We start from the raw sequence: 115343 nt of genomic DNA on the forward strand, positions 1-115343 counted from the left end.
CAGCCAGTCGCGCCGGCTCTCGCCCACCGCGGCCGGAACCGAGTTCGCCGCCCATGCGCGTGCAGTGCTTGAACGCCTGGCGGAGGCCGAGGCAGTGGTGTCCGAGAGCGTGGGGCAGATGCGCGGCGCGCTGCGCGTCGGCTGCAGCCCGACGCTCTCGCCCCGGCTCATTCCGCCGCTGGTGCAGTTTTTCACACTTCACCATCCGCAAATTGACCTGCGCATCAACGAAGGGGCGCCGGTCCAGACCCAGGACGATGTCCGCCATGGGCGGCTTGACCTGGCCTTCGGCTATGCGTGGCAGGCCGACACCGATCTGCGCCGCGAGCACATCGCAGACGTCCGCCTCCAGGTGATGTTGGCCGCCGGGCACCCCCTGGCCGGACGCAAGTCGGTGCACTTGGCCGAGATCGTGCACGAACCGGCCGTGATCCTCAATGTGCCGCCCACCGCCGAGCGGCTCATTGCGCTGGTCCAGTCGCTTGGGCTCGAGCTGGACATCAAGTTGACCAGCACCAACATGGAAACCATTCGCTCGTTGGTGGGACGCGGACTGGGGTTCTCGTTCGTCAACAGCGCGCCGGCCACGGGGACCACGTTCGACGGGCTGGAGGTCGTCTACGTCCCGGTGGCCGATGCGATGCCGCAGAACTCCATCGTGGCGATGCTTCCTACCGGGCATGCGGTGCCGCGCAGGGTTTCGGCGGCGCTCGAGGTGCTGCGCGACGACGTCCGGTCCCCGGAGTGAACTCGGTGCCTGACCACTCGGGGACCGGAGCTCCGGTAGCAGCGCTATTCGGCCAAGGCCAGTGCCTTCGCCAGGGACTTGAGGTCGTACCCGGTGTCGCCGCATTGCTCCGGCGTCGGGTTCGTTCCCTGATCGAGGATCTTCCGGGCAGCAACGTGGTCTGCCGGCTTGTTCACGGATTCGACTGCGACCAAGGTTTCTCCGTCAAAGCAGAACACCGAGAACCTGCCGCTGCCCGGTTCTCCGCGCAACACACAATTGTTTCCGGGCGCTGAGAGTCCCGCGATTTGCAGCCGAAGGCCGCCTTGGATCGACCAGAACCAAGGCACCGGTTCGTACCGTGCCTCCGTGGCGCCGACGATTTGGTGCGCGGCATGCTTGGCTTGGTCGGTCGCGTTCTGCACCGACTCCAGCCTGATGCGGCCGGCGCCCGACGGGTTCGGGAAGGAGGCGCAGTCGCCCACGGCGTAGATATCGGGATCCAGGGTGCGCAGGGCGTGGTCCACGACGATGCCGTTTTCCACTTCAAGCCCGGCAGCCTGGGCCAAGGAGATATTGGGTGCGACCCCGACACCGACCACTACGAGGTCGGCGGGATAGCGGGCACCGGATGTCGATACCGCCGTGACCACGTTTCCATCCTCATCACCCGAGAATGACGCGATACCCTCGCCCAGGCGGAGGCCGACCCCGTTGTCCAGGTGCTGCCGCGCGAAGAAATCTCCCATGGCGGGACTCAAAGCACGGGACATGGGGCGGGCCGAAAATTCGAGGACCGTGACGTTCTTGCCCATGGCGCGAGCCGCTGAGGCAAACTCGAGTCCAATGAAGCCAGCGCCGACGACCACAATATTCCGGGACGGTTCCAAAATCCCGCGGAGGTGCACGGCGTCATCCAGCGTTTTCAAACCGACGATCCCGGAAAGCGTCGAGCCGGGGACATCCAGCATCCGATTTGAAGCACCCGTGGCGATGACGAGCTTGGAAAAGGGCACCTGTTCACCGTCGGAAAGCTGCACCGAACGAGACCTGCGGTCGATCGATGCAACTTCAGCGTCGACGCGGAGTTCGATCCGGTGCTGCTCGAAGAAGGATGCGGCACGCAGCGGGAGGGGCTCTGCCGCCTGGCCCGGAGCCAAGTAGTCCTTGGACAGCGGAGGGCGCTGGTAGGGCGCATGCCGTTCCTCGCCGATGAGCACGATGCGCCCTGCCCAGCCCGACTCCCTCAGAGACTCGGCCGCCTGGACCCCCGCGTGTCCCGCGCCGATGATCACCGCGCTCGGGTGTTGTTCGACAGCCGGCATCACTGGGTCTCCGGCAGATCGACTGCAATGGCAGAAAAGTGCTCTCCGGCTTTGAGCTGGCACCCCAACCGCGAACCTTCGGTCCTGGCCGTGGCTGCACAGTCGAGCATCTCGTCCTCGTCTTCGCCAATTGGAGGCAGCTGTCCGCGATATTCCGGCCGAACAATCACGTGGCAGGTGGCGCACATGGCCTGGCCACCGCATTCTCCGACAATGTTGCCGACGCCGTTGAGGATGGCGGCTTTCATGATGGAGACACCTGGCTCCAACTGGACCAGTTCAGTGCCGCCGCTGGCGCTGTTGAATGTTGCAGTGATCATGGGTTTCTCCCGTGTGAGTGTCGTTGATCCAGGGGTGGCGAAAGGACAGCTAATGGCTTTCCGCGCCCAGGTCGTTGTCCTTGGATTCCTTCATGAAGATGACCGTGACCAGGCTGATGGCCGCGAGCGTGCCGAGGTACACCATGACCGGAACGGTCGCCTTCGCCGGGGCGTAGAGCGAAGCCAGGATTGTCGGAGTGAACCCGGCACCCAGGACCGTTGCCAGCTGGTATCCCATGGAGGCGCCGGTGTAGCGGGACCTGGTGCCGAAGCGCTCGGCAATGAACGCTGCCATGGGACCGTACATGATTGTTTGGGTCACGATTCCCAGTGCGAAGCCCAAGAAGATGAGGAACAAGTCGCCCGACGCCAAGAGCGGGAAGACAACCGGCAGGACGAGCAGGAAGGCGATGTTGCCCGCGATCATCAGCGGGCGCCTGCCCCACCGGTCCGAGAGCCGACCGAAGTACAAGGTGGTGAAGATGCTGATCACCCCGGCGATGGCAAACATGAACATGACGTCCTGGCGCTCGACTCCGTGGGAGACCGTGTAGGTGATGGCAAAGGTCGACAAGGTCGTCTGCAAGGCGAAGGCGGACATCGCCGCAAAGATCACCACGATCAGGCCCTTGGGGCGCCGCAGGACCTGGATGATCGGCGGACGGTTTTCCTGGAGGCCCTTGGCTGTTTCCCGTTCGGCCGCTTCGAGGAAGACGGGGCTTTCGGACACGTTCTTGCGGATGTACAGCCCGACGAGCAGCAGCACGAATGACAATAGGAACGGCACGCGCCAGCCCCAGCTGAGGAATTGGTCCTGGGGAAGCGAGGAGAAGAGTCCCATGATGATCAGTCCCAGGACCGAGCCACTGGGTGCCCCTGCGTTGACGAATGAGGCAGCAAATCCGCGCTTCTTGGAATCGGCATGTTCGAGGGCCATCAACGCAGCTCCGCCCCATTCGCCGCCCACGGCGATCCCCTGGATGACCCGAAGGGTCACGAGGATCACAGCGGCCCATGAACCGATCGTTGCCGAAGACGGCACCAGTCCAATGGCAGTGGAGGCAAGTCCCATCATGAGCATGGAAATGACCAGCAGCTTCTTGCGGCCAGCCTTGTCCCCGAAGTGGCCGAAGATGATCCCGCCCAGCGGACGGGCCAGATATCCGGTGGCGAACGTTGCGTACGATGCTACGACGCCGGCCCAGGGCGAAAGCCCGGAGAAGAATACCGGCCCGAAGACCACGGCGGACGCCGTTGCGTAGAGGAGGAAATCGTAGAACTCAACGGCTGTGCCGAAATAGCTGGAGAAGACCACCTTGCGGACTTCGCGCTTGCGGGCGGCTTCGCTGAGCGAGGAGGTGCGAGTGTCAATTTGCATGCTGATTCCTTTCATTTTGTTGTGTGGCATCGGTGCAGTGCCGAGTCGGTTTCGGCGTCTACCAGATGACGGGAAGGGATGCATAGCCCCGGAAAGCCCACCCGTCCCATGTCCCGGGGTTCGCAGGATCCGTACTCAACCCGGGAAAGCGCTCGTAGAGGGCCGGAACCGCGATGCGCCCGATGGCCGTCTCGGCGGCCCATTTTCCGGCACACATGTGGTTCCCGCTGCCGAATCCCAGATGGCGGCGTTCCGGCCTCCGGGGATCGAAAAGGTCGGGGTTCTCGAACTTGGTTGCGTCCCTGTTGGCAGAGGCCACCAGGAGCCCGACCTGGCTTTGGGCGGGGATTGCGAAACCGTCGATCTCGGTACTGGTCTTGGTTTCGCGGGTGACCATGCCAATGGGGCTCTGGAACCGGACGGTCTCCTGGAATATGTTGGCGAAGTTCCCCGCATCCTCCCTTGCCCAGGCCAAATGTTCCGGGTGCTGCGTCAGCAATGAGACGCTCGAAGTGGTGATGTGCTGCGGCTCGTTGACGCCGCCCGAGATGGCGAGGATGACATTGGCACGGACGCTTTCCAGCGACATGCCGCTGTGCAGCAGCAGCGAGGTCATGGAGTCGTCGGCATGATTCCGCAGTCTTCTGAACGCCTCGTCCAGGGCAACATCCACTTCAGCCCGTGAACGTTGGCAGCGAAGCCAGATATCGTCGCTGTCGAGGACGTTTCCCGCACCGGCAATGAAATCCGCCGACCAGCGGGCAAGATCCGTGGGGGAGACACCTGTCAATCCCAGCAGATCAATGAGATTCTTCGCGGCCAAGGGCGCGGCGAAGACTTCGTTGAGGTCGGCTCCGGGGCCAGCGGCTTCCAATTCTTCAAGGTACGTATTGGCATTGGTGCGAAACCGTTGTTCCCAGACCTGGGCGATCATTTTGGGCCGCAACGTCGGATTGATGATGCTGCGTTCGGCGGCGTGGGCGGCCCCGTCCTTGCGGATCATCGGTTGCCCGCCGAATGCCCTGGTCATGTGTGCGCCGGAGACGTCGTTGGAAAATACCTCGGGATGCTGTTCGCCGAAGAGGCATCCGGAGAAGGAAGCAACCAGAACTTTCTTGATAGAGGGGACCCAGGCCACGGGGGATTCCTCACGCAACCGAGCGTAGGTGGGGTATGGATCTGTACGCAGTTGTTTGGGATCGACCCAATCGGCGACCGGCAAGGTGCGCGTGCCAGCTGTCGGGGCAGACGTATCTGTGGAGCCAAGCGCGATTTCCATTTCGGGTGCGGCGTGTGCCGCAGGACCGGTGTAGGGGCACCTTGTTTCCGTAACAGCGCTCGCGTCCATATTGATCATTCCTCGTTCTCTTGGATTGCTTCCTTGGGAAACAACTATGATCTGGATTACAAGGAATATTGGCAGTATTCGCATCATGCGCAAAAGTCCTGTTTGGCGACCGAGAAACCACCCACCGTAGGAGCATGAATGGCCAAGGAATCAAAGGGCGAATCCGCGATGAGCCGAAGCGTGAGGGTTTTGGAAACCTTCGATCAAGGGACACGGGATCTGAGCCTGACGCAGATCACCCACCGCTCGGGCATGGCAAGCTCCAGCGCCTACAGGCTCGTCGGTGAAATGGTAGCCCTTGGACTCCTGGAAAAACTCCCGAACCGGCGCTACCGCATCGGACTGCGGCTCTGGGAATTGGCCAACAGGACCCCGGGCGCACTGGGCTTGCGCGAAGTAGCGATGCCATTCCTGCAGGACGTACAGGCGACGGTGCGTCAGCACACCCAGCTCGGCATCCTCAAGGGGAAAGAGGTCCTGTACCTGGAGCGGCTCTCTGCCCGCCAATCGGTCATCAACTTGACCATTGTCGGCGGCACGATGCCGTTCCATGCAACCTCCAGCGGTTTGGTCTTGTTGGCGTACAGCGATCCCGAAACCGTTGAGGATGCACTAAGAAGCCAACTTGACATGCATTTTCCTGCCCCTCGACCCAACGCCCAGTCAATGCGGCGGATACTCGGGGATGTTCGCAGGGAGGGATTTGCTGTGACTCGCGGCTACGTCCATCCCGATGCCACGGCGGTAGCCGTGCCGATCATGGGCCCGTTTGACACTGCTGCTGCGTCCCTTGCCGTTGTTGTGCCATCAAAGGATTTCCACCTGGATCGATTGTTGAGGGTCCTGCGGCCGACGGCCCGGAAGATCGCCGACGGTATGAGAAGCGCCTATATCGGGGAGTCCTCTTGACCCATCCAGCGCGCTTGTCCCGGCTGGTTGCCCGTCGCAGGGGGCGGATGTCGGCGAACCTTTCGCGAGTTGTCGAACTGGAAGCGCAAGGCCAACGGAACCGCGGTGGTGTTCCGGCTGCACTTCAACACCGGGCAGGGGGCCCGCACAGCGGGCCCCCTGCCTTGATCTATGGTTCGAGGCTTTCCGCCCCTTCGTTTGCGTGAGTTCTAGCTTCGAACTCTTGCGCCGGCATCTGGGCGGGAATGCCTCGTGACTGCATTCGGTGCGTTCGTACCCATGTCCGCATCCAGGTTCTGAATATCGGATCCGGAGCGGTCCTTGGCGTACAGCAGGGCGACCAGCGACATGGTCGAGAAGGACATCCAGAGCAGGGCTACCAGCCAAAGGTCCCCGCCGCCGGCGATGACCAGGGCGGTGGCGATCATCGGGGTGAATCCTGCGCCAAGTGTGGAGGCCATCTGGTAGCCGATGGAGGTTCCCGAGTAGCGCACCGCAGTCGGGAAGAGCTCGCCGGCGAAGGCGCCGTAGGGCCCGGAGGTGAAGCCCTGGACAAGGCTCAGACCCAGCACGATGGCCAGCATGAAGGCAACCGTGTTGCCCATGTCGAGCAGCGCCATGACCGGAAAGGCCAGGACAATGGCTCCTGCGTTGCCCCAAATGAGGATCTTTCGCCGGCCGAGCTTGTCGCTGAGCTTCGAGGCAACGATGATGGCCAAGACGGTGAAAAGGCCGCCAAAGGCCTTGATGTTCAGTACCTCGGTCTGTGCCAGGATGGCTTGCTGCACGGCGAAGGAGATCGCCCAGGCACCCATCAGGCCCTGCGCCATCTGGCCGGAAAGCCCGGACACCATGGCAATCAGCAGCGGCTTGCGGTGATGGCGGAAAAGCTCGGCGATGGGAATGCGCTTCTTGGCCTCCTGCGAAGACTTGGAAACCTCGGTAAAGACGCGGGATTCGGAGACCTTCATGCGGATGAAGATGGCCAGCATCATGAGCACGGCGGAGAACACGAACGGTACGCGCCAGCCCCAGGCCAGGAACTGTGCCTTGGGCAGGGTCGACATCGCCGAAAGGATCAGGGTGCCCAGGATGGTTCCGGCCGGCGCCCCCATGTAGGCGAAGGCTGAAGCGAATCCGCGTGATCCCTTCTTGGAGTTCTCAAAGGCAAGCAGCATGGCCCCGCCCCATTCCCCGCCCACGGCCAGGCCCTGGAAGACACGCAGGGAGACCAACAAGATGGGCGCCCAGATCCCGATCTGTGCGGTGGTGGGCAACAGGCCGATCAGCGTGGACGCGATGCCCATGGCCAATACGGTGGTGATCAAGATGGCCTTGCGCCCGATCTTGTCTCCCAGGTTGCCGAAGAGGAACGCGCCGAGGGGCCGGGCGATGTAGCCGACCGCCAGGGTGCCGAAGGAAACAAAGAGCGCAACGTTCGGGTCCAGGTCTGCAAAGAACACTTGGTTGAATACGATGCCTGCGGCCGTCGCGTAGAGGATGAAGTCGTAGTACTCGACCGCTGTGCCCAGGAAGCTGGAAAACAGGATCCGGCGCATCTCCTTCGGATTGGCGTGATAGACCTTTCCTTCCGGTGCTGGGCTTGCCGGATCGGCAGTGCTGCTGTGGCTCATGGCGTGGTCCTTTCAGTGCTCGAAATTGGGAATTGGCGACTGGTCGCGCTGGAGGAAGACAATCGGGCGGCGGCGCGGGCGGCGGGGCCGAATGGAATGACTTCCAGGTCGTCTGGGATCGAGAGGGTCCCGGCAAAAGTCGAGCGGGCCTCTTGCCAGGCTTCGGGCGGAGAATAGCTCGGTACCAGGTGATGGAGCGCCAGGTGGGTGGCATCGGCATCGCTGGCGATTCGGCCGGCTTCCGCCGCCGTGGTGTGTGCGCGGCGGTGGTGGTCCATGGTTGCCTGCAGCATCTGTGCGTCGGAGTATTGTGCGGCAAGGACTTCCAGATTGATGGCCTCGTGCAGCAATAGGTCGGTGCCCCGGGCAAGGCGAACCATGTTGCTGCAGGGTGCGGTATCCCCGGATATGGTTACGGATCCGCCAACGGTCTCGAAGCGGAAGGCGTAGGCCGGGGCGGTGGGATGGTGAGAGACCAGAATGGCCGTGACGGTCACATGTTCGTCCCGGAAGACTTCGATGGGTTCCATCTCGGGTGCGACGTCGGTGTCGGGGTCAAACCCGATTCCCCCGGGCAACCGGATCTCTCGCGGATCGAACTGCGCCGCAGGGGAAACCGCGAGGGAGTCGAAGATCCGGTCGTTGCAGTCGGTCGCGTAGGCCGAAAGGATGCCTGACACCAGACCCTCGATGCCGGGTGTTGGGCGATGCGGGGCAATCGGCGTTGGGGTGGCCGTGGCCCGCGGGGAGAGCGGCGGCAGCTTGCCGCGGTCGCCCGGTCCGACGATGGGAATCGGTCCGCGGGGGCTGTTTTTGAGTTCGAACGCCCCGAAGAGGAGCAAGGAGGGCAGATCGACGGTGTGGTCGGAGTGCATGTGGGTGATGAAGATGCCGCCGAGGTTCGACATCGATAGGCCGGCTGCATTCGCCTGGCGGCCGGCACCCTGACCACAGTCGACCAGGTACCAGGTTTCGCCGACCACCACCGCAGTGGCAATACCGAACCGCGGCGTACCCTCGTGGTCCTTCCACCAGCGGGGTCCGCCCGCGGTGCCGAGGGTGACTACATAGGGAATCATCGGAGACGGGCTGGCATCGGTCATGGTGGAGCTTCTCGCTTTCCGGCGGGTGGATGAATAAGTCGGAGACGAGGCTCCTGGCAGAAAGGCTTGCGTGCCGACTTATTGCTTGACTCCATCTTGGTGTCGTCCATCACATTTGCCTAGCTAGAATAGTTGCACGCGGTCATAAGGAGAGCTAATGAGCGAAATCACGCTGCGGCAACTCGAGTACTTCGCGGCGATCGCGGAAACCCAGTCGGTCACCAATGCGGCCCGTCATTGCCATGTCAGCCAAGGGGCGGTGAGTCTGGCGCTGGGACAGTTGGAGCATGCCCTGGGAGTCACACTTGCGATGCGGCAGCGGGGCCGCGGCATTGCGCTGACGCCAGAGGGGCAGGAGGTTGCCACGCGGGCTCGATTCATTGCCGACCAGGTCGAACGGCTGCGCGACGCCGTCTCCAAGGCGCACACCGGCCTGTCGGGGCGGCTGAGCATCGGGGTTTTCACGACGTTGGCGGTCCACGTGGTCCCGCATCTCATCGATTGGTTCTGCGCTCGCCACCCCGAGGTGCAGCTGGTGTTCGTCGAGGGCAGCGGCCCCGAAATCCAGGAGGCATTGTTTGCCGGGCGCACGCAGCTGTCAATCGGCTACGAGACTCAGTTCGGCCAAGACTGCACGATGGAAGTGCTCCAGGAATTCCACCGGAAGGTCGCTGTGAGCCCTTCGCATCCGCTGGCAGAATACGAGGAAATTGGTTTTGCCCAGCTTGCCCAATTCCCTGCGGCCTTCCTGAACCTGGAACCGGCACTGCAGCATACGCTGGCGGAATTCCAGCGTCATGGCGTCACCGCGAACGTCGGCTGGCTTCTGGCCAACGTGCCCTCCATCCATTCGATTGTGGGCCGGGGATTGGCCTACTCGCTGCTGATGCAACCGACCGAGAACAGCATGGAGGATCGCCCGCTGGTCTTCCGTTCCCTCTCCGATGAAACCCAGGCCAACTCGCTGGTGGCAGCGGTGCCCACGGGCGTCAGTCGCAGTGCCATGGTGGCGGAAGCGCTGGCCGCCCTGCATGCCCAATGGAAATGAGGCCGGTCGGGCAGGATGCCTTCCGGACGGGAATCCGCCCGGATGCTGCCCGGGTACCTGCCGTGGATTGGAATTTGCGGAGCGGCGGCGCTCCGCACGCTTCTCCAGTGGAAGAAATTGGGGTGGCGGATCCTGAAGGTCTACGGCTTGGGACCATGGCCGGACATCGGCCATCCGGTAGTACTGAAAATGTAGGGAACGAGTCCGCGGCGCCGCTGGAGGTCAACCAATCCTGATGGCCCGAACACCCAGCGCATGGTTCCTGCCCGCCGCCTTGCCGGTCCGGTCCAGGATCGAGGTGATGAGTTCTAGAGGTGGCGGGTGATCCGGCAGCGCGGCAAGGTAGGCTTCATGTGCGCCGAGCGAGGCGACCGCGAGGTCCACCGAGTGCTTGCTGACGGGTATGGCGTGGGTGTTTCGGGACTCGGTGACCAACAGCCAGGAGACTGACCACGCTTCGTCCACCGCTTCGCCTCCGGTGGTGCGAAAGAGCCATGGGTTGTCAGCGTCCCGAATTGCGCCAACGACCGCAAGCCCTGCAGCCCTGTGGTCCGCGTGGTTGAGTCCCCATGGGGTCTCCAGGTCCCACGTCATGGTCATGACCGCATCGGGTTTGAAGCGGCGGATGTGCATGGCAATTCGTTGCCTCAGGGCCAGCCCCGGTTCCAGCAGCCCATCGGGAAAATCCAGGATGGCCAAGTCGGAAACCCCAACGATTTCGCAAGCTCGCCTTTGTTCTTCGGCGCGAAGGGGACCTGCGGCGGCCGGTGGCAGGTTCCGTATGCCTGATTCGCCCGATGTCAGCAAGAGATAGCCCACCTCGACTCCCTTGGAAGTCCACTCGGCCACGACGGCCGAAGCGCCGTATTCCATGTCGTCGGGGTGCGCCACCACGCATAGCACGCGTTGCATGGCTGAATCGTCCAAAATCGGAAGCGGTTTTGTTGGACCGAAATCTTTTGCAACCGCGGAATCGTTGCCCATTTATTCAGTGTAGGGCGCCATGCATTGCCTCTGGCGCGGTGGTTTCGGGCTGATCCACCTCTGTTTCCCCGGGCCAGGGACGCTTTCCCGGCACCCCCAATTTCTCACGAGCCTTGAACCATGCCGCTGTAGCGGCCATGGCTACTTCAGCTGCAGGGATCAGGTGTCGGTCGCGGGAACCAGTGCGCGTCCGATGCCGCGCACCGCGGTCTGAAGGGCCATCACCGCAGCGGGCAAAAGATCCGAGCCGCGCGGAAGCACCACCGCGAGGACGGCCAGCGCATGGCCGCGGCCATCGAGGATCGGTGCGGCGGCGCCGGTGGATTCCGGGTCGATGAACCCGTCGAAGGTCGCGTACCCGCTGCGCCGGATCTCGGCCAGCTCGTGGCGCAGCTTCGGGTGGCGGGCCAGCATGGCCTCGCCGTGGCGTGCGAGGTACCCCTCCAGCACGCTGGCGGGGGAGTAAGCCAGCAGGGCCATGCCCATGGAGGTCAGGTGGACCGGCATGCGGCCTGCCACGTTGGCCTGGTTGACCACCGATCCGGGGCGCGAGAGCCGCTCGATGACCAGCACGTCGTCCTCGTGCAGCACCGCCAGCTGGGTGTTCTGGCCCACCAGCTGGTTGATGTCCTCCATGAAGGGCAGGGCCGCCTGGCGCAGGCTCAGCGTCGAGGCGCTGCGGTTGGCCAGTTCCCACAGCCGCAGCCCGAGGCGCACCTGGCCGTCGGTGTCGCGGGCCAACAGGCCGTGGGCAACCAGGTTCTCCAGCAGCCGGTAGGTGGTCGCCCGGGGCACATCGGCGCGGCGGGCGAGCGCGTTGACCGTCAACGTGGGATTTTGCGCGTCAAAGGCATCGAGGATCCGCACGAGGCGGTCCAGCATCGAGTCGCCGCTGCGCGAATTGGCCATGAAACCACTGTAGAACAGTTGGAATCCGGTATTGGCCGCGGGGTACAGCGGAACCGCGGCAGCGCCGCGTGGAGATTAAAGTAACCGCGGCCAATCTTCCGGATTTCGGCGGACAAAGCCTACGATGAGCACAGCAGGCAACCAGGTGCAATAGGTTCATCCGACCCCGCTTTTTGCTGTTTGACAAGCGGTTCCCCCTCCCGTGGACCCACATGTGGCAACACCTGGTCCACCGACCAAAGGAGAAGCACGTGGCCGAGCCAGAAGACCCCGGGAAGAAGCTGAACGAACGTCCCGAATCCATGCCCGAGCGCAGCCGCTTCGGCGTCAGTGAACGGCGCAAGGACCCGGTCGCCGAGGAATTCCGTGCCCCGATCACCAGCACCGAACTGAGCAAGGGGCCCGGCGAACTCGTCGAGCATGCTGGCCCCACGGTCAACTGGCGCGTCTTCCTGATCTCCGCGGCCATCATCCTTGCCTTTTCCATCTGGGCCATCATCGTGCCGGACAACGCTGCGGCCTCGATGCGGGCGGCTGTCTCCTGGATCTCGATCAATCTCGGCTGGTTCTACGTCGTGACGGTCACCCTGGTCGTCCTTTTCGTCCTCTGGGTTGCCTTCTCCAGGGAGGGTAGCGTCAGGCTGGGACCCGACCACTCGCGACCGCAGTACAACCTCTTCACCTGGGTTGCCATGCTCTTTGCCGCCGGCGTGGGCATCGACATGCTCTTCTACTCGGTGACCGGACCCATCACCCAATTCATCGCCCCGCCCTCCGTCGACGCCGAGTCGGCCGCCGCAGCGCAGGACGCGGTCGTGTGGACGATGTTCCACTACGGCATCGCCGGCTGGTCCATGTATGCGCTGCTGGGCATGGCCATGGGCTACTTCGCCTACCGCTGGGGCATGCCGCTGTCCATCCGCGCCGCCCTCTACCCGCTGCTGGGCAAGCGCGTGCGGGGGGTGACGGGCGATGTCATCGACATCTTCGCCCTGGTCGGCACCGTGTTCGGCGTGGCAACCTCGATGGGCATCGGCGTGGTGCTGCTCAACGTCGGGTTCTCCTGGCTCTTTGGCCTGCCCGAGGGCCTGGCCCTGCAGATCGCCCTGGTGTTGGTGGCGGTCATCATGACCATTGCCGCCTGCACTTCCGGGGTCGACAAGGGCATCCGGCTGGTCTCCGAGCTGAACCTCTGGTCGGCTGCGGCCATGATGCTCTACATCCTGATCACCGGCAAGACCTCCTTCCTGCTCACCGCCTTGGTGGAGAACATCGGGCGCTTCATCTTCACGCTGCCCGAACGCACCCTGCAGACCTTCGCCTACGAGGACGGCGGGGCCGAGTGGATGGGCAGCTGGACCCTCTTCTTCTGGGCGTTCTGGCTGGCCTGGGGCCCATTCGTCGGCCTCTTCCTGGCCCGCATCTCCCGTGGCCGCACGCTGCGCGAATTTGTCATCGCCGCGATCACCGCCCCGGTGCTCTGCGACTTCTTCATCGTCTCGATCTTCGGCAACAGCGCCATGAGCGAGGTGCTCGGCGGCAACACGGAGTTCGCGAAGCTGGCCATCGAGAGCCCGGAACACGGCTGGTACGCGTTGCTGGAGATGTTCCCCGGCGCCCCGTTCCTGATCGGCCTGGCCACGCTCTCGGGCCTGCTCTTCTACCTGACCAGCGCCAACTCCGGCGCGATGATCATGTCCAACTTCTCCTCCTCCATCCCCGACCCCTCGCAGGACGGGGCCAAGTGGCTGCGCATCTTCTGGGCGCTGGTCACTGCGGTGCTGACCGTGGCGATGCTGATAGCAGGCGGGGTGACGACCATGGAGCACGCGACGCTGATCTTCGCGCTGCCGGTGACGATCATTGCCTACTTGGTCATGGCCTCCTTCTCCAAGGTCCTGCGGATGGAACGCGCCGAGCGCGAGGGCCACGTCATGCGCCGCCGCTCGGTCGCCGCGCACGGCGGGGCCGCCCCGGAGAAGACCTGGCGCCAGCGGATGGCGCAGCTGCGCGCCTACCCGTCCAACAAAGCCGTCGCGCAATTCGTGGAGCGGACCATCCACCCGGCCCTGGAAGAGGTGGCGGGCGAGTTCAACAAGCTGGGCTACCAGGCGGAGCTGACCTCCACGCCGAACGCCAAGACGCACATCGACGAGCACACGCTGCTGGTCCACATGCACGACCACCGCAACTTCCACTATCAGGTGGCGGCGGTGGAGGCACCGGTGCCCGCGTTCGGCGCGCGCACCGTGTCCCGCGAGGTCGATGTGTACTTCCGCCTCGAGGTCTTCACCCAGACGGGAACCGAGGGGTACGACCTGATGGGCCTGAGCAAGCAGCAGGTCATCAACGACGTGCTTGACCGCTACGAGGCGCACCTGTCGTTCCTGAAATACTCCTCCGAGCACGACTACGCCTCGATGCTCACGCCCCCGCGCCCGGCCACGGGCATGATCCCGCAGGTGGACGGGGACCCGGACCATGAGGACGGCAAGGGTAGGGAGTAAAGCGTCCCCGGGAGCCTCTCCCGGGGAGGTCGCGAATCGACGGCGCACGGGAATACTTCCCAAACCCCTTGATGGGAGCCGGGCCTCCTGATAAAGTTCATTTAGTGAACAAGCGTTCGCGATGCGAACAAATCGACCAGGAAGCCAGGACCCCACATCATGAAGCAGGCGTACCTCTACGACGCGATCCGCACCCCCTTCGGCAAGATCGGCGGAAGCCTTTCCTCGCACCGCCCCGACGACCTGGCCGCGCACGTGGTCCGCGAGCTCGTTGCCCGCGCGCCGCAGCTGGATCCGGCTTCCATTGACGAATCGATCTTCGGCAACGCCAACGGCGCCGGCGAGGAAAACCGCAACGTGGCCCGCATGGCCACCCTGCTGGCGGGCCTGCCCACCTCGCTGCCCGGCACCACCATGAACCGCCTCTGCGGCTCCTCGCTGGACGCGGCCATCGCCGCCGCCCGCCAGGTCAACACGGACGACGCGGACCTGGTCCTGGTCGGCGGCGTCGAATCCATGAGCCGCGCCCCGTGGGTGCTGCCCAAGACCGAGCGTCCCTTCCCGATGGCCAACCTGGAACTTGCAAACACCACCCTGGGCTGGCGCCTGGTCAACCCGGCCATGCCCAGTCAATGGACCGTGTCCCTGGGCGAGGCCACCGAACAGCTGCGCGAAAAGTACGAGGTCACCCGCGAGGACCAGGACGAGTTCGCAGCGCTCTCACACACGCTGGCAGCCGAGGCCTGGGCCAACGGCAAGTACGACAACCTCGTGGTCTCCGTGCCCCCGGCCAACAAGCGCGGCACCGAGGTGACGATGGATGAGACCATCCGCCCCGGTTCCACCGCCGAGACCCTGGCCGGGCTGCGCCCCGTCTTCCGCGACGCCGCCACCGGAACCGTCACCGCCGGCAACGCCTCGCCGATGTCCGATGGCGCCTCCGCAGCCTTCATCGGTTCCGAGCGCGGCGGCGAGCTGCTGGGAGCTGCCCCGCTGGCCCGCATTGCCGGCCGCGCGTCCTCGGCACTTGACCCGCAGTACTTCGGCTTCGCCCCGGTGGAGGCCGCCAACAAGGCGCTGGCCAAGGCCGGGATCTCCTGGTCCGACGTCGCAGCAGTGGAACTCAACGAGGCCTTCGCCGCCCAGTCGCTGGCCTGCGTCCGCGCCTGGGACATCGACGCCGGAATCGTGAACGCCTGGGGCGGCGCGCTGTCCATCGGCCACCCGCTGGGCGCCTCGGGCCTGCGCATCCTGGGCACCCTTGCACGCCGCCTGCAGGAGAACAACCAGCGCTGGGGCGTTGCAGCAATCTGCATCGGCGTCGGCCAGGGCCTGGCCGTCGTGCTGGAAAACCCGAACGCCGCCTAGGCACCCTCGGGGGAGTTGAACCCCCCCATCCCCTGACCGAACAGATTTAGGAGAGAACAACTTATGGCACCACGTATTGCCACTTCGGCGGCCGAAGCCGTCGCCGATATCAAGGACGGAGCCACAGTGCTCATCGGAGGCTTCGGCAACGCCGGCCAGCCGATGGAACTGATCGACGCACTCATGGAGTGCGGCGCCAAGGAACTGACCGTCGTGAACAACAACGCCGGGCAGGCCGACGCCGGCCTGGCCCTGCTCATCAAGGAACGCCGGGTCAAGAAGGTCATCTGCTCCTTCCCGCGCCAGTCCGATTCCTGGCACTTCGACGAGGCCTACCGCGCCGGCGAGCTCGAACTCGAGCTGGTCCCGCAGGGCAACCTGGCCGAACGCATCCGCGCCGCCGGCGCCGGCATCGGCGGGTTTTTCACGCCCACCGGCTACGGCACCATGCTTGCCGAGGGCAAGGAAACCCGCATGATCGATGGCAAGGGCTACGTGCTCGAGACCCCGATCAGTGCCGACTTTGCCCTCATCAAGGCGCTGCGCGCCGATGAGCTGGGCAACCTGGTCTACCGCAAGACCGCCCGCAACTTCGGGCCCATCATGGCCACCGCCGCGAAGCAGGCCATCGTGCAGGTTTCCGAGATCGTCCCCGCCGGGCAGATCGACCCGGAAACCGTGATCACCCCCGGCATCTTCGTCGATACCCTCGTCACCATCGGAGGCACCAAGTAATGAGCCAGTACAACTCCACCGAGGCCGCGCTGACCCGCGACGAAATGGCCAAGTTGGTCGCCGCCGACATCCCGGCCGGCGCGTTCGTGAACCTGGGCATCGGCCAACCGACCAACGTGTCGAACTTCCTCACCACCGAGCAGGGCGTCACCCTGCACACCGAGAACGGCATGCTGGGCATGGGCCCGGTCGCCACCGGCGAGGACGTCGACGAGGACCTGATCAACGCCGGCAAGATCCCGGTGACCGAGCTGCCCGGCGCCAGCTACTTCCACCACGCCGACTCCTTCGCGATGATGCGCGGCGGCCACCTGGACGTCTGCGTCCTTGGGGCCTTCCAGGTCTCGGCCGAGGGCGACCTGGCCAACTGGCACACCGGCGCCCCGGGCGCGATCCCGGCAGTCGGCGGGGCCATGGATCTTGCCATCGGCGCCAAGCAGACCTGGGTCATGATGGGCCTGTTCACCAAGACCGGCGAGTCCAAGCTGGTCGAGGCACTTTCCTACCCGGTCACCGGGCTGGGTTGCGTTTCGCGCATCTACACCGAGTCCGCGATCTTCGTCATCGACGAATCCGGGGTCACCGTTCGTTCGACGCACGGCATCACCTTCGAGGAACTCGACGCCAAGATCCCGGTGGACCTGATCAAGGCATAGCCCTGCAAGTCTGAAAGAATGGGGGCCGCCGAAAGAACGCCCCCATTCTTTTTGCCTTCCCCCGTCCATGTATTTTGGGCGGCAACCACCGATGAATACACAGGAGCCATTCGCCATGAGCCAGGATGCAGGAACCGCCGCAGCTGGCGGCTCCACCTCGGTCCAGTCCCTGGCTCGAGGCTTGGATGTCATCTGCGCCTTCGACGCCGAGCACCCCTCGATGACCCTGAGCGAGGTCGCCAAGCGCACCAACCTCTCCCGTGCCACGGCCCGCCGCTTCCTGCTGACCCTGCAGGAGCTTGGCTACGTGCGCGGGGACGGGAAGTTCTTCGAACTCACCTCCAAGGTCCTGCAGTTGGGATACTCCTACCTCTCCAGCGCCACGCTGCCGCAGCTGATGGAACCGGTGCTCGAGGAACTCTCCTCGCAGGTCCACGAGTCGGCCTCCGCCTCGGTGCTCGAGGGCAGCGAGATCCTCTATATCGCCCGGGTGCACACCCGCTCGATCATGCGCGTGGGCATCAGCGTCGGGACGCGTTTCCCCGCAGCCAACACCTCAATGGGCCGGGTGCTGCTGGCCTACCAAGCGCCCGGGGTGCTGGAGCAACTGCTGGCCGCGGGGGTGAGCGCGCCGACCGGACACGGGATCGGCAGCGTTGCGGAACTGCGCGAGGAACTCGAGCGCGTGCGCACCCAGGGCTACGCGATCGTCGACCAGGAACTCGAGGTGGGCCTGCGTTCGGTCGCGGTCCCGGTGTTCGCGGCCGACGGGGCCGTGGTCGCCGCGATGAACGTGTCCATGGGCGTGGGGCCGCAATCGCCGGTCAGTGCGCAGGACGCCGCGGCGCGCGTGCTGCCCGCGTTGCAGCGGGCCGCACACCAGGTCCAGGAAGCACTGGCCGCCAGCCGCTAGGCGGAATCGGCGGATCGAGCGACCCCGGTGGCCCGCGCCGGCACGGCAAGGGTGCGACGCGCGGCAAACTTCGCCGGTGCCGGACCGCTGCCGCCGGCCAGGTCCGCCAGGATCCTCCCGATGACCGGCGTGAACTTGAATCCGTGGCCGGAAAACCCGGCACCGATCACCAGTGGCCCGATGCGGTCCAGGACAAAATCCTCGTCCGGCGTGGTGGTGTAGGTACAGCTGACCTCCGTGAAGGAATCGGCATCTACGCCCGGGAGCCACTGCCGGGCATAGTCCTGCAAGGCACGCAGCTGGAGCGGCTCGGCGGCGAAACTTCGCCGGTCGGGATGCGTCAACGCCCCGGTTCCGTGCCAGCCCGCCTTGATCCCCTCGCCGGGTGTCAGCATGCCGTAAACCGGGGAGTAGGCATTTTCAAAGCCGGGGGAACCCGGAACCAAGGTGTGGTTGAAGCCGGGCCACACATCCTCCTGCCGTCGCCGGGCAAAGTGCACCGGCTGTTCCTGCGTGATGCGCAGGGCCGGCAGGCGCACCGATCCGGGGAGCAGCTCGCCGGTCCAGGCGCCCGCGGTGACAACGACGCTGCGGGCCTCAACGGTTTCACTGCCTTCCGCGGTTTCCAGGGCCAGGTGGACCTCCCTGTCCCCGGCGATTTTCATCCCGGTGACCCGCACCCCGTGGCGGATGAGGGCGCCGTGCCGCTGCGCCACCTGCTGGAAGGACGGCAGGGCCAGATCGGGGTTGAGCTGCCCGCCGTCGGGCATGTGCAGCGCGGGGCCCGCGAAGCGAAGACCGCTCCAGCGCTCACCTGCCTCCGCGGCCGACAGTTCCGCCGCCGCGATGCCCGCAGCCGTCAGGGACGCCAGCACCCGTGCCTGTTCCCGCGGGGCGCCGTGGTTGACGATTCCCGTGCGCGTCACCTGGGCCTGGCCGCTTTGTTCGCCGAGCAGGTCCCAGAGTCCGAGTGCCTCGGCGAGCATGGACACGTAGACCGGATCCGCATAGCCAAGGTTGAGATTCCGGGTACTGCCGTGGGATGCGCCCAGGGTGTGCCCGGGGGCGAACTGCTCCAGCAGCGTGACCTCGCGGCCGCGTGTGGCCAGTGCCCAGGCGGTGGCCGAGCCCATGGCCCCGCCGCCAACCACTACGGTATCCAAGCGGGTAACCATGTCGCGTGTTCCTTCCGTCGAACCACCAACCAGTCTATGCATCAGCCCACCTGTCCGCCGCCGAGGCGCATGCCCGTGCATTGCCGCACGGCACATGTGCCCAAACGGGCCACGTCATCCCGGGTGCAAACGCTTCCAACTTCATTGTGACCTGGGCCATACTCGGAGTCGTGATCGGCAAGCGGCAATTGCCCCAGGTGCCGTCCGTGGAACCTTCGGAGGTTGGAAGTGGCTTCATCTCGCCCCAGCAGTGCCAGTATCCAGGAGCGCAAGGGACTCAAGCGCGTGGTCGTAGCCTCGATGGCCGGAACGGTCGTCGAATGGTACGAGTTCTTCCTGTACGCGACGGCGGCAACGCTCGTCTTCAACAAGATCTTCTTCCCCGAGGCAGCCAACGAGCTCGACAACATCATCAAGGCTTTCCTGACCTACGCCGTGGGCTTCATCGCCCGCCCGATCGGCGGCATCGTCTTTGGCCACTTCGGTGACAAGTACGGCCGCAAACACCTGCTGCAGGTGGCCATCATCCTGGTGGGCGTCACCACCTTCCTGATGGGCTGCCTGCCAACCTTCGACGCGATCGGCTACGCGGCGCCGATCCTGCTGGTGGTCCTGCGCTTCTTCCAGGGCTTCGCCGTCGGCGGAGAATGGGGCGGGGCGGTGCTGCTGGTCGCCGAGCACGCACCGGACAAGGAACGCGGGTTCTGGGCCTCCTGGCCCCAGGCAGCGGTGCCGGCAGGCAACCTGCTCGCCACCATCGTGCTTCTGGTGCTCTCCTCCACACTGTCCGAGGAGGCCTTCCTGGCCTGGGGCTGGCGGATCGGCTTCTGGCTCTCGGTGGTCATCGTCGCGGTGGGCTACTACGTGCGCACCCGGATCTCCGACGCCCCGATCTTCCAGGAGGCCAAGGCCGAGCTGGAGCAGAACGCCGAGGCCGGCTACGGCGTGGCCGAGGTCTTCCGCCGCTACCCGCGCGGCGTGTTCACCGCCATGGGCCTGCGGCTGGGCGAGAACATCCTCTACTACATGGTGGTGACGTTCTCCATCACCTACCTCAAGACCCAGCTGAAGATGGACACCTCCACGATCCTGCTGCTGATGCTGGTGGCACACCTGATCCACTTTGCGGTCGTTCCGCTGATCGGTCGCTACACCGACAAGCTGGGCCGCCGCCCGGTGTACGCGCTGGGCGCCGCGCTCATGCTGGTCTGGGGATTCGTGGCCTTCCCGCTGTTCAACACGCAGAACGACTTCGTGATCCTGCTGGTGGTCGTGGCGGGACTGCTGGTCCACGGCCTGATGTACGCCGGGCAGCCGGCCATCATGGCCGAGATGTTCCCGACCCGCATGCGCTACTCCGGGGTCTCCCTGGGCTACCAGGTCACCTCGATCGTGGCCGGCTCGATGGCCCCGATCATCGCCACCTTCCTGCTGAGCATCTACGGGTCGTGGGTGCCGGTGGCCATCTACATCGGCATAGCGGCGATCATCACCCTGGCCGTCGTGTACTCCATGCGTGAAACCAACGGTATTTCCCTGCACGATATCGACGAGGCCGACCGGGCCCGGACGATCGTCATCAACACGGAGGCTTCGGAGGCCGCGGCGCGCGACAGTGTGAAGTAGTACCGAGACATGAGGCAACAATGCCTGTGGGACGCGGCCAATCGTCGCGTCCCACAGGCATTTGCGCGCCCGGGTTCCTACGTGGTGGCATCTCCCATGGCCGCAACCGCCGCCAGCACCGCCGGGTTGCGCAGCGCCTCTTCGCGCCCGACCACCCAATAAGTGGCAGCATGTGCATAGTCATCCGGCAACAGACGCACCAGATCGGCCTCGAGGTCGGCCAGGAAGTCCGGCAGGATGCCGATCCCGGCCGAGGCCTTGGTCGCCGCAATATGGGAGAACACGCTGGTGGAGGTGATGCCCCGGGGCATCGGCGGCAGCGCTTCGGTCGCACTGTCCAGCTCGTCAATGGTCAGCGCGGATTCCACGTAGTAGTTCAGGCGGTGCGAGACGAGATCGGCAAGCCCCTGCGGTTCCCCGTGGTCGGCAAGGTACTCACGGGAGGCATAGAGCCCCAGGTGGTAGGTGAGCAGCTCGGTCGCAACCGCCTTGTGCACGTGGGGCTTGCCCACCACCACTTCCAGGTCGACTCCCGACCGGGTTTGCCTGGCCCTCTGGGTTGCGCTCATCAGCTCGACAGCAAGCCGCGGGTGCTTGCGTTGCAGGGCAGCCATGGCAGGGGTCGCAAAATGCGCGGCGAAGGCGTCCGGCACCCCGATGCGAACCGTTCCGGCGAGTTCGCCGGTGGCACGGGTCTCGGTGAGTCCCGTCAGTGCCCGCTCGATGTCCTCGGCGACCCCCAGGGCGCGACGTCCCAGGTCTGTGACCTCCCAACCGGAGGGTGTGCGCGTGAGCACGCGGCCGCCCACTGCCTTTTCGAGGGCGGCAATGCGGCGCGACACGGTCGAATGGTTGACGCCCAGCACGTCGGCCGCCGCGGTGTAGCGCCCGAGTCGGGCCACCGAGAGAAAGGTGATCAAGGATTCCAGGTGGTGGTGGTCAAGGGTGCGTTCCATGTACTCATTGTGCGTTGACGCACATGAGTGGTGCAAACCTGGGCCCATCTTGTGCGTTGAACGTCAAGAAGTGGGCACATAGTGTGGTGGCTATCACAGCCCGATCGGGCGGACCACGGCGCAGGAGGAATCATGGCAGTTTACGGCTGGATCGGACTAGGAAACATGGGCGGGCCAATGACCGCAAATCTCGTTGCGGCCGGGCACCAGGTCAAGGGATACGACCTCAACCCGGAGGCCTGCATCGCAGCGAAGGAACACGGCGTCGAAATCGTTGGCTCCATTGCCGAGGCGGTCCAGGGATCCGATGCGGTCTTCACCATGCTCCCCAAGGGCGAGCACGTCCGCAGCGTCTACGAGGGCCATGACGGAATCTGGGCCCACGCCACCGCGCAGACGCTGCTGCTGGACAGCTCGACGGTAGACATCGAAACCTCGCGCTTTTGCCACGAAGGCTCACTCCAACGCGGCCTGAAATTCGTCGACGCACCGGTCTCCGGGGGAATCTCGGGGGCCGCCGCCGCAACCCTGGCCTTCATGGTCGGGGGAATCCCGGAGCACACGGCCGAAGCGGTGGAGCACATCAAGCCGCTGGCGGGCAAGACCATCGTGGCAGGCGGGGCCACGACCGGTATCGCCGCCAAGATCTGCAACAACATGATGCTCTTCATCGACCTGATGGCCTCGGCCGAGGGCTCCCAGCTGGCCGAGAAGCTGGGGCTGGATCCCAAGGTCTTCTGGGAGATCGCCTCGGTCTCTTCGGGACGCTCGTGGGCGCAACAGACTTGGTACCCGGTGCCAGGCGTCATCGACACCTCGGCTGCAAACAACAACTTCGATGCAACGTTCCGGGTGGACCTGGCCCGCAAGGATGTCGGGTTGGCCCTGGACGCGGGCGAGATGACGGGAGTCAAGCTCCCCGCGGCGACCCTGGCACGCGAGCACTTCGACGCACTGATCGCCGAAGGCCTGGGAGACAAGGACTGCTCCCTGATCGTCAAAAACGTAACACCGGACGGCACCGTAGCCGGCTACACCCAGGAGAAGAACTGACCATGTCGCAAACCCTTGAACACCTTTCCGTGTCCACCATCGGCCACCGCATCGGCGGCACGTCCATCACCGACTCCGAACGCTTCGGCCCGGTCTACAACCCCGCCACCGGGGAACAAACCGGCCAGGTAGCACTGGCCAGCGCACAAACCGTCCGCGAGGCAACCACCACCGCGGCTGCGGCACAGCGCGGTTGGCGCCGCCTGGGACTGGCCAAGCGCAGCCAGATCCTCTTCAAGGTCCGCCAGCTCATCGACGAACGCCGTGCCGAAGTCGGCGCGATCATCACCGCCGAACACGGCAAGGTCCTCTCCGACGCCGACGGAGAGATCGTCCGCGGCCTGGAAAACGTGGACTTCTGCACCGGGCTGATGCACCACCTCAAGGGCGAATACGCCGAACAGGTCGCCACCGGCGTCGACGTCCACCAGACCCGGCAGCCGCTGGGCGTGGTCGCCTGCATCACCCCCTTCAACTTCCCCGCCATGGTTCCGCTATGGATGATTACCACCGCCATCGCCGCCGGCAACGCGGTCATCCTCAAGCCCAGCGAACGCAACCCCTCGGCAGCCAACTGGATTGCCTCGATCTTCGAGGAGGCGGGCCTGCCGGCCGGGATCCTGAACGTCGTGCACGGTGACAAGGAAGCCGTCGACGAGATCCTCGCCAACCCCGGGATCACCGCAGTATCCTTCGTCGGATCCACGCCGATCGCCAAGTACGTGTATTCCACCGCGGCGGCAAACGGCAAGCGGGTCCAGGCGCTGGGAGGCGCCAAGAACCACATGGTCGTGATGCCCGATGCGGGCCTGGATGCCGCCGCGGATGCGGCGATCTCCGGCGCCTATGGCTCGGCCGGGGAACGCTGCATGGCCGTCTCGGTCGTCGTGGCCGTCGGCTCCATCGCCGATGAACTCGTTGCCAAGATCTCCGAGCGCATCCCCGGGCTCAAGGTCGGCGACGGGACGCACCCGGACTCGGAGATGGGCCCGCTGATCACCGCCGCCGCACGGGACCGGGTGGCAGGATTCATCGCCTCGGCCCAGGAAGAAGGTGCCGAGGTATTGGTCGACGGCCGAAACCAGCACTTCGATTCCAACGGCTACTTCATCGGGGTCTCGCTCGTTGACCACGTGAAGCCCGGGATGCGGGTCTATGACGAGGAGATCTTCGGCCCCGTCCTGGCCGTGGTGCGCGTGGAGGATTACGCGCAGGCCGTTGAGTTGATCAACTCGAACCGCTTCGCCAACGGCACGGCGGTCTTCACCCGCGACGGCAAGACCGCCCGCGAGTATGAGTTCGACATTGAGGTCGGGATGGTGGGCATCAACGTGCCGATCCCGGTGCCCATCGGCGCCTTCAGCTTCGGCGGGTGGAAGGACTCGCTCTTCGGCGACACCCACATGTACGGGCCGGAGTCCTTCAACTTCTACACCCGGCGCAAGGTCGTCACCAGCCGCTGGCCCGACCCGAGCGAATCCCAAATCGAATTGGGATTCCCCACGCACTGACCGAGTTTCCGCGCCAGGCTGGGTCGGGAACCCCCACGGGGGCGCTCGACCCAACCTGGCGTGGGGACCATCGAACACAGCCATAGATTTCGATTTAACCCAGGACAGGATAACGCGACATGCCCGAGTCCATGAACGCCGTGGTGGTTTCCGAACACGGAGGCCCGGAAACCTTTGAATTTCGGCAAGCCGAGCGGCCGTCGCCAGCGGCGGGCCAGGTCCTGGTGCGGTTGTCCGTCGCCGGGGTGAACTACCTCGACGTCGCCCAACGCAAGGGGGCAACACCGCTGCGGGCCCCGTTCCTTGCAGGGGTCGAGGGCGTGGGAGTCATCAAGGCACTGGGCGAGGAGGTCACCGGGCTTGCGCCCGGACAGCGCGTGGGGTGGCTTGCCGGAGGCCAGGGGAGCTTCTCCGAGTTCGCGGTGGTCGATGCCTCCAAGGTGGTGTCGATCCCCGACAGCATTGACGACGCCACAGCCGTGGCAGCGTTGATGCAGGGCATCACTGCCCACTACCTGGTGCATGACACCTACGCCGTCGGCCCGGGCGACACCGTGCTCATCCATGCGGCCGCCGGGGGAGTGGGCCAATGGCTGACACAAATCGCAAAGCTGAAGGGTGCACGGGTCATCGGGACGGTTTCCACCAAGGCCAAGCAGGACGTGGCGCTGGCCAACGGGGCGAATGAGGCCATCGGCTACGAAGGGTTTGCCGACAAGGTCCGCGAGCTCACCGGAGGGGAAGGCGCATCGGTCGTTTACGACGGGGTTGGGAAGGCGACCTTCGACGAAAGCCTGCAGGCCCTGCGGATACGCGGCGTGCTGGTCGCGATCGGCGGCGCCAGCGGACCGATTCCAACCCTGGACGTGAACTCGCTGGCCGGGCTTGGGTCCCTGTACGTCACGCGGCCGACCGTGGTCCACCATGTGCGCACGTCGGAGGAAATTGCCGGTCGCGCCGCTGACATCTTCGACTGGATCGCTTCGGGGGCCATCAAGGTTCCCCAGGTGACGCCGTACGGCATCGCCGATGTCGTCGAGGCGTTCAAGGCGCTGGAATCCCGCGGCACCACGGGCAAGGTGGTCCTGAAGCACTCGGCGGACAGCCGCCACATGGAGTAACCGACGTGGCCGGGCGGATGGGTCCGAATCCCGCCGGCTCCCGGGGAAGTCAATCCTGTCCGGCGGCGTCGTACGCGGGATCTTAATGCGCGGTTCACCTCACCGTGGCCGCAGCGTTGTTCGGGACGGGCAGCGTGGTGGGTGTCCGTCCCCGACATCGAAGGATCCCCATCATGAAGCTTCGCACCATCACCCTTGGAACACTCACCGCATGCCTGGCCGCAGGGCTGGCAGTCCCGGCCGTTGCAGCCCCCGTCGTACCGCAGGAGAACGAGGCGCCGATCCTGATCGGCCACCGCGGAGCAGCCGGCGTCGCACCGGAGAACACCCTGGCCGCCGTCAAGGCCGGCAGCCAGTCGGGTGCCGACTTCGTCGAGATCGACGTTCAGCTCTCCAGCGACGGCGTCCCGTTCATCTTCCACGACAACACCCCCGCACGCACCACCAACGTCGCCGACGTGTTCCCGGACCGGGTCAACGACCCGATCACTTCCTTCAGCTGGAACGAGCTGCAGCAGCTCGATGCCGGATCCTACTTCTCGGCCGACTTCGCCGGCGAGAAGATCCCGCACTTCGATGCCGTGGCCGACGTTCTCACCGGGGAGACCGGCGTGTTCATCGAGATCAAGTCCCCGTCCCAGTCCCCGGGCGTCGAGCAGGTCGTTGCCGAAGCCCTGGCCAACGATGCCGAATGGAGCGAGCTGGAAAAGGCCGGCAAGATCGAGGTCCTGGGCTTCGACGCCGCCTCGAACAAGGCTTTCGCGGAGCTGGCCCCGGAGGTCCCGCTGCAGCAGTTGACCGGCACCGTCCCCGGCGACGCGGTCCTGGCCGACTACGCAACCTACGCCGATTCCTTCGGCACCAGCTACCGCACCCTCGACGCAGCAGGCGCAGCTCGGGTCAAGGAAGCAGGCCTGGGCCTCGGCGTTTACACCGTGAATTCCACCGAGGCCGCGGATGCAGCCCTGGAACTTGGCGTCGAGCGCATCACCGGCGACTTCCCGCAGCAGGTCAACCGGCACCTCAATGGCCAGAAGGTCTTTCCATCGAACAACGGAGTTGTCATGTCAAACGCGATCAACGACGTGCCGGGCAACGACCTTCAGCCGGAAACCGGCGAACACGTCATCCTGACCAATAACGGCAACCGCACGATCGACGTCGGCGGCTATGTGCTGCGCGATGCAGCCAACAACATCCTGCGCATCGGCAAGGGCTTCAAGCTGACGCCGGGTGCGGAGCTGCGCGTGTACTCCGGGCCCGGTACCAACACGGCCGAGGCGTTCTACCTGGGCGGCGAGACCGCAGTCCTGAACAACGGCGGCGACTCACTCGGCCTCTGGACCGCCAAGGGCCAGCTGGCCGATACCTTCGCCAACTAGCTCCGGCAGCAGCAACTGCCGCACCAAGACGGCCGGGCCCACCCCAATCGCTCTAGGGGTGGGCCCGGCTTTCTTGTGTCTGCCTACAATGCGCGCACATCGCGCCGGATCGGATGGTCCTCGGGAACCTGCACCAGCACGATCCGGGTGCCGTCCGGGTCCTGGATCCATCCCTCGATCAGGCCCCACGGCTCGGTCCGCGCCTCCCGAGCGATCCCGACGCCGAGGCCCGCGAGTCGCTCCAGTTCCGCCTGGACGTCCCGTACCTGCAGCCAAAGCACCAGGGACGAGTCGCTGCCGACCTCTCGGGTACCCGCAACCTCGAGCAGGCCGTTGCCCAGGAAGAACACCAGCCCAGCGTGCTCGGCCGTGCCGAACTCCCGGGACACCGCCAGGCCCAGCACATCGCGGTAGAACGCTTGGGTCTCGGTCAGGTTCACGGGCCGCAGCAGCACCCGGCTTGAGAGGATCTCCATGGACCCCAATCTACCGGTGGCAGAGGTCCCTAGCGCCAGGAAACCTCGTCGGCCAGCCCCTGGCCCTCGGCCACATAGCCTGCCATCTCCGCAGACGGGACCATGGAACCGCCGGTTGACCACACCACATGGGTCGCGTTGGCCAACGCCGCATCATCCAGCCCGAACGCGGCGCGGTATGTTTCGTCTTCGAGGATGCGCCACGGCCCGGCGAACCCGGCCGCTGCGGAAGGCTCCACGTCGATGCCCTCGGTGTCGTGCAACAGGCCGACGAACGCCTTCATACGCTCGTCGGTGACGGTCACGTAGCCATCGATCAGCTGCTGCAGGTGCTCGCCGACCAGCCTCGAGGGGCGGCCCACTGCCAACCCGTCCGCGGCGGTGAGTCCGTCCAGGCCGATGTCCGCCACGGAAATTGAATCGTGCAACCCGGTGCGCACGCCCAAGGACATGCAGGGGGAGTTGACCGGCTCGGCGAAGACGCAGTGCACCGCGTCCCCGAAGGCAGCCTTGAGGCCGAAGGTGACGCCTCCCGGTCCGCCGCCCACGCCGCAGGGCAGGTGAACGATCAGCGGGTGCCGCTCATCGACCCTGACGCCCAAGGACGCCAGCTGCCCGGCCAGGCGGGCCCCGGCGACCGAGTAGCCGGCGAACAGGCTCAGCGAGGCCTCGTCGTCGACGAACCAGACGCTGGGATCCGCTTCGGCGGTGCGGCGTCCGGCGGCCACGGCATCGGAGAAGTTGCCCGCGTGCTCCACGACGTTGACGCCGCGGGAGCGCAGCAGCTCCTTTTTCCAGGCCCGGGCATCCATCGACATGTGCACGGTGGTGTTGAACCCGAGCTCGGAGGCGACAATGCCGATCGACAGGCCCAGGTTGCCGGTGGATCCCACGGCAATCCCGTGGCGCGAGAGCACCTCGCGCACCTCGGGCCGTTCCAGAACGCGGGCATCGTCCGTCCCGGCCATCAGGCCGGCGGCGATGGCGATGCGCTCAGCGACCTCGAGCACCTCGTGGATGCCGCCGCGTGCCTTGATCGACCCGCTGACCGGCAACGAATCATCGCGCTTGAGCCACAGCTTGCCCGGCAGCACGCGACCGAATCGGCTGCCCAGTTCCTCCTGCATGTCAGGGACGCCGACCAGCGGGGATTCGAGGATGCCGTGCGTAACGCGGGTGTCAGGGAAATGCTCGGCGAACCAAGGGGCGAAGCGGCCGAACCGGACCCGGGCGTCGTCCACGATGGCCGGGTCGATGCCCGAGGCGTCGATTCCCGCCTGGGTATCGGTCGGCTTGGCGGCGAACCAGGCGGTCTCCTCGGCCCGGGCCAGGGCCGCGACGACGGGATCGGTAAGGAGTTGCTCGAGGTCGAAGGCTTGGTTCATTGTCGTGGGAATCTCCATGTTTGCGGGCATTCTGCTTCCCAATGTAGGACACCGGATTGTCGGCGGCGAATCGGCGGCGGTCAGACCCGGCAGGAAGGATGCTCGTAAGGCACCTCAGCGGCAGAGGGACGCACCGTTGGGAACGACCGTGGAATTGACGAGTGACAACCGTTAGCGTGAGTCCCGTGAAGAGTTTGCCCATCCAGCAGGAAGAAGGCACCACATGCGCGCGTTAGTTTTCGAGGAATGGAAGCAGTTTCCGACGCTCAAGGAAGTCCTAAAGCCGGAACCTGGCCCGGGTGAGGTCTTGCTCAAGGTTGCAGGCGCCGGGGCATGCCATTCAGACGTGAGCATCTTCCAGGATTTCACGGCAGAGATGCCGGGCAACATGAAAGCGGGATTTACGCTCGGGCATGAAAACTCCGGATGGGTGGATTCAGTCGGCGAGGGTGTCAGCGGTGTCAACATCGGAGAAGCCTATTTGGTCTATGGTCCCGTTGGCTGTGGCCGGTGCAAGGCCTGCTCACGTGGACAAGACACGTACTGTGAAAACGCCGCGACCAATCCGTACGCCGGGATCGGACTGGGGCGCGATGGCGGCATGGCCGAGTATGTCGCGGTTCCGGCACGCAACTTGATCCCGCTGGGCGATGCCGATCCGATTGCCGCTGCACCGCTCGCGGACGCGGCCCTTACCCCCTATCACGCGATCAAGGGTGCGCTGCCGCACCTGAATGCGGGCGGACGATTTGCGTTGGTCGTGGGCCTGGGCGGACTGGGCCAGATCGCGGTGCAGATACTCAAGGCGCTCACCGGCGCCACCATCATCGCCACGGACATGAAGCCCGAAGCGATGGCCAAGGCCGAAGAGGCCGGGGCCATCACCGTTCCATCCGGACCCGACCAAGTCCGGAAGATCCGAGAAATTACGGGCGGACGTGGGGTCGATGCGGCATTCGATTTCGTGGGTGTCACCCCCACGTTGGCGACCGCCACGGCTTCAATGGCGCAGGGCGGCAAGCTCGTCGTCGTCGGGATCGCCGGTGGCGTGCATGAGTGGAGCTTTTTCACCACTCCGTACGAGTCGGTCATTACCAACACCTATTGGGGAACCATTGAGGAGCTCCACGAGGTTGTCGACATGTATCGGGCGGGCCAGATCACTCCGGAAATCGAGACGTACTCGTTGGAAGACGGACTGGAGGCCTACCGGAAAATGGTGGCGGGCAAGCTGAACGCCCGGGCGGTCATCGTTCCGCACCAGGACTAACGAATCGATGCCCCGTCGCCGCTTGCGCAAGCGGCGACGGGGCATTCGTCATGGGGTCGTCGTCGTCGTTGGTGCATGCCGCGCCAACGTGGCTCGGGCATGGCGCAGCAGCGGCTCGTCGACCATCTGCCCCTCGAAGGTGAACACACCGGCCGATTTCTCCGCCGCCGCCAGGACGTTTTTGGCCCTGTCGACCTGCTCGGTGGTGGGAATGAAGGCCTGGCGGATGAACGGCATCTGCCCGGGATGGATCGAGGCCTTCGCCCCGAAGCCCGAGGCCGCCGCGTCAACGGACTCGCCCAGCAAACCCGCGTGGTCTTCGATGTCGATGTAGACCGAATCAATGGCAACCTTGCCATAGGCTCCGGCTGCCAACAGGACCTGGGACCTGGCATGCCTGACCACATCCCGGTACGTGCCCGACTCCCTGCGGGAAGACGATCCTCCCAAGGAGGCGACCAGATCCTCGGCACCCCACATCATGGCCACGACGTTGCGAGTGTCGGCAATGACCTGGGCGTTGAGGATGCCCAGCGCGGTCTCGCACAGGGCCACGACCGCGTAGGAGGACAGCCGGGACAGGTCCTCGGGTCCCTCGGTCTTGGCGAGCATGATGGTGCGGTAATCGGTGGAGGACAGGGCCCGCAAGTCCGCGCTGAAGTCAGCGGTGCCCACCGGGTTCACCCGGACGATGGTGCGCTCCGGATCCAAGGGGTTCTCCATCAGTGCCTGGCGGGCAGCCGACTTGTTCTCCGGTGCCACAGCGTCCTCCAGATCGAGGATCACCGCGTCGGCGCGTTCGAGCGCCTTGGCATATCGATCGGGGCGGTCCGCAGGGCAGAACAGGATTGCGGGTCCCATGGTGAAGATGCTCATGGTGCTTCGTCCTCGGTGTCGTAGGTGAGTGTTGCGACAATTTGGTTGGCCTTGACCAGGTCACCGACCCGCAAACGTCCCATCTGTACGGTACCCGTCCCGGGGGCCCGCATGGGGTGTTCCATCTTCATGGCCTCGATTGTCACCAAGATCTCACCGGCTTCGACCCATTGCCCGTCGCTGACTCCCACCGCGATCACGGTGCCGGGCATGGGGGAGCGGACATCGGGTGAGGCCTCGCCGGCAACGTGGTCGCGGTTGGCCAGTTCCCGGCGCAGCAGTTCGTGCCGGTCGGGGAATCTGACGGAGGCAACCCAGCCGTCGTGGCTGAGCCACAGGGTGGATTCGTCGCCAAATGCCGTTGCAGGATGTTGTTGAATCCCATCGACGGCAACCGAACCTCGGGGCAGGAACGCGACGTCGAAGTCCCTGCCGTCCATGGTGAACGTGCGTCCGGCTGCGGTGGGAACCGACGAGAGGGTGCGAATCCCGTCGTTCACCTCGAGGGTGGTGGCCAGCGCCGCGGGGGTTCCCGTCCTCCAGGAGTCCCGCGCGTGCCAGGTGCCGCCTCGGCCCGGGTGCCGCGTCATCTCCAGTGCCGCCGCGAAAACCATTTCGGTGTCGGTGACGGCGCGGAACGCCATGGATGGCATCTTGCGTTCGATCAGCGTGGTGTCGAGGTTTCCCGCGCGCACGTCGGGGTCCTCCAGCAGCAGACGCAGGTATTCGATGTTGGTCAGCACCCCCAGGATCTCGGTGTGCCCGAGGGCGGCATCCAGCCGGCCCAGCGCAGCGTCCCGATCGGCGCCCCACGCAATGACCTTGGCCAGCATCGGGTCGTAGTGCGGGGAGATTTCCAAGCCCTCGGTCAGGGAGGAATCCACGCGCACATGTTCCCCTGCGGGTTCGCGCACTGCCAGCAACCGTCCGGTGGAGGGCATGAAGTCGTGGGCCGGGTCCTCGGCATAGACGCGTGCCTCGATGGCGTGCCCGTGCAGGGACACCTGCTCCTGGGTGAAGCCCAGCGGCAGGCCAGCGGCGATGCGCACCTGTGCCTCGACCAGGTCGATGCGCTCGCCGTCCACCCGGGCAACTTCTTCGGTGACGGGGTGCTCGACCTGAAGGCGGGTATTCATTTCCATGAAGAAGAATTCGCCCGGTGCCTCGTCCGAAACCAGGAACTCCACGGTTCCGGCACCCACGTAGTTCACCGAGGCGGCGGCGGCCACGGCCGCCGCACCGATCTCCTCGCGGATGCGCGCCCCCTCCGGGTGGTTCGCCAGCAGCGGGGAAGGTGCCTCTTCGATGACCTTCTGGTGGCGGCGTTGCAGGGAACATTCGCGCTCGCCCAGGTGCACGGTGTTCCCCCGGCTATCGGCCAGGATCTGGACCTCGATGTGCCGCGGGCTGCGCACCAGGCGTTCAAGGAAAAGCGTGTCGTCGCCGAAGGAGCTCAATGCGGTGCGCCGGGCGCTGGACAGCGCCTCCGGCAGCTTGTCCGCGGAATTCACGGCGACCATGCCCTTGCCGCCGCCTCCCGCGGAGGGCTTGATCAGCACCGGGAAGCCAATCTCGGATGCCGCGTCGATGAGTTCCTCGTCGCTGAGCTCGGGCTCGGCAATGCCGGGGGTCACCGGCACGTCGTGGGCAGAGACATGGTTCTTGGAGCGGATCTTGTCACCCATGAGCAATAGCGCATCCACCCCGGGTCCGATGAAGGTGATGCCGGCATCCTTGCATGCCCGGGCAAACTCGACGTTTTCCGAGAGGAACCCGTAGCCCGGGTGCACTGCTTGGGCGCCCGAGGCCTGGCAGGCGGCAATGACGTTGCCGATGTTCAGGTAGCTTTCGGCGGCAGGGGAGCCGCCCACGTGGATGGCAACGTCGGCCTCGCGCACATGCAGCGACCGGGCATCCGCATCGGAGTAGACGGCAACGGACCTGATGCCCATGCGCCGGAGAGTGCGGATCACCCGGACGGCGATCTCGCCGCGGTTGGCAACCAATACCGTGTCAAAGAGTTTCGTGGTCATGTGCGCATCACATCCTGAAGAGGCCGAAGGAGGTTTCGGGCAAGGGTTGGGTGGCACAGACATCCAGTGCCATGCCAAGGATGCGCCGGGTGTCCACAGGATCGATGACCCCGTCGTCCCAGAGCCGGGCGGTGGAGTAGTAGGGGTTTCCCTGGTCCTCGTACTGTTGCTTCAGGGGTGCCTTGAACGCGTTCTCTTCCTCGATGCTCCACGTGGAACCGGCGGCCTCGATCCCATCGCGTTTCACTGTCGCAAGCACCGAGGACGCCTGGTTGCCGCCCATGACGGAGATGCGCGCGGCCGGCCACATCCACAAAAAACGCGGGGAGTAGGCCCGTCCGCACATCGAGTAGTTGCCGGCACCGAAGGACCCTCCGATGATGACGGTGAGCTTGGGGACCCGCGCGGTGGCGACCGCGGTGACCATCTTGGCGCCGTGCTTGGCAATGCCGCCGGCCTCGTAGTCGCGGCCCACCATGAACCCGGAGAGGTTCTGCAGGAATACCAGCGGAATGCCGCGCTGGTCGCAGAGCTCGATGAAGTGGGCGCCCTTGAGTGCGGACTCGGAGAAGAGCACACCGTTGTTGGCAACGACGCCCACGCGATGGCCGTGGATGCGCGCGAACCCGGTGACAAGCGTGGTTCCGTAGTTGGCCTTGAATTCGTGGAATGCGCTGCCGTCAACGATCCGGGCAATGACCTCGCGCACGTCGTAGGTGGCGTTCACGTCGGTGGGTACGGCGCCGTAGATTTCTGCCGGTTCCGCAATCGGAGCAGCGACCTCGGGGATGACATCCCATACCGGCTCGGGGGTGCGCGGCAGCGTTTCGATGATGTCGCGCACGATGGAGATGGCGTGGGCGTCGTTCTCGGCCAGGTGGTCGACCACGCCCGAGGTCCTGGCGTGAAGGTCCCCGCCGCCGAGCTCCTCGGCCGTGACGACTTCGCCGATCGCTGCCTTCACCAAGGGAGGACCACCCAGGAAGATGGTCCCCTGGTTGCGGACGATGACTGTCTCATCGCTCATGGCCGGGACGTAGGCGCCTCCCGCAGTGCAGGATCCGAGCACCGCGGCGATCTGCGGGATCTTGCGTGCCGAGAGGTTGGCCTGGTTATAGAAGATGCGGCCGAAATGTTCGCGGTCGGGAAAGACCTCGTCTTGCATGGGCAAGAAGGCGCCGCCGGAGTCCACCAGATAGACGCAGGGAAGCCCGTTTTCCAGGGCGATTTCCTGGGCACGAAGGTGCTTTTTCACCGTGATGGGGAAGTATGTCCCGCCCTTGACGGTGGCGTCGTTGCAGACAATCATCACGTAGCGGTCATGGACCAAGCCGATGCCCGTGATCAGTCCGGCGCCCGGGCTGCCGCCCTCGTACATGTCCTCCGCGGCCAGCGGTGCGATTTCCAGGAAGGGCGAACCGACATCCAAGAGTGCCTGGACGCGGTCGCGGGGCAGCAGCTTGCCGCGGTCCACGTGGCGTTGCCGGGTCTTCTCCGAACCACCCTTGGCAGCGGTGGCCAGGCGTTGGTGAAGTTCGGAAACCAGCGCTTCCTGTTCGGTGGCGTTCTTGAGGAAGGCGGGGGCGGTCGTATCAATGGTGCTGGACAGTATTTCCATGAATCCTCTTTCCTCTCGTGGTGTCTTGGCGGCGCATGGCCTTAACCGGAAATTGTGACCGAAGTTCCGGTCGGCTCGCTGGCCACAACGACAGGCGGGCGAATGTAGTCGATACCGTCGAGCATGGTTTGGCTTGCCGAGAGGATCTTGCAGGCCATGGCCACGAAGTTGTGTTGAACCTCGATGAGTGTCAGCCGACCGTCGGGCCGGTACCAGTGGGCCACACCGGTTCCCATTTCCATCAGGGCAAGGCGCGCCATGGTGGCATCATCGGTGGAGAAATCGCCGACGCGGATCCCTCGCTCGACGACCTGCGCAAAGAGCGATTCGTAGTCATCGCGCAACTTCTGCATGGCGGTGCGGTTATCGGGTGAGAGCGCGCGCATCTCGTATTCGGCCACCCGTGCCGTCAGCGGATTGGTGGCGGTGAAGCCAACGTGAGACGAAACCAGGGCCGCCAATTGGATGGTCGGCTCGGCGCTGATGCGCATTGCCGCCGCTCCGGAGGTGATCATCTCGTCAAGGCAGCTGCGCATCACCTGAACCAGCAGTTCTTCCTTGCTGCCTGCATAGTGGTAAATCGTGGCGGAGTTGATGCCAGCGGCCCCGCCCAGCTCTCGGATCCCGGTCGCGGCGAACCCCTGCCGGGCAAAGAGCAGTACGGCAGCCTGCTGTACCTTGCCGATGTTCACCATGGACCCCGCTGCTGAGTATGAAACTCGAGCCAATCAATCGATTGGCTTCATGACTCCAGCAAACACCGTGACGCGGGTCACTGTCAATCAATTGATTGGGAAAGGTTCGTGCATGGCTGACGCTGCAGGTTACCCGGGTGCGCAACCATGGTCTCACCCGGGAGCTGGGCGGCGATACGCACAACGCGAAACCGCCCGCCACCGCGATAGATCCGCGGCTACGGCGCGGTAATGACCTGGCCGGCGTAGGACAGCCCGCCACCGAAGGCGAAGAGCAGGATCGGGGTGCCCGAGGGCAACGGCTGATCCGCCATCATTTTGGACAGTGCCAAAGGCACCGAGGCAGCCGAGGTATTTCCCGAATACACCACGTCGGTGGCGACGATTGCGTTGGGGGCACCGATCTGCGCGGCCAGCGGCTCGATGATGCGCAGGTTGGCCTGGTGCAGCACGATCGCACCGATCTCTTCGGGGTCCAGCCCGGCGCGTTCGATGACCTTTGCGGCGATCGCCGGCAGTTGGGTCACGGCCCATCGGTAGACGCTCTGGCCGTTCTGGGCGAACTTGCCGTTGTTGGATTCCTCGATGCGTATCGCATCGGACATCGAGGGCACCGAGCCCCACAGCACCGGGGAGATTCCAGATTCCGCGGAGGCCGTGACCACCATGGCTCCGGCACCGTCGGCGGTGAGCACGCAGGTGGTGCGGTCGGTGAAGTCGGTCGCGTCGGTGAACTTCTCCGAGCCGATGACCAGCGCGTTGGTGGCGCTGCCGGCGGCGATGGCGTGCTGGGCCAGTGCGAGGGCGTGGCAGAAGCCGGAACAAACCGTGTTCACGTCGATGGTTGCAGGTCCCTGGTCCATGCCCAGCGCGTTGGCCACGCGGGCGGCCATGTTCGGGGAGCGGTCTCGCTCGGTGCAGGTGGCCACGATGACCAGGTCGATTTGTGTAGCGTCGAGGTCCCCGGCATTGGCAAGGGCCATGCGCCCTGCCTCGGCGGCCATGGAGTCCACGGTGTCGGATTCCCCTGCCCAACGGCGTTCCTTGATGCCGGTGCGGCGGGTGATCCACTCGTCGCTGGTGTCCACCAGCTTTTCCAGTTCCGCGTTCGGCACGATGCGCCCCGGCTGGTAGTGGCCGAAGGAAACAACTTTGCTGGCGGTCAAGGGGTTGGCTCCTGCTTGCGGGAATGATCTCGCCTGCAAGGGTACTGCCTGGGGTCGTGTGCCGGTTATTTGCGTGACGAGGGGCAGGCCGTCAGAGCAACTGCCCGCCGCGCTTGCGCGCCTGCAGCACCATGGTGCTCTGCAGGTGGGTCATCGACTTGCTCCACGAAGGATCCGACAGGAAGTCGTAAAGCTGAGCAGGGTTTGCGACCGTGATGTCGGCAACCAGCTGGCAGTCCCCGGCCACCGCGGCCGCGTAGCGGACCTCCGGACGCCTGGCCAGGGCCGCGCCGAGAGCCTCGACCTGGTGCGGGGCGGTGTGGATCCACAGCAGCGCCTCGGTGTTCAGCCCCAGCGCCTCGGGCTCGACCAGCGTGCGGATCGCCAGGTGGGAGTTGCGGATCAGCCAGTCGATGCGCCGGGACACCGTGGACTCCGACAACCTGACCTGGCGTGCGACGGCCTCCACGCTGGCGCGGCCGTCGCGCTGCAGGGCCTGGATGATCAGTTCGTCGTTTTCGGTGAGCCGGGCCGCTGCCTCGCGCACGCCCTGCTGCCGCGTGTCGTCCTGGGTCAGCTCGGTGTGCAGCGCGAGCTCCTCCGCGGCGGTCAGCACCCCGATGCGCCAGCCGCGGATGGTGCGGAAGTACTTCAGCACCGGATAGGTCGAGCAGGAGATCAGCCCCGGGGTCGAGGGGACCTGTAGGGTGAGCAGCTCGTTCAAGGCATGCGCCTCGCAGATGACCTCGGCCACCACGTCGCCGACCCCCGTCACCATGTAGCTGAAGGTGGTGTCCGCGCGCTGGGCCAGCGATTCGCAGGCAAGCCTGGCCGTTCCCGGCGTGCACGCCAGGCGCATGATGACCGACGATTCGCGCATGCGCAGGGCAGCGACGGTGATGGCCTTGGAGGCGAGAAGCTCCGAGCCCTGCCTCGCCACGGTGCGCTCGTGCTCGTCGAGCACCTGGGCGATCTTGCGCCAGGTGGCGCGGCCGTCCACCTGGAGGGCGCCGATGATGCGTTGTTGCAGTGCGCTGAGATCGCCTTGGGCCATGGGGTCCCCTTTGTAGTGGAAGCTCGCCGACCACGGGTCGGCCAATGACTGGCAAGCAATGGCCGTGGCAACAGCGTATCCAATGCCCGGCCCGCTGTGGACTCCCGTGCAGGAACCAGCGCCCGGCACGGGGCGCCATTACTGGATTTCCTGTCCCTTCAGTCCTGCTGCAACCCACTGCGGCGCGCGCTCGGCGAAGCTCGTTCGCTGCTCAAAGTCTCGGGCGTAGCCCAGCAGTTCCACGTCCTTGTAGTGGTTGGCCGTCATCTGCAGGCCCACGGGCAACCCGTCGGCGGTGAATCCGGCCGGTATGGACAACGCCGGCAGCGAAGTGCCGGAAATCAGGCATGCCGAGCGCATCCAGTCGAGGTAGGTGGTGGCCGGGACCCCGGCGATCCCCTGCGGGTAGCGCCAGCTGGCATCGAAGGGCAGGACCTGTGCGGCGGGGCTCAGGAAGAGGTCGAACGTGGCGAAGAATTTCTGCACGGCGATCTCCAGGCGGGTTCGTGCCGCGGTGGTGGCGATCAGGTCCTCGGCGTTCAGCGCCCAGCCCTTCTCGACATTCCAGATGACTTCCGGCTTGATGATTTCGCGCCGGGAGCGCACCAGGTCGCCCAACATGGCGGCGAAATCGTACGCTCGGGTGTTGCCGAAGACCAGGTCGGCATCGCGCAGGTCGATGCAGGCCTCTTCCACATGGGCTCCGGCCTGTTCGAAGACGGCGATCTGCGCATCCAGCACTTCCAGGACCGCCGGCTCGACCGGGACGCCCATCCCAAAGTCCCTGCTGTAGCCGATCCGGATTCCGCGCAGCGCGTTTGGCTCCAGCTGCGCGAAGTCGCGGCCGGAGAGCGTGTTGGGTGTCAGGACCCGGTCGCTGTCGCCGGCGGTGGCCTCCATGAACAAGGCGATGTCGTCCACGGTCCGCGCCATTGGTCCGCTGCGTGCCAGCCATGACCACGCATCCGTTGGCGCGGGCATGGGGATCACGCCGTAGGACGGGCGGAAGCCCACCACGTTGCAAAAGGATGCGGGGATGCGCAGCGAACCGCCCATGTCCGAGCCCTCGCCCAGGGGCTGGATGCGGGCGGCAATGACTGCGGCAACGCCCCCGGAAGAGCCGCCGGCACTGAGTGCGGTGTCGTAGGGGTTCGTGGTGGTGCCGAAGACCTCGTTGAAGGTGTGGGAACCGGCCCCGAACTCGGGAACGTTGGTCTTGCCCGTCCGAATGGCCCCGGCCGCGGCCAGCCGCGCGATCTGCAGGTCGTCGGTCTGGGGAATGTTGTCCTTCAGGGCGAGCGAGCCTTGGGTCGTGAGCAGGCCCGCGGTGTTGAACGTGTCCTTGTGCGTCATCGGCAGTCCATGGAGCAGCCCGGTGGACTTGCCCTGCGCAGTGGCCTCGTCGGCCTTCGCTGCGAGTTCGCGGGCGCGGTCGAAATCGGTGGTGACCACTGCATTGATCGGGCCATTGACCCGCTCGATCTGCTCGATGTGGCTCTCGAGGGCTTCCCTGGCCGACAGCTCGCGGCGCTTGATCGCTTCGGTCATCTCCCGGGCGCCCATGTCTTGAATCGCGTTCACGTTTTCCACGTCCTTGCTTGATTTGTTGGTCGATCGGCGCTGGGCCGAGATTCCTGATGTCCACAGTCTGTGCGCGCCGCGGACCGTGTGAATAGTCTGGTCGGGAAATTGGTCCAGAATGCATGAAAACGACAAATCCATGACGATATCCCTCATTGGTTGCCAGAATCCCGGGGGCGGCGCAATCTGGAACGAAAGAGACGTGGCTCACAGTTTAGCCGGGAATGTGGCTGACGGCGGCGGCGTCGATTAGACCAAAGGAGAAGTTGCCGTGTCGCAAATCCACCCCCTCGCTGCAAACCCGACATCCACGGATATCTGGGCCGTGGCGAACACCCCGATCCTCTGGATCTGCGCACTGGGCGTCTTCGCCGTGATCTTCGTGCAGACCTATCTCTATATCAAGGCCGCCCGCCGCGCGGCGCCGCACATCGGCATGCCGACCCGCGAGCTGAAGGAATCCTTCCGGGCCGGGGCCGTGGCCTCCATCGGGCCCTCGCTGGCGGTGGTGCTGGTGGCCATCGCCCTCCTGGCGCTGTTCGGGACCCCGGCGGTGCTGGTCCGCATCGGGCTGATCGGCTCCGCCTCGACCGAAACGGCCTCGGCGTCCCTGGCGGCGATTTCCATGGGCACCGTGCTCGGCGGGCCCGAATACACGCAGCAGGTCTTCGCCGTCGCGTTCATGGCCATGTCCCTCTCGGGCGGCATGTGGATGCTCTCCACCCTGGTGCTGACCCCCGTGCTCAAGCGCGGCGGCAAGAAACTGGCGAAGGCCAACCCGGCCGTCATGGCACTGATCCCGGCCGCCGCATTGCTCGGCGCCTTTTCGATGCTGGCCATCGCGGAGCTGCCCAAGTCCAACATCCACGCGGTCACCTTGATGATTTCCGCGGCAACCATGTGCATGTGCCTCTTCCTGGCCAGGCTGCTCAAGGTGAGGTGGCTGAAGGAATGGGCGCTGGGCTTTGCCATCATGGTCGCCATTGCCGCCGCCTACCTGATGCACACGGCCTAGCCCCGCGTTCCCTGCAAACAAGAAAGCAGAAAAACCATGACCACCCCCGTCGCCACCCACGCCGATGCCTCCATGGCCCGTTTCGAATCCGAGACCACGCGCTACGGATCCCTGACCATGCTTGCCGGTCTCGTCTTCTCGCTGCTCGGACCCGTCTACCTGGTCTTTTTCTCGGGTCTGGAGATCACCGGACCCATGGTCTGGATCGCGTTCGTCGCGGTCGCGGCCACCTTCGGGGTCTTTTGGTTTGTCGAGCCGCTGACCTACTTTCCGATCCTCGGCTCGGCCGCGATGTACCAGGCGTTCATGATCGGGAACATCTCCAACAAACTGCTCCCCGCCGCCATCGTTGCCCAGTCCAGCATCAACGCCAAACCCGGAACCCGGCGCGGCGACCTGGCGGCCGTGATGGCCATCGGCGGGGCGGCCACCGTCCACCTGACCAGCCTGTTGGTCTTCGTTGGGCTGCTGGGCACGTGGCTGGTCTCGCTGGTCCCCGCCAGCATGATCGAGGTCGCCCGCCTCTACATCCTGCCCGCGCTCATGGGGGCCGTGCTCGTGCAGGCGATCGTGAGCATGAAGCGCCTGCGGCCCACAGTGATCGCAGTGGCCCTGGCCCTGCTGGTCCAATTTGTCATCGTCCCCGCCGCACCGAAGATGGCGCTCTTCGCCACCGCGCTGGTGGTCGTCTGCTCGATCATCCTCTCCTGGGTGCTGCGGGACCGAAAAGAAGTCCACACCGCCGTCGAAGTCGACTGATCCAACCCTCCGCCGGCCTCCGCGATACGTGGCGCCGGACACCGAACGAAAGGAAGCACCCACATCATGACCGCACCCACCCTGGACCTCGAAGGCATCGCCACCGACTGGATGCACGAGCAGTACCTGCACCTGCACCGGCATCCCGAACTCTCCATGCAGGAGCACGAAACCGCCGCCTACATCCAGGCGCGCCTGGCCGAACTCGGCATCGAGAACTTCCGCTGCGGCGGCACGGGCGTGGTGGGAATCCTGCGCAACGGCCCGGGCAAGACCGTGGCCTTCCGCGCCGACACCGACGGGCTGCCGATCAAGGAGGACACCGGGGCCGACTACGCCTCGACGGCGACCTCGCATTTGCCCGACGGCACCGAGGTCCCGGTCATGCACGGCTGCGGCCACGACACCCATGTCGCGGTGCTGCTGGCCGCGGCGCGATTCCTCGCGGAAAACAAGCCGGCGTGGCACGGGACCCTGGTGCTGGTGTTCCAGCCCGGGGAGGAAACCGGCGCCGGGGCCCGGGCCATGGTCCAGGACGGACTCTGGGAGCGGGCTCCGCGGCCCGACGTCGTGCTCGGACAGCATGTTTTTCCCTACGCGGCCGGATCCGTGCACATTTCCTCCGGCACCGCGATGGCCCTGGCCGACGCCCTGAAGGTGACCCTGCACGGGAAGCAGTCCCACGGCTCACAGCCGCAGGACTCCATCGACCCGATCCTGCTCGGCGCCCACATCATTGCCAGGCTGCAGGGGATCGTTTCCCGGGAGCTGGCACCGACAACTCCGGCGGTGGTGACGGCGGGGACGTTCCACGCCGGCCTGAAGGAAAACATCATTCCCGACCGGGCGGAGTTCACGCTCAATGTCAGGACGCTGACTCCCGAGGTCCGCGCCACGGTGCTGGAGGCGATCACCCGGATCGTCAACGCGGAGGCCCAGGCCTCCAATGCGCCCGCGCCCGACATCGAGCACGTCTACGATTTCCCGCGCTGCTATAACGATCCGGACCAGACGCAGTCGGTCATCGCGTCGTTGCGCGCCGAGCTGGGCCAGGAGCAGGTGGTCCTGGCCCCGCCGGTCATGGGCAGCGAGGACGTGGGGTGGCTCGGCGATTCCATCGACGTGCCCACCGTCTACTGGTTCTTCGGGGGATTCCCCGCCGAGCAGGAGCATCCGCCGGTGAACCACTCGCCGTATTTCCTGCCCGAGATGGAGCCGACCCTTTCGGCCGGGGTCCGGGCGGCGGTGGCGGCCATCTCGGGCTACCTGGCCTAGAAACCAAACGGGTGCGGAAGGCGACGATGTCTCCTTCCGCACTTGCATTTGAGGCCCGAGCTTGTTGGCGCTACAGCGCCCTCAGAATCACGGCGCTTCCCTGTCCGCCGCCGCCGCAGATGCCGGTGGCGCCCACGGAGCCGGCGCCGAGCTCGGCGAGCTGGCGGGCGAGGGTGCCGACGATCCGGGCGCCCGAGGCACCAATCGGGTGGCCCAGGGCGATGGCCCCGCCCTTGGCGTTGACGATCTCCGGGTCGATGCCGAGCTTCGCGGTGGAGCGCACGCCCACGGCGGCAAAGGCCTCGTTGATCTCGACGGCCTTGAGATCCGCCGGCGCAATGCCGGTGCCCTCCAGCGCGGCGAGGATGGCGTTGGCGGGCTGCTCGTGCAGCGTGACGTCGGGCCCTGCCACCAGGGCGTGGGAGACGATCTCGGCAATTGGCTTGATGCCAAGGCGTTCGGCGGCGGCCTGGCTGACCAAGACCACCGCGGCGGCGCCGTCGGTGATCTGCGAGGCGTTGCCCGCGGTGATGGTTCCCTCCTTGCTGAAGGCGGGGCGCAGCTTGCCCAGGGAATCGACGGTCGTGTCGGCGCGGATGCCGTCATCGGCGGAGACCACGGTGTCCCCACGCCGGGAGGAAATGGTGAAAGGGGCGATCTCCCCGGCGTGGAACTCGGCGGCCGCGGCGGCCAGCTGGTGTGAGCGGGCGGAGAATTCGTCCTGCTCGGCACGCTTGATGCCCATGGCGGTGTTGCCGTCCTCGGTGGAGGAGCCCATGGAACGCTTTTCAAACGCGTCGGTGAGTCCGTCGAATTCTAGGGTGTCGATCATTTCGATGGCGCCGTACTTCGTGCCCGCACGGGCCCGCTGGACGTGGGGTGCCAGCGACATGGATTCCTGGCCGATGGCCACCACCACGTCCGCCTCCCCGGCGTCGATCATGCGGGTTCCCGCCACCACTGCCTCGGTGCCCGAGAGGCACACTGCGTTCAGCGTCAGGGCAGGGATGTTGAGACCGATGCCCGCGCCGACGGCGGACTGGCGTGCCGGGTTCTGCCCGGCACCTGCCTGCAGCACCTGGCCGGCGAAGACCCGCTGGACCTGGTCGGCGGGGATCCCTGCACGTTCGAGCGCCGCAGCGGCGGCGTGGGCTCCCAAGGCCGTGGCGGAGACGGTGCCGAAGGCCCCGTTGAATCGGGCAAAAGGGGTGCGGGCGTACCCGGCGATCAATGCGCTCATGCTGCTGCTTCTTCCTCGAGGTCAATGGTGAATGGTGCGCCGGTGGTCTCGCGGAGGGACTCGACGGTGATTCCGGGGGCCATGGCGCGCAGCACCAGAGCGGCATCGAGCACGTCGAACACGGCACGGTCGGTGATGATCCTGTCCACCACGCCGACGCCGGTCAGCGGCAGGTCGCAGGTCTCGACGATCTTCGGGGTGCCGTCCTTGGCCACGTGGTCGGTGATCACGATGACGCGCGGGGTGCCGGCGACCAGGTCCATGGCCCCGCCCATGCCCTTGACGAGCTTGCCGGGGATGGTCCAGTTGGCCAGGTCGCCGTTGGCGGCGACCTGCAGGGCGCCGAGGATCGCGGTGGCCACATGCCCGCCGCGGATCATGCCGAAGGAGGTGGCCGAGTCGAAGTAGCTGCCGCCGGGCAGCAGGGTGACGGTCTGCTTGCCGGCGTTGATCAAATCGGCGTCCTCCTCGCCCTCATAGGGGAAGGGTCCCATGCCCAACAGTCCGTTCTCGGATTGCAGGGTGACGCGCACGCCCTCGGGCAGGTTGTTGGCCACCAGGGTCGGGATGCCGATGCCCAGGTTCACGTACTGGCCGTCGGTCAGTTCGCTGGCGGCAATTGCCGCCATTTCATCGCGTGTCCACATGCTTGCTATGCCTCCTGGCGGACGCGCACGGTCCGCTGTTCGATGTCCTTGACGCCGTCGGTCGCGACGACGTGCTGCACGAAGATGCCCGGGGTGTCCACGAGGGACGGGTTCAGGTAGTCCTCGTGGATGAGTTCGGCCTCGGCGAAGGTCACCCGCCCGGCCGCGGCGACCAGCGGGTTGAAGTTCCGTGCGGTCATCCGGTAGCGCAGGTTGCCTTCCGGGTCGGCCTCGAAGGCGCGGACCAGGGAAATGTCGGCGACGATGCCGCGTTCCAGGATCGCGGCCCGGCCGTTGAATTCCATGGTTTCCTTGCCCTCGGCGACCGGGGTTCCCACGCCGGTGGGGGTGTAGAAGGCGGGGATGCCCGCCCCTCCTGCCCGCAGGCGTTCGGCCAGCGTGCCCTGCGGGACGAACTCGACCTCGAGCTCTTTATTGAGGAACTGCTGGGCGAAGAGTTTGTTCTCGCCCACATACGAGGCCAGGACCTTGGAGACCTGCTTGTTTTCCAACAGGATTCCCAGCCCTTTGCCGTCCACGCCCATGTTGTTGGAGACGATGGTCAGCCCGGTGGCGCCCGAGTCGCGCAGGGCGGTGATGAGTCGGTTGGGGATTCCGCTGAGGCCGAAGCCGCCAACCGCAATGGTCATTCCATCGCGCACGGTTGCGGCCAACGCCGCAGCGGCGTCGCCGATGACTTTCGTTGTCATGGTTCTCCTTGTGTCGTCCACGATGTGGAATGCTTCGATGTCCTGCTTTGACCGTACCGATCCGGTAATATCCCGGTCAATGGATCGGGCCAATGTGACCTGCATTGCTCGATGGGTGGTTAGTTGGGTGAATCTAGACCATAATATGGACATGAGTTCCTCGTTCCCCGGCGCCCAGGTGGTGGGCCGCATGGCGGCGGTGCTGCGTGCCGTCAGCACCGCGATGCCCAGGGGCATCTCCACGGCGGAGGTGGCCCGGGGAACCGGGCTGGCCCGCCCGACCGTGCACCGGCTGCTCGCTGCGCTAACGGCCGAGGGGTTTTGCGACCACGACAACCGGGAAGGGTTGTGGCTGCTGGGCCCGGAAATGTACCTGATGGGGACAGTTGCGGCCGAACGTTACGACATCACCGAGATCGCCCGCGACCACGTTGCCGCCCTGGCCGATGCCACGGGTGAAAGCGCGTTTCTCTCGGTGCGGCGGGGTGATGAGACCGTTTGCCTGCTGCGGGCCGACGGGGCATTCCCGATCCGCTCCTTCGTGCTCTACGAGGGCAAGCGCTTCCCGCTCGGGGTGGCCTCGGCGGGGCTGGCAATCTTGTCGTTCCTGCCAGAAAAGGCGATCGAGCGCTATTTGGAAGGTCGGGACTTGGCCGCCGAGCATGGAAGCGACCACGCCCCCGACCCGTTGCGCAGGCGCATTGCCGAGACGCGGGCGCGCGGCTGGGCGGAAAATCCCGCACTGATCGTGGAGGGAAGCTGGGGGATGGGCGCCGCGGTCTTCGATGCCGCGGGCCAGCCCGCCTGGGCGCTGAGCCTGACCGGCGTCGAATCGCGGTTTTCCCCCGAGCGGCGTCCCGAGATGGGCCGGCTGCTGATGCACCACGCACACGAGTTGTCCAAGAGGTTGCGTAATGACCAAGTATCGCCCGCGCGCTGAGCCCAGCTCCCTGCGTTCAGCATGAATCTGTCCGAACCGTAGCCGTCCAAGGCACCTGGGATGAATTCAGCCCAGGGGTCTGCGAATCCAATCAGCCGTCGCAGGGCACCGCCGAAAGTTGGAATTCCCGCAGTGCCCCAGTGAAGTCCCCGAGGAAACTCGGGCGCAGGTCAGGAACGGTGGTGCAAGTTCCCTTCGAGCTCCGCCGCCAGTAGTTCCCTCGCCTGGGAAAGGTGCCCATCCAACGCGGTGGCCGCCCCTTCTGGGTCGCCGGCCTCGATTCGTTCCAGAATAGCCGCGTGCTCGGCAGCAATCCGAGCGGTGTCGAGCAGTTCCAGCGACTGCACGCGTGTCATGCAGAGTTGGACTTCACCCAACAGTGACCGGTACATCGCGCTGGTCCGCTGGTTGTTCATCGCGTCGACCAAGGCGGTGTGGAATTCCATGTCTGGGTCGATGACTGTCGTTGCCGGCTGCGAAATGCGGGCGGTAATTTCAGCATTCGCCCGCACTGCCGCCGGTGGCACTGTCGTGGTCGTTGCCAGCCGACGCACCACCTCGGATTCGAGGTAGGCCCTGGCAAAATAAATGTCCCTGACCGAGTCGGCACCCAATGTCTTCACTCGTGCCGTTTTGTGGGCACCGCGCTCCAAGAGGGAATCGGCAACCAGCCTCTCGATGGCGGCCTTGGCCGTCGGCCGGGCAACGTCGTAGCTTCCCGCAACGTCCGATTCGGTCAGCGCGGTTCCCTGTTCAAGATCGCCCTCATAGATTCGCCGGCGCAGGTCCTCGACGATTGCATCAATGATGGAAAGCGCGGTGACGCGTTGACTCATGAAGACGGGATCCTTTGACTGGCGGGCAACCGAGACAACAATCGTGACAGATTTTCTCGAATGCAGCTTGATACACAAGTGTACTTGTTAGACAATCATAGGGTCGGTGTGGCGCCGGTCTCAAGGCCGTCGCACAACCGACGGCAAATTTTCGATTCATGGAACGGAAGAGCCATATCTTGATTCCCACACTGCGCCGCGCGCTGGCCAATGACGACCAACTCACGCAGCGCCCCATCGACCTGCACGCCTACGCCAACGATGCCTCCCACTTCCTGTTGACCCCGCAGGCCGTGGCGATCCCGAACAATGCCGCCGAAGTCGGCGCCCTGCTGAAAGCCAGTGCCGAAGTCAACCTTCCCCTGACGTTCCGCTCCGGTGGGACGTCGCTCTCGGGGCAGGGCGTCACCGACTCGCTGCTGGTCGACGTGCGAAAGAACTTCAAGGACATCGATGTCTTGGACAACGGCGCCCGCGTGCGGGTCCAGCCCGGAGTCACCGTGCGAGCGCTGAACGCACGGCTGGCACTCTACGGTCGCAAGTTCGGACCCGACCCGGCTTCCGAGGCGGCCTGCACCATTGGCGGCGTTGTGGCCAATAATTCCTCCGGCATGCATTGCGGAACCGTTGACAACGTGTACCGCACCCTGGAGTCAGTGGTCATCGTTCTGACAAGCGGCACCGTCATCGACACCGGTGCCCCGGATGCCAACGAGAAACTTCGGGCCCTTGAACCCGCGGTCTTTGCCGGTCTCGAGGCCCTGACCAAGCGGGTGCGCTCCAATGCGGAATCGGTGGTGATCATCAAGCACCAGTTCTCCATGAAGAACACCATGGGCTACGGACTGAACTCATTCTTGGACTACGAAGATCCCGCGCAGGTCCTGGCACATCTCATCATTGGCTCCGAGGGCACCCTCGGGTTCGTGGCCGAGGCAACGTTTAGGACCGTGCCGGCGTACAAGCACGTCACCACATCCTTGATGGTCTTTGATGACCTGTTCACAGCCAACGAGTCGCTCGAGGCGCTGGTGGGATCCGGAGCGGCAACCGTTGAACTGATGGATTCACTGTCGTTGAAGGTGGGTCAAACTCTGCAGGGAACCCCGCAGATCATCACAGACCTCAACGTGCATTCACATGCGGCATTCTTGGTCGAATACACGGCTTCGAGCGCCGAAGAGCTGGCCGATCGCCAGGCCACGGGAATGTCCCTGGCCAACTCGCTCAAACTCAGCGCCCCGGCGCAATTCAGCCCGGACACAAAGACCCGGACCCAATTGTGGAAGCTGCGCAAGGGCCTCTACGCCTCCGTTGCCGGTGCCCGGGCCCAGGGAACCACGGCATTGCTCGAAGACATCGTGGTTCCGGTTCCGGCGCTGGCGCGGACCTGCGCCGAACTCTCGGTGCTCTTTGACCGGTACGAATACGAGAACTCCGTGATCTTCGGCCACGCCAAGGACGGCAACGTCCACTTCATGCTCACCGACGGATTCAACACCGAAGACCAGCTGCGGCGTTACTCTGCCTTCACCGAAGACATGGTTGATCTGGTACTCGGTGAAGGCGGATCGCTGAAGGCCGAACACGGCACCGGCAGGGTCATGGCACCCTATGTTCGCCGCCAATACGGCGACGAACTGTACAGCGTCATGCGCGAACTCAAGACGCTGTTGGACCCTGCGGGGTTGCTGAACCCAGGGGTCATCCTGGATGAGGACCCGAAGGCGCATTTACTCCACATCAAGGTCACGCCGGCCGTGGACCCGGAAGTCGACCGCTGCGTGGCCTGCGGTTATTGCGAGCCCGTTTGCCCATCGCGGAACCTGACCCTGACCCCGCGCCAGCGCATCGTGACGCTGCGCGCGATCGAGACAGCCAGACTGGCCGGCGACACCAAGCTTGCGGCAGAACTCGAGAAAGACTATTCCTACGAGTCTGTGGACACCTGCGCTGTCGATGGCATGTGCCAGACTGCCTGCCCCGTGGACATCAACACCGGGACCCTGGTGAAAAAACTGCGGGCCAAGAACGTGAACAAGGTGGAAGGTTCGGTGTGGGACGCCGCCGCGCAGCACTGGTCGGCGGTGACCCGGGGCGCCGGCAAGCTGCTGGGCCTCGCCGACAAGGTTCCGCTTCCATTGGTGTTGGGCGCCAACAATGCCGGACGCGCGGTGCTGGGGGCCGACGCGTTGCCGCTGTACTCGCCGGAGTTGCCGGCAGGCGGGCGCAAGAGAGCACGACCTGCACCGGCGCAAGAACCGGTGGCCGTGTACTTCCCCGCCTGCGTCAACACCATGTTCGGGCCTGCCGACCCACAGCAGGAAGGAATCCAGGAAAGCTTCGGTGCCCTGGCCCAGCGGACGGGAGTGGAATTGCTGGTTCCGGAAGGTATTGATTCGCTGTGCTGCGGGACCCCTTGGTCCTCCAAGGGCATGGAAAAGGGCAGGGCCAGCATGGGGGAGCTCACCATCTCCGCCCTGCGCGCGGCCAGCCGCAACGGCGAACTGCCGATCCTCTGTGACGCCTCATCCTGCACGGAAGGACTGCGCCACGCCATCGAGGAGGAAGTGCCTCCCGCAGGCGGCCTGCCACTGCGGATCATCGACGTGGTCGAATACACGGCCGAGCACATCCTGCCACTGCTTCCCGTGGGAAAGAAGGTGGCCAGCCTCGCGCTGCACCCCACGTGCTCCTCCACCCGGATGGGCCTGAACCCGGCGCTGCAGACCGTTGCCGAGGCTGTTGCCGACACGATACAGATCCCCGATAACTGGGGCTGCTGCGGATTTGCCGGGGACCGAGGGATGCTCCACCCCGAACTCACGGCATCGGCCACGGAGGTACAGGCCGCCGAGGTACGCGCCTTCGGCGCGACCACCCATGCCTCGTGCAATCGGACCTGCGAATTAGGCATGACCCGGGCGACGGATCATCCCTACGAGCACGTTCTGGAACTGCTGGAGCGCACCACGCGACCGTGATGCCGGGCCGACGTCCGCGAGCGCTCGCAGACGTCGGCGGCTGCCCTTGCTCGGGCAGTGAAGACCTGAGAATTGCCGCGTTCGAATCGCCCGTGAACGTATCGGACCCGGCCGCGGCCGGCGACATTGCCTCAGTTGACGTGGAAATTGCAGTTGTCCGGGCCGCAGTGCCTGCCCCGCATGTACTTAAGGTGATCATCGAATCGGCAGTGCTCAGCGATGCCCAGGTCGTCGGCTGCCGTGAGGCCTCCGAACGCGCCGGGGCCGATTTCGCCAAGACCTCCACCGGCTTCCATCCGGCGGGCGGCACCAGCTCCACGCCGTGGAATTGATGGCCAAGACCGCGGGCGGGCGCTTGGACGTCAAGGCTTCCGGCGGCACGCTCGGGGTACTAATGCCGGGGTCTATTGGCAAAGGGGTCGTGCCCAAGCACTACCCCTTTGCCACACCAGACCTCGCTGGGCCAACTCAAGGTAGATGTCGATTACCCGCCCGATGACCTTCCGCAGCGCCCGACCCGGTTTTAGGCTTGGAGCATGTCGCAGGAAGATCAGTCCTCCGCGGACATAGGGACAACCGACAGGCAAGCCGCCGCGAATGCGACGCCACCCAAGACGGGGCACCGCACGTTCATGCACGTGCTGGTCAATACGGCGCTGGCCAATGTCATCACCAGCTTCCTGTGGTTTGCCCTGACCTTCTGGGTGTATCTGGAGACCCGTTCGGTGCTGGCCACCGGGCTTATTGGCGGCACCTACATGCTGTTGGTCGCGTTCTTCGGCCTGTTCTTCGGCGTCCTTGTCGACCGCTACCGCAAGCATGCGGTGATGGTGGGTTCCACGCTGTTCACCGTGGCCTGCTTTGGGGTGGCCGGGGCAATGTTCATGCTGGTCCCCGAGGCCGAACTGATGAGCCTGACCGGGATCTGGTTCTGGCTTTTTGCCCTCGTGATCCTCATTGGCGCGGTGGTCGAGCAGCTGCGCAACATCGCCCTGTCCACCACCGTGACGCTGCTGGTGCCCGCGGACCGCAGGGTCAACGCCAACGGCTTGGTGGGCACCGTCCAGGGCCTCGCGTTCATGATCACGTCGGTCTTCAGCGGGCTGGCCATCGGGTTCCTGGGGATGGGAGGCACGATCATCATTGCGCTGGTGGCCTGCGGTGTGGTGCTGGTGCATCTGCTGGTCCTGCGGATTCCGGAGCCCAAGATCGTGCGGGCAGAGGGGCGCGAGAACTTCGCCGAGCTCCGTGCCGGCATCGCTGCGGTGCGGGCCACCCAGGGGCTGTTTGCCCTGATCCTGTTCACCACCTTCAACAACCTGACCGGCGGGGTGTTCATGGCGCTGATGGACCCCTATGGCCTGACCATCTTCCCGGTGGAAATCTGGGGCGTGGTGCTCGGGGTGACCGCCACCGGGTTCCTGATCGGCGGCGGACTGGTGGCCAAGTTTGGCCTCGGCAAGAACCCGATCCGGACCATGCTGATCCTGGTGGCCTGCACCGGCGTGCTGGGTGCCACGTTCACGATCCGCGAGTGGTGGTGGCTTTATGCGGTGGGGATCTGGATTTTCATGATGATTATTCCCGCGGTGGAGGCGGCCGAGCAGACGGTGATCCAGAAGGTGGTGCCGTACAAGGTCCAGGGCAGGGTGTTCGGCTTCGCCATGACGTTTGAATCGGCCGCCGCTCCGATCACCGCGTTCATGATCGCGCCGCTGGCCGAGTTCTGGATCATTCCCTACATGGCCTCCGACCCGGGCAAGCAAAGCTGGGGTTGGCTGCTAGGGGAGGGGAACGCCCGCGGGATCGCGATGGTGTTCCTGGTTTCCGGGATCGCCTCGATCATTCTTGGGCTTGCTGCACTGGCGACCAGGTCCTACCGGCGGCTCTCGATCGCCTATGCCACGGCTCCGGAGAGCGCGCCGATCGCGGAGGGCCAACAGGACGCGGAAGCCACTTCCGACGAGGAGTCCTGAACGCCGGCTCAGGCGGGTTGATGCCCCGCACCGAGGTTGCGTTCGATCCGGCGATCCGGGACCAGCCAGAGCACGGCAACGGCCACGAAGAACGCGACGCCCAGGTAGCCCCAGACCTTGTCGTGCTCACCGCCCAGCAGGGCGGCAAGGATCCCGGCGGTGTAGAGCACCAATGACGCCTTGCCCTTTCGGTCCCGTCCCATGGCGCGCTTGAGCGCCGAGTCGGCCCCCTGCCCGCGGATGATCACGCGCTGCAGGATGAGGTAGGCGGCGGCCGCCGCCAAAAGATTGATGCCATAAGTGACGACGGGTGTCTTGGCCAGGGCGCTTTCATCCATCCAGGCGGTGCTGAACGGCAGGAGGGACAGCCAGAAGAGCAGATGCAGATTGGCCCAGAGGACCCCGCCGGTGATCTTCTCGGTGACCTGGAACATGTGGTGGTGGTTGTTCCAGTAGATGCCGATGTAGACGAAGCTCAGCAGGTAGGTCAGCAGGCTGGAACCGATGACCGGGATGAGCGAGGCCAGATCGTGGCCCTCGGGAACCTTGAGTTCCAGGACCATGATCGTGATGATGATGGCCAAGACGCCATCGCTGAATGCTTCCAAGCGACTGGTGGGCATGCTCGGCCGCCTCCCTTCCCACATGCCGATTTCCTCGCGAAATCGCTGAACCCGATACTTTCACACCCGTGCGGGTATACCGTGTCTTTCATCTGCACGAATTGCCACGGGTCGGCCGCGTCCGGCCGCCGAGGGACTCGAGAGGAGCACGACATGGAGAAGAAGACCGCCCGGGAACCGGTGCGCGACCAAGCCCGGGACCACCTGCTCACGCCGCAGAACTGCGTGCTGGCGTTGATTGATTTCCAGCCCGAACAGTACGGGACCGTCACCTCGACCACGCGCGAGCGGATCGACCTCAACGTGGTGGCGCTGTGCCGGCTGGCCACGAAGTTCGGGGTGCCCGTGGTGCTGTCCACCGTCGGGGTGGACATGGGCGTGAACCAGGGAACCAGTCAGGTGATCAAGGACGAGTTGCCCGGTGTGAGGGAGATTGACCGCAGCGGGGTGAACGCCTGGGAGGACGCGGACTTCCGCGCGGCGATTGAGGGCACCGGGCGCCGCAAGGTGGTCATCGCGGGATTGTGGACCGAGGTCTGCCTGACCTTCCCGACCCTGGACATGCTCGCCGAGGGCTATGGCGTCTATCCGGTGGCGGACGCCGTTGGGGGAATCTCCCAGGTCGCCCACGACCGCGCCTTCGATCGGATGATCGCCGCCGGCGCCCAGCCGGTGACGGCGATTTCCTTCGGCTCGGAGCTCATGCGCAATTGGGCCCGCGAGGACTCGGACAAGCTGCGCGAGGTGATGCGCTGGTACTTCCCGCGCAAACAGGAACTCGGCGCGGACGGCAAGTAGGACCGCTGCCTCCCGAACGCTCAGCGGCGCAACCGCAGCGCGCCCGATGTCCGCCGGGCCCGGGCGTACTGTCGTGCCGCGGATCTGGCGATGCCTTCCTCCCGCTTGAGAATCTTTTCGCACGCGTGCCGGGTATCCTCCCGTAGGGAAGGGTCGGCGGCCAGGGATTCGAGGAAGGCGCGGGTCATCACGCTGTCCTGGTGGTTGCCCAGGATCTTCTGCAGCCGGCGTGCCCGGCGGGCCAGGGTGGCGGCCCGTTTCGGGTGAATCCCGGCAGCGGATTCCGCGGCGTGCAGCAGCCGCTTGGTGTCCTTGCGCAGCCGGTGCAGCGCCACATCGCGGTCGTGCCCGGGTTCGGTGCGCACCATGGCCCGGTACGCGCGGTCAACGATCCTGGCCTGGTCGTTGACCGATGCCGCGACCTCGGTGCCGGCGGGGCGGCGGGCAGGTTCCCTGGCCGGGGGATCGTCCCGGAATCGCTCGAGGTCCTCCACCAGCCGACGATAGCGCCTGGACTTCAAGGCCTTGCCCACCCGCCGGTGTCCGGCGTCGAGGGCATCGCCGAGCCCGCGTTCGAGGGACTCCACGAGAACCTCGGTCCGCCACTTCGCGGGCAGCTCCTCGATGCGGTCACGGAGTCGTTCGCGCACGACCTCGGCATCCCGGGAACGGCCCAGGGCCTTGGCCAGCCATTTGAGCTCGTGGCCCAGACTCCGGCGTGGGCTTGCCTCGAAAAGATGCCCGTAGATTTCCAGGGCGGAGCGCAGCCGCCGGGTTGACGATCTCATGTCGTGGACGGCTTCCGGGCTGCCGGAACGAACCTCGGGATCTTGGATGAGCAGTTCCTTGATTTGGTCGTCCAGGTAGCCGATGGCCACATCCAGGACGATCCCGGTTTCACGCGTCGTTGGGGTGCCGGAGCCGCGTCCGGGCCGCGGCGGGTTTGCGGGTCCCAGGGCATTGGCCATGGTGCGCTTCCTTTCCGGAACCTCGAACACGGGTGGCCTCCGCGGGCAGATCCCGGGCGGCCCGCCGCGGTTGCGTCAATCCCGATTCTAGAACCCGGAGGCCACCCCGGACATATGCGGATCTGGGCAGGCAATGGGCAGCAGTCACCCGCGCCGACCCCTCGGCCGGAGGAGACAGCATCTACCTGCCGCCCATCGGTCCGGGCGGATTCGGGATGTTCTTTCAGCCGGGAACCACGCCGCGGGCGACCGAGGTCCAGCGCCTGATCGGGCTCGGAGCCACGCACCAGTGGGACGTTCTCGACGAGGTGCCCCACGTCCGGTGGACCACCATCGCCGACCCGGAAGGCAACCTGTTCTGCGTGGCCGAGCACCCGCCACTGGACCAGCAACGCGCATAGGGACGGGCGACGTATCGGCTGTCGAACGGAAGCGACGTGGAGCGTCGCACCGCCGACGGGCTGCTGGAAATTGAAACTTGAAGGAACTTGCTCAGGCCACGAGCTGGTGCTGCCGCGAATCCACGGCGGGCGCATTTCCGGGTTGCGGTGAAGCGCTCGCCTCGGTCACCTGGTCCATGGAGATCCCATGGTCCAAGGCTGTTTGGATGATGGCGTCCAGCGCATCGGTACGCTCCTGAAGGAGTATCCGGGCGGAGGAGACGTCTTCGGTTGCTGCGCGGATCAGATCCAGCTCATGCACGGTTTTTCCCTTTCATTGGCTTCAAAGTTCGCATCTTGAAGGCTAGCCTGTCCACCTTTGCACGCCATGAATGGCGGGTTAAATCGAGGATTCCCATCGATCCGGTACCTGCTCAAACTGGCTGCGCCTCGCTCAACGCCTACCTGTTGGAACGATCCGCAATGCTCCAACCAAGGGCTCCGGCCAACCCTGCCGCCGTGTGAACCGCGGGATCGTTGTCCACGGCAGGGCCTCATGGCCGGACTCGGCATGGATTCCCAGCAAACACCAAGAAAAGAATCCTAAGTTGGGAATGTTCCTGTTTTCATATATCGAAGGAGGGCCTCATGGGTCTCGATGACAAGATTGGCAACAAAGCAGAAGAAGCCGCCGGAAAGATCAAGGAAGAGACCGGCAAGGCCACCGACGACGAGAAACTGCAGGCCGAGGGGGCTGGCGAGCAGGCTGCTGCGAAGACCAAGCAGGCCGGCGAACACCTCAAGGATGCTGCAAAGGACGTGACGGGTCACTAGCCCCGCCACATCGCCCAGCAACACAGGCTCCCCGTGCGGAGATCCAAGCAACATCGGATCCCACACGGGGAGCCTCCTTGTTCGCCCATCGGCAGCCGCTCCGTGCCACCGGCAGACGGACGGCGACGGTCAGGACTAGGCCCTCGGGCAAACAGCGTGCGCAGGTGCGCCGTCTTCAATGTCCATTGTTCGGTTCAACGAACAGGGAAAAGCCTTCATATCGAAGCTCCAGACAGATCGGATGGTGGCCGTTTCTTCCGAGGAAGCATCCGGTCAATCCACCGGTTCGACCGGGACAGTATTTCCCTGCGCGCGCAGACCATTGATAAACCCCCGGTGAAAAGCGATGATCAAGACATAGTCGCGATCGGTCGAAGTTTTGCCGACGCGGACCGATGCTCCACCCCCTGAGGGAAGGATTGGTTCCATGGCCATCGCCGCACTGCTCTGTTGGCTCGTCACCGCAGTCCTGGGTCTCACGATGTTCGGCCTATGGCTGCGCAACGGCGGTCTGCGTGCTGCCCGGGGAGATGCCTCCTTCCCGACGCGACTCGTGCCGCCGCTGATCTTCGGCCACCTCTTCCTCGCGGTCGCCGGCTTGGTGATGTGGATCATCTACATCGTCAACAAGGAGGTCCTCCTGGCCTGGACCGCGCTCGGCCTGCTGGTCCTCGTTGCAGTCCTGGGGGAGATGATGTTCCTGCGCTGGAAGAACGGCAGGACCGAAGGTACCCCGGAATCGCGGTTCCCGCTCGCGATCATCTACGGGCACGGCCTGTTTGCGGTGGCCACAGTCGTCCTGGTGTTGCTGACCGCATTGGGCATTGGAACTTGATCCAGCCGGACAATGCCGGCATTCCGAATACTGGGCCATCTGGAGGTAAGGCAATGAGTAGCGCATCGAACAGTGAACGGCTCGAAGGCGAACCAATATCACTTTGGGTTGCCACCGGCGGAACCACCGACTATCCCGGCCCGCGCGGCGACGTGGAGGTGGACGTTGCGGTGATCGGCGGCGGCATCGCCGGATTGACGACGGCGTTGGCGCTCAAGCGTGCCGGCCGGAGCGTGGCGGTCATCGAAACCTCCAAGGTGGGCACCGGCGTCACCGGCCACACCACCGGCAAGGTCACGTCCCTGCATCGGCTCGCCTACACCGACTTGCGCGACAGCCACGATGCGGACACCGCCCGGGTCTATGGCCAGGCCAACGAGGCAGCCATCCGCCATATCGCCGACGTGGTGGCCGCCGAAGGCATCGACTGCGACTTCCGCACGGTGGCCAACTACACCTACGCCGAATCCGACGACGCCCTGGCACGCGTGCGTGCGGAGGCCGAATTGGCCACGGAGCTTGGTCTTCCCGCCACGTTCACGACCGATGTGCCGTTGCCTTTCCCCGTCAAGGGTGCGGTCAGGTTCGACGGGCAGGCGCAGGTGCATGCCGTGAAGTATCTCCAAGGGCTCGCCCGGGCCGTCAACGGGGATGGCAGCTTCGTCTTCGAGGGGACACGTGCGAAGGACATCCAGGAGGGCTCGCCCTGCATCGTCAGCCTGGAGGCGGGCATCGTCCGCGCGCGCGACGTCGTCGTCGCCACGAATGTGCCCTTCGGTGACCAGGGGCTGTTTGACGCCCGGTGCCTCGCGCACCGTTCCTACCTCGTCGCCGCGCAGGTGGAGGATGCGCCGCTGGACGCAACGTTCATCAGCGTCGACGAACCCATGCGCTCCATCCTGACCGTCGCCGTGGACGGCAGGAATTATGTGCTCGCCGGCGGGGAGGGGCACCGCGTCTCCGAATCCGGCGACACGGCCGAGCGCTACCGCAGGCTGGCCGCCTTCGCCCGCGAGGCCCTGGGTACCGGCGAGATAGCCTACCGGTGGTCGACGCAGGACGGCATTCCGCTGGACGGCCTGCCCTACGTGGGTCTCATGTCTCCCACCGCCAAGCACGTGTACGTGATCACCGGCCTGCGCAAATGGGGCCTGACCAACGGAACGGCCGCGGGCCTGATTCTTGCCGACACCATCACTGGCCGGGAGAACCCGTGGGCGGAGGTTTTCAACAGCAACCGCGTCACCCCGGTGGCCAGCGCGAAGCGGCTCATCGGGGAGAACCTCAAGGTCATCGCGACCGACCTGACCAGCAAACTGGCCCGCCATCGCGACCGCGCGGAATTGGCGCCCGGCCAGGGGGAGGTGTTCGAGGCCAAGGGCGAGAGCACGGCCGTTTACAAGGACGCGGAAGGCCAGCTCCATGCCGTTTCGGCCATCTGCACGCACCTGGGCTGCACCGTTGAATTCAACTCGGCCGACACCACCTGGGACTGCCCCTGCCACGGATCCCGTTTCGCCACCGACGGGAGCGTCATCCAGGGACCTGCCATCGACGCACTCCCGGCCAAGCCGGTGCCCTGGGCCGACGTGGAAGAGGGGGCCGGCGCCGCCGGAGACGCCACGCCCGCAGCCGACTAGGTGGAGGCGGAATGCCGGTGGCGATCCGCCGCGCCCCGTGGATTCCAAGCACGTGAGGGGCGGTCTTCGAGGCCATGCACCAGGGATTGGGTGCAGTGAGCTCCATGTTAACCAACAGCTGCTGCCTTCACGTCGCGCCGCCCGGACTTCGCCTTCGAAGCGCGGGCGGCGTCATTGGGGTCATGCCGTCGGGAACGCCCATAAGTCTGCACGCGGCCATCAAGGGAAACCAGAACTGGAAGCGAAAGCGCCAGGAACCCCGACAGTAAGGGAACTTGACCACCTCTCAACGCAACTTCTCTGGGAACCGGACGTGAACGGGGACCGGGCGTGCTCCGGGCGCGAAGACTTGACCGCGGGGTCGTCTGCTGGAGAACAGAAATTAACCGTCCGGCCACTTCAATGGGCTTGAATCAATGTCCAGCAGGTTTCCCTCTGGAGGGAAACGAAACAAGTCATTGAGGAAAGCCCCCGATATGTCCCGCCCCACGGAAGCCACCACTTCGGTGCCGAACCTGCGCCGGGTCCCCTCCGCCGGTGCTGGTCGGCTGTTTCGGTCCGCTGCCCCCAGCGGACTTGAACCCGAAGGCATGCGGGAACTCAATCGCCTCGAGGTGAGGATGGTCGTGGACCTGCGCGAGTCCTTCGAAATTGCCGAACGCCGGGGCTACGTCCCCCACGGCGCCGTGCATGTTTCCGTCCCGCTGTATCTCGGTCCACTGCCCGTGGCCACTGCCATCGAGGATGTCTACTATCACCTGCTGACCACCCGCGGCACGGAAATCACCAAGGCCGTGGGCGCCATCGCCGCAGGTCTGCCGACCGGCGTGCTGGTGCACTGCGCCGCAGGCAAGGACCGCACCGGCCTGGTGGTGGCCCTGGTCCTTGAGGTCGCGGGCGTCCCGCGGCAGATCCTGCTTGACGACTATGCGCGCAGCGCCAGAGACCTGCCGGCAATCTACCGCGAACGCGTGAACCACGAATTGTCCTGTGCGCTGGGCGACAGCTCGGAATTGCAGGCCGCGCTCCACTTGCACCTGGAGAGTCCGGCGGCGGCCCTCGACGCTGCACTGGACATGGTCGACGCGCGATTCGGTTCGGCCGCCTGCTACCTACTGGCCCACGGGCTGGATCCGGCCGACCTGACCATTCTGCGCGAGGAGTTGGCGGGTCCCGGTGCCGCGGCGGAAGCCGGCCCGGACCTATGAGCGCAACCGGCGCCACGTTGGTGCAATTGACGGACATCCACTTATTGACAGGTGGAGCCCTGCTGCACGGGCGGATCGACACCTGGGCGCGCACCGCCGAGGCACTGGAAGCCGCCGCCCGGTTTGCCCCCGACGCCATCCTGGTGACAGGCGACATTGCCGACCGCGGTGCGCAGGTCCATGCCCGTGCGGCCAGGTTGTTTGAGCACGCGGAGAGGGAACTGCAATGCCCGATCATCGTGGTGCCGGGCAACCATGATCCGGCTGGCTCGGTGGGTGCGAGGTTCAATCGACAGCGCATCGCCAGCGGCCCCAATCCAGCGGACACGGTGCACATGATCGGGGGCTTGCGGATCATTGGGCTGGACACCCACGGGTTCCGCGAGGCTGCCGGCGGACTCAGCCAGCCACAGCTTCGATGGCTGTTGGCCGTGCTGGAGACTCCCGCCCCCGGCGGGACGGTCCTCGCGCTGCACCATCCGCCGATTGACTGCCTGATGCCAGCCCTGGCAGGCCGCGGCCTGGCCCGCCCGGGGGAACTGGCCGCCGTTCTGGCCGGCAGTGATGTCAGGGCCATCCTGTGCGGGCACTACCATCTGCCCACGTCCGGAAGCCTGGGAACCATTCCGGTGTGGGTTGGACCGTCGGTTTCCTACAACCACAAGCTCTTCGCCACCGACGCTCCGGCCCATGACCAGGACACCAGTTGGTTCGGCATCATCAAGGTCGGGAGCGGGCAGCTGTCGGCAACCCCGGTACAGGTGCCACGACCCCTGGCCGTGGCCGCGCCGGTGGTAGAGATGCCCGCACGGCAACCTGCCTTGCTCTGAAGTTCCCCGCAATACCCGTAACAACCACTCGCAAGCCGCACCCCTGGGGATGCGGCACGTCAAGGAGAAGAAATGAACAAGCGTCTGAGCGCGATTGCCCCTTTGCTGTTGATCCCCGTGTTGGGCCTGACCGCCTGCGCCGGCGGAGCCTCCGCCGACGCGGCGGGGGAGGCAGCAACCAAGACCCTCACGGTTTACACCTCCGAGCCGCAGGCCAAGATCGACCAGGTCGTCGAGGCCTTTGAAAAGACCAATGCGGGTGTCAACGTCGAGGTGTTCCGCGCTGCCACCGGCGAGCTGAAGACCCGCATCGCCACCGAGAAGCAGGCAGGCAAGATCAGCGCCGACGTCATCCTGGCGGCCGATGTCCCCACCTTCGAGGCGTATGCGGCCGACGGCGCGCTGGCGAAGCTGGACATCGAAAACGGTGCGGACCTGGACAAGAAATTCGTCGACGCCGAAGGCCACTGGGTGGGCACCCGGATCATCCCCACCATCATTGCCTACAACACCGGCGCCATTACCGAGGCGCCTGCCAGCTGGTCCGCACTGACCGAGGACACCTACAAGGGCAAGATCGCCATGCCTAACCCGGACGTCTCGGGTGCAGCTGCATTCAACACCGCGGTGTGGCTGCAGGAACCGGCACTGGGCAAGTCGTGGATGGAATCGCTGGTGGCCAATGAGCCCACGGTCCTTGAAAGCAACGGTCCTGTCGGACAGGCAGTGGCCGCGGGAAGCTCCGAGGTTGGCATCGTGGTTGATTACGTGGCGCGCGAACTGGCCGCCAAGGGCTCACCCATTGCCGTGAGCTACCCGAGCGATGGCGTGCCCTACGTGTCACAGCCCGCCGGTGTCTTCGCCGATTCCGAGAACCAGGAAGTCGCCAACGACTTCGTTGATTTCTTGATTTCCAAGGAAGGCCAGGAGCTAGCGGTGACGCAGTCCTACCTGCCGGTTCGCTCGGATGCAGGTGTCCCTGCCGGTGCTCCGGCACTGAACGAGATCAACTTGCTGGACCCGGACCAGGTCAAGATCGCAGCCGGCCAGACGGAAGCAGTCGAGTACTTCAACTCCCTGCTGAAGTAATACGCCCATGACGACCCACATCATCGAAAAAGCAGCCACGAAGCTGGAACAAGGACACGCCGAAGGCGCGACCGCACCGATTCGGAAGCGGCCGGCGGACAAGAAGCTGTTCCATGGACTCCGCCGGTCCGGGGACGGCCTCGGGGTGCTGCGTACGGTGGTGTGGGTCGCCATTGCGTTCCTGGTGGGGCTGCCACTTGCGGCATTGGCCGTACAGGGAATCCAGCCAGCAGCACGGCAAGTCTTCGGGGATCCGGCGGTGGCTACTGCCGCGCTGAACTCGGTGGCCAGTGCCTCCGGCTCGGCACTGCTGTCCACCATCGCCGGCGCGTTTCTCGCCGTGGTGCTCGAACGCAGCAACGTACCTTCCAGGGTCATGCTGCGCTGGCTGGTCTTGCTGCCCTTCTTGATCCCGCCGTTCATTGGCGCCATGGCATGGATGGCACTGCTCGGTGCCAATGGCCCGGTAAACAAGTCCCTGCAGTGGCTGGGCATCAACGCCGAGATGAGCATCTTCGGCGGCTGGGGAGTGGTGTTCCTGCTCGCGGTGCATTCCTACCCCGTGGCCTATCTGGTCATCGCCGCCGCGCTGCGGCGGATCCCCGGGAACCTGGAGGAAGCGGCACGAATCTCAGGGGCGGGAACCGCCCAGGTACTCCGTTCGGTGACCTTGCCGCTGCTGCGCCCCGGGCTGCTTGCTGCATTCGTGCTCACCCTGGTGGCAAACATGTCCGACTTCGGCATCCCGGCACTGATCGGGCTTCCCGAGCGCTATACGACCTTGACCACGCTGGTCTATCGCTACCTGGCCTCCAGCACCACCAGCAATCCGCTGCCCGCAGTCTCGGCAATCGGCTTGGTGCTCCTGGCGCTCGCCGTGCTCACAGTCCTTGTCCAACGCCGGCTGCCTACCGGCACGCAATGGGGTTCCGGGGCCACCGGCATGGATTTGGAGTTGGGCCGAGCCCGTCTTCCGCTGGTCATCCTGTTGTGGTCGTGGGTGGCGATCATTTGCCTGGTGCCGTTGCTGGCGTTGGCCACCCAAGCGTTGCTACCGGCCCCCGGTGTGCCTCTGACGTGGGAAAACCTGACCATGGACAACATCATTCGGGCTTCCACCTCACCCGGTGCGGTGTCCGGGGTCGGGAACTCGGTGATGCTGGCCGGGGGAGCGGCGGTGTGCTGCACTTTGCTGGGAATGGGCATTGCGCTGCTGCTGACCCGCGGCAGGCACCGCAGCAACGGGCCACTCGATGTGGCGGCGACCCTGCCCCAGGCCCTGCCGGGTCTGGTGATTGCCGTGGGGTGGTTGCTGATTGCCCCCATGCTGGGAATCTTCAATACCGGTTGGGTGATCCTGGGTGCCTACGTCATGGCATTCACCGCCCTGGTGGTCCAGGCCGTGCGCGCACCGATGGACTCCGTGTCCTCCACGCTCGAGGATGCCGCCCGCTCCGCCGGGGCAACTCCGTTGCGTGCCCTGCTGGATGTCACCGCTCGCCTGGCGGGCCCGGCCGCCGTGACCGGCGGGGTCGTGGTGTTGCTGACAGCTGTGCGGGAACTGACCATTTCCATTCTGTTGGTGGCCCCCGGAAGCCAGACCCTGGGCGTGACCATCTTCAACCTGCAACAGTCGGGCGACTACGGCGGAGCCTCCGCCCTTGCCCTGGTGGTTGCCCTGGTGGGAATCCTCGGACTCTCGGCCACCGCCGCGCTGGCCAACCGCCGTGCGGACAAATAAGAATCTCCTGAAAGGAACTTCGCGTGGCAACCATTGAAATGACCAATCTGGGCCATGTCTACGGCGACGGGCATGTGGGCTTGGAAGGGATCGACCTGAACGTTAAGGACGGCGAGTTCCTGGCCTTGCTCGGCCCCTCCGGCTCGGGCAAGACGACACTCCTTCGGACCCTTGCCGGTTTCATCCGCCCGACCGCCGGAAATCTTGCGATCGGCGGACGCACCATGGCCGGGGACCGAGTGTGGGTGCCTCCCGAAAAGCGTGCGCTGGGCATGGTCTTTCAGGACCACGCCATTTGGCCGCACCTGAGCGTTGCGGGCAACGTCGGCTATCCGCTGAAACTGGAAGGCGTTCCACGGCCGCAATTGGCCAAGAGGGTTGCCGCCGTGCTGGAGCAGGTAGGTCTTGCCGAATATGCCAACCGGAAACCCGCGGCGCTCTCCGGTGGCCAACGCCAGCGCGTGGCCCTGGCCCGGGCGATCGTGGCCAAGCCACAGGCGCTGCTGCTGGACGAAGCACTTTCCGCACTCGATGAGCCCCTGCGAGCCAGGCTCCGGCTGGAACTTCGTGGGCTGACCCGTGAGGAAGGGCTGACCGCGGTGCACGTGACGCACGACCGCGCCGAGGCGCTTGGTCTTGCCGACCGGGTGGCCGTGTTGAACCACGGAAGAATCCAACAGATCGGGACCCCCAGGGAATTGCTGGAAACACCGGCAAACGCCTTTGTCGCATCGTTCGTCTCGGATGCAACGCTGTTCCCCGGCACCGTGGTCAACGGTCAATTTCATGCCGACCATCCCGGGTTCCGGCTGCCGGTCCAGCACGGTTTATCCCGGGATGGGAAGACCCAAATGATCGGTGTTCGGCCAGTGGCCGGGACGCGCTCGAGGCGAGCCGTGGCCGCGGTGGCGCCGACTGCCATTCGGCTGGACCCCGAGGACAAGCAAACCAGGGCCGAAGCCCGGACCGGAGCACCGCTGGCCCGAGTCACTTCCGCGCTGTACGGGCGGCATGGATATGAAACGAGCCTGGATTGGGCAGGTACACGGCTGCGCGCGCTGGTCCACGGATGGGTTCCGCAGGAGGGCGAGTTGGTCCGCCCGGTGATCGAGCAGGCACATGTGTTCTGCGACGAGGCGGACACCGCCGGAGAGCATGCGGCCTGAGTGGGCTGGATTGGTTCAAGGCACACAGGAACGGTGAACAACTCGGCGGCCGATCGCCGGCTACCAACGCCTCCCAGAGATGCTGGTCGCGCCCATGGCCATGTTCCGCGAAGCGCATAACTAGAAGCGCGAAGGAGTGAGAGCACGAGACTCCGTGCTCTCACTCCTTCGCGATTGATTCAGGCATCATCCGCTCCCCGCGGACAGAGGCAAGTGCGAACTTGGAATCCACGCTGCCTGTCGATGACCCCGGCCCGCGCGGAGGGTTAGGGGCGCTTGTCCAAGCGCTTGCGCGCTTCTTCCCGCGCGCGTTCGATCTTGTCAAGGTGCTTGCCCTTGGTGGCTTTTCCAGCCAAGACCGCTGCCTTGTCGACCACCTGGCCACCGGCCTGCCTGACCTTGGGGTTTTTCGCTGCTTCCCTAAGGATCTTGCTGAATTTACTGAAACCTGCCACGGCGTTTCCCACCTTCTATCATCGGAATCATGCGGTCGAAATTAATGATCGCATGTCTATCCAACGGATGGGGGTGCCGGATCATCCCCGGTGCCGAGGTCAACGGCCGTCGTTTCTGGCGACGACCTGATTTCGAGCATCGACGCATCCCTTCAGCGGGTCACTTCCACGGACGTTCGCGGCGGCAGCGGGGGGTCGGCCAGGAACCTGGGCGGGTTCGGGGTCTCGGGACTCACTTGGCCTGCCAGTCGCGGACCTGCTTGATGACTGCCTTTGCGTCGAAGTCGTTGAACTTGCCGATCAGGTCGTCGTTGAACATCTTCTCCACGGAAGTACCGACGGCTCAGGAACTGTGTTCCACCTCACCTGGTGGGCCCAGAAGGAATATCGCCGCAGCGTGGCCGGTTGCACCAGGCAACCCACCCCAACGTTTGGAGTACTGCCCCATGGACCTGTTTTCCCCGCTGACCCTAGGTGACCTCGAACTTCCCAACCGACTCGTCATGGCGCCGCTGACCCGCTCCCGTTCCCGCGTGGACGGCGTGCCGAACGACGACGTCGTCGAGTACTACCGCCAGCGCGCCTCGATGGGGCTGATCGTGTCCGAGGGCGTGTACCCCAGCGCCACCGGCCAGGGGTTCGTCCGCCAGCCGGGCCTGGCCACCGAGGAACAGATTGCCGGATGGAAGCGCGTCACCGACGCGGTGCATGCCGAGGGCGGCCTCATTGTCGCCCAGGTGATGCACGCCGGCCGGGTCACGCACACCGAGACCACCGGGCAGGACCATGTCGTCGCCCCCAGCGCCATTGCCGTGGAGGGGCTGACCCGGACCTACACCGGCAAGCATGCCTACCCCGTCCCGCACGCCCTGGAGACCGGCGAGCTGCCCGGAATCATCGAGGAATTCGTGACCGGATCCCGCAATGCGATCGCCGCGGGCTTCGACGGAGTGGAACTGCACGGCGCCAACGGCTACCTGCTGCACGAGTTCCTGGCCCCGAGCTCCAATACCCGGACCGACGCCTACGGTGGATCCCCGGAAAACCGGGCGCGCCTCGTCATCGAGGTGGTCACCGCCGTGGCCAACGCCATCGGGGCGGAGCGGACCGGCCTGCGCATTTCCCCCGAGCACAACGTCCAGGGTGCAGTGGAGAGCGATCCGGCAGATGTCGCGGCCACCTATGCCGCGCTCATCGACGGGATCGCACCCCTTGGCCTGGCCGCGCTGAGCATCCTGCACGCGGATCCCGCCGGGACACTCGTCCAGGACCTGCGCTCGCGGTTCAACGGACCTGTCCTGCTGAACACCGGGTTCCAGACCGTCACCACGTACGACGACGCAGCTGCGGTTGCTGCCAACGGCTGGGGAGACGCAGTGGTGGTCGGCCGCCCGGCGATCGCCAACCCGGATTTGGTGCGCCGCTGGCAGGAAGGCTTGCCGTTGAACGAACCCGACTCCTCCACGTTCTACACCGAGGGTGCAGCCGGGTACACCGACTACCCGTTCTGGCAGAACTAACGCGGCGGTCGGCCGGATGATGGTTCCCCGTGGGCAGCGGCTCTGCTGCGATCCACGGGGAACGGTCCCGCATGGGGAGTCGTTGCAACTTTCGAACGAGCCACGATGTTCTAAAGGTTCGACTGGCCGCGCGTCGGTTCCTTGCTTTGGTTATGCGCGCTGCCCATAGGATCTCCAGTTTTCTGTGATACTGGTCCCAAGATCCCCTCCGTGACGTGACCTTCTGTGTGTTAGCTGTAAGGTTTTCTGAGTGCATCGCGATCCTGATGCTGAACGACGTAACTTCATCCGAACGGAGAAAAGTCATGGGATTCATTGGTTGGATAGTTCTAGGCCTTATTGCCGGTGCGATTGCTAAGGCAATCAAGCCAGGTGAGCAAGGTGGCGGCTGGCTCGCCACGTTGCTGCTCGGCGTAGTTGGTGCCGTTGTTGGTGGCTGGATTGGTTCCGCGCTGTTTAGCGTGGATATCAGCGAATTCTGGTCACTTTCGACGTGGTTGCTGGCTATTGGCGGGTCGTTGATTGTCCTGGTTATTTGGGGATTGTTGACGCGCAAGCGCGCCTAGTATGTGCACGAACAGGAGGCCCCAACCTTTTCAGGTTGGGGCCTCCTTCATGCGCGCACCCTCTTGCCACCACGGAGGAAGCACTTGATCACCTTTATCGTGGAGCCGCCAACGGAGCTGATGCCGGTTTCTCGTATGGCGGGTCGTCGTATGGCTTCAAGGGCGACCGTGGGATGAATCTGGACGAATGGAACAGGGCCCTTCGCCGCACATCTTGCGCCGAAAGCCGTCGCCCGGGGTATGCGATGGGATATTTGCCCTCGCCAGAACGTTCCATTCATGGGGCGGATGCGTCAACGCCGTCTGCCCCATGGGCCGCCGTCAGGCAACGAGCAGGTGCTGCCGCGCTCCCGCGGTGTTGTCGATTCCGGGTAGCGCTGGTTCGCTTGCTTCAGCGATCGCATCCATGGAGACGCCATGGTCCAAGGCCGTCTGGATAATGGCGTCCAGGGCATCGGTACGCTCCTGGAGGAGCACCTTGGCGGAGGCCACATCTTCGGTTGCTGCCCGGATCAGATCCAGTTCATGCACGGACTTTCCCTTTCATCGGATTCAACGTTCGTATCTTAAAAGTTAGCGCGACCAGCCTTTCACAAAATGAATGAGTAGTTCAATTCCATATGCAATTGGGTGCACAGTTGCCTGCGACCAGTTCCCGCACGTCTCAGGTACGCATCTCCTTCTCGTTCCCGGAAAATGCGGCGTCCAAGCTCTGGATCGGGGAAGCGACCCGCCGTCGGTGGTCCGGCAATAACTTCTTCACGACGGCACAGAAAATGTAATCCGTGGGCGTGCAGCGAAGTGCGACTGCGCGTCCGAGGAACGGATGCCCGTGGCGGGCCGCGACTGGGAACGGTGAAGCGGATCGATACCTACCGGTGAGGGTGCCCGAAGTTGCAAGCAGCTGAACTGAGTTGGCCTCGGTACGGACGGGTGCAAAATCGTTGTCACCGGGGATTGCATCCCATAGCGTAGGGATTCCCAGCGACTATCCAGAAACAGGACCTACGTTGGGAAATGTTCCCGTTTTCATCCAACGAAGGAGGACCTCATGGGTCTCGACGACAAAATTGGTAACAAAGCGCAGGAAGCCTCCGGCAAGGCGAAAGAAAAAGTCGGGGAGGCGACCGACAACGAAAAGCTGCAAGCCGAGGGGGCCGGTGACCAGGCCTCTGCCAAGGTCAAGCAGGCCGGTGAACACCTCAAGGACGCCGCGAAAGACGTGAAGGGTCACTAGACCCTCCCCATGGCGGGCGTTCCATACTTTCCGTGCGGGAGCCGGTTCCGAGGCTCCCGCACGGAAAGTTCCCCGCAGTCCCTGACTCGCCGGTCAATCTGTGTGCCGCTCGGCCCAGGCGTCCGCTGACTACAGGTTCACGTCAACCGCCCGGGCGGTGGCGGTCAAGCCGTCCAGTTAGGCCGTTGCAGCAAGACACAGTCAAACTCCTCCCCACGCTGCGCGCCTTTGATGCCATCTCCGCTGCCGTGCTGGTGGAGCCCCAGACCGCATCCGCCGCCGTCTGGCGGTGCAAAAGGAGCGAGGTCGCCGACGGGCAGGCAACGTTAGCCACGAGGACGCCATCGCAGACAATCTGCCCACCTTCCACCCTCGCTTTGCAAGGCAGGGACGAACTCCTCCCATACCCCAAGCCACCATCCGAAGGAGAATGCCATGAAGGACAACCAGAACCCAGCCGCCGGTCGCACTAACGACGCCACCGACCTACCCGAGCACGACAAGGACCACGTCTCGGATCCGGCCCTTGCCACCGACCCCGGGCATGACTGGACCGACGAAGGCGGAGCCACCCCCAGCGGGCCCGCCACATCCACTGACGGCGACGACTAGCGCACAGTACCGCCGGAACACCTGCGACCCCGCAGGGGCAAGCAAGGTCGTCGGCGACGTCCATTTCGACCCGCGTCCCGCCTGCGGCGGGACGCGCCAGACCACCGAGTAATTCTGCACAGGAGGAATCATGAAGGCATTGACTTGGCAGGGAAAACGAAAGATCGAGGTCTCCGAGGTTCCCGATCCGCGCATCGAAGAACCCGGCGACATCATCATCAAGGTCACCTCCAGCGCCATCTGCGGCTCCGATCTCCACCTCTATGAACTCATGGGTCCCTACATGCATGCGGGAGACATCATGGGGCATGAGCCCATGGGCATCGTGGAAGAAACCGGGCCGGCTGTCACCAGGGTCAAGGTGGGGGACCGCGTGGTCATCCCATTCAATATCTCCTGCGGGCATTGCTGGATGTGCGAACGCGGCCTGCAATCCCAATGTGAAACCACCCAGGTGCGCGACCAAGCCAAGGGTGCAGCCCTCTTCGGGTTCTCGGAACTCTACGGCAGCGTTCCCGGCGGGCAGGCTGAATACCTGCGGGTTCCGCATGCCGATTACGGAGCGGTGGTGGTCGGCAGGGACCTGCCCGATCACCGGTATCTTTTCCTCTCGGACATCCTTCCGACGGCCTGGCAAGGCGTCGAATACGCGGACGTCCCGCAGGGCGGGACCCTGGCCGTCTTCGGCCTCGGGCCCGTGGGACAGTTGGCCGCACGCATCGGCGTGCACCGCGGGTACCAAGTGATCGGAGTGGACCCGGTGCCCGAACGCCGCGAGATGGCTGCACGCCACGGGATCGAGACCATGGATTTCGACAAGCACATTGCCGCACGGCTCCAGGAGAAGACGGTGCGCGGTCCCGACGCGGTTCTTGATGCCGTCGGGATGGAGGCTCACGGATCACCCGGAGCGACATTGATGCAAAATGCCACCGGGTTGCTGCCCGATGCCCTCGCCCAGAAGGCCATGGAGAACTTTTCCGTGGACCGCACCGCCGTCCTGCACGCCGCAGTGTCCTCGGTCCGCCGCGGCGGCACGTTGTCCCTCAGCGGGGTGTACTCCGGCGCCGCTACTCCCATGCCGCTGCTGGAGATGTTCGACAAGCAAATCCAAATCCGGCAGGGGCAGTGCAATGTGCGCAAGTGGACCGAGACCCTGGTGCCGCTGGCCGAGGACCCCACCGACCCGCTGGGGCTGGATGACCTGGTGACCCACACCGTCCCGCTGGATAAAGGGCCCGAGCTCTACGAGACCTTCCAGAAGAAGGGCGACGGCTGCATCAAGGTCGTGCTCAAGCCGTAGGGCCGCAGCCACGCACGAACCACGGTCCCGCGCCGCCGGGCACACGGGGGAATGATCGCCCTCGCCCGTGTGCCCGGCGCGGGAGCACGGCGGATGAGTGTCGCGACGTCGTATTCCTTCAGCAGCTAGGCATCCAGGACCCGGGCCAGGATCACGTAGACGACCAGCGCGGTGAAGCCGCAGGAGGAAAGCACCCGGTCGAACTGCCACGCATTGGGAAATTCTTCCGTGGTTCCGCGGGGTGGATCGGTGGAAGTGGCGGGCTATTTCACGACTGTGATTTCGACCCTGCGATTCAGTTTGCGGCCTTCATCGCTCTCGTTGTCGGCGATGGGCTGGTCCTGCCCCTTGCCGGAGGTGGTGACTTTTACGTCTTCACCGAGGGCCTTGCGCAAGGTTTTTCCGATCGCCGTCGCACGCCGTTCGGAGAGTTTCTGGTTATGAGCGCTGCCCTGCACATTGTCGGTATGGCCGATAACAGTGATTTCGCGTGCGTTCCGGGCCTGGATTTCCTGGACCAGACGCTTGAGCTCCGTGTCGGCCGTCGTGGAGAGGGTGTCTTTGTTCGGATTGAAGAGCACTTCGCCGGCCAAGGTGATCTTTGGCCCTTCTTCCTTGAAATCACCGCTTTCGCTTGCAGTTCCGAAGACGAGGTCGGTGACGGGGAATGAGGTGTTTTCGACCGGGTAGGTGATGGTTCCAGAGGCTCCGATGGATCCCGGCTCGGTGGTTGCTGCCGCGGAGGGGGTGGCTACCGCGGTGCCGCCCAGCAGCAATGCGATTGCCGAAGCGGCGATGGCACGCCTCATGGGCGCGTAAGTTCGACGCTGGTGAAAGCACCCACAGTGGGGATGTGCACGTCGACAGTGGTGACGTCCGCCGGCGGAGCTGCAAACACGGCCGAGAACGTCATGCTGCTTCCCGCGTTGACGAAGGCGTTGGCCAGGTTGCCGGAGCACGCGCAAATGCCATCGGCGTCCCGGCCTACCAGGTAGCGCTTCTTCTCGGGCGTGACAACATAGACGCCGTCGGCACTGAAGGTATCCACCGTGCTTTGCGAGGAATCTGCGTCCCGGATGCCGTTGTTGAAGCGGTCCTTGACCTGGATGTTTCCGGACTCCTGGTCGTTCTGCATGCTGAAGTTCACCGTCATGGTCCCTTCGTTGGCGACGACACTGTTCAAGGTGACGGTCACGCCTTCCTTGCCACCCTCTCGTGTACCGAGGCGGCCCAGGTCATCGACAGTTGCGGCTTCTTCAGGCGCGACGGATGCGGCTGTAGTCGATGCGTTCGCCGAGAGACTGGTCGACGCTTGGGAGGGCTCTTCCGGTGCAGCCCCGTCTGCCGCGGAGCAACCCGCCAGAGCCACGGCCGTGGCCAATGCGCCGGTCAGGATCATGCCGGGGGTTCGCCAAATGCTCTTGCTCATCTACGTTTGTCCTCGTTTTTTATGGGGGCGTTACCAAGGTCTATGCAGCTTCCGGTGCTCTGCACTCTCAATGAGTCGGAAGCAAGCCATAATATCTATCATTATTTCTTATCCGACATACCGACCGATATCAAATTCTTCCAGGTCGACGTAACGCGCATGGGCACCTACTTCAGCAAAAGCGTATCCCGTCCGGATCGCGTTGCGCGGTGACTCGTTCCCAACTTCGGGCTTCGCGATGGAAAGCAACGTGCATTATTTTCCATCGAATGGACGTAGGCTGGGAAAATGACAACTGGCTTTGATACCTCCGCCTTCCGGGAACAGCCAACCCCGGAGGAGATATCAGCCCAAGCGCAGTCCGGACGGGCATGGCTGCGCACAGCCCCCAAGTCAATCGTGATCGGACTGGCCACTGCCTGCCTCGTGGTGTGGTTGGTGTGTTCCATGGGCATGGCCGAGGCCATGGTGGATTCGTTTAACCTGGATGCCTCCTACCTCAATATCGGCTCGGGCATCTTCCTGGGCGGCGTGCTGGCTGCGGCCATCGGCTTCCTGCTCCAGGCCAGGGGGGAAGACCCGCAGGTCATCAAGGCGAAGCTCGCCCGATTCGTCCAGCGCAACGGGCTGTCCCACAACGAGGAACCCAAACTACCGAAGCTGCAGGGAACGATCTTCGAACAGGGTCACCATCCGCGGTCGTGGAGGCGGTTCAGGAACTCCCCGGCCCACCCGTTCCCGTTCGAGATCGCCCACTACTCCTACCAAACCGGTTCGCAGGTCCGGGACCATGACGAACGTCCGTCGATCATCTCCTGGACCTATATCGCACTGACGGCCGACCGGACGCTGCCACGCATCCTCCTTGACGCCAAGGCAAACGACAACTGGTTTGCCTCCAGCGTCCCGGCGAGCCTGGCGAAATCGCAATTGCTTTCCCTGGAGGGGAGCACGGAAGCGACTTTAACGTGTATGCGCCAGAGGGATATGAGCAGGAGGCCCACCGGATCTTCGCTCCCGAGGTCTTGGAAAGGTTGAAGCGGGACGCCCCGGAATTCGACGTGGAAACCGTGGACGACCAGATCATCTTCTTCGCCCGTAAGGAACTTGACCTCGGTCGGGCGCAGACCTGGGAGCAACTCTCGGATCTGGTCTTCGGTGTGGGAGCCACCATGGTCGGACTGGCCGACAGCCAACCGGTAGACCGCTTCGGAATGAATGCCTCCAGAGAGGTGACGCCCGCCGGACGCACCCTGCGCAAGCGCCGCATCACCCCAGCCTTGCTCTGGACGGTGGGAGCCGCAGCCATGCTGGTGCTGGCCCGATTGCTGTTCACCGGACCACTGGAGGGGATGCTCTGATGGGAATCTTCGATGTTTTCTCCGGAACCAAGCGAGCCGCCGCGGCGGCGGCCACAGCGACAGTGGAGGCGCGGGTCGCCGAACTGGCTGCTGCCCTTCCGTTTGACGCACAGATCTCCGTGGCGACCGACAAGGTGCCGATGCCCACCGTCTACACCGTCATGGTGCTGGGCACCCGCCGTGAATTACCGGCGCTGGTCAACCGCACCGCCGAGGTGATCGAATCACTGGGCAGGTACGAGGAGCTGGACCTGCGCATTTCCGAATCCATGGAATCCGGTGCCGTCTTCTCCTCGCTAAGAATCTCCGGTCGAACCACCGATCGGCCACACATCGATTCCCTGGTGCGCGGCCACGACTCATTGGTCGAGATCCTGCCCGACCAAACGCTGATGGTCGAAGGCTCCCACGCGGGCTACGCCGTCAGTGCCGTTAAGTCCGAGGAAGCCGTTAACGTTGCCCGGCTCCTGGGCCGCTGGTGGGAAAACATGCTGGAAACCGAACTGGCACTGTGGTCGTCATCCGAGATCATGGTGGAGATCGGCGAAAAAGCCGATGAACCCGAGATCAGCTACGCCATCGACATCGAAGGCAGCGATGGCGAACTGGACGCGGTCGCCGTTCCGCCGGAGCAAAAACGGGAGTACGCGCAGCGTGCCGTCGCTGCATGGAACGAAAGCCTCGGCGACCTCGAGGCCATGACCAAGGTGAAGGCGCGGCGCGGCTATGTCATCCGGCTAGGGTTTACCCCCACCGCGCTCAACCCCATCGTTGTAGCGGAGGACCAGGAAGAATTCGAGGACGACGAGGACGAGGCAAACGAGATTGCCGAGGCGATTCGCTTCCACAATCCCGGATCGAAAATCACCGTCTGAACGCGGAAGGCAGCACCGGATAGGTCGCGGACTGGTCGCTGAGGCCTTAGCCCGGCATTCCACGAGACGCGATTGCCGCGGCAACCGCGGATGCCCAGAGCACCGTTAGTCGGAAGTTGCGTTGGGTAGAACCTCATTAGCTAGCGCCTGCTGCCGGGACCCCTCGGAAAAGGGCAGGCACTGCGAGACCTAGAGTGTCGACCGTTCTGAATGCCCGTCTCTGTGCTTCCCATTGCCGGCCACGGTACGAGCACCTTCGGACGTGACCTCCTACTTGATCCCGAAGTCGAATCCACCTGGTTGGTGATGCCCGAAGCGCTCTCTCAGGAAGTTGCCGGTAGTGGTCAAATCCGCAGAAGTTTGGCTGTGACGCGTGGAGTGCAGCGTCTCGGCCTGTCCGAGGAGAAGCCGAGTTTGTTCAACCAATTCCTCGTTGGGGGTTCTTCCGTTTGGTTGGCGGTTTTCCACCATGCTCGGCGGTATGGCCAGGAATCCCTGAAGAACCGCTGGCAAGTATTCCCTCACCACGGCATCCAGTTCATACTCAAACCGCGCATCGGCGGACGGATGCCGTCTTTCCGCGTCGATGACCGAGTCCAGCATCTGGCAGGTTTCCAGGATGGTTACGTACGTATCAGCTGGAAGGCGGTGCTTGTTCTGCTTGGCCTGGGAACTCACCCAAGTCAGAGCGGTCGATAGGTCGTCCGACGACCCGGGGAGCGACGTTGCGGCCGGGTACGCCTGGACGGGAGGGGGCGTAGGTGCGTGCTCCTGGACCATGCTGCCACGCTGAGATTTTCGCACCCTTCTGGGGAGCCAGAGATCGCGAAGCATGTATGAACGCACGGCTGACAGGCCCATCACGGCGAAAGCGGCAAAAGCACCACTGGCTCCGGAAATGGAAACGGCAGCAATGAAGAGGGCGGCGTAGAGCCCACCTTCAAGCATCACCTTCTTGTTCTTGGCACCCATCCCGATGACGAGCACATAAAAAGCGACGAAAATCCAAAAAACGAATGCGAGCACTACCCTGAGGATGTTCCCTGGAGTGAGGCGTGACATTACTGCGTCCTTCGTGGGTGCGTGGTGGCCTCCTCAGAGGCATGACTGCGCTCTAGCTGATGACGCGCGCGGCTTACTTGGCCCTCAAGGACCTGCACCGTCTGCTTCATCGAATGTGCCGCTTCCGTCTTGAACCTGTCGATCTCGTCCATGGCCTGGAATACATTGTCGAATGCCTGTTGCAACTTCGCGGAGTCGACCGTGGCTTGGGCAGCATTCTGGTGAATCGCTGCGCCTTGGGAGCGGAGGAGTTCGGAAGTCGAGACAATCAAGTCCGAGGTAGTCGAGTTGAGGGCATCAATTTGCGCCAGAACGATCTTTTGCTGGGCCAAGGCCTGCGCAACTATCACCGCGACTCGCAGCGCCGCGAGAGTGGTGTCAAGCGCCCGATCCACGCCCTTGATCAGCTCTGAATTGTTCTTCTTGACCACATCAAGAGCCAAATACCCTTGGATGGACACCGCCATCTGGGTCATGAGGTCTTGGTGGCGTTGGCGGACGTAGAAGAGGGCATCTGCTTCCAGCGTTGTGGCGTCGTCCGCTTTGCCCGTGTTGCGCAGCTCTTCAATCCGCCGCTCCAGACCATCGCCAAGGTGGCTCGCGAGCACGGCATAGTTCGCCAGCTGCCCCATCGCCGCCCAGAGGGCGTCGCGTTCGGTCTGGATGGCAGCGTTGTCGTGCCGAAGGTCGTCCTGCCCACCCTTGAGTGCCTTGGTGATGGCGTCAAGTTGCTCTTGTGCTGACTCGTACTTCATGAAGTATCGCTGGATACCCCTGCCTCCGGGCAGGAACTTCAGGATGCGCTTGGTGCCGGTCAAATCGTGGCGCTTGGGATCCAGCTCGGTGACGATCTGTCGCAGTTCCACCAAGGAGTTGCCAGTACGCGATGCAGGGTCCGCGCCGGTCGCTGCGAGAGCGGCTGCGGGCCTCTTCAGCATGCGGTTGGACGCGGAGCTCGCCTGCTGCATCATCCCCTCGCCCAGCCGGGTCAACTGCGCTAACTTGGTCTGAAACTCTGGACTCTGGAGAGGTGTGGCCAGCAGGTCATCGAGAAAGCTTTTGGCGTTCTCAGCGTGCTTCTGCTGCGCCTCGGCATCCACCAGGATCATGCCGCCGACCTTCTCCGGAACATGGATCGCTACCTCCACGATGGGCTTCGGCGGCTCCAACTCCAGTGGGTTTTCTACCTGCGGGGACGAGGTCGAGCCGAGGTCGAGCGGGTTCAACATCATGTTCTCCTTGGAAGGCTCCGGGACAAGTTTCAGTCTACTGGGGTCACCCTGAAGATAGCTGAAAATAACCAGAATCAACCGTCAGCGGACAAACCTCTATCGGTCGTCTACGGCGCGACAAGATCCTGGGGCCCTACTTTTCGCCTCTTTACCGGCATGCTTGCCCGCAACCGGGCAGACGTCAGTCCCAGGAGTCCTTGAACCCCGGAGGCAGGCAGCTGGTGATTTCCGGGCCGTGCGAGTTCAGCAGCGCCACCAGGTCGGAGATCCGCTCCTCGGTCATGTAGACACTCGGGGCCGAGACGGAAATCGACGCGATCGGCTCCCCGCTCAGGTCGGGGATCGGGATGGCCACGCAGATGATGCCGAGTTCGTTCTCCTGGTTGTCCAGGGAGTAGCCGCGCTCGCGGATCAGCGTCAATTCCCTGTCGAAGTCTTCCACGGTCTTCAGGGAGTGCTCGGTGATCGTGGCGGAGGGATCGAAGCGGGCCAGCGCCGCCTCGCGCGGCTGCAGCGCGAGCAGCATCTTGCCCATGGCCGTGTTCTGGGCACGCAGCCGACCTCCGGGCCGCGAGGCCATTTCGATGCCGCGGCCACCGCGCGCCTTGGCGAGGTAGAGGACGTCGTCGGCCTCCAGGATGCCCAGGTGCGTGGTGTCGCGGGTGGCCTCGGCGATCTCCGCCAGCCGGGACTGGATTTCTTCGGGCAGGTTCAGGCTTCGCTGGGTCTGGGCGCCGAGTTCCATGAGCTTGAGACCGAGCCGGTAGCGGTTGTCGGCACCCAGGGAGAGGTACCGCCCGGCAACCAGGGAGGTCAGCATCCGGTGCGTCGAGGAACGGCTCAGGCCGGCCGCCGCGGCAATGTCATCGAGGCGATCGACGCCGGAGGCAACGTGGTCCAGCAGCTCGAGGCCGCGCTCGAGAGTCTTGGCTCCGGTCGGTTTTTCCATGCCCTCAGTCTTACATGACTTGGGCCTTTCCCTGCCGGGGCTTTTGTGAGTGTGACCGGGGTTGCATTTTGGGGCGTGATGTCGCTTATAGTTGGATTATTGAAAGTGGGACGCCATCCCTATAATAGGTATGGCAAGAATCTTTGGATTGGTGACTATGAACGAGAACAACGGTGTTCCCGCCGGCGGAACAGTGACGGCCGGCGCACAGCCCGCCGCCACGATGCTGCGGCATGACCAGAAGAACGTCCGACGCGCCGCATGGGCGGGCCTGGTCGGCACGGCACTTGAACAGTACGACTTCGTGATCTACGGAACCGCGTCGGCGATCATCTTCAACACGATCTTCTTCCCCAACGTCAGCCCGGCCGTGGGCATCATCGCCTCCTTCGGCGCCTACGCCGTCGGCTTCGGCGCACGCCCGCTCGGTGGGCTGTTCTTCTCCCGCTACGGAGACCGTCTGGGACGCAAATGGGTGCTGGTCTGTACCTTGATGCTCATGGGCGTCGCCACCTTCGCGATCGGCCTGCTGCCGACCTACGCCCAGGCAGGCGTCTGGGCGCCGATCCTGCTGGTGGCCTGCCGCTTCCTGCAGGGCTTCGGCGCAGGTGCCGAACAGGCCGGCGGCGTGGTGCTGCTGACCGAGCTCGCCGCCAAGGGCAAGCGCGGACGCTTCGCCTCGCTGGTCTTCGTCGGCGCAGCCGCCGGCACCGCCATGGGTGCAGTCGTTTGGATGCTGGTGCAGCTCATGCCAAGGGAAGCGCTGCTGTCCTACGGCTGGCGCCTGGTCTTCTTCTCCTCGATCTTCGTCACCATCGCGGCCTGGTTGATCCGCCGCAATCTCAAGGAATCCCCGGTCATGGCTGAGCTCAAGGCCGAGGTCGGCATGGCCGAACGCCAGAAGACCCCCGCGGCCGACGTGTTCAAGAACGGCCGCCGCGGCCTGTTCAGCGTCTTCTTCATGAACGTGGGCGCCAACGCCCACTCATACATCTTCCAGACCTTCATGGGCTCCTACCTGATCACCTACCTGGCCGTGGACTCCACCTTCATTCCGAAGGTGCTGTTCATTGGCGCCATGTTCGCCTGCGTCTCGGCCTGGATCGCCGGCAACCTCTCCGACAAGTTCGGCCGCCGCCCGCTCTACCTGGGCATCACCGGCTTCCTGCTGCTCTTCCCATTCCCCGCCTTCATGCTGCTGAACACCGGCAACCTCTTCTGGATCGGCGTGGTCATCGTGCTCGGCTTCATCTTCGCCGCGCAGGGCACCGTGGGCGTGCAGGCAGCCTACTTCCCGGAGCTCTTCGGCTCCCGCTACCGCTACGCCGGCGTGGCCCTGGGACGCGAGTTCTCCTCGGTCTTCGGCGGCGGCATCGCCCCGCTGATCTGCTCGGCGCTTGTCACCTGGGCATCCGGTTCCTGGATCCCCGTGGCCATCTACATGATGTTGATGATGGCCATCACCTTCATCGCCGCACTCAAGGCCCCCGAAACCCGGGACCGCGACCTACTCACGGAAGAAGACGCCCACAAATGAGCATCCGCATCTTGATCACCGACTGCGACCACGACTCGATCGCCGTCGAGCAGGAAGTCGCCGCCGCGGCAGGGATCGAACTGGTCCTGGCCCAGTGCCACACCGAGGACGAGGTCATCGCCGCGGCCGCCGACTTCGATGGGCTCGTGGTGCAGTACGCCCCGATCACTGCGCGCGTCATGGACGCCCTGCCCAAGCTCAAGGCCATTGGCCGCTACGGCGTGGGAGTCGACACCCTCGACGTGGAGGCTGCCACCGCACGCGGGATCGTGGTCTCCAACGTCCCGGACTACGGCACCGAGGACGTCTCGGACCACGCGACCTGCCTGGCCGCCACCCTGGCCCGCGGCGTGACCCGCCTGGACCGCGAGCTGCGCGAAGGGTCCTTCTCGCTCGAGTCGGTCAAGCCGCTGCGCCGCATCCGCGGCCGCGTCTTCGGCGTGATCGGGCTGGGCCTGATCGGCGCGGCTACCGGGCGCAAGGCCAAGGGCCTGGGCTACCAGGTCATCGGCTCGGACCCGGCCCGCGAGGTCGGCACCACCACAGAAGAGGGCATCGAGGTGCTCACCATGGAGCAGGTCCTCGAGCAGGCGGATGTCATCTCCCTGCACGTGCCGCTGAATCCGCACACCCACCACCTGGTCAACGACGAGTTCCTGGCCAAGGCCAAGGACGGAGCGGTGCTCATCAACACCTGCCGCGGCGGTGTTGTCGAATCCGCCGCCGTGGTCCGCGCCCTGCGCAGCGGCAAGCTCTACGGTGCCGGCCTGGACGTCTTCGAGGAAGAACCGCTTGCCGAGGATTCGGACCTGCTCTCCGAGCCCAACGCGGTATTGACCCCGCACGCGGCCTGGTACTCCGAGGAGTCCTACACGGAACTGAAGTCACGCGCCCTGGGCAACGTCATCGACGTGTGCCAGGGCAAGGAACCACGCAACATCTACAACCCGGCAGCACTCGCTGTTGCCCGCTAGGAGCTCTACCGTGTCCACCCACACGACCCAGACCGGGGGAGTCTTCGACATCTCCGGTCGCACCGCAGTGATCACGGGAGCCTCCCGCGGCATCGGACTGCACATTGCCTTGGGCCTTATGCGCCAGGGCGCCAACGTGATCACCCTGCAGCGCGGCGAGCTCGCACCCGAGCTCGAGCAACTGGCGAAGGAAACCGGGCGCACCGCGCACGCCATCGTGGTGGATTTGAGCGATGAAGCTTCGGTCGCCAATGCAGCCGCGCAGGCGTTGGCCCTCGGGCCGGTGGACATCCTGGTGAACAACGCAGGAACCCAGATCCGCCATGACGCGGTCGAGTTCCCGTTGGCGGACTTCGACACCGTGATGAACGTGAACACCCGTGCGGTGTTCCAGCTCTGCCAGCTCTTCGGCGCCCCGATGCTGGAACGCGGGAACGGCAAGATCATCAACCTGGCCTCGATGCTCACCTTCCAGGGTGGCTTCCGGGTTCCGGCTTACGCGGCCTCCAAGGGTGCGGTGTCGCAGTTGACCAAGGCCCTGTGCAACGAATGGGCGGGACGCGGAGTGAACGTGAACGCGGTGGCCCCGGGCTACATCGCCACCGACATGAACGAGGCGCTGCTGGCTGATGAGGCACGCAACGAACAGATCCTGGTGCGCATCCCGGCAGGGCGCTGGGGCAACCCGGATGACCTGGCCGGAGCCGTACTCTTCCTAGCCAGCGGCGCCGCCGACTACATCCACGGCACGGTTCTTCCGGTGGATGGCGGGTGGCTGTCGCGATGAGCACCGAAATCAATCGCCCGGCCCCCGGTGCCCTGCTGCGCGAAACCCCGATCGTCGCAGTGCTGCGTGCCAAGCACGCAAGCGAATACGCCCCGGTCATCGACGCGCTGGTTGCCGGGGGGATTACCAGCATTGAGCTGACGCTGAGCACCGCCGGCGTCTTCGAGGAGCTGCCCGCGCTGCGCGCCCGCTACGGAATCGCAGCCGATGTCGGAGTCGGCACGATCACCACCGTAGAGGAGGCAGAGGCCGCCATTGCCGGCGGCGCCGGATTCATTGTCACTCCGATCACCGACACCAAGATCGTTGCCGCCGCCGTGGCGGCGGGCATCCCGGTCTACCCGGGTGGCATGACGCCCACCGAGCTGTTCGTCGGCTGGAAGGCCGGGGCCACCGCGGTGAAGATCTTTCCCGCATCCCAGGTGGGCCCCGGGTTCCTCAGAGACCTGCGCGGTCCCTTCCCGGACATCCAGGCAGTCCCCTCGGGAGGCGTCGGCGTTGCCGAGGCCGTTGAGTGGATTCGTGCCGGCGCGCTCGCTGTCAGCGTGGGCGGCCCGCTGCTCGGAGACGCCTTCAAGGGCGGGAACCTGGACGAGCTCACGGCCCGGGCCAAGGCCCTGGTGGCCGCCGTTGCGGCTGCGCGGAACGGGGAAAAGGCATGAGCCAGGACAAGCACACCGACGTGGTGACCCTGGGGGAGACCATGGCGTTGATGCGCGGCACCAGTGCCGGCCCGTTGGCCCACGCCTCCACCCTGGGACTGGGCGTGGGCGGTTCAGAGTCGAACTTCGCCATCGCGCTGCGCCGACTGGGCACCTCCGTGTCTTGGATCGGGCGTCTGGGTGCCGATAGCCTGGGTGACCTCGTGCAACGCGAGATCCGCGCCGAGGACGTGAACACCGTGGTGGTCCGCGACGAGTCGGCCCCCACGGGCCTGATGATCAAGGAACGCCGCACCGAAACCCACCAGAAGGTCTGGTACTACCGTGCCGATTCCGCCGGCTCCAGGCTGTGTGCCGCCGACCTTCCGGAATCGCTGATTGCCAACGCCAAGCTGCTGCACCTGACCGGGATCACCCCGGCGCTTTCGGCCGAGGCGGCCGGTGCGGTGGACGCTGCCATCCAGGTGGCGCACGAAGCCGGGGTGCTGGTGTCCTTCGACCTGAACTACCGGGCGGCGCTGTGGAGCGAGGAAGAGGCGGGGGAGGCCTACCGGGCCATCCTGCCCAAGATCGACGTGGTCTTTGCCGGGGACGAGGAAGCCGCCATCGCCGTGGGGCCGAGCGAGGACCCCATGGAGCTTGCCCGCCGGATCGCCGAGCTGGGTCCGCGCCAGGTCATCATCAAGCTGGGGGATGCGGGTGCCGTGGCGCTGATTGACGGCAATGAATACCGTCGCGAGGCGATCAAGGTGCCGGTGGTTGACACGGTCGGTGCCGGTGATGCGTTCGTCGCCGGCTACATCGCCGAGCTGCTGAATGGCCTGGAGCCACAGGAGCGGCTGGAAACGGCGGTGCGCACCGGGGCCTTTGCCTGCATGGTCCCCGGCGATTGGGAGGGCATGCCGCGCCGCGGCGAGCTCGGGATGCTCGAGCAAAGCGAGCCAGTGGCCCGCTAGGAGTGGCCCGCACCGGAGGGCTTGCAAGACCAGAGAGCAAAGAATCCAAGGAGTTGTAGTGAAGGCAGTAGTGGTGCACGGGCCCAAGGACCTGCGCGTGGAAGAAGTGCAGGAATCCCTGGTTGGTCCCGGGGAGGTGGCGGTGGATATCGCCTATGGCGGGATCTGCGGGTCCGACCTGCACTATTGGCAACATGGCCGCAATGGCTCCTTCGAGGTAAAGGAGCCGCTGGTCCTGGGCCACGAGGTGGTCGGGCGCGTGCGTGAGCTCGGAGAAGGCGTCACCGGATGGAGCGTCGGGGCTGCGGTGGCGATCCACCCGGCAACGCCGTGCCCCGAACCGGGGGCAAAACCAACGGGCATGCATCTGACCCAAGGTGGCACCTACCTGGGCAGCGCCAGCACCACTCCGCACACCCAGGGAGGATTGGTCGAGGTGCTGCACGTCCGGGCGCAACAGTTGCGCCGTTTGCCCTCAGGCCTGGACCTGCGCACTGCCGCGTTGGCCGAACCGCTGGCAATCGCCCTGCACGGGATCGACAGGGCAGCGGGCCGCATTGAGGGTGCTCGTTGCTTCGTCAGCGGCGCCGGGCCGATCGGCCTGCTGGCCGCGGCATTACTGAAACTGCGAGGTGCGCTATCGGTAGCGATTGCCGACCTGCAGCCTCGCGCTCTGGAAGTGGCCCGTTCCATGGGCGTCGAAGAGACTTTCAACATCGCCCAGGGACAAGGTCCGAAATCGCTCGGCTATGACGTGAGCGTGGAGGCGGCCGGCGCCGCTGCGAGTCTGCAGACGGTGTTGGATGCGACCCGTCGTGGTGGAACGGTGGTTCAGCTGGGGATCTTGCCCAAGGACAAGGTTTCGATCTCGCTTTCGGAACTCGGTCTGCGCGAGCTGACAGTGTTTGGTTCGCAGCGTTTCGAGACCGAGCTGGATGAAGCCGTTGAACTTCTGGCGCAGCACCCGTTCCTGGCTCAGGTCATCAGCCACGCCTTCCCGCTCGATGAGGCTGATACGGCTTTCGCCATGGCGCTGGACTCGGCCGCGTCCTCGAAGGTCTTGATCAACGTCGGCACGCTCGAAGCCTAATCATCGGAGGAGCTGCGCCTGCGCGGGCAGCCGGATCGACTCCCGTCTGTTGGAAACTTGCGTTTTTGGGTTGCCTAGGTGGTGTTGTAAGCGGGAACGAAGTGTTAGTGATCGGCGGCAGCGGTGCAAACATTACGGACTGGTTAATGGACGAGGGGTGCAAACGTGGTCATACGGACACCGCTCGCGACACTGCCGAGGACCTGTCCGGCGGCTGCATGAGGCCAAGATCTCGGTCCAGGCCGCGTGTTCGACCTGACCGACACCATCGCCCGCAACGAAACGGTCGACGGGTGTTGCGCGATTGGCATTGCCCGACACGAGCAGTCGACACACCAATCCCGCACTTGACCTGTTCTACGGCGTTCATTCTCGGTTTTAGCGGACCCGAGTGGCTGTACACCGGTATCCAGAGCGTGACGAACTATGGGGACGCAAAGGTAGCGGCATCTCACTGCGGAGCAGCCGTGAGTGCCCGCCCGGCTATTGCCAATTCTGCAGTCGTGCGGCTTTGGTGCAAGGACTTGCTGCAGAAGGAACCCGCTGCCTCCGCATTCTGCACCGATGGCACGGCTTGCAACAGTGACTACCCGTTCGGGCAAAATTTGGCGGACACCGGCCTGTCGAGTTTGCAACGCAGCCTGAAGCGCAGACCTGGTCGTAGGCTCAGTGCCGAGGTCTGAACTGACAAAAGGCATTCATTGGTGCTCGCCACGTGGCGCTCCTGCCGAAGGCGAAGAACGGCATGAGCTCGGGAACGATCGCTGATGAAACTGCCAAACGTTCCAACAACCGCCAGAACTGGCATTTATTTGGTCAAGTCGGGTCAAATGTACCGCGGCTGGAAGTTAGCCCGTTGAAGCTGAGGCAGGGCGAGACGGGAAGGCCTGGGCCGAAGGTGGTCCAGGCCATGGGCGCGTACCCAACGTAAGCTTCATTGTGCAAGCTCGTACTAGGAGAGGGTTCCCATGATCGACGACCGTCCAGATGAAGAAATCGCTTCCGCTTCCGACGGATTGGCCACAAAGCTCTTAGATATTACAAGAGGCGGAATGCCCGTCGACCAAGGAATCAGCCTTGCTATTCATTTGATCTTTCTTCGCTGGCATCTCTTGAAGATTGAGGGTGGGAGCGAAATTTGGAGTGAGATCGTTGTTCAGCCCGGGCGTGCGAAGGAATCTATCGAAAGGGTTCTGACGAGGACTCTTCACCATCCTCCCTGGAATGTTGCAGGAAACGGCGTTGCCCCTAAAGCTGTGTCGTCGATGTGCGCTGCAATTACGGATTCACTGACTGGCTCTACGGAACGATGCCTCGATCTACTTAGACAATCGTTTGAGGCCGTCTTGGGACTTTATCGAAAAAAGGAATCACGTGCGCTCGGTGAGTACATGGGACCAGACTCGATCGTTCGGCTGAGCGTAGCGATCGTCGGGCGACAATCTGCCTATATTGATCCGGCCAGTGGCTACGGAACAACTCTTCGCACTGCACATCTGGTGAACCCGCATGCGGAAATCACTGGATTCGACGTAAGCACGCACTCCCTGACTATCGCAGAAATGCGACTGCGCATGGTTGGAAAGACGCCTAACCTTTCCGCTGGCGACGCATTCGACTTGGCTAACGGACTTGAGAGTCGATTTGGCGGGGTCATTGTCCAACCTCCTTGGCATGCCATGGTCGATTCCGAGTCGATGGCTGGACGTGCAGAGCTGTTAGGCGCCGATCTTCCTGCACCTTCTTTACGAACAGATTTCGCATGGGTTGAATTGGCACTTTATCTATTGGCTCCAGGAGGACGCGCCGCGGTCTTCCTAACGCAAAGTTCGGCACGCCCGGTGAAGTGGCAACACAAGAGCCACAAACGCCTCCTCGAACTTGGCGCCATTGAGGCGATCATTGATTTTCCGCAAGGCGGCATGGCCGCAAGTACATCCGTTCCGACAACACTTTGGATTCTTCGTAAACCTGACGAAGATGCCAGGCGCTCCGACGTGCTGCTGGTCGACGCATCAACAATTGTCCACCGTGATCGGTTCTCTACTACGTTGAGCGACAATGACGTCGACCAATTAGCTGAAATTGTGGAGCTATGGCGGACAAAGCGCAACGTGGATTCGCCGGGGTACATAGCTAGGGCGTTATCTATAGCCGAGTTCGACCTGCAACGCAAAGGGATGGTCCCTGGTCTATATCTAGATGAAGCGCCGCAAGATGAAATTAGCCTTCCCGAGCCGCCCGAGCGGCTTATCACTAGGCTTGACATAAAAGGTTATAAGGCATTTTCTGAGCCAGTAAACATTCCTTTGGCACCGTTGACACTTGTCTACGGCGCAAACTCGGCTGGCAAGTCATCTGTCATTCAATCGCTTCTACTGTTGAAACAGTCTGTGGAATATGACCACCTGATTACACAAGGAATCTTGGCCGACGTAGGAAACTTTGAGGGAGTATCTAGCGGGCATCGGAACGAGGACATGGAGTTTGGATTCCAATACGGAGCGTTGCCCTCATGGATTGCGGACGCTGGTACTGCGGATCCTGCATCCCTTCGGGAGATAGGATTTACCTTTTCCTCACACCCCACTGAGACGTCTCCAACCGGCGCCCTTCGTCAAGTATCCATGTCATGGGGAGATCACAGAATCGCACTAAGGAGTACCTCCGACGGGCGCTTGCATCTACCATTGAATGCAGCGCAGCAAGTTATGACGGGGATAGCGTCCGGAAAAGTGTTGTTCCCTTTCGACGCATGGGCTGGCGAGGGGGACGACCCGGTTAAGTCGGCGCGTAACCTTAAGTATCGGCAGAATCGTGCAGCAGCGGCCGCCCGACAATTCGAGAAGATCGGTGAACGAGAGCTCACGATTGCCGCCAACGGATTGCTGCCTTCGGCAGAAGTCGAATATAGCAGAATCTTCCGGGGTTCCTATTCTGAACGAGAATTTTCGACAGCGACGACATACACGAACCGTCTTGCGCGGCTCATGGATGGTATTAGTTCGGAAGTACGCGCTCTCTTGGCGGGGATAAGCTACCTTGGCCCGCTTCGTTCGGCACCCAAACGATTTTATGACCGGGCATCCACGGGCGATCGACCGGGAGACGGTTATGAAACAGCAATGCTCCTCTTCAACAACGGCGTTATTGTCGACGAGGTGAATAAATGGCTAAGAAATTTGGACGTGCCTTATGAACTCAAAATGATTCCTGTCGAGCCGCAGGGAGGTCTTTCGTCGATCGTCGGTGATCTGGTAGTCATGGCGCTGACTGATACACGTTCGGGCGTACAGGTGACTCCTGCCGACGTTGGCTACGGTGTCAGCCAGATGCTCCCGATTGTCGTGACGCTCTTGGCCGAAACCGACTCTGTTGTGTGCGTCGAGCAGCCGGAGACGCATCTCCATCCGCGGCTTCAAGCGAGACTGGCGGACTTGTTTATCTCGTCGTCGTCCGACGAAGGGCAATCGAATCAACTCGTCGTTGAAACTCACAGTGAGCACCTCATGCTCCGAGTCCAGAGACGCATCCGGGAAGGTGCATTGTCGCCTGAAGACGTGGCAATTCTCTATGTCAATCAAGATGGATCTGGACAAGGCGAAGTTGTACGAATCCGGCTGAGCGAAGAAGGTGAGTTCCTCGATGAATGGCCGGACGGTTTCTTCGAGGAGCGGTTGAGCGAGATTTTCGGCGAGGACATCTGATGCTTGCCAAAATTGCCTTATCGTCGTCTGCCATCAAAGATCTATCGAAGGGTCCTCTCGCGCATCAGAAAAAGTACCATCGTGAGTTTACGGAGTTGCTGCTGAGGCATGGTGTTCTCGTTTTCGGGAGCGAAGAGGACAAGACGGCGTTTAGGAGGTCAATTCAGGATGGAGATGGGATTCCGATAGCTAGCCGTCAGGTATGGCAAGCGATCGTTGCGGAGTTCGAGGTCAAAAAGCGCTTGACGGTGATCTGCCCGCCAGGAGTTTCACAGTTTGCGAGCTTGACTTCGCTCAGCGATCTTTACGATGCGTGGAAGTATAAGACGAACATTGCTGTCGTCGGCGAAGAATTAGCACAAGCCATGAAACTGGATGAGCAGGAATCAGGGGTGCTTGAAGGGGCAGCTTTGGAGATTGCCACGTCCATCACCGTTTCTGAAGGCCATATCATTCGCTCTCTCGACGTCCTGGCGCGAGAAGGAAAGCTCAAATATGGTCAGAGTAGGGAGGCTTTCTGGCAGACGGTTCTAGAGCCCCTGGCCAAATGTACTCGCAACATTGTCATCACGGACAGGTACATCTTCGAGCGAATGTGGGACGAAGTCGATTGCGATACTTCTCGCGAGTCCCCGGAACATATTAGCTGGCTACTTGCGCGTCTCGACGCAACGCTTCTACCGCACGCATCCGTCAAGATTATTGCGCAGAGTCGACGGTCAGGCCAGCGAGGTAAGCCAAAGTGGGGGGCCCCGGAAACTGCTCGCATAGTATCGGACAAATGGCAAAGGGTTGAGCGGGGAAGTATTGAACAGGTTGAGATCGTCTTAGCGGAACCAAGGGGCGAACGACCTCACGATCGACATATACGGTTCGGCGATTTGGCGGTGATCGATATCAATGCCGGCTTTGACCGCCTTTGTGAGTTAACCGTCCGCCAGAAGGAGGGAATGAGGTGGTCATATGCGTACTCACCAGGGTCGATTAAGGATTATAAGACGGCTGCACAATCCTTGGAAGCCAGACCATCTTACAAGGAAGTGGTCATTCGCTAGTGGAAGTTTGCCAGAAGTATCCTGGAATTCACGAAGTTCCTCATCGCCATATACTAGGAATTATCCGTAGCCTTGGACGTTCACCGGACACGCGTCAACTTTGCCACCCGCAAGCCCCGGACAGTATGGTAATCCATCCGCAATTGCACCTGCGTTTGAGCGCCAGTCAAGTTGCCACTGAATGCCATCTTGAGACTAAACTTGTTGAATTCTGACCGATACCAAATGATGGAATTAGATGATTTCTAATCAGCCGGGTCTTTTTGACGCACCGGATACCCCGACCTCAGCGCCGCAACGAATTGAAGAGATGGTCATCAGTGAGCAGCAGGTCGAGTTGCTTCGCCAAGCGTTCGCTCAAGCGAAGATCGACGACATGGCTGAACGTCAAACAATCATCCAGAGTTGCACCACCCGCCCGATTGCCAATATCCGGCAACTCTATGCCCGTGAAGTTGGTGCCGTTCTGCGTCGAATCGCAAGCGTCAGCTCTGCGGATGTGGCTACAACAGGTTCTGCCTGGGACAACAGAGAAGAAGACACCTGGATTGACAAATTATAGTCCCGGTCTGGACCAATTTTAAGAAATCACATTTATTGAATTTCATCCTGGCGTTGCGATTTTCTACGTCCCATTGCAATCAAAGTGTGCGTCAGAATTGTTGTGCAAGTTGAGCACCGATAGCTTTACCGAGAGGTATAGGTACTGCATTGCCGATCTGTTTAGCGATTGCTGTCTTGGAACCAACGAACTTATGCGTCAAGGGAAATCCTTGCAATAGAGCAGCTTCGTAGTGAGTTATCGCCCGCATTACCTTAGGGTCCGGGTGTAAATAACGCCCCTTTTCCGGCTTGAAGAACTCGGTGCGTATGGTCACAGACGGTTTGTCTACGTGGAGCCTCCCCATAACGTCCGCAGAACCAGTTGTATGCTCTCGCCAGCACCGGGGAAGCAACTTGTCGGGTATGTTGAAACGATTCCCATCCTTCGGAATCGTTTCAAATCTATCTAGCGACAGCTGCGTATAGCGACGTCCAAGATGGAGCTCCCGAGATGTGAAGGGTCCGGCATAGGTTTTCCCCTGGAATTCGACAGAACGGTCGGTTGGAAGGTCGATCCCCTCCACATCGGTGGGTACACCGGCAAAGGCCTCACCAACTGTTAGATGCACTTTGTGTGTTGCCGTTGGAAAACCTGGAAATTGTAGATCTCGCCTATATCCGATGAGGACGGCTCTACGTCGGGCCTGAGGCGCACCGAAGTCCGCCGAATTGAGAATCTGGTGCTTGAAGGCATAATCCTTTAGGGCGCCATCCTCAGTGAGCGAGACAAACTCTTCGAATTGTGGCGAATTAGCGAAGGCTGCAACATTCTCGACTACAAAATACTTTGGAGTCAGGTGCCGGATAGTCTCTGCGTAATGCTTCCAGAGCGAGTTCCGCTCGTCCTCGGCGTCTTGCTTCCCTAAGGTCGAAAAGCCCTGGCAGGGCGGCCCGCCGACGATGATATCGATGTCACTCGGCAACGCGCCAGACTTCAGCCAATCCTGAATGGCACCTGCGTAAACGATTCCCGGTCCAAATGTGGCTTCGTAGGAAGCCGCTGCGGCTAAATCCATTTCTACGGCCGCCACACTTTTAAATCGGGTGGAAGCTTCGTGGAACCCAGCCGTCAAACCGCCGGCACCTGCAAAGAGGTCAAGGACTCGGATAGGCGTTTGTTTCATGTTTAACAATCATACGAGAAGGATCCTACAGGTACGTCCAGCCGCGCCATGGCCGGGAAAATGCGGGGCTGCCGTAGGATTCTAAGCAGATGATGAATGGTGGCCGAACTTGTGAATTCTGCTGCAAGCGGGCTCCAGAGGCGCAACGATTTTGGGATGTAATGGCAAAGAAGAAGCTCATAGAGGTGGCTCTGCCTCTAGATGCGATCAATAAACAGTCGGCTCGCGAGAAGTCCATCCGGCATGGGCATCCGTCGACGATGCACTTATGGTGGGCGCGGCGACCACTCGCGACGGCTCGAGCTGTATTGTTTGCGCAGTTGGTTGATGATCCTAGTGAGAATGCCGAAGAGTATCGCGCGGACGGGCTGCGGCAAGAAGAGCCGGATGTGGATGCATATATTGAGCGACGAGTGACCGCGGACCGCGAGCGGCTTTTTGACCTCATTGAGAGAATGGTTGACTGGGACAATCTAAGAGATGAGGCTCTCTTTGATCAAATCCGCGCCGAGATCATGCGGTCAACCGACGGAGAACCGCCTTCCATTCTCGACCCTTTTGCGGGCGGTGGAACAATCCCGCTCGAAGCACAACGGCTTGGCTTAGAAGCGCAGGCAAGCGATCTGAATCCCGTCGCTGTGCTCATCAATAAGGCACTGATTGAGATTCCACCCAAATTTGCAGACCAATCACCGGTGTTTCCCAATGCAGCAGAGCGCCAATTGCTTGCGTGGCCGAAAGCTACGGGGATTGCCGAAGACGTTCGCCGCTACGGCGAATGGATCCTCGATGAGGCCAACGCTAGAATCGGACACCTCTATCCGCAAGTGACTGTTGGCAACGGCTCCAAGGCCACAGTGATCGCTTGGATTTGGGCACGCACCGTAACCTGCCCAAATCCGGCTTGCGGCATCGAAATGCCGTTAGTGCGTTCGTGGTGGCTCGGCAAGAAGAAGGGGAAGGAAGCATACGTCATCCCCTCGGTAGTCGGTGGAAAGGTCGATTTTACAATCGGACATGACGCAGAACTTGCGCCATCGATGGCGAATGACGGAACTGTAGGTCGAACTGGCGCAACTTGTATTTCATGCAAAACTGCGGTGCCACTAGACTATATTCGCCAAAGAGGACGTGACCATGGCTTGGGTCATGCACTTATGGCGACCGTTGCTGAGGGAAACCGGAAACGAATCTACCTTGCACCCGATGAAATTGCGTGTGCAGCTGCTCAAATTGATGCCCCTGACGACGTGCCTCGTGGTGATCTTGCTGCGAATCCACGTGATTTTAAGACACCAAACTACGGCATGAGAACCTTTGCCTCGTTGTTTACTAACCGGCAGTTGGTTGCCCTAACGACGTTCAGTGATCTCGTCGTCGAGGTGCGAGACCATGTGTTCAAGGATGCAGTGTCATCCGGTATGCCGGAAGGCAAAAGCTTAGAACAAGGCGGCGGCGGGGCAACCGCGTATGCCGATGCAGTCTGCATTTACCTGGGGCTGGCAGTCGATCGTGTTGTTGATAGGCATTCGTCTATCACGACGTGGGACGCCAGCCCTTCAAAAGAACAGGTCCGGGGAGTCTTTGCTCGTCAAGCTATCCCTATGACGTGGGACTTCAGTGAAGCAAATCCGTTTGCGAAATCTAGCGGAGCGTTTGGTGAAAGCGTTGTGCAGCTTGCGCGAGCAGTCGAGCGCTTGCCAGCATCACGCGAGGGGAAAGCGGCTCAATCCGATGCGGCATCCCGAGCCTACGACAATGTGGTGATCTCTACCGACCCGCCATATTATGACAATATTGGGTATTCAGATCTATCTGATTTCTTTTATGTTTGGCTTAGGCGAACTCTGAAGACGGTCTTGCCTTCTCTGTTGAGTACTATGCTCGTACCAAAGACTGAAGAACTTGTTGCGAATCCGTATCGTCACGGTGGAAAAGATGGAGCTCGAGATTTTTTCGAGGATGGATTTGAGCATGTGTTTGAACATGCCCGAAAATCAGCTTCTGAAGACTATCCGATGACTGTATATTATGCGTTCAAGCAATCCGAATCAGATGCGGCGGGCACCGCATCGACTGGCTGGGAAACCATAGTTGGAAGTATGATCCGTGCCGGTTGGACAATCACAGCGACATGGCCGGTGCGCTCAGAACTCGGAAACCGGATGATTGCCTCGGGAACCAATGCTCTTGCATCGTCGATCGTGCTAGCACTTCGACCTCGGCCCGAAGAGGCGCCAATGATTGACCGGCGTGGTTTTCTCGCTGAACTTCGTTCAACGCTTCCAGAATCATTGCGAGTCCTACAGCAAGGCAGTATCGCTCCGGTTGACTTGGCACAGGCAGCCATTGGCCCCGGTATGGCAGTATTTTCGAAGTATTCTCGTGTCCTTGAACCTAATGGCCAAGAGATGCGCGTGCGTGACGCTCTCCGCCAGATCAACGCGATTCTGGACGAGGTTCTTGCTGAGCAGGAAGGTGACTTTGACGGTAATACCCGTTGGTGTCTAGCTTGGTTTGAGACGCACGCCTTCGACGTCTCTGCCTACGGGGAAGCAGAAACGCTTGCAAACGCGAAAAATGCTTCGGTCACGGGCCTCGCTAGAGCAGGCATAATCTCGAGCGGTGGCGGCAAAGTCAGACTCTTCGCGCCAGCGGAGCTTCCCGAAAATTACGATCCGCGCACCGACGATCGCATCTCACTTTGGGAAATCGTATTCCATATGGCTAAAGGTCTCGACGAAAAAGGGCTAGATACGGCTGGCCGCATTTTGGCCGCTGCCGAGGAACGAGGCCTGGACATGTCCGCTGCCCATGAACTTGCCTACCGTCTATATTCGATATGTGAAAAGAGCGGACTAACCAAACCGGGCATATTGTTCAATGCTCTTGGGTCCTCTTGGCCCGAAGTTCGTGCAGCAGCAAACACCAATTTAGTTTCACAGCCGATCTCCGAACAATTCGACTTCGAAAGTCTTGCCTGAAAGGTAGATGATGGCACTCTCCAATATTGACCGAGTTGGCGCGAGCCTTGACATACTGGCGGCTGCACTCGAGCCATTCATAGTTCGTGTTTTCTCCCAGCAGCTTCCCGAAGGCATCGACGATTGGACCGTCATCCTGGCCGCAAAAGACGGCATTGCGGGCAAACAGTACTCCCCGAGCGACCCACAAGTGCAATTGAGGGTCATCACAGAGCCTATGGGGAATCTAGGGTATGTGTTTAACGGTGTCTTGTCGCGAGGAGAACAGAACTTAGCCAGCGAGCTTCGTGGCGTGCGCGACAACTGGGCCCACCGAAAGCCATTCAGCGCCGATGACGCATACAGGGCTTTGGATACCATCGAACGGCTGTTGCGCGCGATTAGCGCAGCGGCGCCGGCCGACGACGTTCGTAAGTCTCGGCTTGATGTGCAGCGAGCCACTTATGCGGAAGAAACCCGCCGGGATACCCGGGCCGCATCAAAGATGCCTGAACTCAGGTCATCTGACCTTCTACCTTGGCGTGATGTGCTGAAGCCGCACGCTGACATTGCCTCGAACGATTTTGCTAGAGCTGAGTTCGCGGCCGACCTATATCAGGTGTCGACAGGCGCCGAAGTTGCGGCAGACTACAACGACCCTGTCGAGTTTTTCTCTCGCACGTATCTTACTGATGGGCTCAAAGGCTTGCTCACGCTAGCCGTGAAGCGTATCGGCGGTGACCCAAACGCAGCACCCGTCGTCAACCTTCAAACCACCTTCGGCGGTGGCAAGACTCACTCAATGCTTGCTGTCTGGCACTTGTTTGGGGGCAAGCCACTTACGGCCCATACACAGGGGCTTCAAAGTCTGCTGTCAGAGCTTGATACCGGTGTTATCGAGAGCACCGTCAGACGCGTCGCAATTGTTGGCAACGAGCTTTCCCCAGGCCAGAGTTGGCAAAAGCCCGATGGCACCGTCATACGAACGCTTTGGGGAGAGCTAGCGTGGCAACTCGGGGGTGCTGAAGGGTACGCCATGATTGCGGAATCGGATCGTACCGGCACCAACCCGGGTAGCGCCTTACGCGTCCTTCTAGCGAAGTACTCTCCGGCGTTGATTCTCATAGATGAGTGGGTGGCATATGCCCGAGGTCTTTACGGCGACGATTCGCTAATCGGTGGGACATTCGAAACGCAGTTCACGTTTGCCCAGCTGCTGACAGAAGCTGTAAAAGCCGTGCCCGGTGTGCTGCTGTTGGTGTCGATTCCCGCATCCGATATACGCCGTGACGACGATGGTCCTGTGGCTTCCGATCTCGAAGTGGGTGGAGCCAACGGACGCGCCGCACTTGAACGGCTTCAGAACGTGGTCTCGCGCGTGGCGCAGAACTGGACGCCCGCCTCGAGCACTGAATCATTCGAAATTGTAAAACGACGTCTGTTTCAGGAAGCAGACGCCGAAGCCCAACGGAAGATCGATGTAACAGTCGAGAAGTTCTTTGACTACTATGTCAAGAACATCGGCGAACTCCCCGGTGAAACGAAGGAACTGGAATACAAGTCTCGAATGAGGGCCGCATTCCCAATTCACCCGGAGCTTTTTGACAGGTTATATGGGGACTGGTCCACGTTGGAAAAGTTCCAACGCACGCGCGGCGTGCTTCGGCTGATGAGTGCCGTGGTGCATGGGCTGTACTCGGCGGGAGACGATTCACCACTCATTATGCCGGGTTCCATGCCGCTCGATTCGGCAGCGGTGCGTGACGAAATTACCAGCTATTTGGACGATGCATGGAAGGCAATCATCGACAAGGACGTCGATGGCGGGCAAGCCACGTCTGTACAGATCGACAAGGAAAAGCCCCTGTTTGGGGGACGGGCGTTGACACGGCGCATTGCGCGCGCGACGTTTATGGGTTCTGCTGCAACGCTGCAGACGCAGCATAAAGGAATCGAACGTAAGCGTGTTTTCCTTGGCGTTGCCATGCCCGGGGACACCATCGGAAACTTCGGCTCTGCAATATCCCTGCTTGGAGACCGATCAACGTACCTTTATGGGGACAAGGACAGGTACTGGTTTGATCGGCAGCCATCACTCAACCGCAAGGTGGTTGAACGCGCCGAATCATTCGCGGATGCAGATGTTTGGGCAGGAGTCATTGCGCGTATCCGGTCGGTTGAACCGCGGAACACTCCGGAATTTCCTGAAATCGTAATTGCCCCGACGGACAGTGTGGACATATCCGAGTCGGACGACGTCCGACTGGTGATCGCCCATCCTCGATACACCCATGATGCTAAGGGCAAAGGATCAGCCGCCCAAGGGTATGCCGAAACGCTCGTGACCCGACGTGGGACCGCACCGCGTGTCAACGCAAACACCTTGGTCGTACTTGCCGCTGACAGCTCTCGATGGCCGGAGCTAGAGACTGCCGTGCGGCATCACCTTGCATGGAGCGACATCATGCGGGACAAAGACGTCCTCGACCTGACCCAGGGCCAGGTCGCCGAAGTTCGACGTAAGATCGATGCGTACAACGGGACAGTTGGGCAACGAATCCGTGAAACCTGGATCTGGGCGCTTTACCCGGAACAAAATGATGGTAGTCAGCCCTTCCGTATCGCCTCTTCGAAGGCGGATGGCGCAACGGACTCCGTAGCTCGTCACGTCGGCGAGAGACTGCGCAAAACGGACGTCGTGATTATTCAGTCGTCACCGCAGTCGATCGCGCTGGAACTCAGCAACCATCTACGCAGTCGGTGGAACGATGGACGTGTCCCTGTAAGTGACTTGTGGGAGTACCACGCCCGTTATCCCTACCTGGCGCGATTCCGCGACAAAAAGGTGCTGCTTGATGCTATTCAAGCCGTGTTCGACGATCCTGCCTGGCAGAGCGTTGGGTTTGCGCTGGCCGATGGCTACGAGGCTGCCACGGGCGACTTTTCGGGCCTACGAGTGCCTCTCTCTGATCAGGCACCGCCCGGTATCGCGGACTCCATGCTGTTGGTTAGCCCTGCGTTGGCGCTCGCACAACGAGAGCGCGAAGTTAAGACCAATACCGAGGCAGCAGAAGACGGCACGGGAAGTGGTGACGAAGGTGGTCGGGAGGAGTCGCGAGCGAGAACGCCAGCACCGCCAACTGGAGGCGGAGGAAATCGGGTTCCTGGTCCGCCAAGCATTCAGAACGCACGGTATTCCGGCGCAGTTGATATCAATCCGACAGGTGACATCTCAGCGCAGCTCAAAGTCTTGGCCGAGGAATTGCTAGTTCATCTTCAGAATGCCGAACCTGAAACGTTCGAGATCAGGGTAGTCATTGATGCCGATAAGCGAACGGGCTTCACCGACGGCGTGGTTCGAACTGTCCGGGAAAACGGATCCAGTTTGGGGCTGAGCACCAACAGATTCGGATCAATCTGATGAATCCGGATGAAGTTCTAGTCACACGAGTCCGCGAGTTTACTCCGGATGCGTCCATCGCGGCAGCTGTGGGTCGCCATCATACGTTCGAAACAGCAATCGCAGACTTGGTGGACAACAGCATCGATGCAAAGGCAACCAGAGTTCTGCTGCGATTCCTCGAAAAGGACGGAGCAGTTGTAGGGCTTCGTGTCATGGACAACGGTTCTGGAATGGACGCAGAACGGCTTGACGATGCCATGACCTTTGGGCGCAAGCGGAAGTACGGACCCGGCGCCTTGGGACACTTCGGGCTTGGCCTCAAAGCTGCATCCCTCAGCCAAGCAGATGTCTTGCGCGTCTACTCACGGCAGCTGGGAAGTATGCCAGCCGGACGGAGCATTACATCCAAATCGCCGACCTCAGTGGCAGACCTGAACGACGACCACGTCGAGTCAGTTCTCAACAGCCTCGCCGCAGATTTCTTGATTGAAAGTGGGACGGTGATTGAATGGGCAGAGCCCCGGACCTTCCTCAGAAGCCTGGATACAGGGGACAGATCGAGATGGCTTGACGAACGCATTACATCAGTTATTTCGCACTTGGGGACCGTGTTCCACCGCATGATTTCTGCTGGCGCGATCGAGGTGACTGTCGACGTCTTCGACTTGGACTATAACGAATCAGGACCGCCGCGCGCCGTTACTGCCATCGACCCGTTCGGTTACGAGTCACTGCCGAATGATGAGTATCCAACCGACTTGAAATTCTCCGTGGACGATTCAGAACACAGCGGCAGGGCCCATATCTGGCCAGCAGCACAGTCTGGTCGTGCGGAGTACCGGTTGGGAGGCAAACCCGGCTCTCTCGCACAAGGATTCTATTTTTACCGCTTCGATCGGTTGTTGCAGATTGGTGGATGGAACACGCTCACCGTGAGCAAGCTCGAACTCGAGTACGCGCGGATTGCCATCGATGTCACGGAAAAGTTGGAAAAGCATGTAACCATAAATCCAGAGAAAGCAGGGCTCGAACTCGATTCGGATTTAAAGCAAGCGTTACTCGAGGCAACAATCGGTCATTCCCGGATCTCATTCGGCGATTACCTTGAGAAAGCCATCGGCGATAGGCGAGAATCGCGGAAATATACCAAGCGACCAGTCACTTTGGTTGAGCCCTCACGAGGATTTGGTTCCGACCTACTCGAGGCTTTCGAGTCAACGGTTGAATTCCATAGTTCGAAACCCATTGACATCAGATGGAGGGTCGAATTCCTGGAAACACCCCTGCACGTAGACCTGGAAAATCGTACTATCTGGCTCAACGAACAGTACAGGGGGCTGATTGCAGGTCCAGGCTCCATGGATGCGGCGGACGCGCCGTTCGTCAAGACACTTTTGGTGCTCGTTTTTTCCAAGTATTTCGAAGGCGCTCATCTCGGTGCCCGGGAGAAAGCTGAACTGGGTGCCTGGGAAGAGTTGTTGACAGCGGCGTTGCGGGACCAGATTGCCCGGGAAGCCTTGAACATGGGGGATGAAGCGAATGAGTGATCCGGGTACTGGCAGAAACCATCTGACTCCTGAGACAGTAGAGGACTATTTCACCGCGGGCGTCGCTGCGGCTTTTTCAATCAGCGACAAAGTTGACGCAGTACTTGAAATAGATCCATCCCATCAGGAAATTCGATTAGTGAGTCCCGCAGCCGGCGCTGATCCCGACGTGACAGCGTATGAGCGCATCGCCGTTGAACGCATAGGAATAGTCGGTAAACACGGTGATTGGTTCCGCTTAGTCGTTGACGCAACAAGGATGTATTACGAAGCGTATATCCTCATCGAGTCGATCGTTGACCAGTTGGAGAGTGGGGCTTCGTTCAGGCATGCGGTCTCCGAGTCACTTTCCGGGCTTAGAGGCCTACTTGCTGGTCGGCGGCGTCTTTCGGACGAGAAGGAAGCCGGTCTCATCGGTGAGCTCCTGGTTCTCGGTCACGCCATCGAGCACAGCGGGGAGGAATCGGCGCTTGACGCGTGGCTCGGACCGCTATCCGAGGAACATGACTTCGGCCTTGATGGCTTTGATGCGGAAATAAAAACAACCAGGTCCGAGGGACGCAATCACATTATCGGTAGTGAGTCCCAACTACAACCGGCACCAGGGCGTCCCCTGTACCTTGTATCAATCCAGATCACCCTTGCAGGCGCGGCTGCCGGCGGTTTTACCCTCTCGGACCTTATCGAGACGACTCGAGGCATGCTGGAGAACTCTCGTCGCACCTTTGACGCAGCGTTGCAGAGAATTGGTTGGGCTGACGGTGATGCAGACATGTACAGGACCAAATTCCAATTGCGGTCGAAGCCCAGGGCCTTTCTCGTAAACCCTGAGTTTCCTGCGATCACCGGGGCACGACTTGATCAGGTTGTCCCTCAACGTGGATTTATCAGTGCAGTCTCATATCGTATTGATGTAAGCCATTTACATTTCGAGATGCTCCCCGCGCCATTTGCCGACTTTTGTGAGGACCCTTCATGAACCATCCAGTTTCTGAAATCGAAATCGCCATCAAATCTGCATTCGACGGTATGCGCGAACTCGGGCCCGCAAAGCTCCTGTCCCGCGTGAATGTGGTACTTGACGATTTCGGCTTGGAAGCGGGGGAAGACGATGTGGTTACGTCGATCTTGGATGGTGACGGCAACTCGATGGCCAGAAAAGCGGCGCACATGTGCCTCGCAAAATGGGATTCGCAGGTCGACGCATCCTGGGCGGGCGACACCGAGCCGCAGACCGCAGAGCGAAGGGTGCTGGTCTTCGACAAGCTTGGGCTGGGAATTGAAAGCCGTGAACTCCTTGACGAAGCGTTTCCGAGTGTGGCACAGCGCGACATAGTCATCGCTGATCCCGGCCCGTGGGATCCCTGGTATACGAACGAGCGCAAGAATGCACACGATTTTTACTGGCATGCGTACCGTGGCGTTCTTGAACGGAGCTCATGGAAACCAGACGCCATTGCAAACCTGGACGTATCGACATCCGAAATCATAGGGCGCCTTGCTGACCCGACCGGAGAAACGTCTTACCAGTCACGGGGCCTCGTTGTCGGATATGTGCAAAGCGGAAAAACGGCTAACTTCACCGGGATCGTGGCCAAGGCAATTGATGCGGGTTACAGGCTGGTAATCGTCCTAACCGGCACTATTGAATTACTTCGGGGCCAGACTCAGCGGCGCCTCGATATGGAGTTAGTTGGCGAAGAGAACATTCTTGGAGGTCGGGATCGCAATAACGCCGATGCCGTGCGAGGCGTTGACTACATTGGTGACGGGGACTCGGATTGGGTCGACGGGAAATTCCTTAAGCATGGAATCGACATCAATTCGCAACATGACATTCCCGCGATCAAACGGCTCACCACGGCTTCAGGCGATTACCGGGCATTGAAAGCCGGCCTCGATACACTTGATTTTCGCCGTGCTGGGGAACTCAAAGACCCTCACAAGCCGCTCTATGACCCCATTAATCTTTTTGGTGCCGACGTGCGCCTGGCCGTGGTCAAGAAAAACAAATCAGTTCTCGAAAAGCTGCTAAGGGACCTCCACGACGTCCACGCATCCTTGAAAGAGATTCCGGTCCTGATCATCGATGATGAAGCTGATCAAGCCTCAGTCAACACGACAAACCCGAACAAGTCGAAGACAACGGAGGAAAAGCAACGTACTGCTATCAACGGGCTAATCTCGCAGATTCTTCGCGAGATGCCGCGTGCGCAGTACATCGGATACACGGCTACGCCGTTCGCCAACGTCTTCGTGTCACCGGATGACTCCGTAGATATTTTTCCGAGTGACTTCATTGTTGCCCTTGAACCTGCACCCGCATACATGGGAGGAAAGCAGATCCATGATCTTGAACGGTTGCCTGACGACGAACCGATCACAGCGACGAATTCAAATGAGAAGGCGCACGTACGGAATCTCTTTGCGGCCAATGATGACGACGAGCGGGGCGAAATCCTTGAGGCCTTGGATTCCTTTGTCCTGTCTGGCGCCATCAAGCTGTGGCGTGCAACCAAGGATGCTGAACTAAGATTCAGGCATCATACAATGCTCGCACATCAGTCGGTTAAGCAAGCGGAGCACAAGGATCTGGCTGAACTTATTCGCGATGTGTGGAAGACAGCGGCGTACAACTCCCCGTCAGGTCTTTCACGCTTGAGAGCCCTATTCAACGAGGACTTCGTGAAAGTCCATGGGGCCCGCGACGACTGGGGAGCCGACATGCCACCGGCTTTCGACGAGCTCAAGAAATACATTGGCGAAGCGATCAACCTGATCACTGCCGCAGGTGATCCCGTGGTAATCGTTAACGGATCGCGGGAAAGCGACTACAAAGCAATGGACTTTGCGACGGGTCGGTACTGGAGAGTGATGGTCGGCGGCGCGAAACTTAGTCGCGGATTCACCGTCGAAGGACTCACCGTTACCTACTACCGCAGACGAGCTAACGCTGCCGACACACTGATGCAGATGGGCCGCTGGTTTGGATATCGTCCAGGCTACCGCGACCTCGTGCGTCTCTACATTGCCAGAGATGTTGTCGACGCACGAGGCAAGACCTATGACTTGTATGACGCGTTCACGGCCATTATTCAGGATGAGGAGGCCTTCAGAACGCAGCTGCGGAAATTCTCCAAAGTAGACGAAAATGGCCGGCCCGAAGTCCGACCGAGAGACGTACCGCCACTGGTATTTCAGCAACTTCCCTGGCTCAAGCCAACGGGGGCCAACAAGATGTACAACGCTGTGCTCGATTTCGAAGGCGACGGCGGCGAGCTCCGTGACTTCCCACGTCAGTGTGCTCGTGGAGACGGCTCTGCAAATTCTGTTCACTTTGAGGCGGTCAGCGACTGGCTAGGTCAGCTGGGGGAATCTACAGAGTTTGAATACATGGATGGCAGCATCGGTGGGAATCCAAAGATCAAACCTTTTGACGCGCGTGTAGCAATCGTCTCTGCAGCCGATGTCTACATGGCGTTAGAGAAATTTAGTTGGACAGACGGATACTCTTTTGCTCCCACTCTCCGGTTCATGAAGCAGGCGATGAACAAAGGGGAACTGGTGGATTGGGCGGTGTTGGTTCCGCAGTTGAAGGGAATCGCCACACGCGAAGTTTCTGGACATGAGGTTCAGATCCTGAGTCGAACGCGGCGAGACGGTACACGTGGAGGATTCTCCGGTAGCTCGTTCCGGCAGCGTGATGCCATTGAACGGATCGCTGGTAACGTTTCTGCGGCTGGCGGGCCAGAAGCTATAAAGCTAAATACACCAACGCGTGGTGCGATGCTCCTGACTTTCTCAGCGGATCCCATCTCGCTCGTCAAAGCGGAAAGAGAGCCGAAGCTACTACAAGATCCGATTTCGACCGGGGACGTGGCAACACTTTTCTCTTTGGCGGTACCGTATCTCTCAGCACCACGTGGACGGATTGGGTTCCGGGTACTGGACGCTTCTAAACAGGATTCAGCAATCATTGACGCCCTGTAAGAGACACGTTTTCTCCAATGGAATGACCGCATTTATCCTGGCAAGGATGCTGCGTGAATATAGTCTTGTAGTTGTTGTCGCGAATAATGAGGAAAATTTATGTCTGCCGAATTGACGCTCTCCTTTGAAGCGCGAACGATCGAACACCTCGGGTTGCAGATGTATTCACAACTCCCGGCGGCTCTGGCTGAGTTGATCGCCAATGCCTATGACGCTGATGCCGGGGAAGTCGTAGTCTCCATCGAGAAGGATGGAGAGACAGGAGATGAATATATTGCTGTCACCGACGATGGTCATGGCATGTCGCGGGATGACCTCAACGACAAATACCTGAGAATAGGTCGAAATCGAAGGGCACCCGAAGAAGCTGGTTTGTTGAGCGAAAGTGGGTTTCGTAAGGTCTCAGGCAAAAAGGGCATCGGAAAGTTGGCGCTCTTCGGTATTGGTCGACTGATATTTGTTTCGACTACTCGTCGTGGTGTCGCTTCACGTATTGATGTCGTGCTCGACTGGAACGACATGATGTCATTGGGTGGTGGTGACTACCATCCGATGGCAACAGAACGGAAGGCCGAAGACGATGATCACGGGACCCGGATTGAAATTCGCGACTTGACGCGAACAAGCCCTGTGTCACTCGATAATTTGGCAAAGAGTCTTTCCCGGCTCTTCAACTACACAGGCAACTTTGATTTATTCATCGAGAAGGGAAAGAGTCGGAAGAATGTTACGCGTGACCTTCGGTTCGACGACGACGACATCCAGTTTACTTGGCGAATCCCAGATAACTTGCCTATAGATGACGAAGCCCGTCGGTTCTTCCAAAGCAAGGGGATCAGGGGCGTCGTCTACGGGACAAAGGCCACGCAAAAGGATGACAACCGTGGTGTGATTGTCTTTGTGAGCGGCCGCAGAGCCAATGCTGCAGGATTTTATGGGGCCTCCGAGTCAAGCTATGCTTTTTCGTATTTGTCAGGAACCTTAGAAGCTGATTATCTCGACGACCTAGCTACGGACGTTATTTCCAGTGACCGGGCTTCCATCAACTGGGATGTGCCAGCAACACTTGAACTAAAACGACACTTAGTTCAGACACTTACATGGATCTCACGCGACTGGCGCCGCCAACGCGACGAGGCAAAAGCAAGTCGGGTGCAGCGTCGAACGGGACGCGATTTTTCACAGTGGACCTCAAAACAGCGCGATGGCGACGGCGGGCGTTTGCACGAACTGTTGGGTAAAATCGTGTCCTCGGAGGTCGAAATGCCTGAGTCAGTCCTCGATAGTATTCTCAACAGTGTGGAAGCACTCATCCCAGAGTATGCCAGGCTACACTGGCGCCACCTTCATGAAAAAGTACGGGACGCAGCTGAGAGTGACTACCAGCGCGGTGACTATCTTAGAGCTCTTGACGAGGCCATGAAGAGCTACTCGGCAGCAGTGCGCTTGAAATCAATGGTAAATGCCAGCCAGGACTCGGCGATCATGAGCGCGGCGTTTGCGGGAAATAATGCAGCTTTAGACGTTGCTGCTGTCTTCAGTCGGTCCGCTGGTCATGGTGTGCTTACTGAGGAAACGCTCACCAGTGTGCGAGAAGGGCAGCATTTCCTTTCCAAAGGTTCCGTGGCAGCTTTCAGAAACCCCGCAGCACACAACCAACGTTCGATCTTGCAGGACACTCAGCTACTTACTGACAGCGACTGCCTAGACATGTTGAGTCTCGTATCTCACCTTTGGCGCCGGCTCGACGGTGCTGATGTGGTCTAATGATCGCCTGATCGGGAGTCTCCGACCCCTCCACCATCGCCGGAGATGCGGTGATTCGGGTCGAAAATGACTTGGTTAACCCCGCAACGTGCCGACACCCGATAAGATCGTTTTGGACTGAAACTTAGGAATCATGCGCTGATGTTGATAGACACCCCTACACAGCCAATGATGCTCGACCTCGACATGAACATCTGGGTGGACCTCGCAGTAGGATGCGCCAATGGGGACCAGCGTTGTGAAAATATTCGGGCGGCGCTCCAAGAAGATGTAGATCGTTGAAGGATTATTGTTCCGCTATCTACAGCGAACTATTTAGAACTTTGACACCGGAACAACAAAGAATCGCGGGAGGATATTGGAACGCTGACGCGTGACTTATCGAAGTATTCGACGATTTCTTCAACATATGCAGTGCGGCGCCAAGAAGTATGAACCGTCCCGGAAATCATGCCGCCGTTTTGTGGGCGGCAGCGTGGAGTAACGAGCCGGAATTTTCATCATAGTAGATCCGCTCAAATTCCTCCGGAGTCTGGTGACCCAAAGACGAATGCAAGCGGGCGTTGTTGTACCAATGGACCGAGTCGAAGACGACCTCAACAACGTCGGATTCGGTCTTCAACGCACCGCTGCGGAAGGGCGAATGCTTGGCCACGGCCTCGTTCTTGAACAAGCCCATCACAGTCTCCGCAGCGGCATTATCGTACACCCCGGTCTTGCCTGCCAATCGATTGCCGCACCCCGGATGCCAAATAGCTGTCTGACTGCCAAATAGCGCCAGTGGGTACTTCTGTTCCGGCTTGTTGGTGAGTAATCTCGCTACATCGTGGACACTGAATCTCATGGCTTCGTGGACACACGATCTCAGCAGTGCTAGTGTGCGAGTGTGTGCTGAAGCGGTAACGCCTGTGGGCATCGGAACGCTCCTGTTGCCCGGTCCGACTTCCCGGTGAACCTAATCCGTCATGTGAGAAATATTCACAAATTTGATCAATTTGTCTTTGTATTAGTTAAATGACGACCCAGATAGCCGATGTAAATTTTGCCGTTTTTGTGAAAATCGTCATAGATATGCATTCGAGGGGCAAACGTATCTGAATGAGTAGGTTTAAAATGCGCATACATCAATCTCTTTCGACTAGGATCCGCAGTTGCTGGAACGGGAAAAGCTCTTTCGGCGCTCCATGCCGAGTTTTGCTGGACGCTGGTGCTTTCTGTGGAGGCGAATCTTTTCGGATCACATTTGCGGCCGGCCGCAGAGTCGTCGGTAAGGTACATGTAGATCCCACCCGAGAATGAACCGGATTCTCGTGCGATGCAGTAATCACGCAGTACCAAAAGGTACTCCCAAAATGCTTCAGCATAGCGGCCGACAACGTCATATGCTTCCAGCGTCAGGGCTTTCTCAAGATCACCAGTAAACACGATGTATTTCGAGAGTGTGATTTCGCTTTCCAGCCGATCAAGTAGATCAGAGATCGAGGAAGGCGGTTCGTCGAGGCCGCTTCCTTCTGGATCGACGAGCCGACCGAACTCTTTTAGCTCTTTGAGCTGCTCGCCTCGATACTCCGAGAGGCGACTTGCTTTGCGGCGTTGACCTTCGGCAATTGCTAGGTCAAGTTCGAGAACGTCTAGCTGCTTTTGTAAAGTGCTGACTGTGTCTTGCTCTCGATGAAGCTTTTCTAAGAGGTCAGAGAGGCCTCGATTGCTTGAGTCAAATCTTTGTCGAAGGAGATGGAAATATTTCGTGAACTGCCCCACAGTTCCTTCGGAGACCACTTCAGTTCCAAGTGTCGTTTTGAATAGCTCAGCAAGTTTTTTAACCCACGTATTTGGTGCTGGCGCGCTCTCTCGAGGCGCTGCGTTTGGCAGATGCGGTACCAAAACATCGGAAGCGACAGGACGTTGGTCGGAACGTGATTCGCCGATATTCTCGGATATCGGAGCGCTCTCTGATAGCGACGCCTCGTTCTGATTTGGAAAAGCTGTTTCAATTTCGGTGCGTTCTAGTACTCGCATAGTCCGCAAGACTTCAGAGGGCAGGGGCTGATCTAGAAGCCTCCGGCGTGAGGAAGTCGCGTGAGCTGTCAGCAATGAACGCCTGACGCGTTGGCCCTTGTCAATGGAAGAAGCAAATGATCGAGCGGTTAATATTCTGTGCCGTTGAGAGTCTTCAAGGTCGTTAGGAACGGCGCCGGGCAGAAAAGTCCGGACGGAACCTGACGCGACCGCGTGTGCAGGTCCGAGCAGCTTGTTGAGGGCTTCATTCGCCGGGGCCGTCAAAACAAATGCTGAAGCTGTCCCAGCGCTCTTGCTCAAGAGCTTTTCGATTAGGGCAGCCCAAGCGTCCATTGGAGCCCCTGGTAGAGCTCCTGCGACGACTATGGAAGTATTCCGCTGTGCGTCTTCGAGAGCATGCATGAGACTTTCCACCTCGTCGTCATGGACGACCTGTGGGCGAGATCGAAGATGAAGATCCGAGTGATAATCCATGGCGTCCACAGAATCAATGATTTGCTTGATTATTCGGGGTGGATCGGTTCGTTCGCTCGCTGGCCGTTTATCGTTGACGGAATCATTATCGACCTCGACGACAATGACTTGCTGCGCGTTCTTCGAATGTGGGGACGAATGTGCCGTTACTGCTACTCGCCAAATCCCAGCCGTATTTTTTTCAATGAAGCGGAGCAGCTGACGATTCGTGCCATCCTCACCCGAGTGGGTGACCACGGTGAGCGTAGCCTGAAGTCCCAGTGAATGTACGCCTGGTCCCGACCAGTCATAGGAAGTCAGTTCGCCACGTGCGGTCGTTTGCTTACTTTTCAGCCATTCACGCATCTGCGCTTCCGCGATCTCGACCGCGTTCTCGCTAGAGCCCAGCCGTATTATCGATCGATATCCAAGGGCCACAATTTTCTCCTCTATGCCAGTCAGTCGAGCCAATATTGCTGGATTTAGATAATATCGAATTGTCGGATATTTTTCTCATAATCTTGGATTTGAACAAGTACTCACATGCAGGACAGGAGGCTCTTCCGGTGGGTGGGTGGTGAGGTCTTGGACATATCCGGTCCAGTTGTAGGTGGAACGCGCTTCATGAACTTCCTATCCATACCTTTTGAGGGACCCGTGGCCCTCACTTTTTGCTGGGGTTTGTGCTTACCTAATTCGGTCCACAGCCGGCCAATAGCTACTCTGAGGCGTGACGAATAGCGATTTTGCTGGCGAACTGGCTCGTGTAATCAGACTGCGGCAGAAGAAGATCCCTTGTCACGAAAAGCGCAGTCGGTTTTTAGCCTCCATAATTGGGCGATCCATTTTCGATTGAGACCAACGCTGAGTCAGCGGTTCCAAAGGTTGCCTCGATGTTGCTGAATGAGAGTCTTTTCCAGCTCCACTGCTTCTGATTTCGTGGGTACTGTTTGCCACCGGATTTCGAGCTCCGCATGGTCAATGGCTAGTCGCGCCAGTTCCTTGGTGCGTCTTGATCGTCCCGCCAACGTTTCCTCAAGACGTGCCCTCATCCAGTCAGCATCTGCAAAAGCTCTGTCGAACGCGTGTTCACCGAGACCGGACATTGCGCCCTTTCCGGAAGCATAGATTGCGAGGCGACCCCGCAACCCGTTGCCGCTTCGTTCGCCTGCCGCACCAATATAGATCGGACCATTTTGGGGATGGTTGGCGGATCGAAACATGTACACCCCAGGAAAACGTGGTGCAGCCTGCAGGGCTTGATGAAATGATGTCCAGGCTGACCAAATACGATGCTCGATCAAGCCGACCGGAGCATCTCGAGGAATTCGGATCATCGATTCCTTTTGGTCAAGTTCAATGGGCTGGTTGCGGTTCGGTGTGGTTGTTCTTGGAGGCATGGTTATTCCCCGCGCTGTCGCAAGTTGCTCAACGTAGTGAGCCTTGAGGTACCAGTTTCCGCCCGGCTTCGGTGGTACTTGTCGAGCTCCCAACGGCCGTCTGGTGCGCAGGCTCTGCCTGAGAGTCTTGGCACTGATCTGCAGAATTGTGGCAGCCTCTTCGGCCGTGAATTCGAAGTCTTCCATGACTCATTCTGACGTACGGGAATCGCGAGTGTTGGTACGGCGTGCAGACACGACATTTGTGACTGTCCGTGTCCGTGTCCGTCGGGCTTCTGCCGTGCGAGTTGGGAAACCAGGACGAAGCGCGAAACCACTGTTTCCCCCTACCCCGACCAGCGCCACGGAAAGCTGCGGCACGGGTGTCGCTTTTCGCGCGCACTTATATCTCCAAACGCGCAGCTCGCTAAGACGTTGGGCGGAATCACTTGCTCCGTGCCGTCTTCCCCGGCGAATCGCCCCTTGTCATCAATTGTTTAGCTGCGCGATGGCCAATGTGACGCGTGCGGGGCAGCTGGGAATCAAACGCAATGACCTAAAGGTGGTCTGGAGTGATGCGAGTTACGGTTAGGGCCCAGTGAGCTCTCGGCTTCATTCCCGTGACATGCGGTGGCGGCGAGGCCACCGGTACCGAGTGAGGAAAATGCCTATGTGCTTGCACGATCATGAATCAACTCCAATGCCCGATTCTTCCGTCGGTCGTCGGGGAGTCCTGGCCTCTGCGGCGGCGCTCGCCGGTCTGGTCGGGCTGGGAGCCGTCTCATCCCTCGCCGCTGCCCCGGCGGCCGCGGCGGCGGAGCAGCGGCGTAACGCGGCATCGAACTACCACGGTTCCCCTTCCGCATTCGAGCCCATGATTATCGAGGGCGGCACGCTCATCGATCCGGCGACGGGCGACGCCATCCAGGACGCCGTCGTTGTCCTGGACCGGGGGAGGGTTCTCGCTGCCGGTAGTCGCGATGCGACTTCCCGGGCGGTGCGCAGCGTGGCCGCGACGGCCCGGCGCATCGACGCCGGCGGGCGTTTCATCCTCCCCGGCCTGGTCGATGCCCACGTGCACAACAACACGCTGGAGGACGCCCGGCTGGTCCTCAGCCATGGGGCAACGACGGTACGCAGCGGATCGTCGAGCTTCTACCAGGACATCGCATTGGCGGCGCTCCCAGAATGGGCGCCGGGGCTGGCGCCGCGCATGCATGCGGCCGGGCTGTTCGTCTCCCCGCAGCTTGGTGATTCGGTTCTCGCGGATCCCGCACTCGTTCCGCTGGCCGGGTTGAAGCAAGGCCTGCATGATCCGCGCGACCTGGCCTATCTCACGCGCGTAAACATCGAGCGCGGCGCGAACGTCATCAAGACCCGTGCGAATCCCCGGGCTGGAATGGCCGAACAGGATCCACTCGAGCTTGTTTACGATCGCGAACAGCTTGCGTCAATCGTCGCTGCCGCGCGCGGCGCCGGGGTGCTCTGCCACGCATACAGTGCAGAGGGAATTGCCGGGGCGGTGGCCGCCGGAGTCCGCAGCATCGAACACGGAGTCTTCGTTTCGGAGCGGACCCTGGCGCAGATGGCCCGACGCGGAACCTACTTCACGTCGACCTTGACGGGAGTCGCCGACATGAGCGGATCGTCCAATCCCGTGCTGGCCGAACGCGGCCGCGAATACACGCCGGTGCTGCAGGCAGCAATCCGGGCGGCGGCTGAAGCCGGCGTGCGGGTGGTAGCCGGGACGGACGCGTTCGGAACCGATGTCATTCCCATTGGCACGGAGGCCTGGATCTTGCAGGAGGCCGGGCTCACGGCCCTGCAGGCCTTGCAATCGGTGACCACCAACGCCGCCAGCCTATTGGGTATGGAAGGCGAGGTCGGCCGCCTGGTCCGGGGAGCCCTGCCCGACGTTGTGCTGCTGGAGGCCAATCCACTTGAATCCGCGGCGGCACTGGAGCGCGTGAGCACCATCATCGCCCAGGGCCGCGTGGTCGGCGAGGAGTAACCTGAGGGCGCCGAAATCGACGAAGCTGCCAGCGCCCGGACCCGGGCGCTGGCAGCTTCGCGTGTACGCCCAGCGTTTGCATTTGCCTGGAGGTGAAAGTCCGCTGAAGGAGAAGGCGGTTCAACTTCCATGGACGATTCCGATACTGCGGTTTTAGGAAGGTGGGATACTCGCCGGTCCTAGCTAGCCGGGTGTATTGTGCCGGTGCAATCGCCGAGCCTAATGAAGGTGCCGTCCTTGGTGCCAGCCGTAGCCCGAAGGGTCACCGTATCCCCGTCCCTGAGGAACGTGAACGCGCTTCCGTCTGCCAAGGCCAGGGGCTCTTCTCCGCCCCATGACAGTTCCAGGAACGAGCCGCGCTCGTTCTTTTCGGGGCCGGAAATTGTTCCCCCGGCAAAGAAATCGCCGGGACGCAGGGTCGCCCCGTTGACCGTCATGTGGGCGAGCATCTGTGCGGCAGTCCAGTAGGTGCTCGCAAACGGAGGCCGGGCCACCGTTTCCCCGTTGAGGATGACTTCGATCTGAATCTCGAAGCCCCAGGGCTTCAGGTCTGCATCGTCGAGGTAATCGGCCAGAGTCGTGTCACGGGCGGGGGGAGCCGTTCGCGCGAACTCCAGGGCTGCAAGGGGTGTCACCCATGGTGAGATCGACGTTGCGAAGGATTTTCCGAGGTTGGGACCCAGCGGAACGTATTCGAAGGCCTGGATGTCTCTTGCCGACCAGTCGTTGGTCAGGGTCAAGCCGAAGATGTGATTGTCTGCCTGCTCCAGCTTGACCTCTCCGGACGGTGCGCTTCCGCCGAGGACGAAACCAATCTCGGCTTCGATGTCCAGTCGACGTGAACCACCGAATGATGGAGCGGCGTCGGTCTCCGGCCGTATGCCCTTGGGACGCGGGATCGGTGTGTTGGAGGGGTATATGGAACCCGAACGGCCGTGGTAGCCGATGGGCAAGTGCTTCCAGTTCGGAGTCAGTGGTGGCTGGGTCGGACGGAAGATGCGTCCGACGTTCGTTGCGTGGTGTTCGTTTCCGTAGAAATCGACGTAGTCACCAACAGTAAAAGGCATGTGCAGCTGGACGTCGCTGACCGCGTAAGCGTTCATTAACAGTTCCTTTGCATGCTCGGGGTCTCCGAGGACATCCTGCAGGCTTTGCCTTAGCTCGGACCAGACTTCGTGTCCGGCTGCCAGCAGCGCATTGAGGTTGCCGGCTGCTGAAGCCGCGGTGGCTTCCGGTGAGACTGTCCCGGCACGTTCAAGGATGGCGGCCACGGCATAGACATTGTCTCCGAAGCGGATTCCCAGCTGTGCCGGTGCGGAGCCAGATGCCGAAAATGAAGCATAGGGGAGGTGGTCCAGTCCGAAGCCGTCGGATTCGGTTCGGGGGGAATTTTGGTTCAGTGTTGGCATCATTGGCTTGCTCCTCTTGACGCTAGTTTCGAGTTGTTTCTGTTGTCGTCGAGCATCCAGGCTCGTGTCAGTCCCAGATCGATTAGTGACTCGATTGGTTCCGCGATGCTGCATGTTCCAAATGATTCGAAGTGGGTGCGCCACGCTCCCGACGGGATCGCGGGGATGCGTTGTGCAATTTCGCTAGGGTCTTCGATTTCAAGAATCTCCGCTAGCTCATGCACCGATGCTTGTTGGCGTGCCGCCTCGCTGGCGAGCGCAATATTGAGAAATCCATGGTGGGTGAAGCCCGTTGCCGGATTTGTATGGCGGGATGCCTGGTGGAGACCTGCGGTGAGCTTGAAAGGTACTCGGAGCTGCACCGCACGTGAAATGACGTACGCCAAATCTTGGGGGGTGGGGAACAGCTGAGCTTCAAGTCCCCCCGTACGGTATTTCAGTTTGACTGCGCTGCCTTCGAGCAATTCGAGGGCACCTTCCTTGATCTGGTCGATGTCCAGTTCGATGTAGCGATGGACTTCTAGTTCGGCTCCAAGAAGTTCCGCTGCTTCCTTACGCCACCCGGAACGACTTGTCTTCAACTCCAGGCTGACGATGCTGATCCCCGGAAGTGTTTGGCGGCAGGTTTCCAGTGCCTCACCGAGCTGTCCATCCGGGATGATCAGCCCGATTTCCAAGGGGTGCTGCCGGAGGTCAAGTCCAAGATCAATGGCTGAATGCAGCGCATGGGTGTGAGCCTCCGCAACCTGGTCCAGGCGCAGCAGAAGTGGGCCGACCATGGGGTGATCTTGTTGCGCACGCCTCGACAGGTGGTCTTGTACGGCCCGCCTCAGGGGAGCGAGCCCAGGTGGAAAGACCGCCGCGTCGTCGAAGAAACCCAGCAGGCCGCGCTTCACATCACTTCCCATTGAGCCAGCGCCCTCCGGTCCAGGACGACGCGTAGATCCCGTCGTCCGAGGCCAATGCGGCTTCTCCCAAATCAAGGGGGCGGAAGGTGTCCACCATGACACCTAGCTCGTCGAAGTAGTCCTTGCCGAGGCTCCCTTCAATGGCGCCGGGCTGTGGTCCGTGGGCGTGCCCGCCCGGGTGCACCGACACCGAGCCCACTCCGATGCCCGACCCCTTGCGGGCCTCGTAGTCGCCGCCGACGTAGAACATGATTTCATCGGAGTCCACGTTGGAGTGGTAGTAGGGGACGGGGATCGACTCAGGGTGATAATCGACCTTGCGTGGGACGAAGTTGCACACCACGAAGTTGTTTCCCTCAAAGACCTGGTGAACCGGTGGCGGCTGGTGCACCTTGCCGGTGATGGGCATGTAGTCATTGATGTTGAAGATGTAGGGGTAGAGGCACCCGTCCCATCCCACAACGTCAAAGGGGTGCTCCGGTACCGTGTGGATCGTCCCGGAGAGCCCGTTCGGACCGTTGCCGCGGTGTTTGATGTAGATATCCACGTCCTGTTCCTGAACGAATAGGGGCTTGTCCGGACCCCGGAGGTCGCGCTCACAGTACGGAGCATGTTCCAGAAGCTGGCCATGCTTCGAAAGGTACTGGCGGGCGGGTCCGATGTGGCTGCTGGCTTCGATGAAGTACAGGCGCGCATCCGAGCCCTCGGGGATGACCCAGCGGTGCGTTGTGGCGCGGGGAATGATCGCGTAGTCGCCTTCCGACACGGGAAGAGATCCAAAAACCGTCTCGAGTGTTGCCGAGCCGGATTCGACATAGACGCATTCGTCCCCGACCGCGTTGCGATACAACGGCGAGGTCTTTGCTATCCAGGCATAGCTGATTCGAACGTCACTGTTGCCGAGCAGAAGCCGGCGGCTCGTGACTGCGTCGGAGTTCTGGGCCTCGGAACTTGTGAACAAGTCGTGCAGCTTCAAGTGTCGCGGGATGAGCGGGGCGTTGGGAACCAACGACTGATCCGGCAGGTCCCATATGCGTGCGCCAACCAGAGCGGATGGAATGTGGCGGTGGTAGAGCAATGAGGAATCCGAGGAGAACCCTTCCTCTCCCATGAGCTCCTCATAGAGCAGGTCACCGGACGCGGAGCGAAACACCGTGTGTCGGGTTCGTGGAACGGAACCAACTTGGCGGTAGAAGGCCACTGGCACTCCTTAGGTTGCGGAGGAATCGAATGACTCAATAGTACATGCTTATACAAATAATGCGACCAGGGTCACGCGGTCGAATCTTTCCACAAACGGAGGCCCGTGGGTTTGGGCGGTAGATTGGCCCAATGACTGAAAGCAAGAAGCGCGAGCCGCAGCCAGGGATGAATCCAGCCGATTACTGGTCGTTCGCCGAGATGGCGGCCCGCCGCATTGCCGAGGAATTGGACGACATTGATTCCGTGGCGACAAAGCTGATCATCACGCTCAATCGCGCCGCCAACCTTGTCGTTTACGATCTCGAATCCACCGTCCATCGCCCGCGTGGAATGTCGTGGGCCGCGTTCCGGGTGCTGTTCGTCGTGTGGCTAGCGGGGCCCATTGAGTCGGGAAAGGCGGCGAAGTTCGCGGGAATGAGCCGCGCTGCCGTGTCAAACCTGACCAATACGCTCATTGGCAAGGAATACCTCGTCAAGGAGCCGTCGGAGGCGGACGGTAGGACAACGCTTCTGCGGTTGACTGAGGCGGGCGTGGAATATGCGCGGTCGGCCTTCGCTGAGCAGAATGCGCAAGAGGCGCGCTGGGCATCCACGCTCACCGATGTCGAGCAACAGCTGCTAGTCATGCTGCTCGAAAAGCTCATTTCCCAGCGAGGCAAGGCCGGCGCGAGGCTCCGAGACTAACGCGCCAAGGCAGGCATCGGACACTCTTTTCATTTGTGTATGACATGGGTTACAGTTGACCTCACTTTGTACATGGCTTAACGAAATGAGTGACGATGTCGGTGAAAGAGTTCGCGTCTACTGGCGACCTGGTCGAAAAGAAGCAGACCTTGGAAATCCTGGCGGGCGGGGTGTATGCCCTGACCGCCGAAGGCGACCCCAATATCGGAGCCATCGAGGGAGAAGACTTCGTCGTATGCTTTGAATCCCTTGCAACCCCCGTGGCCACCAGCAAGTGGATAGAGATGCTCAGGCAGCACACCTCCAAGCCGATTCGGTTTGTGGTGCTCTCCCACTACCACGCAGTCAGGGCCTTGGGGGCGTCGGCATTCGGAGCCCAAGCCGTCATCGCCCACGAGAACACGATGCGCCTCATCGAGGAACGCGGCCTGGAAGACTGGGAGAGCGAGTTTGCTCGGTTCCCGCGACTGGCGCAAAACGAAGAATCCATTCCTGGCTTGACCTTTCCCACCATCACGTTCAGCGATCGCCTGACCATCCCACTTGGTGGCGACCGTGGCGACCTGATACTTGAGCACGTCGGTCGAGGCCACACGGACGGCGATCTGGTTGCTTGGCTTCCACAACACAAGATCCTCTTTGCCGGCGACCTCATGGAGTCGGAGGCCGCGCTTTACACGGGTGACTCCTTCCACCTCGACTGGGCGGGCAAGACCTTGGATGCGGTCCAGAACTACGGAGCAGAACTCGTGATGGGCGGCCGCGGCCCTGTCATCCGAGGCTCCGACAATGTGGCCCAAGCCATCGCTCAGAGCCGATCCTTCCTGAAGACGATGATTCGGGAAACCACCAAGGCCAAGGATCTCGGCGGTGACCTGAAGCAGGCCTTCAACGCCTGCCATGCAGCCCTTGTGGCCGACTACGGCAAATGGCCGATTTTTGAACATTGCCTGCCGTTCAACGTCGCCAGGCTCTGGGAAGAACTCCACGGAGTCGACCGGCCGACGATCTGGACCCCCCAACGGGACCTCGAAATCTGGGCTCAACTACAAAGCTGAGCCACCCCCCTCGCCTGCCCAGACGCATTTTGGCAGCGCTTTTCCCTGGATCTTGACCCGACCAAATAAGCAGACGCCGTGGCGTCCACTTGGCAACAGAAAGACTTCTCATGACGAACACACAAGTGCTGGTGCTGGGCAACGGCCCAGTGGGCCAGACGACGGCATTACTTCTCGCAAAATGGGGAATCAATGTCACCATCCTGGACGAACGGAAACAGCGTGACGCCATAGGTTCCAAGGCAATTGCCCAGCACCGCGATGTACTTGATGTCTGGGAACACGTTGGCGCAGGAAATGCCATCGCCCGGGAAGGCCTGACCTGGAGCCGATCCCGTACCTACTATGGCTCCACCGAGATCTTCTGCGACACCTACTTTGAGAGCGCCGATTCGCCCTATCCCGCGTTCGTGAATCTTTCGCAGACTCGAACCGAGGAATTGCTGGACCTCAAAGTCACTGGCAATCCGTTCATAAGCGTGGCTTGGGACCAGACAGTCCGGGACTTGCAGCAGGACGACAGCGGGGTCCGGGTGACCGCATCCAGCGCCGACGGCAAGTTGCGGGAATTCTCCGCCGACTACGTTGTTGCTGCCTGTGGCGCACGGTCGGACGGCTTGCGGAAAGCTCTGGGAGTGACGCTCGAGGGCTCGACCTTTGATGACCGCTTCCTCATCTGCGACATCAAGGTGGATATGGAGGGGTGGGCCGGTGAACGCCGGTTCTACTTTGATCCGGAATGGAATCCCGGTCGCCAGGTACTGATCCACCCCTGCCCGGGATCCCAATTCAGAATCGACTGGCAGGTTCCCGCGGGATACGACCTGGAAAAGGACGAGGCCGACGGCGGTCTCGACCGCCGTATCCGGCAGATAGTCGGGGACGCGCCCTACGAAATCGTGTGGAAGTCCGTTTACCGTTTCCACTCGCGAGTACTTGACCGGATGCGAGTCGGCAAGGTGCTGATCGCCGGTGACATGGCGCATCTGGTCTCCCCGTTCGGCGGGCGTGGACTGAACTCCGGCATCGGTGACGCGGAGAATGCTGCCTGGAAACTTGCCTACCTGCTGCGAGGCTGGGCGGGGGAAGAGATCCTGGAGACCTATCACAGCGAACGGCGAGCCGCTGCGGTTGAAAATATTGCGGTGACCACCGAGACCATGGACTTCCTGGTTCCCCAGACGGAATCCCAGCGGGCCCATCGCGTAGACCTTCTCGAGCGGGCGCTGCGCAACCCCGACGAATGCAAGAACATCAATTCGGGGCGTCTCTTCGAACCCTTCTGGTACGCAGATTCGACGCTGACTACGCCGGATTCGGCACGCCCATTCCAGGGGCGTCCCCTCAAGGGGCAGATGCCCGAACCCGGGCCTGGCGTCATCACCCCCGACGCGGTTGTCACAGTTGACGGAAGCGAGTACCAGCTCCGCAGGTTGTTGCGCTCGGGAACGGTTCTGCTCCTTGGATCGGGTGTTGACGCGGAAGAAGTCCGGCAATCGATACCTTCGAACCAGAGCTCACCTGTCAGTGTGCTCGAACTGGCCAAAATCGATCCGTCGCAAGATCTGCAGTCTCGCCTCAAGGTCCGCCCCCGGGAGATTTGGGTGGTTCGCCCCGATGCGTACATTTCGGCGGTCTGCAGCGCTGATGACTTAGCCGGGCTAAACGTCGCGGTCCAGCGCTCACACAGCGGCGCGGGTGCCCAACCAGCCGTTCCAACTTCGCCTCTTTCACACGATGTGCCGGCCGCTGCCCGCTAGAACCGGTTCGCTTCATCACACCCAAATTTCTCAAGCACTCGAGCAAATCAACGCAGGACTATGAAATCAGGAGAACTCATGACGGCCATAAAGCCCAAGCGGCGTAACGAAGAACGCCGTGTTGCGTTGGCTACCGCAGTGGGAACAACCATTGAATGGTACGACTTCTTTATCTATGCGAACTCGGCGGCGCTCGTTTTCGCGCACCTCTACTTCTCGCCCCTCAGCGGTTCTGTAGCAACGCTTGTGGCATTTGCAAGTGCCGGTGTCAGCTTCGTGTTCCGACCCCTCGGAGCCATCTGGGGAGGGTACCTGGGCGATCGCTTCGGACGTCGTGCCGTCTTGGTTCTCACGCTC

Annotated in this window: 99 protein-coding genes (2 of these 99 cut by a window edge); 59 read left to right on the top strand and 40 right to left on the bottom strand. The window is 62.3% G+C overall.

Going from position 1 to position 115343, the window contains the following annotated elements:
* Window positions 1-748, top strand: the 3' portion of a protein-coding gene (locus OIU93_RS03410) for a LysR family transcriptional regulator (protein ID WP_264268676.1). Its footprint begins 158 nt before the window's first position; 748 of the gene's 906 nt are visible here — the last part of the coding sequence; its start codon lies off the left edge, out of view; its stop codon occupies window positions 746-748.
* 44 nt (window positions 749-792) lie between these two features.
* On the opposite strand, the gene OIU93_RS03415 is transcribed toward OIU93_RS03410, so the two are convergent.
* The 4 genes from OIU93_RS03415 to OIU93_RS03430 are packed head-to-tail and all read right to left on the bottom strand — an operon-like array spanning window position 793 to window position 4888.
* Window positions 793-2052, bottom strand: coding sequence for an NAD(P)/FAD-dependent oxidoreductase (locus OIU93_RS03415; protein WP_264268677.1), 1260 nt, complete (start codon window positions 2050-2052; stop codon window positions 793-795).
* On the bottom strand, window positions 2052-2372 hold the full coding sequence (locus tag OIU93_RS03420; protein WP_264268678.1) for a 2Fe-2S iron-sulfur cluster-binding protein: 321 nt from the start codon (window positions 2370-2372) through the stop codon (window positions 2052-2054). Before OIU93_RS03420 ends, OIU93_RS03415 begins: the two co-directional genes overlap by 1 nt.
* Window positions 2373-2421: 49 nt before the next feature.
* Entirely contained in the window at window positions 2422-3750 is a 1329-nt protein-coding gene (locus OIU93_RS03425; RefSeq protein WP_264268679.1) for an MFS transporter, read from the bottom strand.
* A 58-nt stretch (window positions 3751-3808) separates the two neighbouring features.
* On the bottom strand, window positions 3809-4888 hold the full coding sequence (locus OIU93_RS03430; RefSeq protein WP_264268680.1) for a cytochrome P450: 1080 nt from the start codon (window positions 4886-4888) through the stop codon (window positions 3809-3811).
* A 348-nt stretch (window positions 4889-5236) separates the two neighbouring features.
* Between OIU93_RS03430 and OIU93_RS03435 the strand changes: the two genes are divergently transcribed.
* On the top strand, window positions 5237-6007 hold the full coding sequence (locus OIU93_RS03435; RefSeq protein WP_264268681.1) for an IclR family transcriptional regulator: 771 nt from the start codon (window positions 5237-5239) through the stop codon (window positions 6005-6007).
* Between the two features lie 209 nt (window positions 6008-6216).
* On the opposite strand, the gene OIU93_RS03440 is transcribed toward OIU93_RS03435, so the two are convergent.
* Both OIU93_RS03440 and OIU93_RS03445 read right to left on the bottom strand, forming a co-directional pair.
* Entirely contained in the window at window positions 6217-7641 is a 1425-nt protein-coding gene (locus tag OIU93_RS03440) for an MFS transporter (protein WP_264268682.1), read from the bottom strand.
* Window positions 7638-8744 (bottom strand): MBL fold metallo-hydrolase, encoded by a 1107-nt coding sequence (locus tag OIU93_RS03445; protein ID WP_264268683.1) that lies wholly within the window; start codon window positions 8742-8744, stop codon window positions 7638-7640. The genes OIU93_RS03440 and OIU93_RS03445 overlap by 4 nt, the downstream gene beginning before the upstream one ends.
* A gap of 157 nt (window positions 8745-8901) precedes the next feature.
* Between OIU93_RS03445 and OIU93_RS03450 the strand changes: the two genes are divergently transcribed.
* A complete protein-coding gene (locus tag OIU93_RS03450) occupies window positions 8902-9792 on the top strand; it encodes a LysR family transcriptional regulator (RefSeq protein ID WP_264268684.1) in 891 nt (296 codons plus the stop codon).
* Window positions 9793-10014: 222 nt separating this feature from the next.
* On the opposite strand, the gene OIU93_RS03455 is transcribed toward OIU93_RS03450, so the two are convergent.
* Both OIU93_RS03455 and OIU93_RS03460 read right to left on the bottom strand, forming a co-directional pair.
* A complete protein-coding gene (locus OIU93_RS03455; RefSeq protein WP_264268685.1) occupies window positions 10015-10704 on the bottom strand; it encodes a PIG-L deacetylase family protein in 690 nt (229 codons plus the stop codon).
* 231 nt (window positions 10705-10935) lie between these two features.
* The gene (locus tag OIU93_RS03460) at window positions 10936-11685 is read right to left on the bottom strand and encodes an IclR family transcriptional regulator (RefSeq protein ID WP_264268686.1); all 750 of its coding nucleotides are present in this window, start codon (window positions 11683-11685) and stop codon (window positions 10936-10938) included.
* A gap of 302 nt (window positions 11686-11987) precedes the next feature.
* Between OIU93_RS03460 and betT the strand changes: the two genes are divergently transcribed.
* The 5 genes from betT (at window position 11988) to OIU93_RS03485 (ending at window position 17864) form a co-directional block, all read left to right on the top strand.
* The gene (gene betT, locus OIU93_RS03465; protein WP_264268908.1) at window positions 11988-14192 is read left to right on the top strand and encodes a choline BCCT transporter BetT; all 2205 of its coding nucleotides are present in this window, start codon (window positions 11988-11990) and stop codon (window positions 14190-14192) included.
* Between the two features lie 159 nt (window positions 14193-14351).
* Complete coding sequence (locus tag OIU93_RS03470; RefSeq protein WP_264268687.1) at window positions 14352-15560, top strand: thiolase family protein; 1209 nt, start codon at window positions 14352-14354, stop codon at window positions 15558-15560.
* 63 nt (window positions 15561-15623) lie between these two features.
* The gene (locus tag OIU93_RS03475; protein ID WP_264268688.1) at window positions 15624-16295 is read left to right on the top strand and encodes a 3-oxoacid CoA-transferase subunit A; all 672 of its coding nucleotides are present in this window, start codon (window positions 15624-15626) and stop codon (window positions 16293-16295) included.
* Window positions 16295-16951 carry a 3-oxoacid CoA-transferase subunit B gene (locus OIU93_RS03480; protein WP_264268689.1) on the top strand — a complete coding sequence of 219 codons (657 nt, stop codon included), beginning with the start codon at window positions 16295-16297 and terminating at the stop codon, window positions 16949-16951. Before OIU93_RS03475 ends, OIU93_RS03480 begins: the two co-directional genes overlap by 1 nt.
* Window positions 16952-17066: 115 nt before the next feature.
* The gene (locus OIU93_RS03485) at window positions 17067-17864 is read left to right on the top strand and encodes an IclR family transcriptional regulator C-terminal domain-containing protein (protein ID WP_264268690.1); all 798 of its coding nucleotides are present in this window, start codon (window positions 17067-17069) and stop codon (window positions 17862-17864) included.
* On the opposite strand, the gene OIU93_RS03490 is transcribed toward OIU93_RS03485, so the two are convergent.
* A complete protein-coding gene (locus OIU93_RS03490) occupies window positions 17861-19039 on the bottom strand; it encodes an FAD-dependent oxidoreductase (RefSeq protein ID WP_264268691.1) in 1179 nt (392 codons plus the stop codon). The genes OIU93_RS03485 and OIU93_RS03490 overlap by 4 nt on opposite strands.
* A gap of 228 nt (window positions 19040-19267) precedes the next feature.
* Here OIU93_RS03490 and OIU93_RS03495 point away from each other — a divergent pair, with 228 nt between their 5' ends.
* Complete coding sequence (locus OIU93_RS03495; protein ID WP_372342862.1) at window positions 19268-20665, top strand: MFS transporter; 1398 nt, start codon at window positions 19268-19270, stop codon at window positions 20663-20665.
* A 77-nt stretch (window positions 20666-20742) separates the two neighbouring features.
* Here OIU93_RS03495 and OIU93_RS03500 read toward each other — a convergent pair whose 3' ends face one another.
* Window positions 20743-21621: a LysR family transcriptional regulator gene (locus OIU93_RS03500; RefSeq protein ID WP_264268692.1), complete on the bottom strand. Its 879-nt coding sequence runs from the start codon at window positions 21619-21621 to the stop codon at window positions 20743-20745.
* Window positions 21622-21753: 132 nt separating this feature from the next.
* Between OIU93_RS03500 and mmsB the strand changes: the two genes are divergently transcribed.
* From mmsB to OIU93_RS03520, 4 genes are all read left to right on the top strand, one after another.
* Window positions 21754-22674: a 3-hydroxyisobutyrate dehydrogenase gene (gene mmsB / locus OIU93_RS03505; RefSeq protein WP_264268693.1), complete on the top strand. Its 921-nt coding sequence runs from the start codon at window positions 21754-21756 to the stop codon at window positions 22672-22674.
* Between the two features lie 2 nt (window positions 22675-22676).
* Complete coding sequence (locus tag OIU93_RS03510; protein ID WP_264268694.1) at window positions 22677-24185, top strand: CoA-acylating methylmalonate-semialdehyde dehydrogenase; 1509 nt, start codon at window positions 22677-22679, stop codon at window positions 24183-24185.
* Window positions 24186-24304: 119 nt separating this feature from the next.
* Window positions 24305-25306: a quinone oxidoreductase gene (locus OIU93_RS03515; protein ID WP_264268695.1), complete on the top strand. Its 1002-nt coding sequence runs from the start codon at window positions 24305-24307 to the stop codon at window positions 25304-25306.
* A gap of 173 nt (window positions 25307-25479) precedes the next feature.
* Window positions 25480-26688, top strand: a complete 1209-nt coding sequence (locus OIU93_RS03520) for a glycerophosphodiester phosphodiesterase family protein (RefSeq protein WP_264268696.1) — start codon at window positions 25480-25482, stop codon at window positions 26686-26688.
* Between the two features lie 83 nt (window positions 26689-26771).
* Here the strand turns inward: OIU93_RS03520 and OIU93_RS03525 are convergent, their stop codons facing one another.
* Together OIU93_RS03525 and OIU93_RS03530 are read right to left on the bottom strand one after the other, a co-directional pair.
* Window positions 26772-27164, bottom strand: a complete 393-nt coding sequence (locus tag OIU93_RS03525) for a VOC family protein (protein WP_264268697.1) — start codon at window positions 27162-27164, stop codon at window positions 26772-26774.
* A gap of 29 nt (window positions 27165-27193) precedes the next feature.
* Window positions 27194-28549 (bottom strand): D-serine ammonia-lyase, encoded by a 1356-nt coding sequence (locus OIU93_RS03530; protein ID WP_264268698.1) that lies wholly within the window; start codon window positions 28547-28549, stop codon window positions 27194-27196.
* A 223-nt stretch (window positions 28550-28772) separates the two neighbouring features.
* Between OIU93_RS03530 and OIU93_RS03535 the strand changes: the two genes are divergently transcribed.
* Window positions 28773-29819, top strand: a complete 1047-nt coding sequence (locus OIU93_RS03535) for an NAD(P)-dependent alcohol dehydrogenase (RefSeq protein ID WP_264268699.1) — start codon at window positions 28773-28775, stop codon at window positions 29817-29819.
* A 48-nt stretch (window positions 29820-29867) separates the two neighbouring features.
* Here the strand turns inward: OIU93_RS03535 and OIU93_RS03540 are convergent, their stop codons facing one another.
* From OIU93_RS03540 to OIU93_RS03570, 7 genes are all read right to left on the bottom strand, one after another.
* A complete protein-coding gene (locus OIU93_RS03540; RefSeq protein WP_264268700.1) occupies window positions 29868-30695 on the bottom strand; it encodes a CoA ester lyase in 828 nt (275 codons plus the stop codon).
* Complete coding sequence (locus OIU93_RS03545) at window positions 30692-32728, bottom strand: biotin carboxylase N-terminal domain-containing protein (protein ID WP_264268701.1); 2037 nt, start codon at window positions 32726-32728, stop codon at window positions 30692-30694. The genes OIU93_RS03540 and OIU93_RS03545 overlap by 4 nt, the downstream gene beginning before the upstream one ends.
* A 7-nt stretch (window positions 32729-32735) precedes the next feature.
* Entirely contained in the window at window positions 32736-34346 is a 1611-nt protein-coding gene (locus tag OIU93_RS03550; RefSeq protein ID WP_264268702.1) for a carboxyl transferase domain-containing protein, read from the bottom strand.
* Between the two features lie 41 nt (window positions 34347-34387).
* A complete protein-coding gene (locus tag OIU93_RS03555) occupies window positions 34388-35041 on the bottom strand; it encodes a TetR/AcrR family transcriptional regulator (protein ID WP_264268703.1) in 654 nt (217 codons plus the stop codon).
* Window positions 35042-35259: 218 nt separating this feature from the next.
* Window positions 35260-36207 carry a beta-ketoacyl-ACP synthase III gene (locus OIU93_RS03560; RefSeq protein ID WP_264268704.1) on the bottom strand — a complete coding sequence of 316 codons (948 nt, stop codon included), beginning with the start codon at window positions 36205-36207 and terminating at the stop codon, window positions 35260-35262.
* 91 nt (window positions 36208-36298) lie between these two features.
* Window positions 36299-37261: an Lrp/AsnC family transcriptional regulator gene (locus OIU93_RS03565; RefSeq protein WP_264268705.1), complete on the bottom strand. Its 963-nt coding sequence runs from the start codon at window positions 37259-37261 to the stop codon at window positions 36299-36301.
* 138 nt (window positions 37262-37399) lie between these two features.
* Entirely contained in the window at window positions 37400-38824 is a 1425-nt protein-coding gene (locus tag OIU93_RS03570; protein ID WP_264268910.1) for an amidase, read from the bottom strand.
* A 298-nt stretch (window positions 38825-39122) separates the two neighbouring features.
* Between OIU93_RS03570 and OIU93_RS03575 the strand changes: the two genes are divergently transcribed.
* The 3 genes from OIU93_RS03575 to OIU93_RS03585 all read left to right on the top strand — a co-directional run bounded on the left by OIU93_RS03575 (window position 39123) and on the right by OIU93_RS03585 (window position 41891).
* The gene (locus tag OIU93_RS03575) at window positions 39123-39857 is read left to right on the top strand and encodes a DUF5058 family protein (RefSeq protein ID WP_264268911.1); all 735 of its coding nucleotides are present in this window, start codon (window positions 39123-39125) and stop codon (window positions 39855-39857) included.
* A gap of 36 nt (window positions 39858-39893) precedes the next feature.
* Complete coding sequence (locus OIU93_RS03580; RefSeq protein ID WP_264268706.1) at window positions 39894-40616, top strand: hypothetical protein; 723 nt, start codon at window positions 39894-39896, stop codon at window positions 40614-40616.
* A gap of 66 nt (window positions 40617-40682) precedes the next feature.
* Window positions 40683-41891, top strand: a complete 1209-nt coding sequence (locus OIU93_RS03585) for an amidohydrolase (RefSeq protein ID WP_264268707.1) — start codon at window positions 40683-40685, stop codon at window positions 41889-41891.
* A gap of 70 nt (window positions 41892-41961) precedes the next feature.
* Here OIU93_RS03585 and OIU93_RS03590 read toward each other — a convergent pair whose 3' ends face one another.
* The 3 genes from OIU93_RS03590 to OIU93_RS03600 are packed head-to-tail and all read right to left on the bottom strand — an operon-like array spanning window position 41962 to window position 44488.
* A complete protein-coding gene (locus OIU93_RS03590; protein WP_264268708.1) occupies window positions 41962-43131 on the bottom strand; it encodes an acetyl-CoA C-acyltransferase in 1170 nt (389 codons plus the stop codon).
* The gene (locus OIU93_RS03595) at window positions 43128-43778 is read right to left on the bottom strand and encodes a CoA transferase subunit B (RefSeq protein ID WP_264268709.1); all 651 of its coding nucleotides are present in this window, start codon (window positions 43776-43778) and stop codon (window positions 43128-43130) included. Before OIU93_RS03595 ends, OIU93_RS03590 begins: the two co-directional genes overlap by 4 nt.
* Window positions 43779-43783: 5 nt before the next feature.
* Window positions 43784-44488, bottom strand: coding sequence for a CoA transferase subunit A (locus OIU93_RS03600; RefSeq protein ID WP_264268710.1), 705 nt, complete (start codon window positions 44486-44488; stop codon window positions 43784-43786).
* A 145-nt stretch (window positions 44489-44633) separates the two neighbouring features.
* Here OIU93_RS03600 and OIU93_RS03605 point away from each other — a divergent pair, with 145 nt between their 5' ends.
* A complete protein-coding gene (locus tag OIU93_RS03605; protein WP_264268711.1) occupies window positions 44634-45428 on the top strand; it encodes an IclR family transcriptional regulator in 795 nt (264 codons plus the stop codon).
* Between the two features lie 170 nt (window positions 45429-45598).
* Here OIU93_RS03605 and OIU93_RS03610 read toward each other — a convergent pair whose 3' ends face one another.
* Complete coding sequence (locus OIU93_RS03610; RefSeq protein WP_264268712.1) at window positions 45599-46264, bottom strand: GntR family transcriptional regulator; 666 nt, start codon at window positions 46262-46264, stop codon at window positions 45599-45601.
* A gap of 158 nt (window positions 46265-46422) precedes the next feature.
* Here OIU93_RS03610 and OIU93_RS03615 point away from each other — a divergent pair, with 158 nt between their 5' ends.
* The 3 genes from OIU93_RS03615 (at window position 46423) to OIU93_RS03625 (ending at window position 51224) form a co-directional block, all read left to right on the top strand.
* Entirely contained in the window at window positions 46423-49248 is a 2826-nt protein-coding gene (locus tag OIU93_RS03615; protein ID WP_264268713.1) for an FAD-binding and (Fe-S)-binding domain-containing protein, read from the top strand.
* Between the two features lie 92 nt (window positions 49249-49340).
* The gene (locus OIU93_RS03620; protein WP_372342863.1) at window positions 49341-49580 is read left to right on the top strand and encodes a hypothetical protein; all 240 of its coding nucleotides are present in this window, start codon (window positions 49341-49343) and stop codon (window positions 49578-49580) included.
* Window positions 49581-49784: 204 nt separating this feature from the next.
* Window positions 49785-51224 (top strand): MFS transporter, encoded by a 1440-nt coding sequence (locus tag OIU93_RS03625; protein ID WP_372342864.1) that lies wholly within the window; start codon window positions 49785-49787, stop codon window positions 51222-51224.
* 8 nt (window positions 51225-51232) lie between these two features.
* Here the strand turns inward: OIU93_RS03625 and OIU93_RS03630 are convergent, their stop codons facing one another.
* A complete protein-coding gene (locus OIU93_RS03630) occupies window positions 51233-51847 on the bottom strand; it encodes a TMEM175 family protein (RefSeq protein WP_264268714.1) in 615 nt (204 codons plus the stop codon).
* Between the two features lie 153 nt (window positions 51848-52000).
* Between OIU93_RS03630 and OIU93_RS03635 the strand changes: the two genes are divergently transcribed.
* On the top strand, window positions 52001-52645 hold the full coding sequence (locus OIU93_RS03635; RefSeq protein ID WP_264268715.1) for an isochorismatase family protein: 645 nt from the start codon (window positions 52001-52003) through the stop codon (window positions 52643-52645).
* Between the two features lie 20 nt (window positions 52646-52665).
* On the opposite strand, the gene OIU93_RS03640 is transcribed toward OIU93_RS03635, so the two are convergent.
* Window positions 52666-53613, bottom strand: coding sequence for a CHAD domain-containing protein (locus OIU93_RS03640; RefSeq protein ID WP_264268716.1), 948 nt, complete (start codon window positions 53611-53613; stop codon window positions 52666-52668).
* A gap of 215 nt (window positions 53614-53828) precedes the next feature.
* Here OIU93_RS03640 and OIU93_RS03645 point away from each other — a divergent pair, with 215 nt between their 5' ends.
* Entirely contained in the window at window positions 53829-54014 is a 186-nt protein-coding gene (locus OIU93_RS03645; RefSeq protein ID WP_264268717.1) for a VOC family protein, read from the top strand.
* 91 nt (window positions 54015-54105) lie between these two features.
* Here the strand turns inward: OIU93_RS03645 and OIU93_RS03650 are convergent, their stop codons facing one another.
* Window positions 54106-54315 (bottom strand): hypothetical protein, encoded by a 210-nt coding sequence (locus OIU93_RS03650; protein ID WP_264268718.1) that lies wholly within the window; start codon window positions 54313-54315, stop codon window positions 54106-54108.
* A gap of 326 nt (window positions 54316-54641) precedes the next feature.
* On the opposite strand from OIU93_RS03650, the gene OIU93_RS03655 reads away from it, so the two are divergent.
* The 8 genes from OIU93_RS03655 (at window position 54642) to OIU93_RS03690 (ending at window position 63336) form a co-directional block, all read left to right on the top strand.
* A complete protein-coding gene (locus tag OIU93_RS03655) occupies window positions 54642-54827 on the top strand; it encodes a CsbD family protein (protein WP_264268719.1) in 186 nt (61 codons plus the stop codon).
* A gap of 427 nt (window positions 54828-55254) precedes the next feature.
* Window positions 55255-55662 carry a hypothetical protein gene (locus tag OIU93_RS03660; protein ID WP_264268720.1) on the top strand — a complete coding sequence of 136 codons (408 nt, stop codon included), beginning with the start codon at window positions 55255-55257 and terminating at the stop codon, window positions 55660-55662.
* Window positions 55663-55715: 53 nt separating this feature from the next.
* Complete coding sequence (locus OIU93_RS03665; protein ID WP_264268721.1) at window positions 55716-57302, top strand: FAD-dependent oxidoreductase; 1587 nt, start codon at window positions 55716-55718, stop codon at window positions 57300-57302.
* Between the two features lie 476 nt (window positions 57303-57778).
* Window positions 57779-58510, top strand: a complete 732-nt coding sequence (locus OIU93_RS03670; RefSeq protein ID WP_264268722.1) for a tyrosine-protein phosphatase — start codon at window positions 57779-57781, stop codon at window positions 58508-58510.
* A complete protein-coding gene (locus OIU93_RS03675) occupies window positions 58507-59340 on the top strand; it encodes a metallophosphoesterase (protein WP_264268723.1) in 834 nt (277 codons plus the stop codon). Before OIU93_RS03670 ends, OIU93_RS03675 begins: the two co-directional genes overlap by 4 nt.
* Window positions 59341-59412: 72 nt before the next feature.
* Entirely contained in the window at window positions 59413-60429 is a 1017-nt protein-coding gene (locus OIU93_RS03680) for an ABC transporter substrate-binding protein (protein ID WP_264268724.1), read from the top strand.
* 7 nt (window positions 60430-60436) lie between these two features.
* Entirely contained in the window at window positions 60437-62170 is a 1734-nt protein-coding gene (locus OIU93_RS03685) for an iron ABC transporter permease (RefSeq protein ID WP_264268725.1), read from the top strand.
* 23 nt (window positions 62171-62193) lie between these two features.
* Window positions 62194-63336: an ABC transporter ATP-binding protein gene (locus tag OIU93_RS03690; RefSeq protein WP_264268726.1), complete on the top strand. Its 1143-nt coding sequence runs from the start codon at window positions 62194-62196 to the stop codon at window positions 63334-63336.
* Between the two features lie 266 nt (window positions 63337-63602).
* On the opposite strand, the gene OIU93_RS03695 is transcribed toward OIU93_RS03690, so the two are convergent.
* Complete coding sequence (locus OIU93_RS03695) at window positions 63603-63791, bottom strand: antitoxin (protein WP_264268727.1); 189 nt, start codon at window positions 63789-63791, stop codon at window positions 63603-63605.
* A gap of 446 nt (window positions 63792-64237) precedes the next feature.
* On the opposite strand from OIU93_RS03695, the gene OIU93_RS03700 reads away from it, so the two are divergent.
* Together OIU93_RS03700 and OIU93_RS03705 are read left to right on the top strand one after the other, a co-directional pair.
* Window positions 64238-65311 carry an alkene reductase gene (locus OIU93_RS03700; RefSeq protein ID WP_264268728.1) on the top strand — a complete coding sequence of 358 codons (1074 nt, stop codon included), beginning with the start codon at window positions 64238-64240 and terminating at the stop codon, window positions 65309-65311.
* 305 nt (window positions 65312-65616) lie between these two features.
* The gene (locus OIU93_RS03705) at window positions 65617-65877 is read left to right on the top strand and encodes a GlsB/YeaQ/YmgE family stress response membrane protein (protein ID WP_113761554.1); all 261 of its coding nucleotides are present in this window, start codon (window positions 65617-65619) and stop codon (window positions 65875-65877) included.
* A 321-nt stretch (window positions 65878-66198) separates the two neighbouring features.
* Here the strand turns inward: OIU93_RS03705 and OIU93_RS03710 are convergent, their stop codons facing one another.
* The gene (locus OIU93_RS03710) at window positions 66199-66408 is read right to left on the bottom strand and encodes a hypothetical protein (protein WP_264268729.1); all 210 of its coding nucleotides are present in this window, start codon (window positions 66406-66408) and stop codon (window positions 66199-66201) included.
* 520 nt (window positions 66409-66928) lie between these two features.
* On the opposite strand from OIU93_RS03710, the gene OIU93_RS03715 reads away from it, so the two are divergent.
* The 3 genes from OIU93_RS03715 (at window position 66929) to OIU93_RS03725 (ending at window position 69029) form a co-directional block, all read left to right on the top strand.
* Complete coding sequence (locus OIU93_RS03715; protein WP_264268730.1) at window positions 66929-67114, top strand: CsbD family protein; 186 nt, start codon at window positions 66929-66931, stop codon at window positions 67112-67114.
* Between the two features lie 435 nt (window positions 67115-67549).
* The gene (locus OIU93_RS03720; RefSeq protein WP_264268731.1) at window positions 67550-67726 is read left to right on the top strand and encodes a hypothetical protein; all 177 of its coding nucleotides are present in this window, start codon (window positions 67550-67552) and stop codon (window positions 67724-67726) included.
* A 130-nt stretch (window positions 67727-67856) separates the two neighbouring features.
* Window positions 67857-69029, top strand: coding sequence for a zinc-dependent alcohol dehydrogenase (locus tag OIU93_RS03725; protein ID WP_264268732.1), 1173 nt, complete (start codon window positions 67857-67859; stop codon window positions 69027-69029).
* 263 nt (window positions 69030-69292) lie between these two features.
* On the opposite strand, the gene OIU93_RS03730 is transcribed toward OIU93_RS03725, so the two are convergent.
* Both OIU93_RS03730 and OIU93_RS03735 read right to left on the bottom strand, forming a co-directional pair.
* Complete coding sequence (locus tag OIU93_RS03730; protein ID WP_264268733.1) at window positions 69293-69805, bottom strand: OmpA family protein; 513 nt, start codon at window positions 69803-69805, stop codon at window positions 69293-69295.
* Between the two features lie 29 nt (window positions 69806-69834).
* A complete protein-coding gene (locus OIU93_RS03735) occupies window positions 69835-70458 on the bottom strand; it encodes a hypothetical protein (RefSeq protein WP_264268734.1) in 624 nt (207 codons plus the stop codon).
* Between the two features lie 288 nt (window positions 70459-70746).
* Between OIU93_RS03735 and OIU93_RS03740 the strand changes: the two genes are divergently transcribed.
* Genes OIU93_RS03740 through OIU93_RS03750 form a run of 3 tightly spaced genes read left to right on the top strand, consistent with a single transcriptional unit; the run spans window position 70747 to window position 72694 of the window.
* Complete coding sequence (locus tag OIU93_RS03740) at window positions 70747-71496, top strand: hypothetical protein (RefSeq protein ID WP_264268735.1); 750 nt, start codon at window positions 70747-70749, stop codon at window positions 71494-71496.
* Window positions 71484-71819, top strand: coding sequence for a hypothetical protein (locus tag OIU93_RS03745; RefSeq protein ID WP_264268736.1), 336 nt, complete (start codon window positions 71484-71486; stop codon window positions 71817-71819). Before OIU93_RS03740 ends, OIU93_RS03745 begins: the two co-directional genes overlap by 13 nt.
* Window positions 71819-72694 carry a hypothetical protein gene (locus tag OIU93_RS03750; RefSeq protein WP_264268737.1) on the top strand — a complete coding sequence of 292 codons (876 nt, stop codon included), beginning with the start codon at window positions 71819-71821 and terminating at the stop codon, window positions 72692-72694. The genes OIU93_RS03745 and OIU93_RS03750 overlap by 1 nt, the downstream gene beginning before the upstream one ends.
* Window positions 72695-72964: 270 nt before the next feature.
* Here the strand turns inward: OIU93_RS03750 and OIU93_RS03755 are convergent, their stop codons facing one another.
* The 3 genes from OIU93_RS03755 to OIU93_RS03765 form a co-directional block, all read right to left on the bottom strand.
* Window positions 72965-73756 (bottom strand): hypothetical protein, encoded by a 792-nt coding sequence (locus tag OIU93_RS03755; RefSeq protein ID WP_264268738.1) that lies wholly within the window; start codon window positions 73754-73756, stop codon window positions 72965-72967.
* Complete coding sequence (locus tag OIU93_RS03760) at window positions 73756-74988, bottom strand: toxic anion resistance protein (protein WP_264268739.1); 1233 nt, start codon at window positions 74986-74988, stop codon at window positions 73756-73758. The genes OIU93_RS03755 and OIU93_RS03760 overlap by 1 nt, the downstream gene beginning before the upstream one ends.
* Before the next feature lie 181 nt (window positions 74989-75169).
* Window positions 75170-75937, bottom strand: coding sequence for an IclR family transcriptional regulator (locus OIU93_RS03765; protein WP_264268740.1), 768 nt, complete (start codon window positions 75935-75937; stop codon window positions 75170-75172).
* A gap of 157 nt (window positions 75938-76094) precedes the next feature.
* On the opposite strand from OIU93_RS03765, the gene OIU93_RS03770 reads away from it, so the two are divergent.
* From OIU93_RS03770 to OIU93_RS03810, 9 genes are all read left to right on the top strand, one after another.
* Window positions 76095-77474 (top strand): MFS transporter, encoded by a 1380-nt coding sequence (locus OIU93_RS03770; RefSeq protein WP_264268741.1) that lies wholly within the window; start codon window positions 76095-76097, stop codon window positions 77472-77474.
* Window positions 77471-78448, top strand: a complete 978-nt coding sequence (locus OIU93_RS03775) for a C-terminal binding protein (RefSeq protein ID WP_264268742.1) — start codon at window positions 77471-77473, stop codon at window positions 78446-78448. Before OIU93_RS03770 ends, OIU93_RS03775 begins: the two co-directional genes overlap by 4 nt.
* 10 nt (window positions 78449-78458) lie before the next feature.
* Window positions 78459-79235, top strand: coding sequence for a glucose 1-dehydrogenase (locus OIU93_RS03780; protein WP_264268743.1), 777 nt, complete (start codon window positions 78459-78461; stop codon window positions 79233-79235).
* Window positions 79232-79897 (top strand): bifunctional 4-hydroxy-2-oxoglutarate aldolase/2-dehydro-3-deoxy-phosphogluconate aldolase, encoded by a 666-nt coding sequence (locus OIU93_RS03785; protein ID WP_264268744.1) that lies wholly within the window; start codon window positions 79232-79234, stop codon window positions 79895-79897. The genes OIU93_RS03780 and OIU93_RS03785 overlap by 4 nt, the downstream gene beginning before the upstream one ends.
* Window positions 79894-80853 carry a sugar kinase gene (locus OIU93_RS03790; RefSeq protein WP_264268745.1) on the top strand — a complete coding sequence of 320 codons (960 nt, stop codon included), beginning with the start codon at window positions 79894-79896 and terminating at the stop codon, window positions 80851-80853. Before OIU93_RS03785 ends, OIU93_RS03790 begins: the two co-directional genes overlap by 4 nt.
* 58 nt (window positions 80854-80911) lie before the next feature.
* Entirely contained in the window at window positions 80912-81943 is a 1032-nt protein-coding gene (locus tag OIU93_RS03795) for an L-idonate 5-dehydrogenase (RefSeq protein WP_264268746.1), read from the top strand.
* Window positions 81944-82911: 968 nt separating this feature from the next.
* The gene (locus tag OIU93_RS03800; RefSeq protein WP_264268747.1) at window positions 82912-85650 is read left to right on the top strand and encodes a DUF3696 domain-containing protein; all 2739 of its coding nucleotides are present in this window, start codon (window positions 82912-82914) and stop codon (window positions 85648-85650) included.
* Window positions 85650-86705 (top strand): hypothetical protein, encoded by a 1056-nt coding sequence (locus tag OIU93_RS03805; RefSeq protein WP_264268748.1) that lies wholly within the window; start codon window positions 85650-85652, stop codon window positions 86703-86705. The genes OIU93_RS03800 and OIU93_RS03805 overlap by 1 nt, the downstream gene beginning before the upstream one ends.
* Before the next feature lie 238 nt (window positions 86706-86943).
* Entirely contained in the window at window positions 86944-87267 is a 324-nt protein-coding gene (locus OIU93_RS03810; protein WP_264268749.1) for a hypothetical protein, read from the top strand.
* A gap of 91 nt (window positions 87268-87358) precedes the next feature.
* Here OIU93_RS03810 and OIU93_RS03815 read toward each other — a convergent pair whose 3' ends face one another.
* Window positions 87359-88432, bottom strand: coding sequence for a DNA cytosine methyltransferase (locus OIU93_RS03815; RefSeq protein WP_264268750.1), 1074 nt, complete (start codon window positions 88430-88432; stop codon window positions 87359-87361).
* Between the two features lie 161 nt (window positions 88433-88593).
* On the opposite strand from OIU93_RS03815, the gene OIU93_RS03820 reads away from it, so the two are divergent.
* The 6 genes from OIU93_RS03820 to OIU93_RS03845 all read left to right on the top strand — a co-directional run bounded on the left by OIU93_RS03820 (window position 88594) and on the right by OIU93_RS03845 (window position 102102).
* A complete protein-coding gene (locus tag OIU93_RS03820; protein WP_264268751.1) occupies window positions 88594-91416 on the top strand; it encodes a DUF1156 domain-containing protein in 2823 nt (940 codons plus the stop codon).
* Between the two features lie 7 nt (window positions 91417-91423).
* Complete coding sequence (locus tag OIU93_RS03825) at window positions 91424-94816, top strand: Swt1 family HEPN domain-containing protein (protein WP_264268752.1); 3393 nt, start codon at window positions 91424-91426, stop codon at window positions 94814-94816.
* Window positions 94816-96345, top strand: a complete 1530-nt coding sequence (locus OIU93_RS03830) for an ATP-binding protein (RefSeq protein WP_264268753.1) — start codon at window positions 94816-94818, stop codon at window positions 96343-96345. Before OIU93_RS03825 ends, OIU93_RS03830 begins: the two co-directional genes overlap by 1 nt.
* Window positions 96338-97324: a PD-(D/E)XK motif protein gene (locus OIU93_RS03835; protein ID WP_264268754.1), complete on the top strand. Its 987-nt coding sequence runs from the start codon at window positions 96338-96340 to the stop codon at window positions 97322-97324. Before OIU93_RS03830 ends, OIU93_RS03835 begins: the two co-directional genes overlap by 8 nt.
* Entirely contained in the window at window positions 97321-100335 is a 3015-nt protein-coding gene (locus tag OIU93_RS03840) for a Z1 domain-containing protein (RefSeq protein ID WP_264268755.1), read from the top strand. Before OIU93_RS03835 ends, OIU93_RS03840 begins: the two co-directional genes overlap by 4 nt.
* Window positions 100336-100434: 99 nt before the next feature.
* Window positions 100435-102102, top strand: a complete 1668-nt coding sequence (locus OIU93_RS03845) for a TIGR02391 family protein (protein WP_264268756.1) — start codon at window positions 100435-100437, stop codon at window positions 102100-102102.
* Window positions 102103-102550: 448 nt separating this feature from the next.
* Here the strand turns inward: OIU93_RS03845 and OIU93_RS03850 are convergent, their stop codons facing one another.
* The 3 genes from OIU93_RS03850 to OIU93_RS03860 all read right to left on the bottom strand — a co-directional run bounded on the left by OIU93_RS03850 (window position 102551) and on the right by OIU93_RS03860 (window position 106160).
* Complete coding sequence (locus OIU93_RS03850; protein ID WP_264268757.1) at window positions 102551-102946, bottom strand: integrase core domain-containing protein; 396 nt, start codon at window positions 102944-102946, stop codon at window positions 102551-102553.
* A 146-nt stretch (window positions 102947-103092) separates the two neighbouring features.
* Window positions 103093-105012, bottom strand: a complete 1920-nt coding sequence (locus OIU93_RS03855) for a hypothetical protein (protein ID WP_264268758.1) — start codon at window positions 105010-105012, stop codon at window positions 103093-103095.
* A gap of 431 nt (window positions 105013-105443) precedes the next feature.
* Complete coding sequence (locus OIU93_RS03860) at window positions 105444-106160, bottom strand: hypothetical protein (protein WP_264268759.1); 717 nt, start codon at window positions 106158-106160, stop codon at window positions 105444-105446.
* A gap of 493 nt (window positions 106161-106653) precedes the next feature.
* Here OIU93_RS03860 and OIU93_RS03865 point away from each other — a divergent pair, with 493 nt between their 5' ends.
* Window positions 106654-107964: an amidohydrolase family protein gene (locus OIU93_RS03865; RefSeq protein ID WP_264268760.1), complete on the top strand. Its 1311-nt coding sequence runs from the start codon at window positions 106654-106656 to the stop codon at window positions 107962-107964.
* A 179-nt stretch (window positions 107965-108143) separates the two neighbouring features.
* Here OIU93_RS03865 and fahA read toward each other — a convergent pair whose 3' ends face one another.
* The 3 genes from fahA to OIU93_RS03880 form a co-directional block, all read right to left on the bottom strand.
* A complete protein-coding gene (gene fahA / locus OIU93_RS03870) occupies window positions 108144-109376 on the bottom strand; it encodes a fumarylacetoacetase (protein ID WP_264268761.1) in 1233 nt (410 codons plus the stop codon).
* The gene (locus OIU93_RS03875; protein WP_264268762.1) at window positions 109373-110152 is read right to left on the bottom strand and encodes a hypothetical protein; all 780 of its coding nucleotides are present in this window, start codon (window positions 110150-110152) and stop codon (window positions 109373-109375) included. Before OIU93_RS03875 ends, fahA begins: the two co-directional genes overlap by 4 nt.
* 118 nt (window positions 110153-110270) lie before the next feature.
* On the bottom strand, window positions 110271-111482 hold the full coding sequence (locus tag OIU93_RS03880) for a homogentisate 1,2-dioxygenase (protein WP_264268763.1): 1212 nt from the start codon (window positions 111480-111482) through the stop codon (window positions 110271-110273).
* Between the two features lie 131 nt (window positions 111483-111613).
* Here OIU93_RS03880 and OIU93_RS03885 point away from each other — a divergent pair, with 131 nt between their 5' ends.
* The 4 genes from OIU93_RS03885 to OIU93_RS03900 all read left to right on the top strand — a co-directional run.
* Window positions 111614-112168 (top strand): MarR family winged helix-turn-helix transcriptional regulator, encoded by a 555-nt coding sequence (locus tag OIU93_RS03885; RefSeq protein WP_264268764.1) that lies wholly within the window; start codon window positions 111614-111616, stop codon window positions 112166-112168.
* A gap of 95 nt (window positions 112169-112263) precedes the next feature.
* Window positions 112264-113226, top strand: coding sequence for an MBL fold metallo-hydrolase (locus OIU93_RS03890; protein ID WP_264268765.1), 963 nt, complete (start codon window positions 112264-112266; stop codon window positions 113224-113226).
* A 125-nt stretch (window positions 113227-113351) separates the two neighbouring features.
* Window positions 113352-114986, top strand: coding sequence for an FAD-dependent monooxygenase (locus tag OIU93_RS03895; protein ID WP_264268766.1), 1635 nt, complete (start codon window positions 113352-113354; stop codon window positions 114984-114986).
* 78 nt (window positions 114987-115064) lie between these two features.
* Window positions 115065-115343, top strand: the 5' portion of a protein-coding gene (locus OIU93_RS03900) for an MFS transporter (RefSeq protein ID WP_264268767.1). Its footprint extends 1086 nt past the window's final position; 279 of the gene's 1365 nt are visible here — the first part of the coding sequence; the start codon lies at window positions 115065-115067; the stop codon falls past the right edge of the window.

The organism is Paeniglutamicibacter sp. ZC-3, from assembly GCF_025847175.2.
GTDB classification, from domain to species: domain Bacteria; phylum Actinomycetota; class Actinomycetes; order Actinomycetales; family Micrococcaceae; genus Paeniglutamicibacter; species Paeniglutamicibacter sulfureus.

Bases quoted from the DNA above. Each gene is read 5' to 3' on its own strand.
- OIU93_RS03415 (WP_264268677.1), bottom strand. From the start codon at position 2,052: ATGCCGGCTGTCGAACAACACCCGAGCGCGGTGATCATCGGCGCGGGA.
- OIU93_RS03420 (WP_264268678.1), bottom strand. From the start codon at position 2,372: ATGATCACTGCAACATTCAACAGCGCCAGCGGCGGCACTGAACTGGTC.
- OIU93_RS03425 (WP_264268679.1), bottom strand. From the start codon at position 3,750: ATGCAAATTGACACTCGCACCTCCTCGCTCAGCGAAGCCGCCCGCAAG.
- OIU93_RS03435 (WP_264268681.1), top strand. From the start codon at position 5,237: ATGGCCAAGGAATCAAAGGGCGAATCCGCGATGAGCCGAAGCGTGAGG.
- OIU93_RS03440 (WP_264268682.1), bottom strand. From the start codon at position 7,641: ATGAGCCACAGCAGCACTGCCGATCCGGCAAGCCCAGCACCGGAAGGA.
- OIU93_RS03445 (WP_264268683.1), bottom strand. From the start codon at position 8,744: ATGACCGATGCCAGCCCGTCTCCGATGATTCCCTATGTAGTCACCCTC.
- OIU93_RS03450 (WP_264268684.1), top strand. From the start codon at position 8,902: ATGAGCGAAATCACGCTGCGGCAACTCGAGTACTTCGCGGCGATCGCG.
- OIU93_RS03455 (WP_264268685.1), bottom strand. From the start codon at position 10,704: ATGCAACGCGTGCTATGCGTGGTGGCGCACCCCGACGACATGGAATAC.
- OIU93_RS03460 (WP_264268686.1), bottom strand. From the start codon at position 11,685: ATGGCCAATTCGCGCAGCGGCGACTCGATGCTGGACCGCCTCGTGCGG.
- betT (WP_264268908.1), top strand. From the start codon at position 11,988: ATGCCCGAGCGCAGCCGCTTCGGCGTCAGTGAACGGCGCAAGGACCCG.
- OIU93_RS03470 (WP_264268687.1), top strand. From the start codon at position 14,352: ATGAAGCAGGCGTACCTCTACGACGCGATCCGCACCCCCTTCGGCAAG.
- OIU93_RS03475 (WP_264268688.1), top strand. From the start codon at position 15,624: ATGGCACCACGTATTGCCACTTCGGCGGCCGAAGCCGTCGCCGATATC.
- OIU93_RS03480 (WP_264268689.1), top strand. From the start codon at position 16,295: ATGAGCCAGTACAACTCCACCGAGGCCGCGCTGACCCGCGACGAAATG.
- OIU93_RS03485 (WP_264268690.1), top strand. From the start codon at position 17,067: ATGAGCCAGGATGCAGGAACCGCCGCAGCTGGCGGCTCCACCTCGGTC.
- OIU93_RS03490 (WP_264268691.1), bottom strand. From the start codon at position 19,039: ATGGTTACCCGCTTGGATACCGTAGTGGTTGGCGGCGGGGCCATGGGC.
- OIU93_RS03500 (WP_264268692.1), bottom strand. From the start codon at position 21,621: ATGGAACGCACCCTTGACCACCACCACCTGGAATCCTTGATCACCTTT.
- mmsB (WP_264268693.1), top strand. From the start codon at position 21,754: ATGGCAGTTTACGGCTGGATCGGACTAGGAAACATGGGCGGGCCAATG.
- OIU93_RS03510 (WP_264268694.1), top strand. From the start codon at position 22,677: ATGTCGCAAACCCTTGAACACCTTTCCGTGTCCACCATCGGCCACCGC.
- OIU93_RS03515 (WP_264268695.1), top strand. From the start codon at position 24,305: ATGCCCGAGTCCATGAACGCCGTGGTGGTTTCCGAACACGGAGGCCCG.
- OIU93_RS03520 (WP_264268696.1), top strand. From the start codon at position 25,480: ATGAAGCTTCGCACCATCACCCTTGGAACACTCACCGCATGCCTGGCC.
- OIU93_RS03525 (WP_264268697.1), bottom strand. From the start codon at position 27,164: ATGGAGATCCTCTCAAGCCGGGTGCTGCTGCGGCCCGTGAACCTGACC.
- OIU93_RS03530 (WP_264268698.1), bottom strand. From the start codon at position 28,549: ATGAACCAAGCCTTCGACCTCGAGCAACTCCTTACCGATCCCGTCGTC.
- OIU93_RS03535 (WP_264268699.1), top strand. From the start codon at position 28,773: ATGCGCGCGTTAGTTTTCGAGGAATGGAAGCAGTTTCCGACGCTCAAG.
- OIU93_RS03540 (WP_264268700.1), bottom strand. From the start codon at position 30,695: ATGAGCATCTTCACCATGGGACCCGCAATCCTGTTCTGCCCTGCGGAC.
- OIU93_RS03545 (WP_264268701.1), bottom strand. From the start codon at position 32,728: ATGACCACGAAACTCTTTGACACGGTATTGGTTGCCAACCGCGGCGAG.
- OIU93_RS03550 (WP_264268702.1), bottom strand. From the start codon at position 34,346: ATGGAAATACTGTCCAGCACCATTGATACGACCGCCCCCGCCTTCCTC.
- OIU93_RS03555 (WP_264268703.1), bottom strand. From the start codon at position 35,041: ATGGTGAACATCGGCAAGGTACAGCAGGCTGCCGTACTGCTCTTTGCC.
- OIU93_RS03565 (WP_264268705.1), bottom strand. From the start codon at position 37,261: ATGGCCCAAGGCGATCTCAGCGCACTGCAACAACGCATCATCGGCGCC.
- OIU93_RS03570 (WP_264268910.1), bottom strand. From the start codon at position 38,824: ATGGGCGCCCGGGAGATGACCGAAGCGATCAAGCGCCGCGAGCTGTCG.
- OIU93_RS03580 (WP_264268706.1), top strand. From the start codon at position 39,894: ATGACCACCCCCGTCGCCACCCACGCCGATGCCTCCATGGCCCGTTTC.
- OIU93_RS03585 (WP_264268707.1), top strand. From the start codon at position 40,683: ATGACCGCACCCACCCTGGACCTCGAAGGCATCGCCACCGACTGGATG.
- OIU93_RS03590 (WP_264268708.1), bottom strand. From the start codon at position 43,131: ATGAGCGCATTGATCGCCGGGTACGCCCGCACCCCTTTTGCCCGATTC.
- OIU93_RS03595 (WP_264268709.1), bottom strand. From the start codon at position 43,778: ATGTGGACACGCGATGAAATGGCGGCAATTGCCGCCAGCGAACTGACC.
- OIU93_RS03600 (WP_264268710.1), bottom strand. From the start codon at position 44,488: ATGACAACGAAAGTCATCGGCGACGCCGCTGCGGCGTTGGCCGCAACC.
- OIU93_RS03605 (WP_264268711.1), top strand. From the start codon at position 44,634: ATGGACATGAGTTCCTCGTTCCCCGGCGCCCAGGTGGTGGGCCGCATG.
- OIU93_RS03610 (WP_264268712.1), bottom strand. From the start codon at position 46,264: ATGAGTCAACGCGTCACCGCGCTTTCCATCATTGATGCAATCGTCGAG.
- OIU93_RS03615 (WP_264268713.1), top strand. From the start codon at position 46,423: ATGGAACGGAAGAGCCATATCTTGATTCCCACACTGCGCCGCGCGCTG.
- OIU93_RS03625 (WP_372342864.1), top strand. From the start codon at position 49,785: ATGTCGCAGGAAGATCAGTCCTCCGCGGACATAGGGACAACCGACAGG.
- OIU93_RS03630 (WP_264268714.1), bottom strand. From the start codon at position 51,847: ATGCCCACCAGTCGCTTGGAAGCATTCAGCGATGGCGTCTTGGCCATC.
- OIU93_RS03635 (WP_264268715.1), top strand. From the start codon at position 52,001: ATGGAGAAGAAGACCGCCCGGGAACCGGTGCGCGACCAAGCCCGGGAC.
- OIU93_RS03640 (WP_264268716.1), bottom strand. From the start codon at position 53,613: ATGGCCAATGCCCTGGGACCCGCAAACCCGCCGCGGCCCGGACGCGGC.
- OIU93_RS03645 (WP_264268717.1), top strand. From the start codon at position 53,829: ATGTTCTTTCAGCCGGGAACCACGCCGCGGGCGACCGAGGTCCAGCGC.
- OIU93_RS03655 (WP_264268719.1), top strand. From the start codon at position 54,642: ATGGGTCTCGATGACAAGATTGGCAACAAAGCAGAAGAAGCCGCCGGA.
- OIU93_RS03660 (WP_264268720.1), top strand. From the start codon at position 55,255: ATGGCCATCGCCGCACTGCTCTGTTGGCTCGTCACCGCAGTCCTGGGT.
- OIU93_RS03665 (WP_264268721.1), top strand. From the start codon at position 55,716: ATGAGTAGCGCATCGAACAGTGAACGGCTCGAAGGCGAACCAATATCA.
- OIU93_RS03670 (WP_264268722.1), top strand. From the start codon at position 57,779: ATGTCCCGCCCCACGGAAGCCACCACTTCGGTGCCGAACCTGCGCCGG.
- OIU93_RS03675 (WP_264268723.1), top strand. From the start codon at position 58,507: ATGAGCGCAACCGGCGCCACGTTGGTGCAATTGACGGACATCCACTTA.
- OIU93_RS03680 (WP_264268724.1), top strand. From the start codon at position 59,413: ATGAACAAGCGTCTGAGCGCGATTGCCCCTTTGCTGTTGATCCCCGTG.
- OIU93_RS03685 (WP_264268725.1), top strand. From the start codon at position 60,437: ATGACGACCCACATCATCGAAAAAGCAGCCACGAAGCTGGAACAAGGA.
- OIU93_RS03700 (WP_264268728.1), top strand. From the start codon at position 64,238: ATGGACCTGTTTTCCCCGCTGACCCTAGGTGACCTCGAACTTCCCAAC.
- OIU93_RS03705 (WP_113761554.1), top strand. From the start codon at position 65,617: ATGGGATTCATTGGTTGGATAGTTCTAGGCCTTATTGCCGGTGCGATT.
- OIU93_RS03715 (WP_264268730.1), top strand. From the start codon at position 66,929: ATGGGTCTCGACGACAAAATTGGTAACAAAGCGCAGGAAGCCTCCGGC.
- OIU93_RS03720 (WP_264268731.1), top strand. From the start codon at position 67,550: ATGAAGGACAACCAGAACCCAGCCGCCGGTCGCACTAACGACGCCACC.
- OIU93_RS03725 (WP_264268732.1), top strand. From the start codon at position 67,857: ATGAAGGCATTGACTTGGCAGGGAAAACGAAAGATCGAGGTCTCCGAG.
- OIU93_RS03735 (WP_264268734.1), bottom strand. From the start codon at position 70,458: ATGAGCAAGAGCATTTGGCGAACCCCCGGCATGATCCTGACCGGCGCA.
- OIU93_RS03740 (WP_264268735.1), top strand. From the start codon at position 70,747: ATGACAACTGGCTTTGATACCTCCGCCTTCCGGGAACAGCCAACCCCG.
- OIU93_RS03750 (WP_264268737.1), top strand. From the start codon at position 71,819: ATGGGAATCTTCGATGTTTTCTCCGGAACCAAGCGAGCCGCCGCGGCG.
- OIU93_RS03755 (WP_264268738.1), bottom strand. From the start codon at position 73,756: ATGTCACGCCTCACTCCAGGGAACATCCTCAGGGTAGTGCTCGCATTC.
- OIU93_RS03760 (WP_264268739.1), bottom strand. From the start codon at position 74,988: ATGATGTTGAACCCGCTCGACCTCGGCTCGACCTCGTCCCCGCAGGTA.
- OIU93_RS03765 (WP_264268740.1), bottom strand. From the start codon at position 75,937: ATGGAAAAACCGACCGGAGCCAAGACTCTCGAGCGCGGCCTCGAGCTG.
- OIU93_RS03770 (WP_264268741.1), top strand. From the start codon at position 76,095: ATGAACGAGAACAACGGTGTTCCCGCCGGCGGAACAGTGACGGCCGGC.
- OIU93_RS03775 (WP_264268742.1), top strand. From the start codon at position 77,471: ATGAGCATCCGCATCTTGATCACCGACTGCGACCACGACTCGATCGCC.
- OIU93_RS03785 (WP_264268744.1), top strand. From the start codon at position 79,232: ATGAGCACCGAAATCAATCGCCCGGCCCCCGGTGCCCTGCTGCGCGAA.
- OIU93_RS03790 (WP_264268745.1), top strand. From the start codon at position 79,894: ATGAGCCAGGACAAGCACACCGACGTGGTGACCCTGGGGGAGACCATG.
- OIU93_RS03800 (WP_264268747.1), top strand. From the start codon at position 82,912: ATGATCGACGACCGTCCAGATGAAGAAATCGCTTCCGCTTCCGACGGA.
- OIU93_RS03805 (WP_264268748.1), top strand. From the start codon at position 85,650: ATGCTTGCCAAAATTGCCTTATCGTCGTCTGCCATCAAAGATCTATCG.
- OIU93_RS03810 (WP_264268749.1), top strand. From the start codon at position 86,944: ATGATTTCTAATCAGCCGGGTCTTTTTGACGCACCGGATACCCCGACC.
- OIU93_RS03815 (WP_264268750.1), bottom strand. From the start codon at position 88,432: ATGAAACAAACGCCTATCCGAGTCCTTGACCTCTTTGCAGGTGCCGGC.
- OIU93_RS03820 (WP_264268751.1), top strand. From the start codon at position 88,594: ATGGCAAAGAAGAAGCTCATAGAGGTGGCTCTGCCTCTAGATGCGATC.
- OIU93_RS03825 (WP_264268752.1), top strand. From the start codon at position 91,424: ATGATGGCACTCTCCAATATTGACCGAGTTGGCGCGAGCCTTGACATA.
- OIU93_RS03830 (WP_264268753.1), top strand. From the start codon at position 94,816: ATGAATCCGGATGAAGTTCTAGTCACACGAGTCCGCGAGTTTACTCCG.
- OIU93_RS03835 (WP_264268754.1), top strand. From the start codon at position 96,338: ATGAGTGATCCGGGTACTGGCAGAAACCATCTGACTCCTGAGACAGTA.
- OIU93_RS03840 (WP_264268755.1), top strand. From the start codon at position 97,321: ATGAACCATCCAGTTTCTGAAATCGAAATCGCCATCAAATCTGCATTC.
- OIU93_RS03845 (WP_264268756.1), top strand. From the start codon at position 100,435: ATGTCTGCCGAATTGACGCTCTCCTTTGAAGCGCGAACGATCGAACAC.
- OIU93_RS03850 (WP_264268757.1), bottom strand. From the start codon at position 102,946: ATGAGATTCAGTGTCCACGATGTAGCGAGATTACTCACCAACAAGCCG.
- OIU93_RS03860 (WP_264268759.1), bottom strand. From the start codon at position 106,160: ATGGAAGACTTCGAATTCACGGCCGAAGAGGCTGCCACAATTCTGCAG.
- OIU93_RS03865 (WP_264268760.1), top strand. From the start codon at position 106,654: ATGCCCGATTCTTCCGTCGGTCGTCGGGGAGTCCTGGCCTCTGCGGCG.
- fahA (WP_264268761.1), bottom strand. From the start codon at position 109,376: ATGATGCCAACACTGAACCAAAATTCCCCCCGAACCGAATCCGACGGC.
- OIU93_RS03875 (WP_264268762.1), bottom strand. From the start codon at position 110,152: ATGGTCGGCCCACTTCTGCTGCGCCTGGACCAGGTTGCGGAGGCTCAC.
- OIU93_RS03885 (WP_264268764.1), top strand. From the start codon at position 111,614: ATGACTGAAAGCAAGAAGCGCGAGCCGCAGCCAGGGATGAATCCAGCC.
- OIU93_RS03890 (WP_264268765.1), top strand. From the start codon at position 112,264: ATGTCGGTGAAAGAGTTCGCGTCTACTGGCGACCTGGTCGAAAAGAAG.